Origin of the sequence: Bradyrhizobium sp. USDA 4538, from assembly GCF_024171045.1 — a bacterium.
Taxonomy (GTDB): Bacteria; Pseudomonadota; Alphaproteobacteria; order Rhizobiales; family Xanthobacteraceae; genus Bradyrhizobium; species Bradyrhizobium australafricanum.
Genome location: NZ_JALJZE010000001.1, coordinates 8,798,936 through 8,913,585, shown reverse-complemented (window position 1 = coordinate 8,913,585; position 114,650 = coordinate 8,798,936). Strand labels below are relative to the sequence as shown.

At 62.3% G+C, this 114,650-nt stretch carries 107 protein-coding genes and 4 pseudogenes (2 of these 111 running past the window's edge); 61 read left to right on the top strand and 50 right to left on the bottom strand.

Annotated features, from left to right (window positions below; all coding sequences use genetic code 11):
* The 14 genes from J2R78_RS41175 to J2R78_RS41110 form a co-directional block, all read left to right on the top strand.
* Positions 1-687: the 3' portion of a 2Fe-2S iron-sulfur cluster-binding protein gene (locus J2R78_RS41175; RefSeq protein WP_225646126.1), read on the top strand. It extends 354 nt beyond the left edge of the window; only the last 687 of its 1,041 coding nucleotides appear in the window; its start codon lies off the left edge, out of view; it ends in the stop codon at positions 685-687.
* Positions 688-746: 59 nt separating this feature from the next.
* A complete protein-coding gene (locus tag J2R78_RS41170) occupies positions 747-1,817 on the top strand; it encodes an aromatic/alkene monooxygenase hydroxylase subunit beta (protein WP_225646127.1) in 1,071 nt (356 codons plus the stop codon).
* Positions 1,818-1,823: 6 nt separating this feature from the next.
* Positions 1,824-2,195, top strand: coding sequence for an MmoB/DmpM family protein (locus J2R78_RS41165; RefSeq protein WP_028345441.1), 372 nt, complete (start codon positions 1,824-1,826; stop codon positions 2,193-2,195).
* Positions 2,196-2,311: 116 nt separating this feature from the next.
* Positions 2,312-3,334 (top strand): amidohydrolase family protein, encoded by a 1,023-nt coding sequence (locus J2R78_RS41160; RefSeq protein WP_253609241.1) that lies wholly within the window; start codon positions 2,312-2,314, stop codon positions 3,332-3,334.
* A 6-nt stretch (positions 3,335-3,340) separates the two neighbouring features.
* Positions 3,341-4,144, top strand: coding sequence for an iron-sulfur cluster assembly protein (locus J2R78_RS41155; RefSeq protein WP_253609240.1), 804 nt, complete (start codon positions 3,341-3,343; stop codon positions 4,142-4,144).
* A gap of 122 nt (positions 4,145-4,266) precedes the next feature.
* Positions 4,267-5,898 (top strand): molecular chaperone GroEL, encoded by a 1,632-nt coding sequence (locus J2R78_RS41150; RefSeq protein ID WP_253610040.1) that lies wholly within the window; start codon positions 4,267-4,269, stop codon positions 5,896-5,898.
* Between the two features lie 110 nt (positions 5,899-6,008).
* Positions 6,009-6,689, top strand: a complete 681-nt coding sequence (locus tag J2R78_RS41145; protein WP_253609239.1) for an MIP family channel protein — start codon at positions 6,009-6,011, stop codon at positions 6,687-6,689.
* 139 nt (positions 6,690-6,828) lie between these two features.
* A complete protein-coding gene (locus J2R78_RS41140; RefSeq protein WP_253609238.1) occupies positions 6,829-7,323 on the top strand; it encodes a hypothetical protein in 495 nt (164 codons plus the stop codon).
* Positions 7,324-7,444: 121 nt separating this feature from the next.
* On the top strand, positions 7,445-9,484 hold the full coding sequence (locus J2R78_RS41135; RefSeq protein ID WP_253609237.1) for a sigma-54-dependent Fis family transcriptional regulator: 2,040 nt from the start codon (positions 7,445-7,447) through the stop codon (positions 9,482-9,484).
* Positions 9,485-9,498: 14 nt separating this feature from the next.
* Positions 9,499-9,948, top strand: coding sequence for a hypothetical protein (locus tag J2R78_RS41130; RefSeq protein WP_253609236.1), 450 nt, complete (start codon positions 9,499-9,501; stop codon positions 9,946-9,948).
* Positions 9,945-10,253 carry a hypothetical protein gene (locus tag J2R78_RS41125; protein WP_225646134.1) on the top strand — a complete coding sequence of 103 codons (309 nt, stop codon included), beginning with the start codon at positions 9,945-9,947 and terminating at the stop codon, positions 10,251-10,253. The genes J2R78_RS41130 and J2R78_RS41125 overlap by 4 nt, the downstream gene beginning before the upstream one ends.
* Positions 10,254-10,261: 8 nt before the next feature.
* Entirely contained in the window at positions 10,262-11,371 is a 1,110-nt protein-coding gene (locus tag J2R78_RS41120) for a WD40 repeat domain-containing protein (RefSeq protein WP_253609235.1), read from the top strand.
* 49 nt (positions 11,372-11,420) lie between these two features.
* On the top strand, positions 11,421-11,606 hold the full coding sequence (locus J2R78_RS41115) for a hypothetical protein (RefSeq protein ID WP_028345431.1): 186 nt from the start codon (positions 11,421-11,423) through the stop codon (positions 11,604-11,606).
* Positions 11,607-12,025: 419 nt separating this feature from the next.
* Complete coding sequence (locus J2R78_RS41110) at positions 12,026-13,375, top strand: IS701 family transposase (RefSeq protein WP_253609234.1); 1,350 nt, start codon at positions 12,026-12,028, stop codon at positions 13,373-13,375.
* A gap of 194 nt (positions 13,376-13,569) precedes the next feature.
* Here the strand turns inward: J2R78_RS41110 and J2R78_RS41105 are convergent, their stop codons facing one another.
* From J2R78_RS41105 to J2R78_RS41070, 9 genes and pseudogenes are all read right to left on the bottom strand, one after another.
* On the bottom strand, positions 13,570-14,640 hold the full coding sequence (locus tag J2R78_RS41105; RefSeq protein WP_253609233.1) for a low specificity L-threonine aldolase: 1,071 nt from the start codon (positions 14,638-14,640) through the stop codon (positions 13,570-13,572).
* A 17-nt stretch (positions 14,641-14,657) separates the two neighbouring features.
* A complete protein-coding gene (locus J2R78_RS45495; protein ID WP_375167145.1) occupies positions 14,658-15,194 on the bottom strand; it encodes an ABC transporter permease in 537 nt (178 codons plus the stop codon).
* Positions 15,195-15,527: 333 nt separating this feature from the next.
* Positions 15,528-16,295: pseudogene (locus J2R78_RS45490) on the bottom strand (ABC transporter permease); the annotation flags it as partial.
* Positions 16,292-17,353 carry an ABC transporter ATP-binding protein gene (locus tag J2R78_RS41095; protein ID WP_225648224.1) on the bottom strand — a complete coding sequence of 354 codons (1,062 nt, stop codon included), beginning with the start codon at positions 17,351-17,353 and terminating at the stop codon, positions 16,292-16,294. The pseudogene J2R78_RS45490 and the gene J2R78_RS41095, both read right to left, overlap by 4 nt.
* A 4-nt stretch (positions 17,354-17,357) precedes the next feature.
* A complete protein-coding gene (locus J2R78_RS41090) occupies positions 17,358-18,332 on the bottom strand; it encodes an extracellular solute-binding protein (RefSeq protein ID WP_225648225.1) in 975 nt (324 codons plus the stop codon).
* 64 nt (positions 18,333-18,396) lie between these two features.
* Entirely contained in the window at positions 18,397-19,467 is a 1,071-nt protein-coding gene (locus J2R78_RS41085; RefSeq protein ID WP_253609231.1) for an alanine--glyoxylate aminotransferase family protein, read from the bottom strand.
* A 104-nt stretch (positions 19,468-19,571) separates the two neighbouring features.
* On the bottom strand, positions 19,572-20,069 hold the full coding sequence (locus tag J2R78_RS41080; RefSeq protein ID WP_253609230.1) for an alpha-IPM isomerase: 498 nt from the start codon (positions 20,067-20,069) through the stop codon (positions 19,572-19,574).
* Positions 20,066-21,328 carry an aconitase/3-isopropylmalate dehydratase large subunit family protein gene (locus tag J2R78_RS41075; RefSeq protein WP_253609229.1) on the bottom strand — a complete coding sequence of 421 codons (1,263 nt, stop codon included), beginning with the start codon at positions 21,326-21,328 and terminating at the stop codon, positions 20,066-20,068. The genes J2R78_RS41080 and J2R78_RS41075 overlap by 4 nt, the downstream gene beginning before the upstream one ends.
* 2 nt (positions 21,329-21,330) lie before the next feature.
* Positions 21,331-22,011, bottom strand: a complete 681-nt coding sequence (locus J2R78_RS41070; protein WP_225648229.1) for an RraA family protein — start codon at positions 22,009-22,011, stop codon at positions 21,331-21,333.
* Positions 22,012-22,102: 91 nt separating this feature from the next.
* Between J2R78_RS41070 and J2R78_RS41065 the strand changes: the two genes are divergently transcribed.
* A complete protein-coding gene (locus tag J2R78_RS41065) occupies positions 22,103-22,837 on the top strand; it encodes an IclR family transcriptional regulator (RefSeq protein ID WP_225648230.1) in 735 nt (244 codons plus the stop codon).
* A gap of 342 nt (positions 22,838-23,179) precedes the next feature.
* Here the strand turns inward: J2R78_RS41065 and J2R78_RS41060 are convergent, their stop codons facing one another.
* The 4 genes and pseudogenes from J2R78_RS41060 to J2R78_RS41045 form a co-directional block, all read right to left on the bottom strand.
* Complete coding sequence (locus tag J2R78_RS41060) at positions 23,180-23,761, bottom strand: hypothetical protein (RefSeq protein ID WP_225648231.1); 582 nt, start codon at positions 23,759-23,761, stop codon at positions 23,180-23,182.
* Positions 23,749-24,237, bottom strand: a pseudogene (locus J2R78_RS41055) (M48 family metalloprotease); the annotation flags it as partial. The gene J2R78_RS41060 and the pseudogene J2R78_RS41055, both read right to left, overlap by 13 nt.
* 317 nt (positions 24,238-24,554) lie before the next feature.
* Positions 24,555-25,757 (bottom strand): ABC transporter substrate-binding protein, encoded by a 1,203-nt coding sequence (locus J2R78_RS41050; protein ID WP_253610039.1) that lies wholly within the window; start codon positions 25,755-25,757, stop codon positions 24,555-24,557.
* A gap of 53 nt (positions 25,758-25,810) precedes the next feature.
* The gene (locus tag J2R78_RS41045) at positions 25,811-26,950 is read right to left on the bottom strand and encodes an acyl-CoA dehydrogenase family protein (RefSeq protein WP_057017207.1); all 1,140 of its coding nucleotides are present in this window, start codon (positions 26,948-26,950) and stop codon (positions 25,811-25,813) included.
* An 81-nt stretch (positions 26,951-27,031) separates the two neighbouring features.
* On the opposite strand from J2R78_RS41045, the gene J2R78_RS41040 reads away from it, so the two are divergent.
* The 4 genes from J2R78_RS41040 to J2R78_RS41025 are packed head-to-tail and all read left to right on the top strand — an operon-like array spanning position 27,032 to position 32,220.
* Positions 27,032-27,898 (top strand): FadR/GntR family transcriptional regulator, encoded by an 867-nt coding sequence (locus J2R78_RS41040; protein ID WP_083714940.1) that lies wholly within the window; start codon positions 27,032-27,034, stop codon positions 27,896-27,898.
* 57 nt (positions 27,899-27,955) lie between these two features.
* Positions 27,956-28,765 (top strand): enoyl-CoA hydratase/isomerase family protein, encoded by an 810-nt coding sequence (locus tag J2R78_RS41035; RefSeq protein ID WP_225648237.1) that lies wholly within the window; start codon positions 27,956-27,958, stop codon positions 28,763-28,765.
* A 13-nt stretch (positions 28,766-28,778) separates the two neighbouring features.
* On the top strand, positions 28,779-31,016 hold the full coding sequence (locus J2R78_RS41030; protein ID WP_253609227.1) for an acyl-CoA dehydrogenase: 2,238 nt from the start codon (positions 28,779-28,781) through the stop codon (positions 31,014-31,016).
* A gap of 10 nt (positions 31,017-31,026) precedes the next feature.
* Positions 31,027-32,220: a CaiB/BaiF CoA-transferase family protein gene (locus J2R78_RS41025; protein ID WP_253609226.1), complete on the top strand. Its 1,194-nt coding sequence runs from the start codon at positions 31,027-31,029 to the stop codon at positions 32,218-32,220.
* Between the two features lie 21 nt (positions 32,221-32,241).
* Here the strand turns inward: J2R78_RS41025 and J2R78_RS41020 are convergent, their stop codons facing one another.
* A complete protein-coding gene (locus tag J2R78_RS41020; protein WP_057017211.1) occupies positions 32,242-32,736 on the bottom strand; it encodes a MarR family winged helix-turn-helix transcriptional regulator in 495 nt (164 codons plus the stop codon).
* Between the two features lie 205 nt (positions 32,737-32,941).
* On the opposite strand from J2R78_RS41020, the gene J2R78_RS41015 reads away from it, so the two are divergent.
* The 7 genes from J2R78_RS41015 (at position 32,942) to J2R78_RS40985 (ending at position 39,829) form a co-directional block, all read left to right on the top strand.
* Entirely contained in the window at positions 32,942-33,268 is a 327-nt protein-coding gene (locus J2R78_RS41015) for a hypothetical protein (RefSeq protein ID WP_253609225.1), read from the top strand.
* Positions 33,269-33,281: 13 nt separating this feature from the next.
* Entirely contained in the window at positions 33,282-34,601 is a 1,320-nt protein-coding gene (locus J2R78_RS41010; RefSeq protein ID WP_253609224.1) for a Rieske 2Fe-2S domain-containing protein, read from the top strand.
* Positions 34,598-35,563 carry a 2Fe-2S iron-sulfur cluster-binding protein gene (locus J2R78_RS41005; protein WP_253609223.1) on the top strand — a complete coding sequence of 322 codons (966 nt, stop codon included), beginning with the start codon at positions 34,598-34,600 and terminating at the stop codon, positions 35,561-35,563. The genes J2R78_RS41010 and J2R78_RS41005 overlap by 4 nt, the downstream gene beginning before the upstream one ends.
* 27 nt (positions 35,564-35,590) lie before the next feature.
* On the top strand, positions 35,591-36,814 hold the full coding sequence (locus J2R78_RS41000; RefSeq protein WP_253609222.1) for an ABC transporter substrate-binding protein: 1,224 nt from the start codon (positions 35,591-35,593) through the stop codon (positions 36,812-36,814).
* A 53-nt stretch (positions 36,815-36,867) separates the two neighbouring features.
* Positions 36,868-38,151: a CaiB/BaiF CoA-transferase family protein gene (locus J2R78_RS40995; RefSeq protein WP_057017215.1), complete on the top strand. Its 1,284-nt coding sequence runs from the start codon at positions 36,868-36,870 to the stop codon at positions 38,149-38,151.
* On the top strand, positions 38,148-39,344 hold the full coding sequence (locus J2R78_RS40990; protein ID WP_253609221.1) for an acetyl-CoA acetyltransferase: 1,197 nt from the start codon (positions 38,148-38,150) through the stop codon (positions 39,342-39,344). Before J2R78_RS40995 ends, J2R78_RS40990 begins: the two co-directional genes overlap by 4 nt.
* An 83-nt stretch (positions 39,345-39,427) precedes the next feature.
* Positions 39,428-39,829, top strand: coding sequence for a Zn-ribbon domain-containing OB-fold protein (locus J2R78_RS40985; protein WP_225648246.1), 402 nt, complete (start codon positions 39,428-39,430; stop codon positions 39,827-39,829).
* 219 nt (positions 39,830-40,048) lie between these two features.
* On the opposite strand, the gene J2R78_RS40980 is transcribed toward J2R78_RS40985, so the two are convergent.
* The gene (locus tag J2R78_RS40980; RefSeq protein WP_253609220.1) at positions 40,049-40,558 is read right to left on the bottom strand and encodes a ParB N-terminal domain-containing protein; all 510 of its coding nucleotides are present in this window, start codon (positions 40,556-40,558) and stop codon (positions 40,049-40,051) included.
* 188 nt (positions 40,559-40,746) lie between these two features.
* On the opposite strand from J2R78_RS40980, the gene J2R78_RS40975 reads away from it, so the two are divergent.
* Positions 40,747-41,541: an enoyl-CoA hydratase/isomerase family protein gene (locus tag J2R78_RS40975; RefSeq protein WP_225648248.1), complete on the top strand. Its 795-nt coding sequence runs from the start codon at positions 40,747-40,749 to the stop codon at positions 41,539-41,541.
* Between the two features lie 209 nt (positions 41,542-41,750).
* On the opposite strand, the gene J2R78_RS40970 is transcribed toward J2R78_RS40975, so the two are convergent.
* The 10 genes from J2R78_RS40970 to J2R78_RS40925 form a co-directional block, all read right to left on the bottom strand.
* Positions 41,751-42,170: a DUF2000 domain-containing protein gene (locus J2R78_RS40970; protein ID WP_057017218.1), complete on the bottom strand. Its 420-nt coding sequence runs from the start codon at positions 42,168-42,170 to the stop codon at positions 41,751-41,753.
* Between the two features lie 84 nt (positions 42,171-42,254).
* Complete coding sequence (locus J2R78_RS40965) at positions 42,255-43,073, bottom strand: NAD(P)-dependent oxidoreductase (RefSeq protein WP_225648249.1); 819 nt, start codon at positions 43,071-43,073, stop codon at positions 42,255-42,257.
* A 4-nt stretch (positions 43,074-43,077) separates the two neighbouring features.
* The gene (locus J2R78_RS40960; RefSeq protein WP_253609219.1) at positions 43,078-43,941 is read right to left on the bottom strand and encodes an enoyl-CoA hydratase/isomerase family protein; all 864 of its coding nucleotides are present in this window, start codon (positions 43,939-43,941) and stop codon (positions 43,078-43,080) included.
* A 40-nt stretch (positions 43,942-43,981) separates the two neighbouring features.
* Positions 43,982-45,184 carry an ABC transporter substrate-binding protein gene (locus J2R78_RS40955; RefSeq protein WP_253609218.1) on the bottom strand — a complete coding sequence of 401 codons (1,203 nt, stop codon included), beginning with the start codon at positions 45,182-45,184 and terminating at the stop codon, positions 43,982-43,984.
* Positions 45,185-45,276: 92 nt separating this feature from the next.
* Positions 45,277-46,029 (bottom strand): enoyl-CoA hydratase/isomerase family protein, encoded by a 753-nt coding sequence (locus J2R78_RS40950; RefSeq protein WP_253609217.1) that lies wholly within the window; start codon positions 46,027-46,029, stop codon positions 45,277-45,279.
* Between the two features lie 45 nt (positions 46,030-46,074).
* Entirely contained in the window at positions 46,075-48,075 is a 2,001-nt protein-coding gene (locus J2R78_RS40945; RefSeq protein WP_253609216.1) for a DUF2118 domain-containing protein, read from the bottom strand.
* Between the two features lie 16 nt (positions 48,076-48,091).
* Positions 48,092-49,699 carry a carboxyl transferase domain-containing protein gene (locus J2R78_RS40940; RefSeq protein WP_253609215.1) on the bottom strand — a complete coding sequence of 536 codons (1,608 nt, stop codon included), beginning with the start codon at positions 49,697-49,699 and terminating at the stop codon, positions 48,092-48,094.
* A 167-nt stretch (positions 49,700-49,866) separates the two neighbouring features.
* Positions 49,867-50,283, bottom strand: a complete 417-nt coding sequence (locus J2R78_RS40935; protein ID WP_253609214.1) for a Zn-ribbon domain-containing OB-fold protein — start codon at positions 50,281-50,283, stop codon at positions 49,867-49,869.
* Positions 50,283-51,464, bottom strand: coding sequence for a thiolase (locus J2R78_RS40930; RefSeq protein ID WP_253609213.1), 1,182 nt, complete (start codon positions 51,462-51,464; stop codon positions 50,283-50,285). Before J2R78_RS40930 ends, J2R78_RS40935 begins: the two co-directional genes overlap by 1 nt.
* Positions 51,461-53,002, bottom strand: a complete 1,542-nt coding sequence (locus J2R78_RS40925; RefSeq protein ID WP_253609212.1) for a class I adenylate-forming enzyme family protein — start codon at positions 53,000-53,002, stop codon at positions 51,461-51,463. The genes J2R78_RS40930 and J2R78_RS40925 overlap by 4 nt, the downstream gene beginning before the upstream one ends.
* 132 nt (positions 53,003-53,134) lie before the next feature.
* Here J2R78_RS40925 and J2R78_RS40920 point away from each other — a divergent pair, with 132 nt between their 5' ends.
* Positions 53,135-53,944, top strand: coding sequence for an enoyl-CoA hydratase/isomerase family protein (locus tag J2R78_RS40920; RefSeq protein ID WP_057017228.1), 810 nt, complete (start codon positions 53,135-53,137; stop codon positions 53,942-53,944).
* A 102-nt stretch (positions 53,945-54,046) separates the two neighbouring features.
* Here J2R78_RS40920 and J2R78_RS40915 read toward each other — a convergent pair whose 3' ends face one another.
* Positions 54,047-56,062 (bottom strand): AMP-binding protein, encoded by a 2,016-nt coding sequence (locus tag J2R78_RS40915; RefSeq protein ID WP_253609211.1) that lies wholly within the window; start codon positions 56,060-56,062, stop codon positions 54,047-54,049.
* Here J2R78_RS40915 and J2R78_RS40910 point away from each other — a divergent pair, their 5' ends adjacent.
* A complete protein-coding gene (locus J2R78_RS40910; RefSeq protein WP_253609210.1) occupies positions 56,063-56,875 on the top strand; it encodes an enoyl-CoA hydratase/isomerase family protein in 813 nt (270 codons plus the stop codon).
* Between the two features lie 7 nt (positions 56,876-56,882).
* On the opposite strand, the gene J2R78_RS40905 is transcribed toward J2R78_RS40910, so the two are convergent.
* Both J2R78_RS40905 and J2R78_RS40900 read right to left on the bottom strand, forming a co-directional pair.
* The gene (locus J2R78_RS40905) at positions 56,883-57,647 is read right to left on the bottom strand and encodes a TetR/AcrR family transcriptional regulator (protein WP_253636042.1); all 765 of its coding nucleotides are present in this window, start codon (positions 57,645-57,647) and stop codon (positions 56,883-56,885) included.
* 1,328 nt (positions 57,648-58,975) lie between these two features.
* Entirely contained in the window at positions 58,976-59,185 is a 210-nt protein-coding gene (locus J2R78_RS40900; protein WP_253609208.1) for a hypothetical protein, read from the bottom strand.
* A 760-nt stretch (positions 59,186-59,945) separates the two neighbouring features.
* On the opposite strand from J2R78_RS40900, the gene J2R78_RS40895 reads away from it, so the two are divergent.
* Positions 59,946-60,452, top strand: coding sequence for a hypothetical protein (locus J2R78_RS40895; RefSeq protein ID WP_253609207.1), 507 nt, complete (start codon positions 59,946-59,948; stop codon positions 60,450-60,452).
* A gap of 181 nt (positions 60,453-60,633) precedes the next feature.
* Positions 60,634-60,849: a hypothetical protein gene (locus tag J2R78_RS40890; RefSeq protein ID WP_253609206.1), complete on the top strand. Its 216-nt coding sequence runs from the start codon at positions 60,634-60,636 to the stop codon at positions 60,847-60,849.
* Between the two features lie 52 nt (positions 60,850-60,901).
* Here J2R78_RS40890 and J2R78_RS40885 read toward each other — a convergent pair whose 3' ends face one another.
* Positions 60,902-61,795: a 3'-5' exonuclease gene (locus J2R78_RS40885; RefSeq protein WP_253609205.1), complete on the bottom strand. Its 894-nt coding sequence runs from the start codon at positions 61,793-61,795 to the stop codon at positions 60,902-60,904.
* A gap of 213 nt (positions 61,796-62,008) precedes the next feature.
* On the opposite strand from J2R78_RS40885, the pseudogene J2R78_RS40880 reads away from it, so the two are divergent.
* Both J2R78_RS40880 and J2R78_RS40875 read left to right on the top strand, forming a co-directional pair.
* Positions 62,009-62,455, top strand: a pseudogene (locus J2R78_RS40880) (TrbI/VirB10 family protein); the annotation flags it as partial.
* Between the two features lie 18 nt (positions 62,456-62,473).
* Positions 62,474-62,674 (top strand): DUF2274 domain-containing protein, encoded by a 201-nt coding sequence (locus tag J2R78_RS40875; RefSeq protein WP_256558753.1) that lies wholly within the window; start codon positions 62,474-62,476, stop codon positions 62,672-62,674.
* A 214-nt stretch (positions 62,675-62,888) separates the two neighbouring features.
* Here the strand turns inward: J2R78_RS40875 and J2R78_RS40870 are convergent, their stop codons facing one another.
* Positions 62,889-63,104, bottom strand: coding sequence for a dodecin family protein (locus tag J2R78_RS40870; protein ID WP_253609203.1), 216 nt, complete (start codon positions 63,102-63,104; stop codon positions 62,889-62,891).
* A 471-nt stretch (positions 63,105-63,575) separates the two neighbouring features.
* On the opposite strand from J2R78_RS40870, the gene J2R78_RS40865 reads away from it, so the two are divergent.
* The 4 genes from J2R78_RS40865 (at position 63,576) to J2R78_RS40855 (ending at position 67,071) form a co-directional block, all read left to right on the top strand.
* Complete coding sequence (locus J2R78_RS40865; RefSeq protein WP_253605578.1) at positions 63,576-64,925, top strand: IS701 family transposase; 1,350 nt, start codon at positions 63,576-63,578, stop codon at positions 64,923-64,925.
* A gap of 361 nt (positions 64,926-65,286) precedes the next feature.
* Positions 65,287-66,423, top strand: coding sequence for a hypothetical protein (locus tag J2R78_RS40860; RefSeq protein WP_253609202.1), 1,137 nt, complete (start codon positions 65,287-65,289; stop codon positions 66,421-66,423).
* Between the two features lie 78 nt (positions 66,424-66,501).
* Positions 66,502-66,765, top strand: a complete 264-nt coding sequence (locus J2R78_RS45485; RefSeq protein WP_375167096.1) for a PilZ domain-containing protein — start codon at positions 66,502-66,504, stop codon at positions 66,763-66,765.
* Between the two features lie 114 nt (positions 66,766-66,879).
* Positions 66,880-67,071, top strand: coding sequence for a hypothetical protein (locus J2R78_RS40855; protein ID WP_253609201.1), 192 nt, complete (start codon positions 66,880-66,882; stop codon positions 67,069-67,071).
* An 8-nt stretch (positions 67,072-67,079) separates the two neighbouring features.
* Here J2R78_RS40855 and J2R78_RS40850 read toward each other — a convergent pair whose 3' ends face one another.
* Positions 67,080-67,301 carry a hypothetical protein gene (locus J2R78_RS40850; RefSeq protein WP_253609200.1) on the bottom strand — a complete coding sequence of 74 codons (222 nt, stop codon included), beginning with the start codon at positions 67,299-67,301 and terminating at the stop codon, positions 67,080-67,082.
* Between the two features lie 108 nt (positions 67,302-67,409).
* Here J2R78_RS40850 and J2R78_RS45480 point away from each other — a divergent pair, with 108 nt between their 5' ends.
* Complete coding sequence (locus J2R78_RS45480) at positions 67,410-67,694, top strand: glutathione S-transferase N-terminal domain-containing protein (RefSeq protein ID WP_375167095.1); 285 nt, start codon at positions 67,410-67,412, stop codon at positions 67,692-67,694.
* Entirely contained in the window at positions 67,613-68,206 is a 594-nt protein-coding gene (locus tag J2R78_RS40845) for a glutathione binding-like protein (protein ID WP_253609199.1), read from the top strand. Before J2R78_RS45480 ends, J2R78_RS40845 begins: the two co-directional genes overlap by 82 nt.
* 1,262 nt (positions 68,207-69,468) lie before the next feature.
* Here the strand turns inward: J2R78_RS40845 and J2R78_RS40840 are convergent.
* Positions 69,469-70,590 (bottom strand): helix-turn-helix transcriptional regulator, encoded by a 1,122-nt coding sequence (locus tag J2R78_RS40840; RefSeq protein WP_253609198.1) that lies wholly within the window; start codon positions 70,588-70,590, stop codon positions 69,469-69,471.
* A gap of 491 nt (positions 70,591-71,081) precedes the next feature.
* Between J2R78_RS40840 and J2R78_RS40835 the strand changes: the two genes are divergently transcribed.
* Together J2R78_RS40835 and J2R78_RS40830 are read left to right on the top strand one after the other, a co-directional pair.
* Positions 71,082-71,438, top strand: a complete 357-nt coding sequence (locus J2R78_RS40835) for a hypothetical protein (RefSeq protein WP_253609197.1) — start codon at positions 71,082-71,084, stop codon at positions 71,436-71,438.
* A 31-nt stretch (positions 71,439-71,469) separates the two neighbouring features.
* Entirely contained in the window at positions 71,470-76,023 is a 4,554-nt protein-coding gene (locus tag J2R78_RS40830) for a LamG-like jellyroll fold domain-containing protein (protein WP_253609196.1), read from the top strand.
* 257 nt (positions 76,024-76,280) lie between these two features.
* Here J2R78_RS40830 and J2R78_RS40825 read toward each other — a convergent pair whose 3' ends face one another.
* Positions 76,281-77,378 carry a site-specific integrase gene (locus tag J2R78_RS40825; protein WP_253609195.1) on the bottom strand — a complete coding sequence of 366 codons (1,098 nt, stop codon included), beginning with the start codon at positions 77,376-77,378 and terminating at the stop codon, positions 76,281-76,283.
* A 147-nt stretch (positions 77,379-77,525) separates the two neighbouring features.
* Here J2R78_RS40825 and dusA point away from each other — a divergent pair, with 147 nt between their 5' ends.
* Complete coding sequence (gene dusA / locus J2R78_RS40820; protein WP_256558751.1) at positions 77,526-78,521, top strand: tRNA dihydrouridine(20/20a) synthase DusA; 996 nt, start codon at positions 77,526-77,528, stop codon at positions 78,519-78,521.
* A 9-nt stretch (positions 78,522-78,530) separates the two neighbouring features.
* On the opposite strand, the gene J2R78_RS40815 is transcribed toward dusA, so the two are convergent.
* The 5 genes from J2R78_RS40815 to J2R78_RS40795 form a co-directional block, all read right to left on the bottom strand.
* The gene (locus J2R78_RS40815; protein ID WP_225162295.1) at positions 78,531-79,448 is read right to left on the bottom strand and encodes a LysR family transcriptional regulator; all 918 of its coding nucleotides are present in this window, start codon (positions 79,446-79,448) and stop codon (positions 78,531-78,533) included.
* A gap of 165 nt (positions 79,449-79,613) precedes the next feature.
* Positions 79,614-80,792 (bottom strand): muconate/chloromuconate family cycloisomerase, encoded by a 1,179-nt coding sequence (locus J2R78_RS40810; RefSeq protein WP_253609193.1) that lies wholly within the window; start codon positions 80,790-80,792, stop codon positions 79,614-79,616.
* Positions 80,793-80,859: 67 nt separating this feature from the next.
* Entirely contained in the window at positions 80,860-81,729 is an 870-nt protein-coding gene (locus J2R78_RS40805) for an intradiol ring-cleavage dioxygenase (RefSeq protein ID WP_253609192.1), read from the bottom strand.
* A gap of 72 nt (positions 81,730-81,801) precedes the next feature.
* Positions 81,802-82,326 (bottom strand): flavin reductase family protein, encoded by a 525-nt coding sequence (locus tag J2R78_RS40800; RefSeq protein WP_253609191.1) that lies wholly within the window; start codon positions 82,324-82,326, stop codon positions 81,802-81,804.
* Positions 82,323-82,940, bottom strand: a complete 618-nt coding sequence (locus J2R78_RS40795) for an FAD synthetase family protein (RefSeq protein ID WP_253609190.1) — start codon at positions 82,938-82,940, stop codon at positions 82,323-82,325. Before J2R78_RS40795 ends, J2R78_RS40800 begins: the two co-directional genes overlap by 4 nt.
* Positions 82,941-83,191: 251 nt before the next feature.
* On the opposite strand from J2R78_RS40795, the gene J2R78_RS40790 reads away from it, so the two are divergent.
* Both J2R78_RS40790 and catC read left to right on the top strand, forming a co-directional pair.
* Entirely contained in the window at positions 83,192-84,769 is a 1,578-nt protein-coding gene (locus J2R78_RS40790) for a 4-hydroxyphenylacetate 3-hydroxylase family protein (protein ID WP_253609189.1), read from the top strand.
* A gap of 87 nt (positions 84,770-84,856) precedes the next feature.
* Positions 84,857-85,147 (top strand): muconolactone Delta-isomerase, encoded by a 291-nt coding sequence (gene catC, locus J2R78_RS40785; protein WP_253587165.1) that lies wholly within the window; start codon positions 84,857-84,859, stop codon positions 85,145-85,147.
* Positions 85,148-85,169: 22 nt separating this feature from the next.
* Here catC and J2R78_RS40780 read toward each other — a convergent pair whose 3' ends face one another.
* The 4 genes from J2R78_RS40780 to J2R78_RS40765 form a co-directional block, all read right to left on the bottom strand.
* Complete coding sequence (locus J2R78_RS40780) at positions 85,170-85,760, bottom strand: TIGR02281 family clan AA aspartic protease (RefSeq protein WP_253609188.1); 591 nt, start codon at positions 85,758-85,760, stop codon at positions 85,170-85,172.
* A gap of 19 nt (positions 85,761-85,779) precedes the next feature.
* Positions 85,780-85,983, bottom strand: coding sequence for a DUF1289 domain-containing protein (locus J2R78_RS40775; RefSeq protein ID WP_253609187.1), 204 nt, complete (start codon positions 85,981-85,983; stop codon positions 85,780-85,782).
* Positions 85,984-86,239: 256 nt separating this feature from the next.
* Positions 86,240-87,847 carry a HAMP domain-containing sensor histidine kinase gene (locus J2R78_RS40770; protein WP_253609186.1) on the bottom strand — a complete coding sequence of 536 codons (1,608 nt, stop codon included), beginning with the start codon at positions 87,845-87,847 and terminating at the stop codon, positions 86,240-86,242.
* Positions 87,848-88,111: 264 nt separating this feature from the next.
* Complete coding sequence (locus J2R78_RS40765; RefSeq protein WP_253609185.1) at positions 88,112-88,984, bottom strand: NAD(P)-dependent oxidoreductase; 873 nt, start codon at positions 88,982-88,984, stop codon at positions 88,112-88,114.
* Between the two features lie 200 nt (positions 88,985-89,184).
* Here J2R78_RS40765 and J2R78_RS40760 point away from each other — a divergent pair, with 200 nt between their 5' ends.
* From J2R78_RS40760 to J2R78_RS40730, 7 genes are all read left to right on the top strand, one after another.
* Positions 89,185-89,622: a VOC family protein gene (locus J2R78_RS40760; protein ID WP_016843272.1), complete on the top strand. Its 438-nt coding sequence runs from the start codon at positions 89,185-89,187 to the stop codon at positions 89,620-89,622.
* A 57-nt stretch (positions 89,623-89,679) separates the two neighbouring features.
* Positions 89,680-90,810, top strand: coding sequence for an Mrp/NBP35 family ATP-binding protein (locus J2R78_RS40755; RefSeq protein ID WP_253609184.1), 1,131 nt, complete (start codon positions 89,680-89,682; stop codon positions 90,808-90,810).
* 293 nt (positions 90,811-91,103) lie between these two features.
* The gene (locus J2R78_RS40750) at positions 91,104-91,253 is read left to right on the top strand and encodes a hypothetical protein (protein WP_229160782.1); all 150 of its coding nucleotides are present in this window, start codon (positions 91,104-91,106) and stop codon (positions 91,251-91,253) included.
* A 306-nt stretch (positions 91,254-91,559) separates the two neighbouring features.
* A complete protein-coding gene (locus J2R78_RS40745; protein ID WP_092084399.1) occupies positions 91,560-92,648 on the top strand; it encodes a TRAP transporter substrate-binding protein in 1,089 nt (362 codons plus the stop codon).
* Positions 92,649-92,990: 342 nt separating this feature from the next.
* A complete protein-coding gene (locus J2R78_RS40740) occupies positions 92,991-94,079 on the top strand; it encodes a TRAP transporter substrate-binding protein (RefSeq protein ID WP_092084397.1) in 1,089 nt (362 codons plus the stop codon).
* Positions 94,080-94,467: 388 nt separating this feature from the next.
* Entirely contained in the window at positions 94,468-95,142 is a 675-nt protein-coding gene (locus J2R78_RS40735) for a response regulator transcription factor (RefSeq protein ID WP_028344544.1), read from the top strand.
* A 2-nt stretch (positions 95,143-95,144) separates the two neighbouring features.
* On the top strand, positions 95,145-96,467 hold the full coding sequence (locus J2R78_RS40730; RefSeq protein ID WP_253609183.1) for a HAMP domain-containing sensor histidine kinase: 1,323 nt from the start codon (positions 95,145-95,147) through the stop codon (positions 96,465-96,467).
* 35 nt (positions 96,468-96,502) lie between these two features.
* On the opposite strand, the gene J2R78_RS40725 is transcribed toward J2R78_RS40730, so the two are convergent.
* From J2R78_RS40725 to J2R78_RS40700, 6 genes are all read right to left on the bottom strand, one after another.
* Positions 96,503-97,783 (bottom strand): M20/M25/M40 family metallo-hydrolase, encoded by a 1,281-nt coding sequence (locus tag J2R78_RS40725; protein ID WP_253609182.1) that lies wholly within the window; start codon positions 97,781-97,783, stop codon positions 96,503-96,505.
* Positions 97,784-98,002: 219 nt separating this feature from the next.
* Positions 98,003-99,604 (bottom strand): TRAP transporter large permease subunit, encoded by a 1,602-nt coding sequence (locus tag J2R78_RS40720; protein WP_253609181.1) that lies wholly within the window; start codon positions 99,602-99,604, stop codon positions 98,003-98,005.
* Positions 99,601-100,140, bottom strand: coding sequence for a TRAP transporter small permease subunit (locus J2R78_RS40715; protein ID WP_028334243.1), 540 nt, complete (start codon positions 100,138-100,140; stop codon positions 99,601-99,603). Before J2R78_RS40715 ends, J2R78_RS40720 begins: the two co-directional genes overlap by 4 nt.
* A 342-nt stretch (positions 100,141-100,482) precedes the next feature.
* Positions 100,483-101,517 carry a GTP 3',8-cyclase MoaA gene (gene moaA, locus J2R78_RS40710; protein WP_168858324.1) on the bottom strand — a complete coding sequence of 345 codons (1,035 nt, stop codon included), beginning with the start codon at positions 101,515-101,517 and terminating at the stop codon, positions 100,483-100,485.
* A 255-nt stretch (positions 101,518-101,772) separates the two neighbouring features.
* A complete protein-coding gene (locus J2R78_RS40705) occupies positions 101,773-102,261 on the bottom strand; it encodes a PEGA domain-containing protein (protein WP_253609180.1) in 489 nt (162 codons plus the stop codon).
* Positions 102,262-102,422: 161 nt separating this feature from the next.
* Complete coding sequence (locus J2R78_RS40700) at positions 102,423-103,103, bottom strand: HAD hydrolase-like protein (RefSeq protein WP_076826449.1); 681 nt, start codon at positions 103,101-103,103, stop codon at positions 102,423-102,425.
* Positions 103,104-103,179: 76 nt separating this feature from the next.
* On the opposite strand from J2R78_RS40700, the gene J2R78_RS40695 reads away from it, so the two are divergent.
* The 7 genes from J2R78_RS40695 to J2R78_RS40665 all read left to right on the top strand — a co-directional run bounded on the left by J2R78_RS40695 (position 103,180) and on the right by J2R78_RS40665 (position 109,137).
* Positions 103,180-104,013 (top strand): SDR family NAD(P)-dependent oxidoreductase, encoded by an 834-nt coding sequence (locus tag J2R78_RS40695; RefSeq protein WP_253609179.1) that lies wholly within the window; start codon positions 103,180-103,182, stop codon positions 104,011-104,013.
* 107 nt (positions 104,014-104,120) lie between these two features.
* Positions 104,121-104,819 (top strand): ribose-5-phosphate isomerase RpiA, encoded by a 699-nt coding sequence (gene rpiA, locus J2R78_RS40690; protein WP_156436204.1) that lies wholly within the window; start codon positions 104,121-104,123, stop codon positions 104,817-104,819.
* A gap of 23 nt (positions 104,820-104,842) precedes the next feature.
* Positions 104,843-105,373 carry a DUF2059 domain-containing protein gene (locus J2R78_RS40685; RefSeq protein WP_057017260.1) on the top strand — a complete coding sequence of 177 codons (531 nt, stop codon included), beginning with the start codon at positions 104,843-104,845 and terminating at the stop codon, positions 105,371-105,373.
* 215 nt (positions 105,374-105,588) lie between these two features.
* Complete coding sequence (gene gor / locus J2R78_RS40680) at positions 105,589-106,974, top strand: glutathione-disulfide reductase (protein ID WP_253609178.1); 1,386 nt, start codon at positions 105,589-105,591, stop codon at positions 106,972-106,974.
* Between the two features lie 459 nt (positions 106,975-107,433).
* Positions 107,434-107,643 carry a DUF2934 domain-containing protein gene (locus tag J2R78_RS40675; RefSeq protein ID WP_057017262.1) on the top strand — a complete coding sequence of 70 codons (210 nt, stop codon included), beginning with the start codon at positions 107,434-107,436 and terminating at the stop codon, positions 107,641-107,643.
* 57 nt (positions 107,644-107,700) lie between these two features.
* The gene (locus J2R78_RS40670; protein ID WP_057017263.1) at positions 107,701-108,054 is read left to right on the top strand and encodes a cupin domain-containing protein; all 354 of its coding nucleotides are present in this window, start codon (positions 107,701-107,703) and stop codon (positions 108,052-108,054) included.
* A 319-nt stretch (positions 108,055-108,373) separates the two neighbouring features.
* A protein-coding gene (locus tag J2R78_RS40665) for an IS5 family transposase (RefSeq protein ID WP_092083899.1) occupies positions 108,374-109,137 on the top strand; the annotation gives its coding sequence in 2 pieces (ribosomal slippage) (positions 108,374-108,709 and positions 108,712-109,137; 762 coding nt in all).
* 488 nt (positions 109,138-109,625) lie between these two features.
* On the opposite strand, the pseudogene J2R78_RS40660 reads toward J2R78_RS40665, so the two are convergent.
* Positions 109,626-110,553: pseudogene (locus J2R78_RS40660) on the bottom strand (alpha/beta fold hydrolase).
* A 151-nt stretch (positions 110,554-110,704) separates the two neighbouring features.
* Here J2R78_RS40660 and J2R78_RS40655 point away from each other — a divergent pair.
* The 3 genes from J2R78_RS40655 (at position 110,705) to J2R78_RS40645 (ending at position 114,396) form a co-directional block, all read left to right on the top strand.
* The gene (locus J2R78_RS40655) at positions 110,705-112,093 is read left to right on the top strand and encodes a class II 3-deoxy-7-phosphoheptulonate synthase (protein WP_028334252.1); all 1,389 of its coding nucleotides are present in this window, start codon (positions 110,705-110,707) and stop codon (positions 112,091-112,093) included.
* 49 nt (positions 112,094-112,142) lie between these two features.
* A complete protein-coding gene (locus tag J2R78_RS40650) occupies positions 112,143-112,496 on the top strand; it encodes a diacylglycerol kinase (protein WP_028334253.1) in 354 nt (117 codons plus the stop codon).
* A gap of 148 nt (positions 112,497-112,644) precedes the next feature.
* Positions 112,645-114,396, top strand: coding sequence for an NAD+ synthase (locus tag J2R78_RS40645; RefSeq protein WP_057017264.1), 1,752 nt, complete (start codon positions 112,645-112,647; stop codon positions 114,394-114,396).
* A gap of 7 nt (positions 114,397-114,403) precedes the next feature.
* On the opposite strand, the gene J2R78_RS40640 is transcribed toward J2R78_RS40645, so the two are convergent.
* A protein-coding gene (locus tag J2R78_RS40640) for a DUF2865 domain-containing protein (RefSeq protein ID WP_375167093.1) crosses the window boundary here: on the bottom strand, positions 114,404-114,650 show its 3' end. The gene runs 920 nt beyond the window's last position; only the last 247 of its 1,167 coding nucleotides appear in the window; its start codon lies off the right edge, out of view — the gene reads right to left on this strand; it ends in the stop codon at positions 114,404-114,406.

Genomic DNA, 114,650 nt, shown 5'->3' with positions numbered 1-114,650 from the left:
CTGACCCATGACATCCGGCTTCTCGAGATTTCGCTCGAGCAACCTCTGAAGTTCTGGGCTGGTCAATATGTCGACATCACGCTCTCGGGGGCAGAGACGATTACGCGCTCGTTTTCCATGGCAAATTCGCCGATCGAGGGCGAAAAGCTCGCCTTCATCATCAAGAAGTACCCGAACGGACGCTTCTCTTCCCGGCTCGACGGAGACCTCGCCGTCGGAACCGCGGTCGGACTCCGCGGACCCTACGGGACCTGCTTCCGGCGAGAAAACAGAACCGGAGCCATAGTCCTGGTCGGCGGCGGATCGGGAATGTCGCCGCTATGGTCGATTCTGCATGATCACATCGCGTCTGGCGAAGAACGCCCGGTACACTTCTTCTACGGAGCACGGACGCGCAACGATCTTTTCTATCTCGATCGCTTCGCGGAGCTCGCCGCCAGGCATCCGGAGTTCCACTTCGTTCCGGTGCTCTCCCATGCGGCCGATGACACGGCCTGGGATGGAGCAAAGGGCTTCGTGCACGAAGCTGTCGGAGCGCATCTTCGCAGCGCGGGATATGGCGAAGACGTCGACGTGTATGCCTGTGGACCGTCGCCGATGATCGAGGCGCTGGTGCCAGTGCTGCAGATGAACGACGTCGAGTCGGATCGCATCTTCTTCGACAAGTTCACACCAGCCAACAACTGAGAGTTCCGACTAGCGAGCGTGCCTTTTGTAGAGCCCACCAAGGGAGGAGGAAGACGACCATGACTGCCGTTCAAAGTGTTCTAGCGAAATCCGGTGCAGCAGGAGCTGCGGTATTTCCGGATTCGGACAGCCGCAAGTACCGGTATTTCGAGCCACGCAGCAAGCGGGCGACGCACTATGAGGACGTGACCGTAGACGTTCAGCCCGATCCTGAGCGCTATTTGCTGCAGGACTGGATCATCTCTTTTCCCAACGGGAAGGGGGCCTACACCAAGGACAACACGGCCGCGTTGAGCTCGAATTGGCACGCCTTCCGTGCGCCCGACCAGGAGTGGGAGCGCACCCACTACCAGCGCCAGTCCAAGATCGAGACGATGGTCCAATCGGTGATCGCCAACGGCCGCAAGTCCGGCGCGCCGAAGGGGTTCGACAAGGCCTGGGTCAAGATCCTGCAAAACCATCTCGGCGCGTGGAAACATGCCGAGTTCGGGCTCGGCACGTCGCTGATGCAGGCTCAGCGCTACGGTTATACCCAGATGATCAACAACGCGACCCTGACGAACTCGTCCTACAAGCTTCGTCTGGCCCAGGACATTACGCTCTATCTCGCCGAGATCGGAATGGACATTCCGGGCTTCGACGACGCCGCAGGCAAGCGGGCGTGGTTGGAGGACAAAGGCTGGCAGGGCACCCGCGAAGCGATCGAGTCGATCATGGGGTCGGCCGACTATCTCGAACAGTACTTCGCCACCAACATCGTGTTCGAGCCGCTGGTCGGCGAGCTGTTCCGCAGCGGCTTCCTGATGCAGGTCGGCTCGCCGAACGGCGATTTCATCACGCCGACGGTGATTTCGGCGGCCGAGGCCGACTATGAGCGCAATCTCGCCAACACGATCGATCTGATGCATCTGCTGGTGAGCGACAATCAGTATGCCGCGCACAACAAGAAGTTGTTCCAGGGCTGGGTGAACAAGCACGTGGCGCTGGCAAGCAAGGCGGCCGCCGGACTGCAGCCGATCTGGTCGCAGCCACATTCGAAGCCGGTGCAGTACGCCGACGTCCGCGCGCAGTCGGTCGAGCGCATCAAGAAGATTCTCGGCGAGCTCGGTCTCGTCCTTCCCAAGGAGTAGACTGCAATGTCCGTTGCTTCAAGAAGTGCGACTAACCAGAACATCTTCCAGAAGATGGGAGATCTTCGTTTCGAACAGACGATTTCCCATCAGTGCGGCGTCACTATGAACGACAGCGTCGAGGCGCGCGCCATCGCTGAATTCATGGGCAAGAAGCCGAACGTGACCGTGACTTACCAGCCGGCCCTGATCCGCATCGACGGCGAGGGCAAGCTGATCTTCAAGATGGACGAGATCAGCGACATCCTCGGAAAGGACATGACGGCCGAGATATTCGAAGTGAATACCTCGACCCATTACGGCCGGATGGTGCGCATCGACGACAATACGGTGACGCTGTTCGGGAACATGGACGAGGTCTTCGAATACATCGAGTGAAGCTCACTCACTGGGGGCCGCATCCTCAAAGGTGTGGCCCGCCGCTTCCAAGGTGTTCGCGCAGCTACGACGCGTGGATTGATCGAACAGAGCTAATCAAATTCCTGGAGACCATCATGTTCATAACTCCCACGGGCGAGGAAGTCTTCGTCATCGACGGTCACACCCACTTTTGGGACGGCAGTCCGGCGAACCAGCTCAACATTCACGGCAAGCAGTTCATTGATTGCTTCTATGCCTACCACAGCTCGCTCAGTCCAAAGGACAAGCTATGGCCCAAAGAGCAGTTCGAGAAGTACAGCGCAGAGCAGATGTACCGCGATCTGTTCGTCGACGGTCCGGACGACATGGCCATCGTGCAGTCGACCTACCTCACGGAATTCTACAAGAATGGATTCAACACCATCGACCGCAACGCCGAAATGGCGAAGAAGTACAAGGACCGCTTCATCGTCAACGGCGCATTTGATCCGCGCGACGGCGAGCGGGCGCTGGAATATATTCACTACATGAAAGAAACGTTCGGCATCAAGGGCGTCAAGCTCTACACCGCCGAGTGGAAGGGCGAGTCGCGGGGCTGGAAGCTCACCGATCCGAACGCCTATCGTTGCTTCGAGCTCTGCCAGAAGCTCGGTATCACGAACATCCACGTCCACAAGGGGCCGACCATCATCCCGCTGGACAAGGATGCATTCGATGTTCACGACGTCGATCATGCGGCGACCGACTTCCAGGGCTTGAATTTCATCATCGAGCATTGCGGGTTGCCCAGACTGGACGATTTCTGCTGGATCGCCGTGCAGGAGACCAACGTCTATGGCGGCCTTGCGGTCGCGCTTCCGTTCATTCACGGACGTCCCCGGTATTTCGCGGAAGTGATCAGCGAATTGCTGTTTTGGGTCGGCGAGGACAAGATTCTGTTCGGCAGCGACTATGCCATCTGGACGCCCCGCTGGCTGGTCGAGAAGTTCTGGAACTTCGAGCTGCCGGAGGATCTAAAGCAGGAGCACGGTGTCGATCTGACGCCGCAGGCCAAGAAGAAGATCCTCGGTCTCAACGCTGCGCGGCTTTATGGCGTGGACGTCGAGGCGCAGAAGGCGAAGCTTGCCAAAGGTACCTACGCGACCGCGGCGGGGTGACATCACATGAACGCGCCGTTCTTGAAGCATGACCGAAGGACCAGCGAGGTGTGGCAGCGCCTCGCGTTGGTCACAGACCCCGAACTCGACGAGTCGGTGACCGATCTCGGATTCGTCGAGCATGTCACCGTCGACGACGATGGTGATGTCGATATCGTCTTTCGGTTGCCGACATATTGGTGTTCGGCGAACTTCGCATTCCTCATGGCCGACGACATGCGCCGGGCGGTGTCGTCGCTGTCGTGGGTTCGCGAGGCGCGGCCGCAGCTTCGGGACCATATGGTCGCGGAGCAGATCAACCTTGGTGTCCGCGAAGGGAGGTCGTTTGCCGATGCACTCAAGGAGTTTGCGCCTGGAGGCTCGCTTGACGAATTGCGGGATAAGTTCCGCCGCAAGGCGTTCGAGCGGCGCCAGGAGGTCATGATACTGGCCTTGCGGGGGCTGGGCTATGAGGATCCGGAGATCTGCCGGATGAGTCTGCGTAGCTTTGACGAGGTCGAGTTCGCTTCGCCGGATGTTGCGCGCCAGAAGCCCCGCTATCGCGAGCTTCTGATTGAAGCAGGCCTGGCCTGCCTCCCGGAGGATCGCACGTTTGTCACCTACGAGGGGGCCCCCATCAAACGGCACGAACTGGCGTCTTATCTGCAGCGGCTGCGGGGAGTGCGCATCAATATGGAGTTCAACAGTTCATTGTGCAGAGGCCTGCTTGCTGTCCGCGATCGCGGACTCAGCGACGGCAATCCTGGACGGACGCCGTCACCGTGCGGAGGCTGTGGCAGCCGCTGTGCTGCTTCATCGGGCAGCCCCTGACCTTAGAGGAGCTAGAAGCGTGGGAGTGCGTTTTGCGCGCTGCCCGGAAGCGCCAAGAACCGGAGCGGTCAGCAAGTCCGCCCAATCAGACAACAAGATCCGACCGCTTGGGAGCGAAGCCAATGCCGAAAGTATTACTACATCATACCGAAGCCCGCCGTGCTCTCGCGCGCGGGGTCCAGAAGCTTGCAGCGGCGGTCGAATCGACCCTCGGTCCCAAGGGCATGAACGCGATGGTCGACAGGCCGATCGGCACGCCCATCGTCTCGCGCGATGGCGTCACCATTGCCTCTGAAATCGAACTGCCTGATCGCTTCGAGAACATGGGTGCGCAGGTGGTGCGCGAGGTCTCGATGCAGACCAACGAGGTCGCCGGCGACGGCACGACCACCGCCATGGTGCTTGCAAATGGCCTCATCCAGGGAGGCGTTGCAGCACTGGAGCGGGGCGCCAAGGCCGTCGATCTCTGCAAAGGGATCGACCGGGCCGTCGAGGTCGTTGTCGATGCTTTGAAGAGCTCGGCAATCGTCGTATCGGACCGCAAGACGCTGGAGGCGGTGGCCACGATTGCGTCGACCGACGCCCATCTGGGCGGTCTGATTGCGGAGGCGGTCCAGCGCGTCGGCAAGGATGGCATCATCAGTTCCGACTACGGGTTGACGACCAGCACGACGCTCGAAGTCGTCGAGGGCATGTCGTTCGATCGCGGTTACATCTCCCACCACATGGTGACGGATGTCGAAAAGATGGAGGTGGTGCTCGATCAGCCGTACATCCTCCTGACCGACTTGAAGATCAAAACGCCGGCCGAGCTGGTGGCGGTGCGTGCGACCGTTGCCGCGACCGGGCGGCCGCTCGTCATCGTCGCCGAGGAGATTGCGCCGGAAGTGGTCGTCACGCTGCTCGGCGATGACAATCGCGGCAAGATCCTGGTGGTCAATCCGCCTGATTATGGTCATTGGCGCAAGGCAATGATGGACGATCTCGCCATCATCACCGGCGGACGGGTCATCGCGCGCGAGCTTGGCGGCAGACTGGAAGAAACCGGCCTGACCGATCTCGGGACCGCACGGCAGGTGCGGGCCAGCGCGCGGGAAACGGTGATCATTCGCGGTGGCGGCGACGATGCGGCGATTGCGGCGCGGCGTCAGCAGGTGGCCAAGCAGCACGATCTGGCACCGCCTAACATCGAACAGGACAAGCTCAAGGAGCGGCTGGCGAAGCTGTCGGGCGGGACCGCCGTGATCCTTGCAGGCGGCGTCACTCCCGTCGAGCAGAAGCGGACGATCCAGTTGATCGACGATGCGCTCAGCGCGGCCCGCGCCGCGGTCGAGGAGGGCATCGTGCCCGGTGGCGGCACGGCGTTGGCGCAGTGCGCGCCGGTGGTGACGCGCACACTCGGCAACATCAATGGCGATCTGGGTGAGGGCATCAAGCTGGTGCGCGAAACCCTGTCGCGTCCCGCCGCTTTCATTGCCCGGAACGCAGGCCATGATGCGGAGACGGTCATAGCCGATCTGCAGAGTTCCCGGGCAGGGGTCGGGTTCGATGCCGCCAACGGCGTATTCATCGACATGGTGTCGGCTGGCATCATCGACCCCGTCCGGGTGACCTATACGGCACTTCGAAACGCCGCTTCCGTCGCCACGCTCGTGCTGACCACCAACACCCTGATTGCCGATGTGCCGGAGTACATCGATCCGACACAAGGGCCGGCATTGGGCGGCGGAGCGGAGAAGCTTGGCCGCGCATGAGGCACGTGCACGCGGTCCGCGTTCCACCGCACCGTCTCAGGAGACGATGCGGGCCGCGACCAGGGGGACAGAGGCCTCGATATCGAATCCATCACCAGGGAGGGGGAGCTATGCAGAAGTATGTTGCGGAATTTATCGGTACGTTCGCGCTGGTGTTCTTTGGCTGTGCGACCGTGATCTTCATGCGAGCTGAGGTCGGCTTGCTGGGCGTCACGTTCGCATTCGGCCTGACCGTGGTCGCAATGGCCTATTCGATCGGACATATCTCCGGTGCTCATCTCAATCCGGCCGTCAGCCTCGGGATGCTCGTCGCCGGGCGGATGTCGCCGCGGGATTTCTCCGGCTATATCGTTGCGCAATTCGTCGGAGGAATCGCGGCTGCAGCCGTGCTGTACCTCATCGCCGAAGGCAAGGTCGGAGGCTACGATGTCGCGGCGAACGGCTTTGGCCAGAATGGCTGGGGCCAGTACGGTGTTTTATCTGCGTTTGTGTTCGAAGCGTCGGCAACCTTCCTGTTTCTGACGGTGATCCTTGGTGCGACGCAAAACGGAGCGGCGTCTGCCTATGCCGGGTTGGTGATCGGTCTGACGTTGGTCGCGATCCATCTTGCCGGCATTGCCGTGTCGGGCTCATCGGTCAATCCGGCGCGCTCGCTGGGGCCTGCATTGTTTGCTGGCTCCGATGCGCTGTCACAGGTGTGGCTCTATTTTGTAGCGCCGTGCCTGGGGGCCGCACTGTCCGGTTACGTCTTCAAGGCGGGGGTGACGCGCCAGATGGTGGCGACGGCGTGACGTTCGCGATCGCATGACTGATTGCACCGTGACAACGATCCGGAACGGGTTACAATCTTGAAAGTCCCGGCATGAGCCGAAGGAGGCAGTGTAACAAGCCTCCAGGCTCATCCGATCAGCCGGGCGGGAGGAAAGGGACATGGTCTACATCATCTCCAAGCGCGACGGTCCGCACCGGGAAGAGGTGGCGGCCAAGGACTTCCTTCAGAAGAACCGCACCACGATCAACGCGCTCGCCAATCATCTGACACTCGGGCGTTGGCAGCAGCTGCGCAATCCGACGCCTCCTCCGCAACCGCAGCCATCGGGCAAACTCTGGTCCACGCCGCCGGCCCGTCCAAAGGAGGCCGAGCCCTATGTGCGGATCAGCCATAACGGTCGCGTCGTGATCGCCGATCTTGCATCGGGACGGCAGCTCGATTTTGTCGGCGAATTGCGCGGCAACGGCCAATCGCGATACTTCGCTCTGGCGACACGCGAGAACGGGATCTTCGAGCCGCTAGACGACGAATTGTACAGGGTCCTGGCCGACCTTGAGGGAGTGAGTGTGCCCGACGAGACGTCGGAAGCCCACCTTGAACAGCTCATCTCAGGTCGCCTCGGCCTGGACGCGATCTCCAGAAGCGTCGAATGATCTGCGTGAGCGGAGCCTGTAGGGAAAGTGATCCCGATGGGCTCCGGCTCAGTTTGTGTTTGCCGATCGGGTTGCTGTTTGCCAACGGACGTATGGTGCTCCAATGCTGACGGAAACGCTCATGGCCAAGCCGCCGTTTTCCCTGGAAGGCTACAAAGCTTCGGACGCGGAGCAGGGGCGGCCATACGATGAGGGCGAAACCAACAAGGCATGGGAAAATTTCCTGACCTTCGGAGACCTGAGGCGCGAAAACGCTCCGGTGCGCGGTCTCATCGAGGAGTCATGGCAACGCAGTGTCAAGTCCGGGGTCGATGCTCGTGGCAAGGGCAGTAATCTCCTCGCCTCGCCGGATGATCTCTATGAGCTGCGTTTGAAGAACGATGACCTGCTTGGTTCGAGCGCCGAGACTTTCCGCCGCATTGCCGAGGTGCTTGGTGACGCCGCAACGATGGTCGTCATCACCGACAGGAACGGCGTCGTGCTGGAGGTCGGGGGCGATCGGCGGACCATTGATGCAGGGCACGATATTCGCCTGGAAGCCGGCGCGGCCTGGGCCGAAGCGGTCACCGGCACCAATGGCATTGGCACAGCGCTGGTCACGGGAAAGCCGGTTCATGTCCATGCGGCCGAGCATTTCTCGGAGGGCATCAAGGCATGGACTTGTGTCGGTAGCCCCATTCGCAGTCCGATAGACCGCAGCATCATCGGCATCGTAGACTTTTCCGGACCTCAGGCAATCTTTCATCGGCACAATGTGGCCCTGGCGGTGGTCGCGGCCCATCACATCGAACTGGCGCTCTCGGAAAAGGTCCGCATCGAGAGAATACGGCTTCTCGAGGCGAGCATTTCCCGAATGCCGGGAATGAATAGTGCTGACGGGGTTGTCATTCTCGACCGGTTCGGCCGGGTCATTCACCACAACGACATGGCATCCGTCCGCTGGCACCGGATTGCGCAGTCGCATGACTTGAGTATCGGGCAGCAGCTTCTCCCAAGTGACGAGGGCTTTTTGGCGAGAGACCTCGCCAAAGGGCTGCCCGAGGAACTGCGCGAGCAGCGGATCGAGCCGTTGGTGGTCGACGGCGTGGTGAAGGGCGCGATGCTTGTGCTCGCGGCGAAGCCACGCGCCAGGCTTGCCCGATCCCAGATGTCGCCAGCAGCCCACACCGCACTTGTCTCGGCCAAGGAAGCGATTGTTGGATGCAGTGACGCGCTGGTGCAAACGATCGAGAAGATTGAGCGGGCGGCGCTTGGACGAACGGCAATCCTGCTCGAGGGTGAGACGGGCGTCGGCAAGGAACTCTTCGCCCGTCTGGTTCACGCCGCCAGCCAAAATACGGGCAAGGAGCCATTCATTGCCTTCAATTGCGGTGCGGTCTCCAAGGAGCTTCTCGGCGGCGAATTGTTCGGGCATGCGCCGGGCGCTTATACCGGCGCGACGCGCGAGGGCAGGCCCGGACGGTTTGAGTTTGCCAATGGCGGCGTGCTCAGCCTTGACGAGATCGGCGAGATGCCGATGGACTTGCAGCCTTACCTGCTCCGTGTGCTGGAGGAGCGCGCGGTGTACAGGCTTGGTGACAGCAAGGCGCGACCTGTGGACGTCCGGCTCGTAGCGTCGACCAATCGGAATCTGAAGCAGGAAGTGGCGGAGGGGCGTTTTCGCAAGGACCTGTACTTCCGGATCGGTGTCGTCAAGTTCACCATACCGCCACTTCGTGAGCGTTTGGGTGATGTCGATATCCTGATCGATCATTTCAACAGGCAGTTTGCGGAGACCTACAGCACCCAACCGCTACATTTCGAGGCAACGACGATGGAGTTGCTGCGGCGCTATAGCTGGCCGGGGAATGTTCGCGAACTGCGCAATCTGGTCGAGAACCTCGTGCTGATGACGATCACCGGCATCGTCGCTCCCCGGGATTTGCCGGAGGATTTCGTGGAAATGGCGTCGGCTCAGCCCTCCTCGGTGTCCGTGCAGGTGGGGCAGAGCTCGACGGGATCAGGAGGCGATGAGATTGCGCGTTTCGACGAAGTGGAACGCCGTACCATCGAGAGGGCGGTCGCGAATGCAGGTGGTAACATTGCCGCCGCTGCCGAGAAGCTCGGGCTTTCGCGCGCGACGCTGTATCGAAAATTGCACCAATACCGTTCCCGGACCTGAAGGCGGGATGAGGCATGGCGGCTGTCTGGAAAGAGCAGAGCGGCGGCGAGGGGGCGACCAACGCTGTGGCAATCGCATCGCAGATCCTTGCACGCGCAGACCGCGATGTCACTTTCGTGGTGCAACTGCTTGGCGAAAGCCAGAATCTGCTGGTTAGGCATTTCATCGTGTTCATCGAGGTCGAACTCGCAAAGCGCGATATCAGTTACGGTGCGCATCCGCTATTGCGTCCCTTCGTCGAAACGCATGCACGCGAGCTTTCGGAATTCGTCTTGAAGGGAATCGGCTTACGGCACCAGTTCGGCCTTCAGGTCATCGAGACGATGGCCGGCGATCCGGCGCGGTTGCTAAGGGTCGATCTGTGGGACTCGCTGCAATCTCACATCAATGACGCGCAGCAACACTTTGTATCTGGTGTCGGAGGCCTGCAGCGGATCCTGACTCAGATCGAGGCGGACTCATGAGTGACGATCCTCCGATCCTGATCGAAGTGCTGAAGGAACGATTGGCTGTCGTTCAGGAGATATCGGCCGCTCAATCGCGCAATCTTCTGAACTTCCAGCTTGGCGGTGGTGCGGAATTCGAGATTCAGGAGATTGAGCGTGAGATTGCCACGACAGGCGCCTCGCATGCGCTCGCCCAGGCGCTTGAGGAAGCACGGGCGCGCCTGAAAAGCGCAACCGCCGGCATGGCAGCATGCGACACTCAATGCGCCGTACTGGAACGACGCCTTGACGATCTTGACAGGCGGATTGCCGCCGGCAGGTGAGACGTTCGATGGACACGATGGAAGCAGAGACTGCAACGCTTTATGACTTGCTCGGGCGGCACTGGACGGTGCGGGCGCCCGTCACCAGTACGGCCTTCGCTGGAGACGCAGTCGCATTTGCGCTCACCGATGGCGCGCTGGCAATCGCTCCGTTGACCGATATCGAGCGGCCGCAGGATCGCTGTCGTATCGCGCTGGACGGAGGCCGCGCCACAATCTCGCCGCGGCGGAAACCGGTGCCCCCATTGACGAAGGTCGTCATTAGCGACGCACCGCTTCATCTCGCCTCGATCGGGTCGTCGGGCTTTGTCGCAAATGAGCGCAGCCGGCTGCTCGGCGTGTCGCCATCCGGCGTCACGCATCTGATCGCGGACCATGGGTCCGCAATCGATCTCGTCGCCCCGGTGCAGGCCGGGGGCATTCTGGCCGCTTCCGGTGGATCGGTCATATTTTACGATCCCAATGGCGAAGTCGGCTGGCTCCAGGAGCGCGCGGGCAGGAATGCATCGGCACTGGCTGTATCAAGTGATGGTCGGCGCTTTGCGATGGGAGTCGACGATTGCGTGCTTGTTCGTGCCTTCGGGGCACGACCAGAGCCGGTGGCCTCATTCGAGCTCGGCCCAATTTCCAATTTGGCGTGGAGTCCCGATGGAAGCTGGTTGGCCGCGTCTATCGTGGGGACTGGCGTCGTCTTGGTCCGCCTTGCCGATGCCCGGATCGTTCGGATTTCCAGTTATCCTGGGAACAATTCATCCCTGGCGTGGAGCACGGACTCCCGCGTTCTTGTCACGAGCGGAGCTTATCGAATAATCGCGTGGGACATTTCCAGCCTGAGCGACGACAGCGAACGGCCGGCCAGCCTTTCGACAGGCCATGCCCGACCCGTACTCGTGGATGCAATAGATATACACCCCGAGGGTCAGCTGATTGCAGCAGGGTACCGGGACGGCATGGTGGTTGTCGCCAAGATGGGGGAATCGGACGAACTGGTCGTCAAGCCACCTGGCGGGGGCGCGGTCCACGCACTTCGGTGGTCGGCCGATGGCCAGCATCTTGCATTCGGCTCGGATAACGGGGAGGCGGCGATCATTACGTTTCCTTCCCACATTTTCAAATAGCGGGTCCGCGCCAGAGCGAAAGTCTTCCGCTGTCATTAGGAGGGGTACCATGACGTCTACTCGATCGCTAAATGAAGCCGACAGCAAAGATCAGTACTTCAAGGAGCTGGCCGAGCTTTCCGAGCGGATGATCGCCGCGCATGGCAAGGAGTTCTCTATGGGCGCTCTCGTGCTGGCGGCAAGGTTCATCGCAGAAAACAAACCTTTCGAGCGAAGTGCGGCAACGACGAGCTGAGCGAAGCCAACGATTGATAGCCGTTGTTGCGGATATTGCGCTAAGCCGGACAAGAACGAACTGTGTGTGTCGATCAGCGAAGCCGTGATGGTAAGCGGTGCCCGCCCGTTGATTTTCTGCAATTTGGGGCGACCTGCCGCAATTTGGCTGGAGCTTGCGCAAACCAGCCCATGATGGATGGAGCGAGAGTTCAAGTCTTGAAAAAAGATAACAGGCCGCGTGTGCACCGGGAGATCAAGAAAAATCTATCGTCGTCAAGTCTTGAGGGCCTCCTTGAATTGACGTGTGACGGCTGCAAAGCGGTGATGGGTAGAGGGAGGTCGAGCCGCTGGCTCGCGCATTGTGGCGAAGACGCTAGCACTACTTTGGCAGATTGTTGATTTTGCCGCGTTTTATAGGATTCCCGAATCAATTTTTCAATGATTCATGGGTGGTCGGCTCTGGGAGGGCTGACCATGCCCGGATGGGAAGACGAACTCGAACGTTGGCTGATGCCGTTCTTGGACCGGCTGGGTCATAAGACCCGGCAGCGGATGTGTCCTCTGTATGTTGCGGGATTGATCGGTCCGGGCGATCGCAAGAGCGTTCAGCCGATGGCGGAGCGCCTTGCCTCGGGCAACTACGACCAGTTGCACCATTTCATTGCGGACGGTGTCTGGGACGCGACGCCGCTGGAGACAGAGCTGCTCAACCAGGCGGACCGACTTGTCGGCGGCAGGGATGCGGTGCTGGTTATTGATGACACCTCACTTCCCAAGAAGGGTGAGCGCTCGGTCGGTGTTGCGGCTCAATACGCGTCGGCTCTCGGTAAAACGGCAAATTGCCAAACGCTGGTGTCTTTGACGCTTGCTCGCGGCGAAGTGCCCGTGATGGTCGCGTTACGTCTCTTTCTGCCTGACAGTTGGACAAGCGACATATCTCGTTTGAAGCGCGCTCGCGTGCCAGTCGAACATCGAACGGCACGGTCCAAGCCCGAGATTGCTCTAGCCGAGATTGACCGCGCGATGGCAGCCAACGTGCGCTTTGGATGTGTGCTGGCGGATGCAGGATACGGCCTCAGCGCACCGTTTCGACAAGGGCTAACAGAGCGCGGGCTGACCTGGGCTGTCGGCATCCCTCGGCACCAGAAAGTGTATCCGGTCGATGTGAAGCTCATTTGGCCGATTACCAAAGTCCGCGGAAAACCACGAAAGCACCACGTGCCCGATATCTTATCGATTGCCGCAGAACAAATGCTCGCCAGCGCCAAATGGAAAACCGTGAGTTGGCGTAGCGGGACGAAAGGTCGGCTTAAAGCCCAATTTGCTGCTCTCCGTGTCCGGACCGCCGACGGCCCTCCGCAGCGGATATGGGATAAAGGTCAGCAGCATCTCCCAGGCGACGAAGCCTGGCTCATTGGCGAGCAACGTGCGTCCGGGGAGAAGAAATACTATCTGGCCAACCTTCCGGCGGCGACGGATCTGCGCACGCTGGCCGCCACCATCAAGGCACGGTGGATTTGTGAGCAGGCGCATCAGCAGTTGAAGGAGGAACTTGGACTTGATCACTTCGAAGGGCGATCATGGCAAGGTCTTCATCGCCACGCCTTGATGACAATGATTGCCTACGCCTTCCTGCAACATCGTCGCCTCGCATACGCGGGGCGGAAAAAAAAGAATCAACGGGCCTCCGCCTCAGCCAACCATGCCAGCCGTACGTCACGCCATCGTCGATCTCATCCTTCGGCCGCCGTCTCAGCAGTGCCCATATTGCCGAAAGCAGATCCGTGAAAAACAGCGGCGAAAACACAATCTGCCAAAGTAGTGCTAGTGTTCCTCACGGCATTCGGCCGTTCGGGAGAAGCTGAACCAACTACAGTCGACGATAGAGTTAATGTGGGGTTTGGGTCGCTCCCTGTTCGCATGGGCTGCACTTTGTCCGCCACACTGCTCTTCTATGTTCATCAACAGGGGGCGCGCAGGCGTCACAAGTCAGCTGATGTTGGTCCCGTGACCGCGTGACGGACGAGGGCAATGACCTCATCGGCCTCCTGCTCGGTGCTGTCAAAGCGGGCGACGAACCGGATCACCTCGTCGCCTCGTCGCGCGAATTGCAGCCCGTTCGCCGTGAGCCGGTCGATGGCTAGTGCGGGCAGCTTGGCGAAAATCAAATTGGCTTCCACCGGAGCGACGAGCCGAACGTCAGGCAGTGCGACGAGTCCTGCTCCAAGGTAGGCAGCCACGGAATTGGCCTTTGCCGCGAGTCGTAGAAAAAGGCGATCCTCGACATAAGCGAGCAGCTGTGCGGACGCATAACGCATCTTCGACGCGGTCTGTCCGGCGCGGCGAAGCCGATAGGACAGGGGTTCAACAAGGTCGTGGTCGAAGACCACGATCGCATCCGCTGACATCGCCCCGTTCTTGGTTGCTCCAAACGACAGGATGTCGACGCCCGCTCGCCAGGTCATATCGGCCGGGCTGCAGCCGAGCCGCGCCAAGCCGTTGGCGAACCGGGCGCCGTCCATGTGCAGCGATAGATTCTTGTCACGGGCGATTTCGCCGATCGCGGCGATCTCGGCGAGAGGGTAGACCGTCCCATATTCGCTGGCCTGAGTGATCGACACCGCATCGGGCTGGGCGCGATTGCGGACTCCCCAAGCCGCCCCGGTAACCACCTCGCGCAGGATTGGTGGCTCGATCCGAAAATGCCGGCCGGGCAACGTGAGAAGCTTTGCGCCACCTGTAAAGGCTTCGGTCGCGCCGCCTTCCGCCGTGTCGATATGTGCTTCCTTGTGACAATAGATCGCGCCGTAGGGCCGCACGCAGGCTGCGAGCGCCAAAGCATTGGCTGCCGTGCCGGTCGAGACTGGGAACACCGCGACCTCGGTCTCGAACAGCGTCGAGAAGCGCTGATTCAGCAATTTCGAATAATCGTCGTCGCCATAAGCGGCGGCTGAGCCACGATTAGCCTCCTCGATCGCTCGCAGTATCTCAGGGCTGACCGGCGCGACGTTGTCGCTGCGAAAATTCGGGAGCGCTTTGGTTGCTTCGTTCATGCCGTCCTCGGCCGCCGTCAGATCACGGTCGTTTCGTGTTTGCTTATGCGCCAGTTGATCAGGAGCAACGGGATTGCGGTGACCAGGATGAGCACCGCGGCTGCGGCGGCTGCGAGTCCCGCGCCAGTGCCCTCGATGGCATGGTACATCACGACGGTTGTGGTGACCCAGCCGCTCGCATAGAGCACGATAGTTGCGCTCAACTCGGAGGCTGCGGTGATCCAGACCAGCACCAGCCCGCCGACAAGGCCCCTCGCCATCAGCGGCACCGTCAGAGTCGCGAAGGTTTTGCTCGGCGAGACCCCGAGATTGATTGAGGCTTCCTCGAGCGAGGGATCGAGTTGATGCACGATCGCTGAGGACGACCGGATCGCGAAGGGCAATTTGCGGACGACGTAGGCGATGACCAGGATCAGCCAGCCGCCGGTCAAGATCAAAGGGCCGCTGTTGAACGCGATGATAAGTCCGATCGCCAGGATCGTACCGGAAACCGCAAACGGCACCATGCCGACGAAATCGAGCAATCCTGACAAGCGCGAGCGGTGCCGGGCCACCACGTAGCCGATCGGAGCGCCGATCAGCATAGTGGCGATGGCCGCAATGCTGGCGAGTATCAGCGTGTTGAGCAGCGGCCGATAGGAGCCCGACAACAAGGTCGCGTAATTGCCCAATCCGAACTCCCAGGTCAGCACGGGGCCACGGAAGCGCAGGACGGAGATCATCAACACGGCTGCAAAAGGCAGCAGCGAGGCAATCACAATGCCCCAACTCACGACCGTAGCCACCAGCCGCGGTCCCGGTGTCAGCGGCAGCTTCGCGGCCGCACTGCGGGCATTGGTTGAGAAGCGGCGCTTGCCGAGATAGTGCCGTTGAACGACAAGCGCGAGCGCCGTGCAGGCGATCAGGAGCACGCTGAGCGCACCCGCAGCAGCCGGATTGGCGTCAGATTCGCCGGCGAACAGCTTGAAGATGTCGACGGCCAGGAACGGGCGGTCCTCAGCCAGCACCGCTGGCACGCCGAAATTCTCCAGCGCCTCAATGAACACCAAAATTCCGCCGGCAAGTATCGCCGGCATCACGATCGGCAGCAGCACGGTGCGGATCACATAGGACCGTGAACCGCCGAGATTGCGGGCTGCCTCCTCCATCGAAGCATCGACGGCCTGGAAGCCGGCCATCACGGGCATGACGACGTAGGGATAGAGAGTCAACGTGAACACGATGACGATGCCGGGTAGGCCATAGATCGAGCCGATCGGGATGCCGAGTCCGCGCAAGGCGCTAGTGATGACGCCGGCATGACCGAACAGCAGCACGAGCGCATAGGCGCTGACGAAGGAGGGCAGGACCAGCGGCAGGGAGGCAAGCGTTAGCAGCAGTGCGCGGCCCGGTATGTCGATCCGGGCAAGACAGAAGGCGAGCGGGATGCCGATCGCGCATGTGAAGGCCGTCGCGAGCGCGGCGCAGAGCAGACTATTGCCGATGCCGCCAAGGTAGTATCGGCTCTTCACAATCGCCGCAAAATTCCCAAGCGTCAGCCCGCCTGTGCCGTCGATCCGTATGCTCGCATCCAGAACGAGAGCCAGCGGGTAGAGCAGAAAGACCGCGAGCAGCACCAGCGCCGCCAGCGCCACGATGGTGGCAAAGCGTTTCATGGCGCCGGATACGCCGTGATCTGGGCAGGATCGTAGGCAAGGGTGAGCGGCGCGCCGGGCAAGACATCAAGTACCTGGCCGCCGAGCGCTGTGATCCGTAGCTGGGTGCCGTCCGGCAAGGTTGCGTGGAGACGCTGCATCGGGCCCAGAAATTCGCGTAGCGCCAGACGTGCCTGGACGAGCGGACCCTCGGAACTGCTTCCCAGCCGCAGGGCCTCCGGCCTGACCGACAGCAACACCGGTGCGCCCGGTGACGCAACCTCGCCTCTGACCGAGAACTCCGTTCCGGCCGCCGCGACAGGGGTGTTGCGGCCATCGAAAGCGCCGGCGATGCCCGGCACCACATTGGTCGAACCGAGGAACTCGGCGACGAACGCAGTCTGCGGCATCCGATAGATGCGTTCGGGCGTGTCCACTTGCTCGATCTTGCCGCGACGCAAGACGGCGATGCGGTCGGAGATGGCGAGCGCCTCCTCCTGATCGTGCGTCACGTAGATCGCAGTGAGGCCGAGCGCCTGCTGGAGCTGTCGGACCTCGATTCGCATTTCGGTGCGCAGTTGCGCGTCGAGATTGGAGAGAGGCTCGTCGAACAGGAGCACGGCGGGTTCGATCACGAGCGCGCGGGCGATCGCCACGCGTTGAAGCTGGCCACCGGAGAGCTGGTGTGGCGAGCGTGGACCGTAACCTGCTAGGCGCACCCGCTCGAGCGCTTTGTCGACACGCGATGCGATCTCGGCAGCCGGGACCTTCCTGGCCTTCAGCCCGTAGGCCACGTTTTCGGCGACGGTGTGGTTCGGGAAGATCGCGTAGTTCTGAAACACCATGCCGGTGTTGCGGCGATGCGCGGGCACGGCATCGATGCGCCGGTCGTCGAAGGAAATGGATCCGGATTCGACATCCACGAAGCCGGCGATCATGCGCAGCAGCGTCGTCTTCCCGCAGCCCGAAGGCCCGAGCAGCGTGAACAGCTCGCCGTGCCTGATGTCGAGCGAAATGTCGTCCACGGCCCGCACCGCGCCGAAGGTGCGGGTCAGACTTTCAATCCGAATCCTGGTCATGGGATCAGCGCGTGTTCTGGATCGTGGTCTTCAGACGCGCGAGGGTGTCGCGCCGGGCCGCTTCCCATTTGGCGTCGTCATAAGGCAGCACCTTGATCGCCCGGAAGGGCAGCATCCCGGGTGCGACTGCCTCGAGCTCGATATCTTGACGGGCAGGGCGCCGGAAAGTCGCTTTCAGCAACATCTCCTGAACTTCTTTGCTGGCCAGGTAGTCGACCAGCCGCTTGGCGGGCCCGGGGTTCGGTCCGCCTTTCAGGATGGCCGCGCCCTCGACGCCCGCATATGTGCCCTCGGCCGGATAGGTGACGCTCACTGGCGCGCCATTATGGGCCCACAAGAAGCCGGCATATTCGAGGGTGATGCCAAGTGGATATTCGCCGCTACCGATCCCGTCGAACACCTGGGTCGAGCGGTTGAGCACCTTCGCATTGGCAAGCAACCCGTCCATCCTCGTCCAGGCCGCGTCATCCGCACCCCACAGCGACAGAAGTGTGGTCGCGGCCGCATATGAGAATCCCGAATTGGCCGGGTCGGTGAAAGCGAGCTTGCCCTTCCATTTCGGATCGAGGAGGTCGGCCCAGGATTTGGGCCCGCTGGTCTTGTCGATCGCCTTGGTATTCTGCCCGATCACAACGACCTGGATGTTGGTGCCCAGCCAAAGGTCGTTTGGATCGCGGAATTGGGCCGGCACGACTTCGCGGCCCGTGGCCGGGTAAGCCTGAAGATGTGGACTCGCCAGCCGCAGCAGCGTCGCATTGACACCCCAGATTACGTCACCCTGCGGATTGGCGGACTCAGAGGCGACACGGCGTACAAGGACACCCGATCCGGTCGAAACCACGTCGACTTTGATCCCCGTCGCCTTGGCGAAGCCTTCGGCGACAAGCTTGTTCACGGTGTCGTCGTTGGCCGAATAGAGCACGACGCTCTGCTGGGCCGCGGCCAGCCCGGCCGCGAACAGCGATACCGCGAGGGCCACGACTCTGGCGAGGACGGAGGCAGGACATCTCATCATAGTTCGCCTTTATCGGTTCAATCGTCGCTCATGTGGTGGCAGCGAGGTACACGGTGGCCGCCTTGAGCCCGGCGCCCGGCTCAATCGGCAAGCCGAGCTTCGTGAGTGAGTCTTCAAGATGCAGAAGGTCGGTCAGAATGGTCCCCGTGCTCAAAGCCCCCATCGTGCCAAACCGGATGACACGGCCAGAGAGACGGTTGCGGGCGCCTGCGATCACCGTGCGGTGATCCTGGTAGAGCTGCCGGACGATGGCTCCGCCTTCGAGCCCGTCTGGGACCTTGAAGACCACGACCGTGCTCGAGCGCGGCCCATCGCGGCAAAAATCTGCTAGTCCGAGCGCCGCGCCGCCGGCGCGCAGCGCGGCTGAGAGCTTCTTGTGGCGCTCGAGCACATTGGCGAAGCCTTCCTCATGCATCATCGTCAAGGCCTCTCGCAGACCGTAGATGAGGCTCACCGGCGCCGTGAATGCGGTCTCGTTCTGCTCTGCGGATTTCAGCGCGCGACGGAAATCCCAATAGAAGGTCGATCGCTGCTTGTCCTGCCCGATCACGCGCCACGCCTTGGCGCTCACGCTGGCAAGTGCGAGGCCGGGCGGGCACATCAAGGCTTTTTGCGAGGCTGAGACCACGATATCGACGCCCCATTCGTCCTGCCGCATCTCGATGCCGCCAAGACCGCTGACAGAATCTGCGATCAGCAGCGTTGGCCGGTTGCGCACGAGCGCGCCGAGCGCTGCGAGATCGGCCACGATCCCGGTTGAGCTCTCATTGTGCACGGCGACGACGGCGCAATAGGTGTGCTCGCGCAACCGGGTCTCCACCGCGGCGATATCGATCGCCTGGCCCCATTCGATCGCGACCGTGTCGACCGTGATGTTCATGGCCTTCGCGATGGCGGTGAAACGCTCGCCGAACTGACCATGCTCGATCACAAGGATCCGGCTGCCGGGTCCGGCTACGTTGACGAGCGCGGCCTCCATAACGCCTGTTCCGGAACTCGCAAAGAACAGGACATGGTTTGTCGTCCCCAGGATCGGACGGATCATCTTCTCCGCCTCGCCGATCGCGGTCCGGCATTCGTGACCGCGATGGTTGACCATTATCCGGGCCAATGCATGCCGCACCCGCTCGGGCACCTCAGTTGGACCGGGAAGCCGAAGACGGTAACCTGTCGAGGCGATGGCGGAGGAAGTCTCTGTGGCCGTCATAGCTTGAAGTCACCGTTCTGACGCATGTAGGGAACCAGGCCGCCCGCGCGCAGGATCGCCAGCATGATCGGTGGCAGAGGATCCGGGCTGAGCATCTCGCTACTACGTTCGTTGCGGATCGCGCCGCTGCCGTCGTAGATCAGGATGTCGCCCTCACTAATCCCGCCGGTATCGCAGACGAGCGGCAGCAGGCCGTTGTTGATGGCGTTGCGGTAGTAGGTCCGCGAGAATCCTCGAGCCAGCACTGCCGGAATGCCGGCGCCGAGCACTGTCGTGACGGCGACCTCCATGGCCGAACCGCAACCGAAATTCTTGCCCGCCACCAGGATGTCTCCGGGCTGTACAGAAGCTGCGAAGGCAGGATCGACATGTTCGAACAGGAATTGCTTCAGAATGGCGGGATCGAGGCTCTCCCGCTTGCGGCTCGAGCTGATGATCGAGTCGGTGTTGACGTCGTCGCCAACCAGTCGCGCGCGTCCCCGCAGAGCTGTCATCGCGACTCCTCGCGGGGATCAGTCACCACGCCGCGTGTTGCCGTGGCTGCGCAGGCAGCCGGGGAGGCGAGGTAAATCGATGCCTTGGCGTTCCCCATGCGGCCCTTGAAGTTGCGGTTGGCCGTCGAGATCACCGAAACCCCGTCTGCCGGGATCACTCCGCAGGTTCCGCAGCAGGAGCCGCAACCCGGCTCGACCACCGTCGCGCCGAAGCCGACCAGGGCGTCGAGCGTGCCGTCGGCCGCCATAGCGTCGCGGACCTCGCGCGATGCCGGCGTGACCACGAGCTGCACGCCGGGCGCAACGCCTCCACCCGCCTCGAGCACGGCGCGGGCCTGATGGAAATCGCGTAGCCTGCCGCCCGTGCAGGTGCCGAGATAGACCATCTGCACCGGCGTACCGGCCACATCCTCGAGTGGCACGACCTGATCCACCAGATGCGGCAACGCGATCTGCGGCGGGAGTGCGTCGAGCGCGATCTCCACGGTCCGGGTGTAGCGGGCATCCGGATCCGGTGCGATCGGTTCGAAGGCTTGGCCGGTGCGACCTTCCAGATACGCGACGGTCTCTTCATCGGCCGGGAAGATGCCGGTCTTCGCCCCCATCTCGACCGCAAGATTGCTCAGGACGAGGCGGTCCTCCAGCGTGAGCGTGGCGAGGCCGGGCCCCGCGAATTCGAGCGCCTGATAGGCCGCACCGTCGGCGCCGAGTCGGCCCGCGAGCGCCAGCGCGACATCCTTCGCATAGACGCCGCTCGGCAGTTCTCCGGTCAGAACGACGCGGATCGAGTCAGGGACGCGCAACCACATCCGGCCGCACAGCATGATTGCGGCAAGGTCGGACGAGCCGATCCCGGTCGCAAAACAATTCAGCGCCCCGTATGTCACGGCGTGGCTGTCGGCTCCAACGACCAAGCTGCCCGGCAGCGCGCGGCCGGTCTCGACGATGAGCTGGTGGCCGATTCCTTCGCCGGCCTCGTGCAGTGTGACGCCGAAGCGTTTGGCGAAGTCTCGCATCACGCGATGCAGTTCGATCGTTTGCGGGCTCGCGGGCGGCACGTAATGGTCGAGCGCAAAGACCAATCGCGCGGAATCGTGCACGTTCTTCCCGCCCATCGCCTTGAAATAATCGAGCGCCATCGGGACTGAACCGTCGGTACCGAGCGCGCAATCGACCTCGCAGACCACGAGGTCCCCGGCCTGCGCATCCTGCCCGGATTTTCGAGCAAGTATCTTCTCGGAGATCGTACGCCCGGCCATCGTTAGACCTCTGGCATCTCGCAGCCGAGACGGCGGAGCGAGGCGTCGACCCAGCTACGATCGAGCGTACCGGCTTCGATCGCCGCCATTTGCTTGGTCTCGGCAGCCCCCTTGGCTTCGGCGGCCTCGATCACCGCTCGGCAATCGTCGACGGCAACTGCGAGGACGCCGTCGTCGTCGCCCAACACCAAATCGCCGGGCAGTATGACCATGCCACCGATCGCGATCGGCCCGTTGATCTCGCCCGGACCGTCCTTGTATGGACCGCGATGGGTGACACCCGCTGCGAATACGGGCAGCGGGTTCGCCCGGATCGCAGCGGCATCGCGGATCGCGCCATGGATGACGACGCCGGCGACGCCGCGCCTGGCCGCCTGCGCGAGCATCATCTCTCCGAAGATTGCGTTGCTAAGGTCGCCAGCCGCATCGACCACGATGACGTCGCCGGCAACTGCCATGTCGAGCGCCTTGTGAACCATCAGATTGTCGCCGGGGCGGGTCTTCACGGTCAGAGCGGGACCAGCCATGCCACCGGCCGCATGCATGGGCCGGAGCGTCGCGCCGCCCGAGGCCATGCGTGACATCACATCACTAATATTGGCGACCGGAAGGGCGCGAGCCCGCTTGATCCATTCGTCCGCGACAGCGCGCTTGCGGGAGTGGATCCTGAACCCTACGGCCATACCGAACCCCATTGAAAATGGAACGCCGTTACGCATAGTGTAATGGTGATACGCCGAGGTCAACCCGGAATCGGCGGAACAGGGGATTTCGATGCCGAAAACGCAGGGGGTCGCCGCCGTGCAGCGCGCACTGGCGATCTTGGATACGTTCGCTGGAGCCGGCTCGCGCAGCCTGGCCGACATCGCCAAGATCACGGGTTTGGCAAAACCAACGGTGATGCGTTCGCTGGTATCATTGGACGAAGCCGGCTACGTCGTCCGCCTCAGCGACGGCCGCTACGCACTCGGTGCGAAGACTTTCCAGCTCGGTACCACCTATCGGGCCAATTTCAATCTCGAACAGCATGTGCTGCCGGTGCTTCAGCGGCTAAGCCAGCAGACGTTGGAGAGCAGCGCGTTTCACGTGCGCGAACGTGACAGCCGGCTCTGCCTATTTCGGGTGGATTCGCCGCAACTAGTACGCGACGTCGCACGGCTCACAAATCTCGCGCCGCTTGATTTGACCTCGACAGGACAAGTGCTGAGGATGGCCCGTTGGGCGGACCGGGTAGATGACGGCGTGCACATCTTTGTCAGCTCCGGAATTTACGACGCCGTGACGGCCTCTCTCTCCACCGCTGTCTTCGGCCACGACAGAGCACTGGTGGGGGCCATGACGGTCAGCGGCCCCGTCGAACGCATACGTCGCGCCGATCTCGGGGCGTTGGCGGCCCGGCTCACCGACGCCTCGCATCAGCTGTCGCTTGTGCTCGGCGCGCCACTGCCCCGGGAGGTCGGCGCGCCGCGCATCATCAGCTTACCATCGGCGGAAACCGGCTCTCCCTGAACCTCCTCCAATTTGAGCTGTTTGGCGGAAGCTTGCCCGAGCTGGGTGGTGATGGATTGGAGCGAGAGCTCAAGGGTTTCAATTGGTTAGAGAGCTGCGTGTGCACACGGTGGTGCACCGAGAGATGCAGAAAAATCCATCAAGAGCACGTTCTTGCCGGTCTGAAGCCGCTCAGTGCGAATCGCGCGTACCCGTGCCAACGTGGGCTCATCGAGGCCCGTTTCGACAGCAAATGGCTTGGTCACCTCGTGAGTCTGAAGGCGCGCAAAGAGCGCCTGAAGGGCAGGCTCGGCACTCAATTCGCATCCTTTTCCCTGACAGAGGGAAATTCCCCACCGCTCTTTATGGGTCTCCTGGTTGATCATCTTTTTTCGGCCTTCCGCCCCCAGCAGCGGCCGGGATCGGTGGCGTGACCAAAATAACTTTGTAGTACTTCGCGCCGTCAGGGTCCGTCTCCTCAGCTTGCAGCACAAACTGATCCGCTGCTCCCTTTACTGACGTTCCGTCTATGGCATCGAACTCAATTCGGTCGTAACGGCCGCCGGTGCTAGAAGCTCCGGTCAAGCCTGTGTAGATCGCATCGCAGACAGCTACATGATTTGCAGCCGTTAAGGCGTCAAGCCCACTAATATTCGCCTTGTCGATGAACCAAGTCCATCTTGATATCGCGTTCGGCGCGGCCTTATCCTTGTTCTTGACTGGAAGAAAGCATTTGTTGTCGGGCCTGCGGGCGTGCCCGTGCTTTATATTGTTGGTGAGCCACAACAGGTCCTTATCTGTCTTGAAATACTCTTGGATCAACTGATTCTTGGGATCAACCATCGGATGTTGTGTACGAATGTCGTTAAGTCGGCTGCCACAAAATTCGTGATTGAAATGCTGGATGAGCATGCGTGTTCCGACAGTTCTGATCAGCGCTCCCATTTGCTCTCTCCAATGCCAGCAGACGAACTCTGCTGAATGCTAGAATAGAATTGAAGAACTCGTTCGTTCACCTCTTTATCGTCGCTATTTGCTCCGCATTGACATTGACGTTGCACCACGGCGATCTCGCAGGCACCTCGCAAGGTTAATCTTTTTGCTCTGCTACCAAACAGGCTAGGCATGCCTGAAACTGCAGCCCAATGGTCCGCTTGCGCTTCGCTAGTCATCCAGGTCATGGCCGGGTCGTAGGGCGCTCCCCCAAGATGGTGTCCCGTCTCATGTGCCAAGGCGAGCGCCAATCCGGCGCGCGTAATAGCAGGCTGCCGCACGAAACCGCCATAGAGATAGACGTTGCGCTGCTCTCCCAGTCGCCAAGCCTGCGCGTTTATTAGTGGCGAGTCCCAGATCAAGGTGTATGTGATCTGCGGAAATTTCCTTGCAAAACGGACGACGAGTTCTTCGGTCAAACGCTTGCGCCGCGCGTCTGCTTTGCGCGCGCCGCCTGTTGGACTTCAATGGGCCAATCCAAAAAGCACATACTGAAAAACTTCCGGCACAATAAAAACATTCTCCTCAAAGCTAGCGACAGAAGCAATCGCTAAGTTGAGGGAGCAGATGATGCGCCCCAACGTTGAGGTAGGATGGGCAAGAGGCAATCATGGCAGTAGTTATTGCGTCTAGCCCGTTGGGTTTGATCGGAAATCGGGTTTTACGGCGCGGGGCGGCTAGGCCAATTTATTGGGCTTTGCCGCGGCGAGAGCCTTGATGGCTCTCGCCCGCAGTCTGGTCTGGTCTAGTCGGCCGATAGAGGGGCGCCGGTCAAGGACCAGCTTTCTCCGTCAAATGTCGCAATCCGCAGAGCTCTGAAGGGTGTGTAGTCTCCGGGCCGGGTACTGATCGCGACGCCAGGGAGCATCATCGGCAATCGTTCGCCATTCAGCGAGGTAGCCTGCTTCATGAGGTTCTCGCGGGTCAGGTCGTCGCCGCATTTGCGCAGAGCCAGCTCCACAGCGTGCACGTTCATATAGGCCACGAGCACGGAATAGTCGTCCGGATTGGCTGAAGGTGCGTACGCCTTCAGGAACTCCTTGTAGGCCTTGACTTCATCATCATTTGCCCAGGCTGGATCGCCCGGTTGCTTGAGGAATTGCGTTGTGACCAGTCCTTTCGATGCTTCGAGGCCTGCGGGCTTCAGGATAGTTTCGACCGACGCGGTCGAGCCGCCGATCACGTGCAGGGGCTTCCAGCCGAGCTCGTAAACCTTGCGGATCGATTGCGCGGCGGCCTTCGACGACGACTGCTCGATCAGGGTGTCGACGCCGGCGGCCTTCAGCTGCACGATCTGCGAGTCGATCGTCGGATCGGCGAGCTCGTAGGAGGCCTGGGCGACGATCAGCTCGGCCTTCGGACCGAGGCCGGCGCGGAGGCCCTTCAGGTAGTCCTTGCCATAGTCGTCATTCTGATAAAGCACGCCGATTCTGGCGTCCGGCTTTACGGTGAGGATGTATTTGGCGACGACGCGGCCTTCGGTTTCGAAGTCGGGATAGAGCGGGATCGTCCAGGGAAAGGCCTTGGGATCGTTGAAGCGGCGTCCGCCGGCGGTGATGAACAGCTGCGGCACCTGCTTGGCGTTCAGGTATTTCTGGATCGCGACGTTGGGCGCGGTGCCGATCGTGCCGACCTCGGCCAATATGCCGACGTCCTCGATCAGCTTGCGCGATTGTTCGACCGCCTTCGGCGCGCTGTAGGCATTGTCGAGCTGCGTGAAGTTGATCTTGCGGCCGTTGATGCCGCCTTTGGCATTCAGCATCTCGAAGTAGCCGACCACCGCCCGCCCGGCGCCCGCGCCGAACGCGGATGCGGGACCACTCAGCGGCGTCGATTGGCCGAGCTTGATCTCGGTATCGCTGGCACCGGGACCGTAGGCTTTCTGAGCATAGGCAGGTACCGCCAGCAGTGCTGACACCGCGCCGGCTATCAGCGCCCGGTTGATGATGTGGTTCAAGTTCGTTCCTCCCTGCAATTGCTTCTTCTTGAAATCGATCCGCGCTAGCGCAGCAGCTCGCGGGCGATCACCACGCGCTGGATCTGGTTGGTGCCTTCAAAAATCTGGGTCAGCTTGGCATCGCGCATCATGCGTTCGACCGGATAGTCCATCGTGTAGCCGTAGCCGCCGAAGATCTGGACCGCGTCGGTCGTCACCTTCATCGCCATGTCGCTGCCGACACATTTGGCCATGCTGGCAAGCACGTTGAGCCGCTTCCAGTCGCCGGCATCGCCGGCGCGGGCACATTCGTAGACCAGCGCGCGGGCCGCCTCGATCTGCATGGCCATGTCGGCGAGCATGAACTGCACGCCCTGGAACTCGGCGATCGGTTTCTTGAATTGCTTGCGCTCCTTGGCGTAGGCGACGCAGGCATCCAGTGCGCCTTGTGCGAGGCCGACGGATTGCGCGCCGATGGTCGGCCGGTTGAGGTCGAGCGCGCGCATCGACGCGCGAAAGCCCTTGCCTTCCTCACCGACGAGGTTTTCCGCGGGAACGCGGACATTGTCGAAGAAGATCGGCGTGTTGGGCGCGCCGCGAAAGCCCATCTTGCGCTCGTGGCGGCCGAACGTGATGCCCGGCATTCTCTTCGGCTCGACGATGAAGGCGCTGATGCCGTCCGCACCGGCGCCGTCACTGGTTCGCGCCATGACCACGATGTAGTCGGCCGCGACACCATAGCTGCACCACTGCTTGCGGCCGTTCAGGACATAACTATCGCCGTCCTTGCGGGCGCGGGTGTTGAGCGCGGCGACGTCGGAGCCGGCCTGCGGCTCCGAGATCGCGATTGCCGTGACCACGCCACCCTCGGCGATGATCGGCAGATACTTCTTGCGCTGCTCCTCAGAGCCGAAATGCAGCAGCGGCATGATGAACATGGTGTTGAGCGCGGCGATCGACGCACAGGCAGGGGAGACCTTGGAGATCTCCTCGCGCGCGATGCAGGCCATGGTCAGGTTGCCATTCGGGCCGCCATAGCGCTCCGGCACCCAGAGCTGCATCAGTCCCATCTCGCCGAACAGCTTGACCAGTTCGAGCGGGAAGCGGTCGGTTTCGTCGATCTCGGCGGCGATCGGCGCCACGTGCCTGGCGACCATTCTGCGCACGTTGTCGCGGAACGCGACCTGCTCCTCGGAAAAACTCATGCGAACTCCCGTTTCGTTTTCTTTGCCGGAAGCTAAAAAAGGGCTTCCATTGAATGGGTGATCCATTTAATAATTCACCGCATGAGCACCAAGTCAAGCCCTCGCGCGCCGCGGCGCTCCCGTGCCGCCTCGCCGAGCCGCCGGGAGCGGGCCACCGATCATCGTGCGGCCGGCTCGCCGGCCGCGCCGACATTCAAGCCGATTCACACCAGGCGGACGTTCGAGGAGATCTGCGAGCGCATTCGCGAGCAACTCGCGCTCGGCGTGCTGAAGCCCGGCGACAAGCTGCCGGCCGAGCGCGAGCTGGCTCAGCAGCTCGGCGTCAGTCGGAATGTGCTGCGGGAAGCATTGCGCAGCCTCGAAATGGCCGGCGTGCTCCGGCTGCAGAAGGGCGTCAAGGGCGGCGCCTTCATCCAGCAGGGCGACACCCGCCGCATGAACGAGGTCATGCGCGACATGCTGAGCCTCGGCACGATTTCGGTGCGGGAATTGTCGGAGGCGCGGGTCCACGTCCTCGACCTCGTGGTGCAGTTGGCTTGTGCCAATGCCCGCCGGGCCGATCTCGATGCATTGGAAGCCAATATCGAGCGGACGGAGCTTGCGACCAAGGAGGGGCGGCTGCTCGACCGGGTCGAATGTTCGCGCGAGTTCTACAAGCTGCTGGCGGCCTCGACCGGCAACAAGGTGATTGCGATGATCGTGGACTCGGTCACCGAGATCCACATGCGCTTCGTCTACGCCAAGGTCGCTTCCAGCGGGGTCGCGATGGCACGGCTGGCCGAGAAGCGGCGGCAATTCCTGGCAGCCCTCAGCGAACGGAACGTCGATCTGGCAAGCCGATTGCTGCGATCGCATCTGGAATCCGTGCAGCGCATGCTCGAGCAGGATCCGGGCGCCATGTCGCTTCACGTCGCATTGGCGGATGTGCAGCCCGGGATGCGCCGCTAGCGCGCGCCTGCGTTGCCAATAATCAACAACTCAAACAGCGAAACAATGGAGGCAAACGTGTCCAATTACGCCAAATATGAATGCCTGACGGTCGAGGTCGCGGACAAGGTCGCGACCGTGACCTTGAACCGCCCGCAGGCGCGCAATGCCATCAATCAGAAGCTGATCCGCGAGTTGCGCACGATCTGGGACGACCTCGCCGACGATCACGCCGTTAATGCCGTGGTGCTGACCGGGGCGGGCGACTTCTTCAGCGTCGGTGGCGACGTCAAGGCGATGTCCGAGCGGCCCGGCGGCGACGTGCTCGAAGAGGGCGAGGTACACGATCCCATGATCAGCCGCCGCGGAGTCACCCGCCAGCTCGAGCTCGACAAGCCCATCATCGCGGCGATCAATGGCGATGCCATCGGCCTTGCGGCGACCCATGCGCTGCTTTGCGACATCACGGTGATGGCGGAAGACGCGCGGATCGGCGACACCCACGTCTCGCGTGTTGGCCTCGTCGCCGGCGACGGCGGCACAGTGATCTGGCCGCTGCTGGTCGGCATCAACAAGGCCAAGGAATTCCTGATCCGCGGCACGCTCCTGAAGGGAAATGAGGCGGAGCGGATCGGGCTGGTCAATCATGTCGCGCCGCGCGCGGAGGTGTTGGCCAAGGCCCGCGCGATCGCGGTCGAGCTCGCCAACGGTCCGACCTGGGCCATTCGCTGGACCAAGCTGTCGATCAATCAGATCGTCAAGGAGCGCGTCAACATGCTGCTGGAGGCGTCGATGGCGCTGGAGCAGGTGACGTTCGAGACTGCCGACCACAAGGAAGCGACTATGTCGTTCAAGGAGAAGCGGAAGCCCAGATTCGGCCAGGCATAGCGCGGGCCTCACCATGGCGGCGATCGAAGCGTCGAATGACGATGTCGCAGGAATGCTGCGCGATTCCTTGCGCGGTTTCCTGGACGAGCATTGGCTTCCACTCGGTTTGGCCGCATCGTCCTCGCCGGACGAGGTGTCGGCGATCTGGCGCAAGCTCGTTGGGCAGGGCGTCGCCGCGCTTGGTGCGGAGAGCGGCGAAGGCGGGCTCGCCGAAATCTTCGTCGTCATGGCGGAACTCGGCCGGGCCGGCTGCACGGCGCCGATGTGGTCTGCGGCGCTCGCTAATCTTGCGATCTCCGGATCGCAGGTCGACGTCGCGGTGGATCTGCTGGAGCGGCTGCAGTCCGGGGAGGCGACCGTCGCCTTCTCATTCGGTGCGCTGGATCCGGACGCCCGCACAGGAGCGGTTGAGGTCACGGACCTCAAGGCAAAGGGCGTGCTTCGTTTTGTCGAGGCTGCCGGAGACGCGACGCATCTTCTGGTCGTTCTAGACCAGGCCCAGCTTGGGCTGATCAATCTTGACGGTTCCGGTGTCGAGTGCGTCGCAACCCGCGCGATGGGAGCGTGGGGACTCTACGAGGTCCGGCTGAACGAAGCGCCGCTCACGCGCATTCCCATAGATACGGTCGATCTCGACCATCTCCGCATCAAGGGCAGAGCGATGTTGACCGCGCGTGCCTATGGCGCTGCGCGGCGTGCCTTTGAGCTCGCCGTGGACTACGCCAAGGAACGGCACCAGTTCGGGCAGCCGATCGGCAGGTTCCAGGCCATCCAGCACAAGCTGGCCGACTGCCTGATTGCGCTCGAAGGCGTCAGGTTGATCCTCGACCATGCCGCCAGACTGCATGACGGCGGCGAGGGCGGCTGGCGCTACTTCGCCGATTGCGCATCGGCGTTCTCCGGTCATGCGCTGCGGCAGGTGTCGCTGGAGGTCCAGCATACGTTCGGTGCGATCGGTTATGCCGAAGAGCACGAGGCGCCAATCCACTTCAAGCGCGTGCATCTCGATACGATCGCGCTTGGCGGCGCCTCGGATGCCAAGAGCAGGCTGGCAGCGCGGCTGCTGGATGCGGGCGGCGTCGGGCTGCCGCAATATGACCTCGGGGCCGCTGGAAATGCGTTTCGCGAGCAGATCCGGCTCTGGCTCGAGCAACACTGGACTGGAGATACGAAGCAAGCATTCGACGGAAGACCCTTCGCCAAGCGTGAGTTCGATGCCGGCTTCGCCCGCGACATCGGTGAGACCGGATGGATCGGGCTCGGATGGCCAGAGCAATTCGGCGGCCAGGCGCGCTCGCCGCTGGAGCAGATCGCCTTCACGGAGACGATGGAGCGGGGCGAGGCGCCGCGGATCGGCGCGGCGATCCAAGCCAATGCGCTGATGATGTTCGGCACGGCAGCGCAGCAGCAGAAATACCTTCCGGAAATCCTGCGTGGCGAAGCGATGCATGGCATGGGCTACAGCGAGCCGCAGGCAGGGTCGGACCTTGCCGCGCTGCGCACCAGTGCGGCCAGGGACGGCGATCACTGGGTGATCAACGGCCAGAAGATCTGGACCACCACCTGGTGGGGCAAATACATGTTCCTCGCCGCGCGGACCGACAAGGACGCGAAGCCGCCGCACGCGGGCATCAGCATGTTCATCGTGCCGATGGATGCGCCGGGCATCACGATCCGTCCATCAGCAACCATGTATGATGGCACGTTTGCCAATATCTTCTACGACAACGTCCGCATCCCCTCGGAGAACCTGGTCGGCGAGGTCAATGGCGGTTGGAAAGTGTTGACCGGCGCGCTGGCCTTCGAGCGCGGGCTGGTTGGTGGCGGGATCGTCCTGAAGGTCGCGCACGCCTTCGAGCAACTGCGTTCGCATGTGATGGCGAAGCAAGGTGATCGGTCTCTCGCCGATGATCCAATCATCCGCGACAGGATGGTGACCTTGGCGTCAGAGATCGAGATCGGCCGTCTCTTGATGATGCATTGCGCCGAGCTTGCCGCCGACGGCGTGACGCTGCCGGAATATGGCGCGATCAGCAAGGTGTTTTCCGGTGAGCTGATGGAGCGATTCGGCGAGGCCGCGCTCGACATCCTTGGCATGCGGGCCGCGCTGTCCGAGCAGATGCCGGGCGCGATCGACAACGGTCGCTTCGAGCAAAACCTGCGGCATTCGCTGATGTGGGTCATCAGCATCGGGACCAACGAGATTCAGCGCAGTCTGATCGCGCAACGCGCGCTCGGACTGCCGAGATAGGAGAGATTGGATGCAGAAGGATGGCGTCAGGGCGCCGCTCGCCGGCGTGCGCGTGCTCGATTTCTCGATCATGGTGGCAGGGCCGTATTGCGCGCGGCTGCTCGCCGATGTCGGCGCCGAGGTCATCAAGATCGAGCCTCCGGAAGGCGATGACATGCGGTTGCGAACGCCGCTGCGGGAAGGCCACAGCACCTATTTCGGCCAGCTCAATGCCGGCAAGCGTAGCCTGGCGCTGGACCTGAAGAATGCCGACGCCATCAGGCTCGTACATCGCATGGTCGCGGAGGCGGACATTCTCGTCGAGAATTTCCGCCCTGGCGTGATGGACCGCCTTGGTCTTGGCTACGAGACGCTCTGCGAGATCAACCCGCGCCTCATCTATTGCTCGATCTCGGGTTATGGCCAGTCAGGCCCAGCAGCCGAGCGCGCGGCTTATGCGATGATCGTCCATGCCGAGAGCGGATTCGATCACTCCCTGATGCGTTATGCCGGTGACCGGGAGCGTCCCGCGCCGGGCGCGATCTTTGTCGCCGATATCCTCGGCGGCATCTTCGGCTATTCCGCGATCCAGACCGCGATGGTCCAGCGAACGCGCACCGGGAAAGGACAGCGCGTCGATGTAGCCTTGATGGACTGCATGATGAATCTGCTGGTCTATGAGCTTCAGGAGGCGCAATTCCCGATCCGTTCGCCGCGCCCGACCTATGGGCCGGTCCGCGCGCGCGATGGCGATATTCTGATCGCCCCGGTCACGCCGCGTAATTTCGCGGCGCTGTGCGAGGTGACCGGGCAGGAAGAGCTGGTGAACGATCCGCGCTTTTCGACCATTCCAGCGCGCGGCGCCAATTGGACCGCCATGATGCAGGTGATCGAGAAATGGACCGAACGCCACACCGTTGCTGAATGCATCGCGGCGCTGGATCGCGCCGGTGTTCCCTGCGCCGAGTACCGGACGCCGGGCGCGGCGCTGACCGATGCCCATTTGCGCCAACGTGGGGTGTTTGGGACCGTCTCGGACGGGGCAGGTGACTTCATTGGCGTCAATGCGCCATGGCAGATGTCCGGGGCCGATACGCCGATGGGACGTCGAGTTCCCGGGATCGGCGCGCAGCGGGACGATGTGCTGTCGCGGATCCTGGGCCTGTCGCCGGACGCAATCGCGACGCTCGCCGCTGCGGGCACGTTCGGGAAGGTGCAGGCGTAGGGCCGCTGGACGCCGGCGATTTCACGTATCGGCCGGACTGTCCGGCGGCGGAGCCTTCGCGATCGCCAGCAGGCATTTCAGGAAATGCGCGCGGTCCTCCTTGCGAAGGGGGGCCAGCATGATGTTTTGCAGCTCGGCGGCGGCCGGAATGACGGCGAGAAGCGCTTCCTCGCCTTTAGCCGTGATCTGCACCTGGAGCGAGCGGCGGTCGTCCGGATTGTCTTTCTTCGAGACCAGTCTGCGCGCGACCATGCGCTTCAGCATTTCGCTGAGCGTGTTGCGGTCGCAGCTGATCCGTTCGGCCAACACGGAGGGGGTTAGAGGACCTAACTGATACAGCGCCATCAGCACACCGAACTGCCGCGGCGTGATATCGCTCTGGCGCGTCATGCTTTGATAGAGCCCATCGTAGCGGGCCTCCAGCAGACGCAACAGGAATCCGACACCACCCTCGAGCTGCCAGTCGCGTGCAACGTCTGCCGCCGAGGTTGTCTGCTTGCCTTTATCGGCTGCCATGCCGTTGTCTGGATCCCAGCTGCGTTCTGCGAATTGCGTCCTAGCCGTTAGCAGCTTGGCTGATCGTCCTCAACCCTGTGGCGAACCACGTCACCAGCCTCTTCTGAGGGAGACAGGGTCGCCCTCGGCTCTTGTCAGCCTTCCGATAATGTAGTACGTATACGTATCAAATGCGAGCGAAGACGTCGTTCAGGGAGGTTGAAACTTGGACCTGCGTGAGCTGCTGTCGATTCCCTATTTGCTTGAGGCGGAGGCAGTCGAAACCGAGCCGGGGCAGTGGCGGGTTCGCCTTGCCTATCCGGAGCTGCCGGGGTGCACGGCTGAAGCCGCCGTCGTCGAGGACGCTCTGCGCGAGCTCGAGCGGCGGCGCATCGAATTGATTGTCGGCCTGGTGGAGGAGGGCAAGCAACCTCCCATTCCACGCCAGCCGCTCACCGCATCCGATCCGCTCTGGACCGCCCAGGATCTCGGACTGTCTGACCGTGTCGCCGCGCTTCTCGGCGGCGCGGCAGGCCCGGCCACACGCAATTGAAGGAGGCAACCCCATGCTCTCGCGCGAAGACAATGAACGGCTGGTGAGGGTCGGCAAGGGAACGCCACTCGGCGAACTTTTCCGCCTGTACTGGATTCCTTTCCTGCCGTCGGCTGATCTCGCCGCGGACGGGCAGCCGAAGCGCATCCGGCTGCTGGGCGAGGATCTCGTCGCCTTTCGCGATTCCGAGGGGCGCATCGGGCTGGTCGACCAGGCCTGCCCGCATCGCGGAGCGCCGCTGGTCTTTGCGCGAAATGAGGATTGCGGGCTGCGCTGCGTCTATCACGGCTGGAAATTCGACGTCACCGGCGCCGTGACTGACATGCCGGCAGAGCCAGTGCGCAGCCGCCTCAAGGAGCGGGTGCGGATCAAGGCCTATCCCTGCAAGGAGCGCAACGGGATGATCTGGACCTATATGGGTCCCGACCAGGCTGAGCTTCCGCCGCTGCCGAACCTCGAATGGAATCTGGTGCCGGCCGAGCAGGTGCACATCTCGGTTCGCGTCCAGGAGTGCAATTGGCTGCAGGCGGTCGAGGGTGAGATCGATTCGGCGCACGCGCCGCTGCTTCATGGACGGCTGGATGCGCAGGGCACGACGAGCGCCTGGATCCAGAAGCGCGACCTGCGCCCGACCTTCGAATGCATCAAGCAGGATTTCGGCATGAGCATCGCCGCGCGGCGCAATTACGATGCCAACACGCTGTACTGGCGGGTCAACCAGTTCCTGCTGCCGTTCTATACGCTGGTGCCTCCGCTGTTTCCGTTCCCGGATTTGAGCGGGCACGCCTGGGTCCCGATCGATGACGAGAACACGCTCTGCATCATGTTCTCCTATCATCCATCGGAGCCGCTGCTGGAGAAAACCCGGCAGGTCTTCGCCGAAGGACACAAGGGCCGCGAGAGTGGTCATGCCAGCCGCCACGCGCTCGTCCAGCACCCGGTGACGGTCCCATACGCAGGCTACTGGACGAAATACAATCCGCAGAACGGCTTTCAGTTCGACTATGAGGCGCAGCGGACCACCTGGTTCTCGGGCCTGCCGGGGCTCTGGGTGCAGGACGGCGCCTGCCAAAGCGGCGTCTCGCCGATCTTTGATCGCACCAAGGAGACGCTCTGCTCAAGTGATACCGGCATCGCGATGACGCGACGTTTCATTCTTGAAGCGCTTGGCGCCTATCGCGATCACGCGATCAAGCCCAAAGGAGTCTTGGACCCGGACGTGTTCATGGTGCGAGCGGTCTCGCTGCGGTTGCCGCCGGAGGATTTGTGGGTTGACGTCGGCGCGCCGTTCATGCGTGCGAAGCTTGGCGCCGATTTCGGGTACGAGCTGTGAGCGCATTCAAACACACGGCTGGTACGCTGGAGGTGCTGGTCAAGCGTATCGGATATGAGGCCGAGCGGATCAATTCGTATGAGCTGATTGCCCCGACGGGCGGCGAACTGACGCCGTTCACGGCCGGGAGCCACATCGACCTGCATCTGCCGAACGGCATGATCCGCAGCTATTCGCTGGTAAACGACCAATGCGAGCGGCACCGGTATGTCATCGCGGTGAACAGGGATGGCGAGAGCCGGGGTGGGTCCAGCTTCGTCCACGACACCGTCGGGGTCGGGAACATCATAAGGATCTCCGAGCCGCGGAATAACTTCGCGCTCCGTGAGGAGGCCGACCATTCTGTCCTGATCGCCGGGGGCATCGGCATCACGCCGCTGCTGTCGATGATCCGACGGCTTGAGGCGCTTGGACGTCACTGGGAGCTGTTCTATGCCGCGAGGACGCGCGCCGCTGCCGCATTCCTCGACGAACTCGGCACGTATCGATCGAGGGTACATCTCGATTTCGACGACGAGCGATCGGGACGGGTGTTCGATCTCCCGGCGCTCGTCAGGAACGCTCCGCCTCGCGCGCATCTCTACTGTTGCGGTCCGGTGCCCATGCTCGAGGCGCTCGAGGCGGCGACGGCCGATCGCCCGGCCGATCACGTACATGTCGAATATTTCAAGGCCCGGGAAGCTCCAGCCACCGAAGGTGGCTTCGACGTCAAGCTGGCGCGAAGCAACCGCACCATCGCAGTCGAGGCCGGCAAGACCATTCTCGATGCGCTGCTGGAGGCCGGGATCGCCGCGAACTATGCCTGTACCGAAGGTGTCTGCGGCACCTGCGAGACGCGCGTGCTCGAGGGCATACCCGACCATCGCGACCAGTTCCTGAGCAACGAAGAGCAGGCGGCGAACAAGAGCGTCATGATCTGCTGCTCGGGCGCCAAGTCCCGGACGCTTGTGCTCGATCTCTAACACAACAACATACGACGGGTGGAAACAATGAAGTATCTTTCGCAGATAGCCGGAATAGCTCTCCTGGCCTTTTGTGCCGGTTCGCCGGCGACGGCGGTCGCCGCGCGGTCTCTGAAGATCGGCGTGCTCAACGACGCGTCCGGCCCTTACTCGGACAATGCCGGCGAAGGTTCGGTGACAGCGGCCAAAATGGCGGCCGAGGACTTCATGCGGCTTCATCCGGATTTCAAGGTCGAGATCGTCTCGGCGGACCACCAGAACAAGGCTGATGTCGGCGCCGCCATCGCGCGCCGCTGGATCGATCAGGAGAAGGTCGATGCGGTCGCCGACGTGCCGAACTCGGCCGTTGGGCTGGCGGTCAACGAGGTCATGCGCGGCACCAAAGCGGCGCTGATCGCATCGAGCGCGGCGTCGTCCGACCTGACCGGGAAATACTGCTCACCCAATACGATTCAGTGGACCTTCGATACCTGGGCGGCCTCTCACACCATCGGCGCCTATCTCGTGCATCACGGCGGCAAGAAATGGTACTTCATCGCCACCGACAATGCGCTCGGCAAATCGATGGTGCGCGACGGAACGGCGGTGATCGGTGCCGGCGGCGGGACCGTTCTCGGATCGGTCAATGTACCGATCAACAATGCGGACTATGCCTCGTTCATCCTGCAGGCCGAAGGCTCGGGCGCCGACGTGATCGCGTTCGCGACCGCCGGTGGCGACACCGTCAGCCTGATCAAGCAATCCGCCGAGTTCGGGCTGAAGCAGAGCGGGCGCACCTTCGCCGCGCTATTGACCACCACCAACGATGTCGAGTCTAGCGGGCTTGCGGTCGGGGAGGGGCTGATCATCACGCAGCCGTTCTACTGGGACCTCGACGATGCCAGCCGCGCCTGGTCGGCCAAATTCGGCGAGCGGCAGCATGGGCAGTCGCCGACCGCCTTCCACGCCGGCGTCTATTCCTCCGTGCTGGCCTATCTGAACGCGGCGCTGGCGGCGGGAACCAATGACGCGCCGGCCGTGATCCAGAAGCTGAAGGAGAAGCCGATCGATGACGCTTTGTTCGGGCCGGTCGTGGTGCGCGCCGACGGCCGCGCCATCCACAACATGTACATCTTCAAGGTGAAGAGCCCGAGTGCCTCGAAGAGCAAGTGGGACCTGCTGGAGCAGGTCGGCGCGCTGTCCGGGCCGGAAGCCTTCCGGCCGCTCGACCAGGGCGGTTGCTCGCTCATCGACCCGCCGAAGAGCAATTGACGACGACGGCCGCGATCCTTGGATCAACACTGCTCAAATTGACGGATATCCCGATGCTGGATCAGCTTGAAGCCGACTTCCCCGAGCACACGCCTCGTCCCGCCGGCGCGCCAAGAGCGCTCGAGGGGATCCGGGTGATCGATTTCTCGCATTTCATCGCGGGGCCGTTTGCCACCATGATCCTCGCCGACATGGGGGCCGAGGTGATCAAGATCGAAGCGCCGGGCCGCGGCGACGATCTGCGCCGTTATCCCCCGGTGCATCCCGATCTCAGGCACGGTGCGCCGTTCCTGTGGACCAACCGGAACAAGCGCAGCGTCGCCCTCGATCTCAAATCCCTGGAGGGCCTGAAGATCGCGCGCGAGCTGATCGCGACGGCGGACGTCCTTGTCGAGAATTTTTCTGCGAGCGTGATGGCACGGCTGGGGCTCGACTACGAGAGCTGCCGCAAGATCAAACCCGAGATCATCTACTGCTCGGTGTCGGCCTATGGCCGCGACGGGGCATTTTCGGACCGGCTTGGCTTTGATCCGATCGCGCAGGTCGAGAGCGGCTTCGTGTCGATGAACGGCTATGCCGACCGCGAAGGCGTGCGGGCTTTGTCGCCGGTGATGGACATCAGCACTGCGATGATGGCCAGCAATGCGATCCTTGGCGCCCTGTTGGCGCGCGAGCGCAGCGGGCACGGCCAGGCCATCGAGGTGTCATTGTTCGAGAACGCCGTCCTGATGACCGGCTACGCGACCACGCAGTCGCTGTTCAGCGGTGCCGATCCGAGGCGAAGCGGCAACACCAGCCCGGACACGTGTCCGTCGGGTGTGTTCCAGGCCAGCGATTGTTCCTTCTATATCAACTGCGGCAACGACAAGATCTTCCAGCGCCTGACGGCGCAGGTTCTCGAGCGCGAGGATCTCGCGGGGGCCGAAATCTATGCAACCGGCCCCGATCGAATCCGCCGGCGCGAGGAGTTGTTCGCGATCCTCGGCGATGCCTTTGCCCGGCAGCCCTGGTCGCACTGGCAGTCGCGGATGCGGGCGGCCGGCGTGCCCTGCGGCCAGCTGCGCACCGTCGGCGAGGCGATCCGTTCGCCCGAGGCGAGGGAGCGCGGGATCGTCACCCGGATCCCGCATGAGACGGTGGGGTGGGTGCCGAACGTGAACCTGCCGATCCGGTATTCGCGGACACCGATCGTGGATCCCGTTGCGGCACCGGCAGTTGGGCAGCACACCGAGAATGTGCTGCTTGAGTTGCTCGGCTACGACAAGACGGAGATCGCGCGCCTTGCCGGAGGCGGAGCCTTCGGCAGCGAGGCTTCGCGACAGGATGCCAAACCGTGACCGGGCGCGCGCGAGACGAGCGGACGCTGCGGGGCCGTGTGGCCGTGATCGGGATCGGTGAAACCGAATATTATCGTCATGGCGCTTCTCCCGATCCGGAATTCAAGCTCGCGTTGAAGGCGATCCTCACGGCTTGCGAGGATGCCGGGCTCGATCCCCGCGAGATCGATGGCTTCTCGTCCTACAGCGACGATCGCAGCGAGGCGTCACGGCTGGCTGCGGCGCTGGGTACGCATCGACTGCGCTCCGCGACCATGCAATGGGGCGGAGGCGGCGGCGGTTGCAGCGCGGCGGTTGCCAATGCGGCCGCCTCGATCGTCGCGGGCCTTGCCGATTGTGTCGTGGTGTTCCGCTCATTGGCGCAGGGCCAATATGGCCGTTTCGGACAGGCAGCCGGGATTCACACCGTTTCGGGCGAACGGTCCTATCTGATGCCCTATGGGGTGCTGGCTCCCCCGCAGCGCTTTGCCATGCGGGTGCAACGCTACATGCACGAGCATGGCGTGCGACAGGAGGCTTTGCGCGCGATTGCGCTCGCCTCCTATCATCATGCCCAGGCCAACCCGCGCGCGGTGATGCGAGGCAAGCCGCTGGATATCGAGAAGTACGATGCCTCGCGCTGGATCGTGGAGCCCTTCCATCTTTACGATTGCTGCATGGAAAATGACGGCGCAGCGGCATTGGTGCTGGTATCGGCAGAGCGCGCCAGCGACTTCCGGCACAAGCCGGCCTATCTGCTCAGTGCGGCCTTCGGATCCGGACATCGTGCGGCGGCAACGGCGCACAATGCGCCGCTCTACGCCACCGCGAACTTCGGCACCGTTGCATCCGATTTGTACCGCATGGCCGGGGTAGGGCCGTCAGATGTCGGTGTGGTCCAGGCGTACGAGAACTTCACCGGCGGTGTCGTGATGGCGCTGGCGGAGCACGGCTTCTTCAGGCCCGAGAAGGCCAACGACTTCCTGACCTTCGACAATTTGATCGCTCCATCCGGGAGGCTCCCGCTCAACACCAGTGGCGGCAACCTTGCCGAATGCTACATGCACGGCTTTGAGCTGGTGCTTGAAGCGGTTCGTCAGGTGCGTGGCGCGTCGGCGAGCCAGGCTCGACGAAATGATGTGGCGCTGGTGATCGGCGGCCCGATGGTGACGCCGGCCAGCAACCTCATTCTGGGTTCAGAGGCGACGCTATGAGTGGGTCTTCACGTGCGCACTATCTTCCTGCCGGGTTGCCCATTCCGGTCAGTGACCCAGATGGGCTTTCGGCGCCGTATTGGATGGGCCTGCGGGAAAACCGCCTGCTGGTGCAACGCTGCGCCCGCTGCCGTTCCTGGCAGTTCGGGCCTGAATGGATTTGCCACAATTGTCATTCCTTTGACCTTAGGTGGACGGACGTCGAGCCGACCGGCCGCATCTACAGTTGGGAACGCGTGTGGCATCCGTCACACCCGGCGCTAAAGCAGCACGGCCCGTATCTCGCGCTGCTCGTCGAGCTACCACACGCCGGTGGCGTGCGCATGGTGGGTAATCTGCTGGGCGATCCGCGCCAGACCGTGGTCATCGGAACTGAGGTTGGAGGAGTCTTCGAACATCACCCGGAGTCCGATCCATCCTTTTCGTTGCTGCAATGGCGGCTGAAGCAAGGCGCTGACCGGGTGGACGGTCACTCGACCGGCTAACAAGTTTTGTGGATTGGCAAGAATAATCCAGACGCAGACGAGCCGGACCCGGTGTGTCGACGTTATTTCTCTTGGCTTAAGCTGGCTCAAACGAGCGCAGGATGGATGGGGCGAAAGTTCAAGTATTGCTGTGACTTAGAAGATCGCTTGAGCAGCGAGAGATCAAGAAAAATCCATCGCCAGCTAGATGACGTTGGATGCAGGACCGAAGGCGGGCAATCAATAACGGCCACCGTCGCGCTTCTGCTGGGCGATCCAATCCGACAACGTCTTTTTCGGCGTCGGCGCTGAGGTCCGGCTTGGCGATGTTCTCGGGTTCTCGCCCGCGCCCCTTGCCGAGCGGGCTCGCTGCTTATCCGTCCGGTTCAAGGCAGCACTCGAACTTTCTGCAGCTTCCTTCTCAAGACGCAGCTTTTTCAATCGCGCCATCTTGTCGCGTTCCGCATCTGCTTCGGGTCCCTCGGACAAGAGCGTCCTTTGCTGAGCATCCTCCGCCGAGACCACGATGCCCACAACCGTCGTCTCTCCAAGCGCCTTGCAAGCTTCGAGCCGCTGTAGTCCCTCGACCAGAACGAAGCGGTCTTCGTCGGGCCTGACGAGAATGGGGGTTTGTTGTCCGATTTCCAGAATGCTTCCAGCGATCTCCTCGACGACTTGAGGCTTGATTGCCTTCCTTCTTTTCACGGGAACGTAGATCTTCTCGATTGGGAAGCTTTCCGGCTTGGGCATAACGTCTACTCCGCTGTACAGGCCCGTCCGAAACGTATGCCGGGGAGGCAGATTTTAAGAATGAACCGCGCGGCTGCAATGGCAATCTTAGCGCGCCGAGGCTTGATCGGTGCGGGAGCCGGGCGCATTCTGAGCGGTGCAGCGCCAACGCGTGATTGTCCGGCGAGCGGTTGCAGTGAGAGTAGGCTATGCGCCTTGTTTCCATCCAGGATCACGACGCGATCCGTGTCATCACCTATGCTAACGCCCCATTCGGCACCATGACGGCCGTCGGGGCGGCTGAGATGTTCGATGCGGTAGCCGCTGCAGGGATGGCCCTATCGGTCCGGGTCATTGTCATTACAGGGGGCCTACCTGGCATCTTCATCCGTCACTACGACGTTGCGGAACTCTCCGAGGCCGCTGATGCGATTGAGCGCGGAGCGTCTCGCGCCCCGTCGTCGCCTGGTCCTCGGCCACCTGGTTTCCACGCGCTGACGGATGCGATTGCAGCCGTCGACAAGCCGGTCATTGCGGCAATCAATGGCCTGTGCATGGGAGGTGGCTTCGAGCTTTCGCTGGCATGCGACCTGCGCATCGCCGGGAGCAGTGTTACGGCGATCGGGCTTCCGGAAACGCGCATCGGCATCTTTCCGGGTGGTGGCGGTACACAGCGTTTGCCCAGGATCGTTGGAGAGGCCAGGGCGCTCGAGATGATCCTTCGTGGCCTGACAGTGACGGGACAGCGCGCGCACGAAATCGGAATTGTGCATGAGGTCGTCGCCGATCCGCTCGCGCGTTCCCTTGAGATCGGCGCTGAGCTATCGGGCCGAAGTGCCGAAGGCCTGGCCTTTGCCAAGCGCCTTACCCGGTCAGCTCTCGACCGTCCGTTGGCCGAAGGCCTGGCTGACGAGCGCAAAAGCTTTTCCACCGTGATGAGGACAGCTTCGGCTCGGGAAGGCCTGCGGGCCGGCCGACCACCAGCCGAAATCCAGAAGCTCTAATGTCACACGGCTCCTCTTGAGGTAGCCGGACGCTCGCACTCGAGGGCTTCCCGGTGAGCTTGAAACGTGGCTCACGAGGGCTGAAAGTCTTAATCTCCCAACGAGAGCACCTCGCAGCTATGCTTGAGCGGGGATGGCGCCATGGCGTAAGGGTACACGACCATGCTCATGATGAGGTCAGTCCTCAGGTTCACGACGGGGCGTTATCTTCAGCGCAAGAGCTTCAAATTGCCGGTCAGCGACCGAACCCATTTCTCGGGCCCGTAGAAGCCCAAGCCGTCAATCGTCTCGTTCGAGAGCGCGCGCAGCGGAAATTCGGCGAGATAGTCCTCAAAGCGGTGGAGTCCCCTGGCGAATTGAGGAAAGGGGACCAAAACGGCGCCGCTCGCCAATGGCTGCGCGCGCGTCAGCAGTACGGACAGCGCTTCGGGCGTGGCTTGCAGAATTGGTACCGGACGGTTTGCACTGGTCCAGACGGTGAGCCCGTTACCGTCGGTCAAGAGGTTTCCTCCGAGGTCCGGCTCTGCGGCGCCGATACCGATGCTCAAGGCCGCAACTGTGTTCGCAATCAACCCAAGCGGCAAGGCTGGATTCACAACAATGGCGATGCGCGCGCTGGCGGTATTCATTCGGAAACCATTCCTGCAGCCGGGTAAGTCCCAGTACACCTCGATGCTTCCCTGCCGAGAAGCTTTCCCTGATCGTTGCTGCAGTCATTCGATCAAGATGTCTGGCGCTAGCTGGCTGGCAGGATCTATTGCATAGACCGACAGGTCGTCGACACCCCGCGCACGCAAAACCTCCTCGTCGATCAAGGTCTTGCCCGAAAATGCGCGACTGTCTTGCGTAACGATAAAGTGTGCCGCATCGGCCATGATTGAAGGCGAGCGGCTGCGGCGATAATCCGACTGGTAGTGCACACGCACGGCGTCGGTCGCAATCATGGTCTTTGGCCAAAGAGCATTAGCGGCAATTCCAAACGATCGAAATTCCTCGGCCAGCGCCAGAGTGTACATCGTCATGCTGTACTTCGAGGTGGCGTACGCCGGATACTTGCCGAGCCAGATTGCCGACTTCGGCAGTGGCGGTGACAAGGTGAGAACGTGGGGATTTGACGACCGCTTCAGGTGCGGTACAGCATGATAGGCACAGATGTAGGTCGCCCTGCCGTTCACGGCACTCAGCAAATCGAACTTTTTGGCCGGAGTATCGAGCAGGCCGGTCGGACTGATGGCGCTGGCATTGTTCACGAGGATGTCCAACCCGCCGAATTCCTGAACCGTCCTTTCGATGGCGTTTGCGAGCGCATCGGCGTCGCGTACATCGACACGGAGGGGAAGGGCGGCGGTACCGAGCTTACGAATGTCCTCGGCCACTGTATGGATAGTTCCGGGAAGAGTTGGATGGGGCTCGCTCGATTTGGCCGCGAGCGCAACTCGCGCTCCTTCCGATGCGAATTTGAGCGCAATCTCCCGGCCTATGCCGCGGCTCGCGCCTGTAATGAAAACGACCTTACCGTCCAGGGATCCCATTTTCTCACTCTCCTGCGAATATCGGCGGCCGCCTATCGTTGAACGCCTTCATGCCCTCGCGAAAGTCCGCCGAGGAGGCGCAGTCGACGAATGAAGCTAGCTCGGCCGACAGTTGTTCGTCGAACGTTGCGGTATCGGCGCTCCAGACCAGGGCTTTCACCGCACGGCTTGCGGCGGGCGAGTTATCGGCTAGCGCCCGCGCCATTCGGGTCAGCTCGGCCTCGAGCTCCTGCTCTGCACATACTCTCGTGATCAATCCGCGCGACAGTGCCTCGCTTGCGCTTATGCGGTCAGAGAGGAGCATCAACTCCAGCGCTCGCCTTGGCCCCGCGAGGCGCGTCAGCGAGTGACTCATGCCGCCATCGGCGGGAACGCCCAGCCGCCGGTAGGCCACTGAAAAATGCGCCGTGTCGGCGGCTAGAACGAAATCACAGGCCAACGCCAGGGACATTGCTCCGCCGGCGCAAGCCCCGTGCACCGCGGCGATAGCCGGCTTTCCTGAGCGTCTCAGTGAAACGAGTGCGTCGTGGAAAGCAGTGATGATGTCCATTGCAAGCCGCGGGAAGGTGGCGCCGGCAGCGGAGAAAGCTCGTAGGTCTCCGCCGACCGAGAAATTTGCTCCGCGGCCTCGGATGACGACAACCTTGACGCTGGCGTCACCTTCGAGGTCGAAGGCAGCTGCCCTGAGCGCAGTCGCCAGCCCGAGCTCGACCCCATTGCCTCGCTCCGGCCGGTTCAGCCAAATCGTCCCGATCCTGTCGGCAACGACGAGTTCGATTGGAGATGGTGCTGTGGTCACGAACTGATCGTCCTTCTGATGTTCGGCAATGATTTGCCTTACTTGTTTCCCAAAATCCCGCCCGGCCAAGCAGTGGCCTTCGCTCGCTCTTTGCGCCGATCAGGTCGTTTCACTTCTTGAGAAGCGCGCACTTCGATTCGCTGACAGGCCGATAGGCGTCTTCACCTCGGATTGTCTTGACGATCTCGAGATAGTCCCACGGCTCCTTGGAATCTGATGGCTTCTTTACGCGCGCCAGGTACATGTCACGGATCACCCGCCCGTCCTCGCGCAGCCTGGCGCCATGTACGAATGTGTCCTCGACCGGAAGTTCGCGCATCTTGGCCATGACCGCGGCGGGATCATCTGTTCCGGCGGCCTTGATCGCCTTGAGATAGTGCAGCACGGAGCCGTAGACGCCGGTGTGAATCATGGTCGGCATGACGTTGGTCCGGGCGAAGAACCTCTTTGACCAGGCGCGGGTCTTGTCATCCATGTTCCAGTAGGAGGCCGTCGTCATGTAAGTGCCTTGTGCGGCCTGCAGGCCGACAGCGTGCACGTCGGTATCGAACATCAGCAGGCCAACAAGCTTCTGGCCGGCCTGAACCAGGCCGAATTCACCGGATTGCTTGATGGCGTTGTCGGTGTCCTGGCCAGCATTGGCAAAGGCCACAACATCCGCCTTGGAGTTTTGCGCCTGCAGTACAAATGACGAGAAGTCGGCGGTGTTGGTCGGATGCCGCACGTTGCCGAGGACCTCGCCGTCCAGCTCCTTGATGAAGCGCGTCGCGTCTTTCTCAAGTTGCTGGCCGAACGCGTAGTCGGCGGTGACAAAAAACCAGGACTTGCCACCCTCCTTGATGACAGCCGACGCCGTCACTTTGGACAGCGCGTAGGTATCGTAAGAAAAATGGACGGTGTTCGGGCTGCACAGCTCGTCGGTCAGGGAGCTCGCGCCCGGGCCGGAGAGCAGCGCAATCTTGTTGCGCTCCCGCACCATATTGTGAACGGCTATCGCAATTCCCGAGTTCGGAATGTCGGCGACTGCGTCGACCTTGCCGTTGTCGAACCAGTCGCGAACGATCTGCAGGCCCACGTCGGTCTTCATCTGGTGGTCGGCGCTCACGATTTCGATCGGCTTTCCGAGTACCGTCGGGCCGAACTCCTCAACGGCCATTTTTGCCGCCTCGACCGAGCCGGGACCGCTGTTGTCGCGTCCCCAGCTTGAAAGGTCCGTCAGCACGCCAATCCGGACCACGTCATTCGAGATTTGGGCCGACGCGGTCGACGCTGTCGCAACGATGATGGCCAAGGCCAAGATATTCCTCTTCACGTGTGCTCCCTCATTTTCTTTCATTGGACAGTGGAGTGTTGGTCACGCGGGCAGGATGTCTGCGCGACGAAGCCAAAACACAGATGTTGCAGCTACCCGTTTTCGAAACGTGGCGCGCGTTTCTCCAGAAATGCGTTGATACCTTCGCGTGCATCGGCGTGCGTCAGCAGGAACGGAAACCCATCGATTGCGTGGCGCATCTCGTCGCCGCCGAGACCGCGATTGTAGAAGGACTTGGCCATCTGCACAGCAAGGCGGGGCTGTGAGGCGATGCGCTCCGCGAACGCGATTGCGTCGGAGAGAAGGCGTTCGTCGGGAACGACGCGGGATACGAGTCCAAGGCGGCTCGCTTCCGCGGCGTTGACGGGGTCGCCGAGCATGCTCATTTCCTTGGCTTTCGCGCGCCCAACAATGTCCTGGAGGCGCACGATAGCGAAGCCAGGCAATAGGCCTAGCTTGATCTCGGGTACGGCGAAGCGGGCACTCTCGGCCGCCAGGATGAAGTCGGATGCGATGGCAAGCTCGAATCCACCGCCATAGGCGATCCCGTTCACGGCAGCGATCACCGGCTTGAGTGCGCGTTCCGGAGCGCTCAGGACCTCCATGGCGTCGATGAAGAAGGCGCGCGCTTTCTCCGGATCGAAATCGAAGGTACCGATATCGGCGCCGGCGCAGAATGCTTTGCCGCCGGCACCGGTGATGATGCTGACACGTACCCCATCGTCCTTGTCGGCCCGTTGCAGGCCCTCACGTATGCCTGCGCGAATGCCGGCGGTCAGTGCGTTCAGCTTTTCCGGTTCGTCGAGCGTCAAGATCGCGATCTTGCCGCGGACGACGTAATTCACGCTTCCTAATCGCAACATATGCTGTCCTGATCGTTCATAAGGCGGCTACTGCGGGATGAGTTCGGGCTCGACGATGGCGACGACGGCGTTTCGCTCGACGGTATCGCCGGGTTTGAAGTGGACGGCGGTCACCACACCGTCCACCTCGCTGGCGATGCGCAATTCCATCTTCATGGATTCCATGACGACGATCGGATCGCCTGCCTTCACGCGGCTGCCGACCTTGACGTTGATCTTCAACACGACGCCGGTCATCGGCGCGCGCAGTTCGCCGCTGATCTCGGCGCTGGCGCTGATGTATCTGAGGTAGGGGATCGCGGTCATGGTATGGGCGCGACGCGGATCGTGCACGAAGATCGCATGGTCTTTCTGGGTGATCCGCACCGTCTCGCAGCGCGCGTTGACTGCGGCAGCGAACATGTCATCGGCAAGCGGCGAAAGCTGCACCCGAATCCTGGCATCGTCCACGCCGATCAGCATCGAGCCGTCTGGCTGCAAGGGTGCAAAGCGGATCTCCGCGCTGTCGCCTGCGGTCTCGAGGTGGAGAATGGGGATCGGTGACAAGCCGTCATCGGCGGCCGCCATCTGCCAGCCGGTCAGGCTGCTGGACTGCCAGGGATTGCCGGAAGCGGCAGCGCGCTGCCGCTTCATCCAGAAATACGCACCAACCGCCAGCGCCTCCGGGTCAACGTCGCCAGCGGTGGCCGCAAGCGCATCGATCCGTTCGTCGATCAGACGGGTATGAAAAGTCGCGGCGCGGGTCGCGGGCAAGGCGATCAATCGACGGAGAAAATCCCGGTTGGTGACAACACCGAAGATCGAGGTTTCGCCGAGCGCGCGATCAAGTTGGTCGAGCGCCTGATCGCGGGAGGCGGCATGAGCAATCAGCTTGGCGAGCATCGAATCGTAATAGGGCGTAACGATCGACCCGCTTTCGACGCCAGTCTCGACCCGAATGCCGCTGGACGGGAACCTGACATGGGCGAGCTCTCCAGTGGATGGCATGAAGCTGTCATTCGGATCTTCGGCGCAGATGCGCGCCTCGATCGCGTGACCCTGGCACAACACTTCGCCCTGCTTCATAGGCAGGCCTTCGCCAGCGGCGATGCGGAGCATAGCCTCGACGATGTCGATGCCGGTAACCATTTCGGTTACGGGATGCTCGACCTGGAGCCGGGGATTGACCTCCAGGAAATAGTAGTCGGTGCCGGTGACGATGAATTCGACCGTGCCGACGCCACGATATCTGAGCCTGCGTCCGAGCCGGACGGCGTCGTCGAGGATACGCTGGCGTAAGGCGGAAGCCAGGTTGGCGGCTGGCGCTTCCTCGATCAGCTTCTGGTGGCGACGCTGCAGCGTGCATTCACGTTCGAACAGGTGGATCACGTTGCCGTCGCCGTCACCTGCGATTTGCACCTCGATGTGCCTGCCTTGCAGGATCAGTTTTTCGACGATCAGCCCTGCGTCGCCGAAAGCATTCCTTGCCTCACGCATCGCGGACTCGATTTCGTCGCCAAGCCCGTCGTAGGTCGAGATCGCCCGCATACCCTTGCCACCGCCGCCGGCCGCGGCCTTGAGCATGACCGGCAGTTCGAGCCTGCGGACGATACGTTCGACTTCGAGGCGATCCTCGCTCGGAGCGTCGCTGCCGGGTACCGTGGGGACGCCGGCGGCGACAGCCTCCCGCTTCGCCGACGCCTTGTCGCCAAGTCGCTCGATGGTTTCCGGCGTCGGTCCGATGAACACCAGACCGGCTGCTTCGACCGCGCGGGCAAAGTCGGTGTTTTCCGCCAGGAAGCCGAAGCCAGGATGGATCGCCTCCGCGCCGGTGGTTTTCGCGGCGGCGATGACGGCATCGATCCGCAGATAGCTTTCCGAGGCCGGTGCGCCGCCGATCCCGATGGATTCACCGATCGCCCTGACGTGCAACGCGTCGGCATCCGCGGTGGAGTGCACGGTGGAGACCGCAACACCGAGGCGTTGGCAGGTGCGGGCGATCCGGCAGGCGATTTCGCCTCGATTGGCGATCAGAATTTTCCTGAACATGGCGGGTCCCCTGCGATTACATCCGGAACACGCCGAAATCGGTGTGCGGACGCGGGACGCGCCCGGCGAGGTCAAGCAACAGCGCCATCACGCTGCGGGTTTCGAGCGGATCGATCACCATGTCGCACCAGGTGTTGCGGGCGAAATTGTAGGCATTGGCGAAATCCTCGAACGTTCGCCGGGTCGGCGCCATGTAGGCCTCGCGCTCAGCGTCCGTCCAACTCGTTCCCTCGCGTTTGTGGACCTCGTCGCGAACCATCGCGAGCGTGGTTGCGGCCTGGTCGGGACCCATGATGGCGGAACGGGCATTTGGCCACATCATCATGGCATTTGGCCGGAACGCCCGGCCGCACATCGCGAGGTAGCCCGCGCCGTAGGCATTACCCATGATGAGCGTGTATTTCGGGACATTGGCGCTTGCCATTGCCGTAATCATTTTTGCGCCGTTCTTGGTGATGCCGCCTTCCTCGGCTTCACGGCCAACCATGAATCCCGTGACATCCGCCATGAACAGCAGCGGGATGTCGCGCTTGCAGCACAGCTCGATAAAGTGCGTCGCTTTCAGCGCGCTTTCGGAGAACAGCACGCCGTTGTTGCAGAGAATGCCGATCTCGAAGCCCATGATTCGCGCAAAGCCAGTCACCAGCGTATCGCCATAGAGCGGCTTGAACTCATGGAATTCACTGCCGTCGACGAGACGCGCAAGGACATCGCGATTATTGGTGGGAATGCGCGGATCCGAACTGATCAGGCCGTAGATTTCGTTGGGGTCGAAGTGTGGCTCGCGCACCCGGGCGACGGTCCGGGTTTGCCGGGGAATCTCGCCGAGACTGGCGACGATCTCGCGCGTGATGGCAATTGCATGGGCGTCGTTCTCGGCGAGATGGTCAGTGACACCGCTCACTCGGCTATGCATCTCGCCGCCGCCGAGTGCCTCGATGCCGACCTCTTCGCGGGTCGCCGCATAGACCAGCTGCGGCCCGCCGAGGAACATGGCGCCCTGGTTTCTGATGATGACGGTCTCATCGCTCAACGCGGGAATGTAGGCGCCACCCGCGGTGGAGGGACCGTGCACCACCGCAATTTGCGGGATGCCTTCAGCCGACATCCTGACCTGGTTGTAGAAGATCGAGCCAAACTGGCCATCGTCAGGGAAGATATTGGGCTGGTCGGGCAGGTTGGCGCCGCCGGATTGGACCAGGGTCACGCAGGGCAGGCGGTGCTGCCAGGCGAAGCGCTGCGCACGAACATGCTTCTTGCAGGTGATACCGTAATAGGTGCCGCCCTTTACGGTGGGCTCGTTGGCGATGATCATGCAGGGACGATCGGAGATCATTCCAACGCCGGTAATGATGCTGCCGCCGGGCGGCACGCCTTCGTACAGGCCGTCGCCGGCCAACTGACAGAATTCGAGGAACGGTGATCCGGGATCGATCAGCGCCGCGATTCGCTCGCGCGGCAGCAACTGATCGCGTTCCTTGTGAAGCTTGCGTGCCCGTTCCGGACCGCCCAGTGCTGCCGCGGTCCGGCGCCGCCTGAGATCCGCAACGCGTTCGGCGTAGGCGCTGCGGTTGCGGGCGTAGTCCTCGGTCGAGGTGACGACGTCCGATTTCATGATTGCCATTGCGGGTGGTCCTGGCGGCTGCGCGGCGAGCCCGTCGGGGACCTGCCGCTGGTGTAAATCGACCGGTGGGTCGGCGGTGCGAGCGCCACAAAATCGAGGTGCTGCAAAATTCTAACAATTGTTAGAATTGATCGCACGCGGATGCAAGCAGAACTCATGCGAATCCCTCAGGCTTTCCGGAAGCGCGGCAGAGTTATGTCGTCAGAGACCTGGTCGAATGCGAGCTCGACCTCCATGTCGAAGGTGACGTCCGCCGGATCGCTCCCCGTCAGGGTGCTGATCATGCGTGGCCCTTCGTCGAGTTCGACGAGCAACACGGCATAGGGGACATCCGCCTTGAATGCGGGGCCGGGAGCCCGGTAGACCACGCTGAAGGAGTGCACTTTGCCGCGGCCGGTCGCGGGCCTGTGCACGAGCTCATCGCCGCCGCATTCGCGACATGTGGTTTGCTGGTAGTACTGCACGTTGCGGCATCGGCGGCAGTGCTGCAACAGGAGCTTGCCTTGGCGCAAGCCACGCCAGAATGCGGTCGTATCGGCATCCGGCGCGGGCAGGGGCTTTCGAGTGGAATTTTCGGATGCCATCACAGCGTTCCCTCAGTGCCCAGAATGGTCGTGGCATTGGTGGCGAATCCCGCTCCGAGGCTGTGCACCAGCCCGAGCGCGGCGCCGTCGACCTGCCGCTCGCCGCATTGGCCGCGCAGCTGCGCGATCACCTCATGGAAGTGAAACAGGGCGCCAGGCATTCCGGAATGCGCGAATGACAGCAGGCCGCCATGGGTGTTGGAGGGTATTTGGCCGCCGTAGCTCATTTGTCCGTCGGCGACGAACGGGCCGCCTTCACCCTTCCGGCAGAAGCCGAGGTCCTCAAGCATCATCACCACGGTGCCCGTGAAGCAGTCATAGATGCCGGCGACATCCATATCGCGCGGCTGGTAGCCGGCCATTGCATAGGCTCTCCGGCTGGATTCGACAGCACCGGTCGTGGTCAGGGACGGCATCAGGAAGATGTGCTCGTGGGTGTAGCATTCGCCGCAACCGAGGACGACAATCGGCTTCTCGATTCCGAGAGCCTTCGCATGTTCGGCCGACGTGAGGACAAATGCCGCGCCGCCGTCCGAGATCAGCGAACAGTCGAGCTTGTGATAGGGCGTGGTGACCATAGGCGAATTCAGCACGTCCGCTGCGGTGATCGGCGTCGTCTGCTGCGCGCCGGGGGTCCGCGCCGCGTGACGCCTGTGCACGACGGCGACCTCCGCCAGCTGCTCGGGCGTGGTGCCGAACTCCCTCATATGTCGGTGTGCGGTCATTGCGAAGGTGTTGGCAACCGGAATGCCGAACGGCATCTCGTATTGCTGATCCCGGCTTTCTGTGAGCGAACGCAGCGCCAGATCCGGCGTCAGCCCCGTCATCAGGCTGTCGGCAGCGACCAGCAGCACCACCTTGGCGAGTCCGCCGTGAACGGCGGCCGCACCAATGCTGAACATCGTCGCCGCCGTGGCGCCGGACACCTGCAACGTGTTTGAGAAGGTCGGACGCATTCCAAAATATTCGCTGAAGGCAACGCTGAAGCGATGGAACGGGGAAGCGAAGGCATGGCTCGACAGCACGCCATCCACCTGGCTCTTGGCGAGCCCGGCGTCGGCGAGTGCGTTTGCCGCGGCCTCTGCCGCAAGCGAGAGTGGACTGCGGCCTGGTACCTTGCCGACCGCCGACAATCCGATGCCGATGACGGCAACCTTTCCTCTCAGGCTGGTGTCGCTCATGTGGAGGCTTTCAGCAGGCGCTCGAGTTCGTGGCGCTGGACCTTGCCACTTGTCGAGCGAGGGAATTCACCAAAGGCAATGAAACGGAATTCGCGCGGCCGCTTGTAGCTCGCCAGCTCGCGGCGGCACAGTTCGGTGAGCTCGGCTACCGTCATTGCGGCCCCTTCGCGGCAAGCGACAAAGGCGACGGGGGCCTCTCCCCACCTTGGGTCAGCAGCGCGGACGACTGCGACTTCCGCGATCCGATCGTCGCCTAGCAGGACGCGTTCGATTTCGGCGGGATAGATATTCTCGCCGCCCGACTTGATCAGGTATTTGGCGCGGTCGACGAAATCGAGCGATCCGTCGGTGTTGCGCCTGAACACGTCGCCCATGTGAAACCAGCCGCCGCGGAAGTCGCGCGTGTTAGTCTCGTCCGCGCGCCAATAGCCGGAGAATAGTGTCGGGCTGCGGATGGCCAACTCGCCGGGCTCGCCGAGCGCGACCTCGTTGTCGGAGGTGTCCACCAGCTTGATCTGGCAGAACGCATTTTGCCGCTTGGACAGGCTGGCCGGCACATCGCCTGGCGCAATCAGCGCGCGCGTCGCCGGCGGCAGGCCGGTCTCGGTCGAGCCGAAGCTGTTGAGATAGGGGGCGCCGAGCATTTCGGTGACCTCGGCAATGGCGTGCGGGGCGACCAGATCCGCCATGGCTCCGCACACCCGCACTCCCTTCACCTTGATGCGTTGCCCTTTCAGACCATCGATAAGAGCCTCTACCATGCCGGGAATGAGGACCAGCCAGCCGATGTCGTGTTGGGAAACGGCCGTCAGCAGCGGTTCAAGCTGGAAGCCGTCGATCACAACGACAATTCCGCCGCGCAGCAGGGTGGCGAGCGCATGATCGGTCGAGGCCATGTGGAACAAGGGGGCCCATGCGACGAATGTGTCGTGCGGAGCGATACCGAGTTCGGAGGAGAACACCAACGCCCGCATGACCATCGCGCGGTGCGAAATCACGGCACCTTTCGGCAGGCCGGTCGTTCCGCTGGTGTAGAGAATGACGAGCCCATCTTCCGGTTGGGCGACAGACGGGGGTGCCCGCCCGTCCGCTCGCGCGAGTTCGCTTTCGTATTGAGGTCCGATCTCCAGGACTGGATTCGCCTTGGCGGCCGGCAGAAGGCTTGCCGCGAGGTCTCCCTCGACCAGCAGCAGCTTGGGCGACACCAGTTCGATGCAATAGGAGAGCTCGCGCTCCGACAACCGCCAGTTAAGGCAAGCCGTGATGATCCCGAGATTGGCGGCCGCCAACTCGATCTCGAGATATTCGGGACGGTTGCGCGACAGCAGGCCAAGCCGGTCGCCGCGTTGCAGGCCCCGCGCGGCAAGCAGGACGGTCAACCGACGGACCCGGTCGCGCAACTCCCCATAAGTCACGTGCCGGCCGCGGTATTCGATCGCAGGCCTGTTGGCATGAAGCTCCGCGCAGGCCTCGAACAGTGCACCGACGGTTCCGATGCCGGATCCGCCGCCTGTCTGGATACTGAGCCCGGTTTCCATCAACGTTTCCTCGAGCGCTGTCTTTCGACCTTCTTGTTTCGAGCCAGTGCTTGCGCCGGCCGACTACAAATTCTAACATCTGTTAGAAATAATTGGTAGCGCTTCTTAGGCGCCAAAAGCGGGAAGATCAATATGTCCAATCGGTACGCGGCCTACACGAGGTTGAAGCTCGACTATCCGGCCGAAAGGATCCTTCGGATCACTTTCGACCGACCGGAGACCTATAACTCCGTCGACGCCGAGACCCATACACAGCTCACTCACATCTGGAGAGACATCGACAGCGATCCCGACATCAGCGCGGTGATTGTCACGGGGGCGGGCAAGGCATTCTCGGCCGGCGGCGATTTCGAGTTGATCAAGTCACTGCTCGACAATCCGGCCGCGCGGATGGCGACCTGGAAAGAGGCCAAGGATCTCGTCTACAACGTCATCAACTGCAACAAGCCAATCATCTCGGCGATCAACGGCGTCGCCGTGGGCGCCGGCCTCGTCGTCGGGATCCTTGCCGACGTGTCGATCTGTGGCAAATCGGCGCGGATCGTGGACGGCCACACCCGGCTCGGTGTCGCCGCTGGCGACGTCGCCTGTATCATCTGGCCGCTGCTCTGCGGACTGGCGAAGGCAAAGTACTATCTGCTCACGTGCAAGCCGCTGTCGGGTGAGGAAGCCGAGCGGATCGGCCTGGTTTCGCTGTGCGTCGAAGATGCGGAGCTGCAAGGCATCGCATTGGAAACGGCGCAGGATCTCGCCACCGGTGCACAGAGTGCGATCCGCTGGACCAAATATGCGTTGAACAACTGGCTTCGCGTCAACGGACCGCTGTTCGACACGTCAACCGCCCTCGAAATCCTCGGCTTTGCCGGCAATGAAGCCCGCGAAGGCCTGGCCTCGCACCTTGAGAAGCGCAAGCCAGCTTTCCCCAAGGACTGCCCGATCTAGGATCGTCTGATCCCCGTCAAGGCAACCGACCTGAGTGGTTGCCTTGATGTCTGGCTTCACGCCATGCGACGTCGCCTGGACCGGGCCAATCCGGGCCGACAGCTATCCCTTGAGCTTCTGACGGATATGGTCGATCGCCTCGGGGTTGGCGAGCGCCGACAGATCGCCGGGGTCCTTGTCTTCGAAGACTGCGCGAAGCACGCGGCGCATGATCTTCATGTTGCGCGTCTTCGGCAGGTCATCGACCAACAATACCCTTTCCGGGCGGTACGAGGTGCCCATTCCGTGCACCAGGGCCTGGGCAAGCTCTTCCGACAGCGCGCGGAGGTCTTTCGCACCAGGGCTCGGCACGCAAGCACAAACGATAGCGGAACCTTTGACTGGATGCGGGACGCTGAAGACGGCAGCTTCCGCGACCTTGCCGGTTGCGGTCAGCACGCCCTCGAGCTCTGCCGGACCGACGCGCTTGCCCGAAATCTTGAGGGTGTCGTCCGAGCGGCCAAGAATGTAGTAGAGACCGTCCTTGCCGCGCATGGCAAAGTCGCCATGCACCCAGATTCCCGGAATCGTATTCCAGTAGCTCTCGAGATAGCGCTGGTCGCCCTTCCAAAGGCTCTTGGTGAGCCCGATCGATGCATGACGCAGCACCAATTCGCCGACCTCGCCGTCGGGGACAGGGTTACCCGCCATGTCGACGATATCCGCGCCGACTCCGAGGGCCGGCCGGGAGAACGAACATGGGTTCATTGGATGGTTCGGGGTGCCGGTAAAGATGCAGCCGCCGACTTCCGTTCCGCCGGAGATATTGATGATTGGGATCTTTGACTTGCAGACGTGTTCGAAGAACCATCGCCACGGTGTCTCCGTCCAGGCCTCGCCGCCTGAAGCAGTCATTCGCAGACTCGAGAGATCGTACCGTTCGACCTCCTCGCCATGGCGCATCATGCCGCGCACGATGGTCGGTGAAACACCGAGATAGGTGACCTTGTGATCGGCGATCAGGCGCCAGAAGCGTCCCGTATCGGGATAATCGGGCGTCCCCTCGGCCACGAGGAGTCTGCCGCCAGCGAAGCTTGGAATGCAGGCGCACATCGCGCCTACCATCCATCCCATGTCGCTGAAGAAGAAAAACAGGTCCGTTGGCTTGAAGTCGCCGCAGATGATCATATCCCGCGTCACCATTGAGCCAATGAAGCTGATATGCGTCCACACGCAGCCCTTTGGTTCGCCGGTCGTACCCGACGTGTAAAGAAGGATGGCGGGATCTTCCGCGTCCATCTCGACGGTCGGAAGATTTGCTTCCTCCTTGGCGATCTCATCCCACCAGTGGTCGCGTCCCACCTGGATGGGGGTGTCGACGCCGAGCCCGCCGCGGTTTGCCACGATCACGTGCTGGACGGTTGGTGCGGTCTCCAGTGCCTCGTCGAGAACCGATTTCAGCGGAGCCGGCGCGCCTCGACGCCAGGTACCGTTCGCGGTGATGACGGCCTTCGCCTCACCATGGTTGAGCCGCGCCCTGATCGGGTCGGGACCGAAGCCGGAGAACAGGGGCATCACGATCGCCCCGATCTTCAGGATTGCAAAGAAAGCCATGAAGGTTTCGGGCAGGTTGGGCATGTAAATCGCGACGACGTCGCCCTTGCCGATTCCGAGCTTGCGCAGGCCCGATGCTAGCCGTTCGACAGCGGATGCGAACTCGGCGTAGCTCAGTCGCCGCTGCTCGCGTCTGTCTTCGCCTTCCCAGACCAGGAATGTCTTGTCCCAGACTTCAGTTCCGCGGTGCTTGTCGATGCAATTGAGGACGATGTTCGTGGTCCCGCCAACGCACCAGCGCGCCCACGGTTCGCCCTGTGCAAGATCAAGGATCTTCTCGGGCTTGCGATAGAAGCGAACGTCACAGAACCCGAACACTTCCTGCGCGAGCCAGGCTGGATCGATGTCGGCCTTGGCCGCCAGCGTGTCATAGTTCGGCTGCCCCGTGGCGCGAAGAAACGCGCTCAGGTTGCTCTTCTCCACCAGTTCCGCGGGGGGCGTCCAGAGATACGCCATCTTGCTTCCTCCTGCCTCAAGAGCTGCGCCATGTTCTTGAATCTGGCGTGCGGCGATGTATTCTAACAAATGTTAGAATTCAAGGAAGAAGATATCGTGGTTGAAAAAGAGCAAGTCAGCTATTCGGTCGAAGAGGGCATCGCGACCGTCACCATCGACCGTCCCGAACGCAAGAACGCGCTCTCGGTCGAGGCGATGAACGGCCTGACCGACGCCTGGGACAGGGTCGAAGCCGACGCCTCCGTCCGCGCGATCATCCTCACCTCAACAGATTGCGGGGTATTCTGCGCAGGGTTGGATCTGAAGCAGGCCGCAGAAATCCGGGCGAGGGACGGGGTGGATATCCTGACGCTGATGCGGGATCCCATGCAGCACGCGATGCAGAAGGTCTCCAAGCCCATCATTGCTGCCATGACGGGATCTTTGATGGCCGGCGGGATGATGCTTGCGCTGAAGTGTGACTTGAGGATCGGGCTGCGCGGCACCCGTGCGGGAATAACCGAGGTCAAGATGGGGCGCGGGTCCCCGTGGGCGGTGCCGATGCTTTGGATGGTGCCGCAGCCGCTGCTGATGGAGATGGTTCTGACGGGCGAGACGATCGCGATCGAACGGCTCGCGGAGCAGGGGTTCCTGAACTCGCTTGAGGACACGCCAGAGGCTGTGCGCGAACGGGCGCTTGAATTGGCGCGGAAGATCGTCGAGGGCGCACCACTGTCGGTCAAGGCGGCCAAGGCAAGCGTGCTTGCCGCAATGGACCTGGGGCTTGCACAGGGCCTCGTTGAGGCGGAGCGGCTGCATAAAGAGGTCTATGCCAGTCTCGATGCGATCCAAGGGCCGAAGGCGTTCGCAGAGAAGCGAAAGCCGGTCTGGCAGGGCCGATAGATTGCGATCAGGGCTTGTTGACGCCTTCGAAGATCAGCGTCTCCGTGCGACGGGCTAGTTCGAGCACGGCATCCCTGTTTTCCAGCCTGAACCATTCGATCGTCCAGTTGAGAGCGCCAATCACGAACATGCGCAATGGTACCACCTCCATGTCGGCGCGAATCTCGCCGGCGCGCCGCGCGTCGATGAAGAGCTGGTCCCAATATTCTGCGTATGCGCGCCGCAGCGGCCGGTGCGGCTTCTTCAGTTGCTCCGGCAGTTGCCCGTAGATTCGAATGTTGGCTGAGGTGAAGTCACTCGTCTCGAGGAGCGCGACGAGATGGGCTTCGATTGCAAGACCAATCTTGCGCCGGTGCGATACCTTTCCGGCACGTTCGACCGAGTTCTTCACGGTCTCGAACACGTGGCGGAGGCCGCGGTCCAGCACTTCGTCGAGAATCTGCTCCTTGGAGTCGAAATGGTAGTAAATGCTACCGGCCTTGATCTTGGCCCTGGCTGCGATCTGGCGCAGGGTGGTGGCTGAAAATCCCTGTCGGCGAAACAGCTGGGCCGCGGAATGCAGGATGAGGTCTCGCGACCGCTCGGATTTAGGGGTTGCGATCGCAGAGGTTTTTTCAGGCTCGGCCTTGCGCCCTCGGCTGGTGGATGGGACTTTCGGCCGGCGCGCCGCCGGCCTCGGGCCAGACCGGTCACCGGAACGCAGGGTTGACCGCACCGCCTTCATGCTTACCGCAAGCTCCATCTCGAAATATTGGCCTGCCGGCTCGTGCAACCAATGATCGCTGTCGAAGCAGATTCCGCTGCGTATGGCAACATCTGACAGAAGGCGTCAGCGATTGATCATTATCCATCGTCAGCCCTTTGCTCGGGCAGTGAGCGGGCCCCAGTGCTTTGCCTATGGTGCCGCTCGCTGGCGCCGTCCTGTTGAAATTTGCTCAACTTGGTCGGCAGTGGTTAGAACGAGAACTTAGGTTTTTCAATTGGTTAGGAGGTTGCGTGCGCACCGGGAGGTCAAGAAGAATCCGACGACAGTCAACGCGACAGCGCCCGCGCGCAATTATCGCGCCAGATAATTCCAAGAGTAATCGCCGCACCGTCACTCCGGCGGCTGCCAAGCGCACTTCGCTTGCTTACCGCTTCGCTGCTCTCGCAGTGCCCTTCGGGAAGCTGCGGGAAGACAATGACTCTTTGGACCCACGACGTGTTGATTGTCGCGACGGGGAGGCTTGTTTCGAACACCTGCTTAATGCTTGGTCAATCGGCCTCGAGAGGGGGACTGCTCTAGCGTCGCCGCCGCGCGCATAATTGAGTTAGCTGCGGCATCGATCGTCGCCGCGCGAAACGGAAGAATCTCGGCCTGTCGAGATTTCCTGAACGTCAATCGAGGTTTCAGAGCCCTGCGAATCGGGAGCAAATGGAAGTCCAAAAACGAGACATTGTCGCTTCGCATGCGGGCGGCAATCCGGCACCAGCGATACAAACAGCTATCGCAATTGCAGCGAGATGATCGATCCTCATGGCGATGGTCCTTGCATCGGCCCCATCAATCAACAGTACACTTTTGGAATTGGTTCCCGAGCGCGAGCGATTTCCTACCCGCGCCGGCGGAGCCCGTCACTCTGCAAGATCAATGCTTTGCTGCGGCTCTGTGCGCCCTAGACTCCTCATTCCATTTGCGATCAAAATTGGGGAACGAGATGCCTCGCCAGGACGTTAATTGGCCAATGAGACCGCCGCTCGCTGGTGAACAAACCGGCGCATGTCGCGGATAGCCAAAGGTCTTAGTAAAGACCCGCTGTCGTGAAAGCCAGCGCTCGCGCAAGATAGCCAAAGGCGGCGGTCTCCCGTTTTATTCAAATACGCCAGCCGCCCCCGAGCAGTTGCGGGGCGCGTATTGCGGCGTGATGGTTGCGTTTGTTCATTCCGAGCAGAGGTTTGTAATCCGCAGCCGCATCGACATCTACATCGACTACTTTTACAGATCGGGGAGATGCTGTGAGCGTCGCTGAAACCAGGGACGAAACTCTCACCCGCCTCAAATGGAGATCGACCGGGTTCGCGAGTTGTAAGAGCGTCGCTCTCAATGAGCCGGGAGCCGCTTCAAGAGCGGGTCGGATTGATAGATCGCCTGTCTTGGGGATGCTTGTCGATGGTCCTCTTCGCGGCAGCAATCGCTTCCTGCGTACTCTGATAGGTCATCGTCCTGACGGTTTGACCGCCCCCGAGAGGCGTGATCTCGACCAGGAAACCGCCACCAGGCTGTTCGATGACCACTAGTCGGTGCGCCGAATATTCGAGTTCGTCTGCCACGTCCGCGGTTCCAACCCTGTTTCCAGACAAAACCGCCGCAGGGTTCTGACGTTCCAATAGAGCAGGCTCGACCCACCGTCACCGCTCTCCGATCACGGCTCCACGATTATACGGAATGCGTTCCTTTGCGCGGCCATCGCTCGGGCTCGCTCCAGCGCCGCGGGGCCATGTCGGGGCCAGGATCGCCTACCTTGCAGACGGCAACGATCCGGCTGTACTGGTCTTTGTCTTTCGGACTGCAGATCACCGGTCGCTTAACCAGGTAGAGGAGAACGTCCAACGCGGTCGCAGATTGTTGCGCTTCTGAAGGCAGGATCGAGAAAAGTCGCGCCTGGAGAACGCCAATCGACAAGCAGTCGGTCAAGTACACACTGAGCGCCGTGCCTCTTGCTCCGACTTCACTGAATTGCAGCCATAGCAACGAAACACATGGACCGCTTCGTACTTGCCGACAGAGGGCAGCTCGGCCAACAACGTCATATGACGCCCGCAAGCGTCACATTTGCATGCGAGCGCTTCGATCTCTTGCCTGGACATTGTTGGCTTAGCGAACGTCCCCATGCGCTATTTGCCGAGGGAACGATCATGATCCTCAAAACACGCCCGTTGTATCCGTGCGAATACGGACACTTCGTTTTTAGCAATACGATTCGCGATCTTGATAGACCGTATGGGTCATTCACATGCTCCAAATGGGCTAAGCGTCCGGCGCAGTCGCAGTGTGTAGAATGTTGGACGTCAACATCTCATAGTGAGCGGCATGACGATCAAGACGCCTCATTTTCAGCCCGCGAAGACAAAGGACGGTCGCTGGTTTGTCGCCGTCAAGACCGGCAATGGGCCCGATTCCCACATCGGAGATTTCGATACGGAAGCCGACGCCGAGCGCTGGATCGCAACCAAAGCGAAGTATTGGCCCGGTAGAGAGAGAGCTGAAGCGCCGGGCTCCACTCTCCTCCGGCCCCAGGCGAGCGATCCTAGCTCAAATGGATCAGATGAAAGCGAATGGCCGCCTTGCAGTGCGAAACCAAGGCAGTCTCATTTACGTTCCCGACTGGTCGGCTATCGCTTCTGTTTGAGGCAGGGGCAATTGGAACTGGCCGGCAGGGGCCGTCCGCTTTCCCAAGTTACGGACGGCCCCAACTTCGGCATCACAAACCAGAACCCATCGCAGCGGCAACTACTGGACTTTGAAAAGTGGGCGATGAGCTCCCGTCTCCGCCGAGACGCGGTGTGGGGCAAAAGTAGTAGCGCGCCGCAGCACTAGAAATCCTGGTGGAGGAAATCTGAGGCGAAGCCGTAATGAGGAGAGCAGGTTGGCGGCTGGCTATTGCAGCCCCAGGACGCTTAGGAACAGTCAGCGTGCGGTGGACGTTGATGCTCAGGCAAAAAGCCTGTTGGTGCGTGGATCACGTACGAGCGTCGCGTACAGGCGCAAGGAAGCTTACATGGCTGACGAATTTTCCATGGCGCCGACCGCTACGCCAGAACAGCGAATAAATCAGGCATCAGAAGCGATCCGTCGTATGGCTGAAGACAACGTGTTCGAACCTCAACCGCAGCAGGAGCGGTGGCTGCATCATTTGAGCAAAGCGACGAAGGTGGCTCCGCTTCAATCCATTGCAGCCGCATTTCTGCTTGGGGTCGTCCTGGCTCGTCGCTAGTTGCAACATTGGTTGGGTGTAAAAAAGCGCCGCGACGGCATCCATTCGCAGGTCAGCTTCTCACTGAAAAGCGGTCGAACGCAGTCAGTATCTGGATCTGGATATCAACTTCCGCCTGATAGATCGTTTTCTGCAGGTATTCGATTTCGATATTCTGATTGCTCTCGTCGACATCGATGTACCACGACCGCGGCCGGCCGTCGGCGCCATCGCTCCAGCGATAGCCCCGCCGCTTGAGCGCGTCCTTGAGCTCGAAGGGGGACCGCTCGGCCCAGATCCTGATTGTCTTGCGGCGCGCACGCTCGAGCAGCATGGAGAGCACGGTGCGATCGAGCCGGGGCAGGTTGATCGCGAGGATCTCCAGCAGCGCCAGGCAATCGTCGACCGCTCGGTGCGCCTCATGAAACAGTCCGGCCTTCATCAGGAGGTAGGACAACCGCGAACCCTCGAACCCATGGCCGCGCCATTCGACCTCGCTGACCGAGCAGGCCCAGGCCTTGAGCGCGAAGAGTGCCGCGTAGCGCTCCATGAATTTGCGGTCGAAACCCGCATTGTGGGCGATAACCACGACCGCATCGGAGGCGAATTCGTTGATGCGCGCCTCATCGAGAGCATGGCCTTCGACCATCTCGTCGGTGATGCCGGTCAGCGCCGTGATCTCCGTGGGAATGGCGATCGACGGCTGGTTGAAGCAGCTGAAAGTATCTATGACCCGTCCGATCCTCCCGTCCGGAAGATAGGTGAACTTGACCATCCCGAGCTCGATGATCTCGTCGCGGGCCGGATCGAGGCCGGTGGTCTCGACGTCGAGCAGGACCGCGGTCTTGGTCGATTGCCCGTCGCTCGGCGTAAAGTCGGAGCGAGGAACCAGCCGGCGCAGCACCCGGTAGTCGGGTGACTGTTCCAGCATACCGGCGATCTCGGCGAGGGGCGGTTGAACGGTCATGTCGTGTGGCGGACGATCATTGGGTCGAAAGTTCGCCAGTCTAGCCGATCGGACCAGTCCAGGCACCGCAGTGCCTGTGGATAGTTTTGCGGTGCGCGTAGATGGCCGCCGCTCCGCATGGACTTCTCCGTGGAACCGGCGCGTCGGTATCTCCGATCACATTGTTCGGAAAAGACGAAATAGAACTGGACGGACCACCCAACTCGCTTTTCGCAGGGGACGCGGCTCGTGGGCAAGTACGATAGCGTCGTGGCGTTCGGCCAGAAGCGTGCACTGGTCGTCTGGACACGGCTGATCCTGCCGAACGGCAATTCGATCGTGATCGAGAGCCTTCCGGCGACCGACGTCGCAGGCTACGCCGGCCTTGAGGACGAGGTGGACTTCCACACCTGGCAGTTGCTCAAGGGCGTGGCCCTGGCGACTTTGATCGGGGTCGGGACCCAACTTTCGATCGGCAACGATGAGAGCGATCTTGTCAAGGCGTTGCGGGAGAGCACGCAGCAAACGACCAATCGAGCGGGACAGCGGCTGGTGGAGCGGGAGCTCGATGTGCAGCCGACAATCACGGTGCGGCCGGGTTGGCCGCTACGGGTGATTGTTTCGAAGGATCTGGTGCTGAAGCCTTATCAGGACGTTGAGACAGTTGCGAAGGGCAGGTGAGGGACGAAGCTTGCGAAGTTGCCTGACCGCAGTCCCGTGAAGATCACCATTGTGTTTACTCCGGTACTTGCGCAACGGCTACGAGAGTACGCTGATTTCTATGCCGAGACTTATGGCAGTCGGGAGGAGGTTTCCGAGCTGATACCATTTATGCTTGAGGCGCTTCTCGCGAGCGATTCGGAATTCAAGAGAGGAAAGAAAAAATCAGGATCGCTATAATATGAGCAGCAGGTCTTGACGGTTGATTCTGAGAATTGGGCTCGGTACTAGCTTGGGCGAGCGCAGTCTTAACATACTCTGTCGTCAGCCAGACGGTAAGCAATCTCGAAACAAGTGCTCTGGGTAATGGCAGCAGCGGCGCGCAAGGAAAATGGATGTGCGCCTTTCTACAACGAGCCAACCTCGCCCCGCGAGCGGGGCGAGGTACTCAGGCTCAGGTGCCTTCGAACTTGAACGACACGCTGAGCTTGGCGCGATAGGCCTCTACTTTTCCCTTATCGTCCAGTTGCATATCGAGTTTGACGACCTCTGCAACACGAAGGTCTCGGAGAGATTTTGCAGCTTGCTCGACCGCATTGGCGGCGGCTTTTTCCCAGGAGTCTTTGCTAGTACCGACCAGTTCAATGACCTTGTAAACGCTTTCAGCCATTTCGTTCTCCTGTTCAGTAAGAAGCAGGCAGCAGGTGCTCCCTGCCGTTGACGAATCTAGCACCAAGACGTCGGCGCTGATACACGCGTCGGCGAACTCGAGCGGCCGGCCGTGTTGGGTCAGCGGATACCGCGCGGTATCATGGCCTTGATCGTGTGCATGCCAATGATGCGAAAGCAGTCGATCGTCGCCAGCCGAATTGGACAGGACGCCGATACGCGCGCTCCCACGACCTGCCGGAGATCTCGTCGATGCTGACGTCGGCTCGCGCTGGCTTTGACCGGGGTGGTTTCCCCGCGCCGGACAAGCCTGGGTCATTGAGTGTCGACATTGCCCCACCGGGAGGAGCTACTGATGGATCGCAGATCCGTACGTTAAAGGAATAGCCGCGGGGTCAGTGCTCTAGCTAGCACTACTTTGGCAGATTGTTGATTTTGCCGCGTTTTATAGGATTCCCGAATCAATTTTTCAATGATTCATGGGTGGTCGGCTCTGGGAGGGCTGACCATGCCCGGATGGGAAGACGAACTCGAACGCTGGCTGATGCCGTTCTTGGACCGGCTGGGTCATAAGACCCGGCAGCGGATGTGTCCTCTGTATGTTGCGGGATTGATCGGTCCGGGCGATCGCAAGAGCGTTCAGCCGATGGCGGAACGCCTTGCCACGAGCAACTACGACCAGTTGCACCATTTCATTGCGGACGGTGTCTGGGACGCGACGCCGCTGGAGACAGAGCTGCTCAACCAGGCGGACCGACTTGTCGGCGGCAGGGATGCGGTGCTGGTTATTGATGACACCTCACTTCCCAAGAAGGGTGAGCGCTCGGTCGGTGTTGCGGCTCAATACGCGTCGGCTCTCGGTAAAACGGCAAATTGCCAAACGCTGGTGTCTTTGACGCTTGCTCGCGGCGAAGTGCCCGTGATGGTCGCGTTACGTCTCTTTCTGCCTGACAGTTGGACAAGCGACATATCTCGTTTGAAGCGCGCTCGCGTGCCAGTCGAACATCGAACGGCACGGTCCAAGCCCGAGATTGCTCTAGCCGAGATTGACCGCGCGATGGCAGCCAACGTGCGCTTTGGATGTGTGCTGGCGGATGCAGGATACGGCCTCAGCGCACCGTTTCGACAAGGGCTAACAGAGCGCGGGCTGACCTGGGCTGTCGGCATCCCTCGGCACCAGAAAGTGTATCCGGTCGATGTGAAGCTCATTTGGCCGATTACCAAAGTCCGCGGAAAACCACGAAAGCACCACGTGCCCGATATCTTATCGATTGCCGCAGAACAAATGCTCGCCAGCGCCAAATGGAAAACCGTGAGTTGGCGTAGCGGGACGAAAGGTCGGCTTAAAGCCCAATTTGCTGCTCTCCGTGTCCGGACCGCCGACGGCCCTCCGCAGCGGATATGGGATAAAGGTCAGCAGCATCTCCCAGGCGACGAAGCCTGGCTCATTGGCGAGCAACGTGCGTCCGGGGAGAAGAAATACTATCTGGCCAACCTTCCGGCGGCGACGGATCTGCGCACGCTGGCCGCCACCATCAAGGCACGGTGGATTTGTGAGCAGGCGCATCAGCAGTTGAAGGAGGAACTTGGACTTGATCACTTCGAAGGGCGATCATGGCAAGGTCTTCATCGCCACGCCTTGATGACAATGATTGCCTACGCCTTCCTGCAACATCGTCGCCTCGCATACGCGGGGCGGAAAAAAAAGAATCAACGGGCCTCCGCCTCAGCCAACCATGCCAGCCGTACGTCACGCCATCGTCGATCTCATCCTTCGGCCGCCGTCTCAGCAGTGCCCATATTGCCGAAAGCAGATCCGTGAAAAACAGCGGCGAAAACACAATCTGCCAAAGTAGTGCTAGGCCGTGTACCCATAGGCATGGCGGCGTGATGCGAGGAGGCAATGGGCGCTTTGCTCCTAGAGCGACCACGTTCGTGCCGCAGCTCGAGACCTCGCGATGGGCCACAAGTGGTCCATCAAACGCGAAGTTCTGCCCTCTCGGCATTGTACCGGCCCGGCGTCGTGCGCAGTTGAACTTCGGGACATGATCTATGTCAAAGGTCTTCCATTTTAGCCAACTAGCTTTCGAAGTGGCAAGTTGAGGAGTAAGCGAGCCGCCAATACGTTTGCTGTGCATTCTTCTCCCCTTGCGACTATTTCTCCCTGAGAACGGAGTAAGAAGGTGCTCAAACGGCTTCTGATTCCTCTGATCCTGTTGGCGTTTCTGCCGGTACGTTCCCCGGCTGTAGAAGATGTTGCCCGATCGCCAAAGATCCAGGAGGAAATCTGGGCACTCCCCTTTCCATTGCCGGCGCTTGCCTTCGTAGTAAGACCAGTTGGCGATGGCCCGTTTCCCCTCGTGATAATGAACCACGGGATTGCGCTGGGCGTGCAAGAACGAACAATGTTTCCGATGATCGAATACCAGGCCGCCGCACAGTGGTTCGCGAGCCGGGGTTATTTCGTCATCTCCCCGATGAGGTATGGAGCCAGCAGCCTTGATGACCAAGATCGGGGGATTTTCGGCTCGGTGTTTGCGCATGTCGGCAGTTGCGATAACCCGAACTTTCGAGGACCAGGCCTCGCCATCGCCACTCTGAATGAGTGGGTCATCGATTATATGAGCAAGAAGAAATTCATTCGGCCCGGCAAGGTCGTCGTCGTGGGTCAGTCGGGCGGGGGCTGGGGATCGATCGCTCTCGCGAGCCGCAACCCGTCATCGGTTCAGGCCATCATCACCTTCGCGGCGGGACGTGGAGGCAGAGTAGACGGCAAGCCCAACAACAATTGTGCTCCCGATAAGCTCGTCGCCGCTACAGGCGAGTTCGGCCAGACAGCGCGCGTGCCGATGCTGTGGATAACCGGTCTCGCCGAGACTTTACATCCAGCCTCACCGGAGACGTGGAAGTTGTCCTTCCAGCTGACCGTCTTGAAAGTGCTGGCCGGTCAGCCCGCCGGGCGAGCCTCTGTCGCCGAAATCCGGCATGCGGTCGAAATACTGATGAACAGCGGCAAGGATTGGACCGATCGCATGAAGCGATTGGCCGAACAAGCACCTGGTCTGAACATCTTCTCGGCCAGATTTGTGCTTCGCGATGCGGACGGTTGGGAGATCACGGAAGAGGGGCGGCAATTCCTCGGTGCCCTTCAGACAGCGGTCGCTGTTCGAAGGTCGCCGCTTCGCCCAGTCGACGATCCGCCAACGAGCGAGTCCGCTTCAACAAATGCGACGAAACTGTCTGATCCTCCTCGCAGGCACCGTCGCAGTGGTTCGCGGCGCCGCCGAGGGAAAAGTCGATCGAATCGGCGTACAGCGTGAAGCGCTTTGGCTGACTTCGTCGTTAGGAGAAACGCAACATTTCTCGCGCAGCATGAATCTTATTTGCATTAGTTATTGATGGGCACGGACATGATTGCTCTTCCGGACAGACGAAAGTCTGTGCGCAATCCATCGCTGGACAATGCGTTGATCAGATTTCGTGAGTTGTCATTGTGCTGTGTCGTGCGCGATGTCACAGAGCGTGGTGCAGCGCTCAAGGCAGAAGATCCGCCATCCCCCGTTCCTGATCAATTCACGCTTATCGTTCCGCCGAGCAAAACTTACTCGTGCAACGTTGTTTGGCGCGAGGGCGACTGGGTTGGTGTCTCGTTCGTTGCGTGACGAACTCCTCCCGGGATGCGCGTAAATTGCGTTGAAAACCCTTGGCGATGTAATCTGCTTCACACGCGACCCTGCCTGACTCGCACTATCCTGCTGTAATTTCAGCGGGACACCATGGACGACGAGTTTTGCAAAGAGAGAGCGCGGACTGTGCGGGCGCTTGCCGAGCAAGCTGATCCCTTCATCAAGAAGCGCTTGTTGCAGCTGGCCGATCACTACGAGCGGCGTGTCGTCATTCAGCCGGACGATGCCGATTGGGATCGGGCAGATCTGCCGGCGCTGGGCTCGCCCGTCCGGCCATCGTGACCTCCTCGTCAATCAATTGCCGACACCAGCGCGACGCCATGTTCAAGCGCGCGCTGAAACAGGGGCTTCAGGCGTTGATCGGCCAATATGGCTTCGCCGGGTCTGAAGTCCTTCGCCACGCGCCATTCGAAGCCTGCGTTTGGTAGGGGCAGCTTCGCAGGATCCAGGGCGTAGGCCGTCCGGCCGGGACCTTCAGCTCCTTGCTCAACGAATTTCTGAAGCCGGTTCATGTGTCCCCCTGATCACCAATTACGGCAGCCTGCCATGCCTGGAGGAGGCCAGCAACGGAGGACGCCATTGGTGAGGAAGCTGGAGGGTTCTTCCCGTTCGGTTCGACGATGGCCGCCTCCTTATCCGCTCCGGTCACGTTTCCAACGGGTCGGAATGCATTGCGGCCCCGAGGACACGGCTTACACTTGGATCGCTCCGATGCACGGAGCGGTAAGGTAAGGGTGTCTATGTCCGGATTGATCCTGCACCACTACGACTTCTCGAACTATTCGGAAAAGGTTCGCGTAGCTCTGGGCTACAAATCCCTGGAATGGTCGAGCGTAATCGTTCCGCCCGTGATACCGAAGCCGGATCTGACGGCTTTGACTGGCGGTTACCCGTACCGAGCGTGAAGTCGGTTGAGCGTGCCGCGGCACGCTCCGCTCCGCTCGTCCGAACGCAAATGCCTTTCATCGAGGATTTGCTCGCTGACGGACGCCAATGGATTTGCGGAACGAACGTGACTGTAGCCGACCTCGCAATCTTCCATGCGATGTGGTTCTTGACGGATCAAAGTCCGCGCCTGTCTCACGAATTCGATCGCTTCGAACGCCTGCGGGAATGGATGTTGCGAATGAAAGGGTTCGGCCACGGGCGGTCGCAAACCATGACCGCGGGCGCAGCAATCGAGATAGCGCGGGCCTCTTCGCCTTCTGCGCCGCGGGCCTCCGTGCTGCAGCCAGAAGATCCAGAGCTCGGAAGCCTTGTCGAAATTCGAGCCGCCGACTACGCACGGGATGCTATCGCCGGAACGCTTGTGCTCGTTGACGACGACGAACTTGCAGTTTCACTCCGCGGCGACCGAGCAGGGGATATCGTCGCGCACTTTCCCCGCATCGGCTTTGAACTGAGAGAGTCTCCCTAGACGGCATCTGTCTGGTGCTGTTCCTGTGAGGCCCGGCCGCGAGCGGCTCGCCATCGCCGGCCGGATACGCTTTCGTCAAGATCCGTTACAAGCTGCCGCGATCCGATCGAAGCGCGCTGATCGGCACTCCCGTCGATCGCGGATCCGAATAAACGACATATCGATTGCGAGGGTGGCAGGGCCGGCACCTTCCTTCGCTCGCTTCCTGCCGTACTCGATCAGCCGTGCACGATCGAGCCGGGGAAGCTTCGTCAATCCGAGATCCTCCTTAAGCGCCTCCAAGACGGCCGCCTTGGATCGGCGGGGAGGGCGGCCGACTTCGTGCATGTCCTCAATATGCAGATCGATGATGTCGCCGAACGTTTTAGCCTTGACGGCAGCGGCGGCTTGGGGGACCCGCTGCGATCAATGCTGCGCTCCATTTCGAGCGCTCAGTCCTCACCGTCCTTGCGGCGGCGAAAGGTCTCTGCCACGTAGCGGTTCTTGCGGCGGACTTGGACCCGCCAGTTCCCGGAAGGCAGCTGAATGAAGCTGGCCACGGCCGTGTGCACTCCTTATTTCGTGTGCGCTACGTGTGCACTGACGGGTCAAAACGGGTACAAACGTGTGCAATTTCGGCTAGTTTGGAGTGCACATGTTCATGGTTCATCCTGTTGAAGCGTAAGGTAAATAATTGAAATCGCAAGACTATCGCTTTTCTGTGGCCCCCATGATGGATCGGACTGGCTGATCTTAGACGGCATTGCGCGATGTGGGAGTGCGTTAGCTCAGCTTGGACGAAGCTACGAGTTCGCGTTCGCATCTTTCGCGGTCATCGTACAGCCGACGGGTCCGGATTCAGCACTAACCTGGTGGTTCGCGACTGCTGGCCAATCGGCCGTTCGGGATGTACCCATATCATGCGGCTTGAGCCGCTCTAACAGTTACAGCGTCGCTTCCAGTTTTGATGGCGATCGATTTGCAAGGACGCTCACGGCAACCGCGATCGGCGCAAGCAACCGGTGTCGGAAGGGGTGTCCTGTCAACCATATTGTTTTTCCTCACGGAATTGGACCGGCGGTTTGAAAAACTACGGTCTGAGCAACGGCCCATACGTAATGCACAGGTGCGCCCGGCCGGCAACGTGCGATGAGCGTGATTAGGCGGGAAGGTCGTTTCTAGCCTAGGTGACCCTTCGTTCAGATCGCTCCGGTAGGCTGACACTCTCAATGCTTGGCTGAATTGCCTGAGGTGCTGCGGATGCCGATAACGCAACCGCTTCTTTACCACTTGGCGGCGTCATCCAATGGACAGCTCGATCTTTCCAGGCTTGCCGTGAGCGCGACCAGCTCGTGCTGCCGGCGCGCGCCCGTTTTGGCAAAGATTGTTTTCAACTCGCGACGTCCCGTTTCCTTTGCAATCCCGAGGTTGTCACAGATTGCACTCAATGCCTCACCCGTTGCCAGCCTCGCCGCAAGCCGCGCCTCCGCGGGTGACAATCCAAATGCAGCACGCAAAGCGGTTTCTTGCGGCTTCGAGCGAGCGCCTGGTTCCACGAGGACGATGACGGCATGGCAGTCCGCGAAGACGTGCGCAGTGATCTTTGCGAGCTTCATGGGGTACGCGAGTATCGGCGGCAGTTCCCGACGTGGCATTGGAATTGGCGGCATCAGGGCAACATCGCCGGCATTCCAAAGCAAACGATGCAGGGCGCGCTCGATCGCCGCAGTGGCAGACGGATCAGCGGAAGTCAGCCGTCGAGCGCAAATTCGGATGTCTCCGGTTAGCAATCGATGGGCCAACCGATTTGTTCGGATGACCTCTGCACGCCGATTGAGGAGGACCGCGGCCGTTTGGCTGACGTCGAACGCTTCCAATGCGGCGTCAGCGGCGGCAAAACCCAGCGCACTGGATACCGCTGCATTGGCAGATAACGATCTCGATAGGTGAGCCAGTCTCGATTTCTGCGCGGCCGAAAACGGATCCTGGTGCTGGCCGCGCTGAATCGATAGGCCCCAAACATCGTCCCCGCAGGCGATTTTCACACACGCGAACCATCTAAGACCCAAGGGTGCAAGAAACTCTTGATAATAAGGAAGGTGTTTCATCTGATCGGACGTCACGCAATCGAGATCGTCTATAACACTGTCCCGCAGGAGCGTTGCCACACCGCGAAAGCGTTCGTCGCGCTTATGCCACCCATCTCTAAAATAGACCTCGGTAGCCCGTGTCAATCCCTCGCTGGACGGTACATAGGGGAGATGCTCTCCTGAAATCGGCAGCAGGACGGCTCCGCGGCTCTCTGTTTGCTCCGTTACTACATCGAGAGCCTTTGACCAAAGTGAGGGATCTACCGCGGCGGCGGCGAAAGCCTGTTCTACGAGAGTGAGGTCCCAGGCATTCATACTCGCCCCCCAATCTCCAATCGAAAAATGCCTTTCTGAACGTAAAGCGGGACAGGCAACTGGGACCAAATGATCCCTTCGCCGCAATATCTCTTACGTATTACTCCCTTCTTGATGATGATTCCCCACAGCTCGGGCAGCAGCTAAGGGCCAAGGAGGGAAGTCCGAAGTCAGGGCAATGCGACATTCTGTCCTCATGCCCCAAATGGGGCAAGACAGCTCAGGGTAGAGAGCCGCTAATTAAAGAGATGATGATTGCAGGCAAGCCCCAGCACTCGGAAGCGCGTTCATCAATTCGTTGTTTTGTCTGACCGTCTTTAGGCTTCTTAGCCAGGGCAAAACGCGCTCGGAATTCGAAAAGTGCGATCGCGCAGCATGGGTCGCAATAGAGCTCGCCAATAAAAAAAGCACTGATCGCATTCCACCAACAGACGGTTTGATGAAGGAGCGATTTAGCCCTTTCGGGAGCGATAACATTTGAGGGGCAGGCGATGGCGACGGATCTCGATGTGACCTCAACGGGCTTGAATGGCCTCGTCGCGTACAAAGAACGAGATCCTGCACTGAAGCTTGCGCAAAACGCAGTGCTGAGCGCATCCGGGAACTTCGGAGGCCGGACACTAGCTACGAGCGAAGTGATCTCGCGTGCCAATGATGGCGATGGCAAAATGAAGAACGGTCACCACGCTGATATTGCGTTCGCGGCAATCAAAGCGACTGACGTCAACCACGCGCCCGTCATTGATCTTAATGGCATCGCGGCGGGCACATCGGCAACGCTTCACCACAATGCTGGAGACGCGCGAGCGCGGTCCGCTTTGGCGCGCGTGAGAAACTCGGAGGCATAAAATGACTGTCACAGGACTCGATGGATCATCCGTGACCAATCAGAACGAGCCGCCTGAGCTGCTCGGACCGGGCGCTGGTGCCGTGGCCTTTTATACCTTCGACGATACGAGCGGTGGAATCGCCCGCGACCAGCAAGACAATCATGACGGCACGATCATTGGCGCAGCGCCCGCGCCGGGGCGCACCGGCGATGCCCTGCAGTTCAATGGGTCGCAATACGTCAGCGTGCCGGACTCGCCCGACTGGACGTTCGGCGGCGACGACTTTTCGATCGTGCTTTGGGCCAATTTCAGCTCAGCGCCCGGCGGCCCCGCGGGAGCTCCCCAAGGGGGCGTTCTCGTGGCTCACGATGAAGGCGGGGGCGAAACAAACAAATGGTGGATTGCCGCCTATTCGGGCAATCTCGGCGTCCACGTGAACAGCCCCACGCTCGGGCCACAATTCTTTGCGGAGACGCCGTTCAATCCCGTGCCGGGCGAGTGGTATTTCATCGCTCTGACCAAATCCGGCTTGTCCTATCAGCTGTACGTCAATGACCAACTGGGCGGCTCCGCGATCCAAACCTTCGCCATTCCGGACGCGAACGCACCGCTGACAATTGGGCAGGGTGAAGGCTTCTATTTCAACGGCATGATCGACGGGCTTGGAATCTATCACCGTGCTTTGTTGCAGGATGAACTGCTGGGGATCTATCAACGCGGCGCAGGCGTGCCCGATGACGCGACCGCAGTCTCGATCGCTGAGAACACGACTGCGGTCACGACGGTAGCCGCGACGGATCCGGACGCCGGACAGACTCTGATTTACTCGATCGCCGGTGGCACCGACGCCAACCTGTTCGCGATCAACGCTGCGACCGGCGCACTGGCCTTCGTCGCGGCGCCGGATTTCGAGCAGCCCACCGACGCAGGCCATGACAACATCTACAATATCACTGTTCAGGTGTCCGACGGTGCCGGCGGTACTGACACTCAGGCCATCGCAGTGACAGTGACGAACGTGGACGACATCGTCCCAACGATCGGAAGCATCACGCGCAACGACGCTGCGACCACCAACGCCCAAATGGTGAATTACACGGTGACGTTCTCGGAGCCAGTGACGGGTGTCGACGTCCACGAGTTCTCGCTGGTGACATCAGGCGTGTCGGGCGCCAGCATCGCGAACGTGGTCCCGGTGGTCGGGAGCAGTGGTACACAATACACGGTCTCGGTGAGCACCGGTAGCGGCGATGGTGCGGTTGCGCTTTCTTTTGTTGGGTCGAATGTGCACGATCTGGCGGGGAATCCGATCCCGGGCGGCACGTTCCAGACAGTCCAGACTCTCAGTGGCGGGATGGTCGGCCATCTCACGGCGGGCGATGTCAACGGCGATGGGCACCAGGATCTCGTTTCTGAGAATGACACCGGCGGCGTCGCTGTCGCGCTTGGTAACGGCGACGGCACGTTTGGTGCGCCGACTGTATTTCCTGCGGGTGACGCCCTTAATGGCATCACGGTCGGCGACGTGAACAATGATACCTTCGCAGACATTATCGCCTCAAACTCCAATGCCGGGACTGTGTCGATCCTGCTGGGTACCGGAGATGGAACGTTTGCAGCGCCAATAACAGCTGCTGCCGACGTGCCGTTCCCGTCGGACGCCGACCTTGGCGACTTTGACGAGGACGGCTATGCGGACCTCGTTCTAAAGGGCTCTCTGCTATTCGGGAATGGCGACGGCACATTCCAATCACCCGTCCATCTGCCGACGGTCAATGCCTTCATCTCGGCCGTAGGCGACCTCGATCACGATGGGCATCTGGACATCATCAACAGCAGCTTCGGTACCGGCGTTCAGGTCTTCCTCGGCAACGGTGACGGGACCTTCGCGGAGGTCGCGGGTCTGAGCGGTCTCGGATATTGGAGCCTGCTGGCGGACTTCAACAACGATGGCGATTTGGACATCGCCTTCACCGAATACAACGGCTCGCTGATGGTAGCCCTTGGCAACGGTGATGGCAGCTTCCAGCCTCAGATGTGGTCACCCATTCCCAATGGAGGCGCCGGGTCCATCGTGTCGCAAGACGCAAATAGCGATGGCAACACGGACCTATTGTACTATGACGCAAATGATGGCGGCGCCTCCTACGGGATCTCCTTGCTCTTGGGCAACGGCGACGGGACTTTTCAAGCCCCGCACTTCATTGCCAACGGCGGCACTCTTTCGACTCGGGCCGATTTTGATGCTGATGGCAGACCGGATATCGCCGTTTACAATGCCGGTGTGAGCACCGTCATGCTCAATAGGCCCCCGACCGTCGTGGGCCCGGCTTATACGATCGACAAATTTGATGCACCGACGACCGGCGCGGCCTCGGTCGTCACAGTCGAAGATGTTACCCATACTTTTGCACTTGCGGACTTCCCGTTCTCCGACAGCAATGATGCTTGGTCGCACAGCCTGACCAATGTGATAGTCACGTCGCTGCCCACATCGGGGACGCTTTTTTATGACGGGCAGGCAATCAGCGCAGCGCAGGCCGCTGCGGGCTTCGCCGTTTCGAGCGCCGACATCGCAGCCGGCAAGCTAACTTATGCGCCACCGGCCAACGGCAACGGAGCGGGCCTCGCCTCCTTCTCATTCCGCGTGCAGGACACCGGGTTGCCGGCTGCCGGGACATTGGCGACCTGGACTTTCGACGGCACCGCCGCCGACATCTCCGGCTACGGTCGCAATCTGACGCTCAATGGCGGGGCCAGCTTCGCCACCGGATTGTCGGGGCAGGCCCTCAGTCTCGATGGCGCAAAGGCGAGCGGCGCCATTCTCAGCACGGCCCCCGCGGCGTTCGATCTTGCGGCGAACGATTTCACGATCCAGGTGTGGACAAAGTTCAACGACTTGAGCCACGAGTCCGTGCTGATCGAGAAGTGGACCAACGATTCGGGGCCCGGCTGGACGTTCACGCGGCTCGACGACGGCCGGCTGCAGTTCTATGCCGCGGGCGTCGCCATCCTCACGACAGGTCCGCTGCCGATCGATACCGGGGTTTGGCACCAGTTCGTTGCCGAACGCAGCGGTGATACTTTCAGTATTTTCCTGGACGGCGCCTTAGTCATGAGCGGCACGGGCTCTGGCGCGATCATTGCGTCGCCAGCGCCACTCCTGCTCGGTGGACGCAATGCCGGGGATCCGCGCAATTTCACGGTCGATGGCGAGATCGACAATGTCGTGATCCTGAATCACGCTTGGTCAAGCGAAGAGGTTGCAGGCAATTGGAACGGCGGCGCCGGAATCGTCATCGGTCAGAACCTTTCGAACTCCGCAACGATGACCATCGGCGTCACATCCGTCAACGACGCACCGACCGGCCAACCTTTCATCAGCGATGTCACACCGACCGAAAGCCAGGTGGTCTCGGTGTCGCGGGGATCGATCGATGACCCGGACGGAACTACGACTTCCGTGTTCAGCTACCAGTGGCAAGCATTCAACGGCACCGTCTGGAGCGACATCGCGGGCGCGACCAGTTCGAATCTTGTGCCGAGCCAAGCGCAAGTCGGCCAAACGCTTCGCGCAGTCGTTAGATTTACGGACGACTCTGGCACGCCGGAAGCAGTCACCTCTGATGCGACCGGAATCGTCGGAGACCTCGTCACTGGCAACAACTCCGCCAATGTTCTAACCGGCACGGCAGCCGAGGACATTCTTAATGGCCTTGGCGGAAACGATACGCTCAACGGGCTGGCTGGCAATGATGTGCTCAATGGCGGAGCCGGAAACAACCGGCTTAATGGCGGTACAGGCGACGACGCCATGACTGGCGGCACTAACAACGACACCTACGTCGTCGACAGTCTTGGTGACACGGTGATCGAAGCAGTTGGCGGAGGCACAGATACAATCGAGACGACGCTCAATTCGTTCTCGTTGGTCAGCCTTGCCAACCTTGAGAACCTGACTTTTACTGGAGCCGGGGACTTTATCGGGACGGGCAATGCACTGAGCAATACGATCAGGGGAGGCAACGGAAGCGATCGCTTTGTCGCGACCATTGGCGACGGCAATGACTCTTACTTCGGCGGCAATGGCATGGATACCATCGACCTGTCCGGGACCACGGCTGCAGCGACCGTCACCGGCAGCATCGCAACAAGCGCCCAAATCGGCAGCGATACGTTGAGCGGTATCGAAAATATCATCGGCAGCCAGGGAAACGACCAGATCACCGGCACCGGCGGGGCGAACGCGATCGAGGGCCGCAACGGCAACGACATCATTAATGCCGGCGGCGGCGACGACCGCGTTGTCGGCGAGGCGGGTAATGACACGATGGACGGCGGCGGCGGCAGCGACACCTTCGTGTTTGCACCTGGCTTCGGCAACGACAACATCAATGCTTTCGACGCCAACCCGATCGGCGGGCAGGACTTCCTCGACATTTCGGCAATCGGGATAACGGCCGGCGATTTTGCCACCAGAGTCGCCATTGCCGACGTTGGGACCGATACACTCGTCACGATCGACAGCGACCCAAGTCAAACGATCCGATTGATTGGCATTGGCAACGCCACAACAGTTACGCAGTCTGACTTCTTGCTCTAAGCGGGATCGCGGTTAGCCTAACGACGAAGCCCGCCGACTTCGGTCCTAGGGCTGATGCAAGCGATGACCGTGGATTTCGACCGTGGCTTTTCACACGACGACGGCAAAGCGCAATGTCATCAATGTCGTTTAGAGGAGGGGATGTTCCTCATACTGCGCTGAAAAGCGGAGCGCCGTTCTCATTGCAAGCCGCGTCGTTTGGTCCAGACGAAGTCCGGTGATCAGTGTCGTCACGTCGGCGCGCATCCGACTTGGGTTTAGGTCGCTGCCAGAATCTCAACGAATTGCTCCATTGACGGCTGAGCAGCCTTTTGCATTTCGTGGAGGTCTTCAGGTTTGAGATTGGTATAGCGCCGGAGCATGCGCCAATCCTTGTGGCCCGTTACCATCGCAACCTGCTGTATCGAGAAACCGGCTTCAAATAGCCTGCTTGTGCCTTCATGACGCAAATCATGAAAGCACAAATCGTCGATCTCAAGGGCGTTGCATGATCTACGAAAGGCGGCCCCAACGGATTTTGAATGGTGGGGGAACACGCGCCCAACACCGCGTGTGATGATGCGTTGCTCGAGAACGAGCTGCCAAGCATCATAGCCGGTGGAATTGAGGAGAGGGACCACTTGATGATTTCCATCCTTTCTTCGGGGATCTTTGCGATCGCGGATAGTAACCGTTCGTTTTTTCATATCGACGTCAGGCCACTCTATCCGGCAAATCTCTGCCTGCCGCATTGCAGTTGCTACGGCGAACCGAACGATTCTTCCGAGCGGTAAGAATTGTTGGGGGTTAGACTCGGCATACTCGATCAATTGATTGAGCTCGTCCTGAGTGGGGCGGCGATCGCGCTCGTTCGACTTTCCGACGAGGTCGAGGCGTTTAAGGGCGGCTCGGGCTAACTGAACATGCTCGACAGAGACATCGATGCCATGCACGGCAGCGGCGTGGAGTAGGACCGCCCGAATGAACGAGAAATCGAACGCAAGGGTCGCCGGGCCGGCGCCCTGGGCGGCTCGCTTCCGTCCGAACTCGATCAATCTCTCGCGGGTCATATCTTTGAGGTTTACGCGCCCAAGAGAGGTTTTGAGCGCCTTAAGCACCATCGATTTCGATCGTCGAACTGGCTTACCGACCTCAGCAAGATCGTCGAGATGCAACGCGATCAAATCGGAAAAGATGCGCGGTTGCTCTCGAGACTTGGAGCGTCGGATCGGAGAGCCGCGATCGATTGAGCGCTCGACATCAATTGCCCATTCCTCCGCGTCACGCCGTCGGACGAAGGTGTTCGCGACGTACTCGCTTTTCCTCCTGACCTGAACGCGCCAGCTCCCCGACTTTAGCTTTGTAAAGGTCGGCATCGCGTGTGCACTCGCTCCGTTTTCGTGTGCGCTACGTGTGCACCGCGAGATCAAATGCGGTACAAACGTGTGCAATTTGGGCTAGTTTGAGTGCACACGTGTGCACCTGGTTCACGTTCTAGTCCATTGAAAGCATAGGGTAAGTAATTGGAATATCAAGATTATCGCTTTTCCGTGGCTCCTATGATGGACTGGACCGACCGGCATTGCCGCGTCTTCCATCGGCTGATGTCGCGGCGGGCGCGGCTTTATACGGAGATGCTGACGACCGGCGCCATCATCCACGGCGACCGGGCCCGGCTGCTCGGCTTCGATGCCAGCGAGCATCCGGTGGCGCTGCAGCTCGGCGGTTCCGACCCGCGCGATCTCGCGACGGCCGCAGAGATCGGCGAGCAGTTCGGTTACGACGAGATCAATCTCAATGTCGGCTGTCCCTCCGATCGGGTGAAGGATGGCCGCTTCGGCGCCTGCCTGATGGCCGAACCGGCGCTGGTCGCCGAAGGCGTTGCGGCGATGAAGCGTGCGGTGCGGATTCCCGTCACGGTGAAATGCCGGATCGGCATCGACGACCAGGATCCGGAAGTCGCGCTCGATACGCTGGCGCGCGGGGTGATTGCCGCGGGCGCGGCCGCGCTCGTCGTGCACGCGCGCAAGGCCTGGCTCAACGGATTGTCGCCGAAGGAGAACCGCGACATCCCGCCGCTCGACTACGATCGGGTCTATCGCCTCAAGGCGGCGCTGCCGCACGTGCCCATCATCATCAATGGCGGCATCACCAGCCTTGCCGAGGCAAAGCAGCATCTGAAGCATGTCGATGGCGTGATGCTGGGGCGGGCGGCCTATCAGGAGCCTTGGCGGCTGCTCACGGTCGATTCCGAGCTGTTCGGCGAGACTGCGCCGCACGTGACGATGAAGGACGTGTTCGCGGCGATGCTGCCCTATATCGAGCGGCAGCTTGCCGAAGGCACGCGGCTGCATTCGATCACGCGGCATTTCGTCGGCGCCTTCCATGGCGTCCCGGGCGCGCGTGCGTTCCGCAGGCACCTCGCGGAGAACGGCGTTCGGCCGGGGGCTGACATCGATGTGCTGCGCGAAGCGATCGCATGCGTCGACGATCGCACGCCGGCGGCGGTCGCGGCCTGAGGGCGATCGTTATGGCTTGCGCTGACGCCGCGTGACGTCTTGTGCGACCTTCAGGAAATTGAACAGATGCGGCATCCGGTTGTCGCGCCGGTAGTTCAGCGACAGCGCAGTGCCTGGATTGTGTCCCTCATAGGCGCGGTAGGCGACGCCGGGCCGCTCCGCCTCCGAGACCGATTTCGGCACGAGCGCGATGCCGACGCCGACCGACACCAGGCTGATCGCGGTCTGATAGTCCTGGGCCAGCACCTGCGATTTCGGAATGAAGCCTTCTTCGAGGCAGATATTGAGGATGTGGTCGGCGAAGCTCGGGCGCGGCTTGCGCGGGTAGAGGACGAACGTCTCGGCCTTCAGCGCCGCCAGCCGCGGGACCTTTTGATCGAGCAAGGGCGAAGTGTCTGAGAGCGCGAGAATCAGCGGCTCCTGCAGCAGCGGCTCGGACTTCAGCTCCTCGTCGTCGAGCGAGGGGCGGGCGATGGCGATATCGATCTCGCGCTGGATTACCGCGCGCTTCTGCTCGGCGTTGTTCATCGCCGACAGCGCGAGCTCGACGTCAGGATAGGCCGAACGAAACGCCTGGATCACGCTCGGCAGCACGCCATAGGTCGCCGATCCGACGAAGGCGACGCGCAGGTGCCCGGAAAAGCCTTCACCGATCCGCTTGATCTCGCGGTGCGTGCGGTCGAGCCGCTCCAGCACGTCGCGCGCACGTTCCAGAAGAACGCTGCCGGCCTGGGTCAGCCGGATCTGGCTGCGGCTCCGGTCGATCAGCATGACGCCGAGATCGCTCTCGAGTTGCGCAATCTGCCGGCTGAGCGGCGGCTGCGCGATCGCGAGCCGCGATGCGGCACGGCCGAAATGCAGTTCTTCGGCGACGGCGACGAAATAGACCAGCCGCCTGAGATCCATGACATCGTCGCGATCGGTCACGGCTAGCCGAACGCTTGCTCGCGCGCTTCCGCGGAAGCGGCGGAAAAATCCTGCCGGGTTCGATATCGGGTGGTCATGTGCGCACGATCGAGACGATGGTTCCAACGCGAAGACTGGGCGTGGGTCCGTGGATTGTCAATTGTCCGCGGGAACGACGCCATCCGGCTAGTCCTTCCGGGCGAAGGTGCGGATCTTGTCCTCGTCGACCTCTACGCCGAGACCGGGGCCATCAGGGACGCAGATCTCGAACTCGTCGAATCTGATCGGGTTGACGACCAGATCCTCCACCAGGATTCGCGGACCGAAATGTTCGGTGCCCCATTCGAGCCTGGGCAGGGTGGCGAAGGCGGCGAGATGCGCCGCCGCGCCGATGCTACTCTCCAACAGGCAGCCGCCATAGAGCTCGAGCCCGTGCGCGGCCGCGACCGCAGCGGCGCGCTTCATCTCGAACAGGCCGCCGCTCTTGACGAGCTTCAGCGAGTAGACGCTGCCGCAGCCCATCGCGCCCGCGCGCGCGATTTCCTCCTTGGTGAAAGCCGCTTCGTCCACCAGCAACGGGATCGAAGTGCGGGCCGCGACCCGCGCCATCGCTTCCAGTTGTAGCGCCGACACCGGTTGTTCGATCAGGGCAACATCCAGCTCCTCCAGCGCGGGCATGAAACGGATGCATTCGGCCTCGGTCCAGCCCTGGTTGACGTCGACGATCAGGCGCACCTCATCGCCGAGACCGGCGCGCAGCGCCTGCAACCGCTTCAGATCGACCTGCGGGCGGTTGAAGCCGAACTTGATCTTGAACTGGCGGTGTTCGCGGCGCCGCAGCTTCTCTTTCGCTTCTTCCACCTCCTGGCTGCTGTCACCCGAGGCCAGCGCCCAGATCACCTCCATGCGTTCGCGCACGGCGCCGCCGAGCAGCACGCTGGCGGGCAGGCCGAATGTCTTGCCGGCGGCGTCGAGCAGCGCGGACTCGACGGCGCCCTTGGCGGCGAAATTGCGGGTGGCGGCCTTGCTCATCCGCAAGGCATTGGCTTCGAAGGCGAGGGCAGGCTGTCCGAGCAGCGCCGGCGCCAGATAATTCGTGACCGCGGCCTTGATCGACTCCACGCTCTCCTCGGCCCAGCGCGGCCCGCCGAGCGTCGAGGCTTCGCCGATGCCCGTCACGCCGTTGTCGAGCAGGACGCGCACCAGCACGTAACCCTGATGCGTGACTTCGGTGTTCGAGAGCTTGTGCCGGCGGCGGGTCGGCGCCTCGACGATGGTCGCGCGGATACTGCGGATCGCAGTGTCCCTTGCGTGAGCCTGCACTCGCTCCACGGGTTCGGCGATTTCGATCACGGCACGACTCATATGTCCTCGCAGGTCAGTTCAGAATGAGCCCTGCCAGGCTGGTGGGCCTGGCAGGACGTAACGGGTCTTACTCGGCCGCGACGAGCCGTTCGACGGCGGCTTTCTTGAGCTTGAAGTCGAAGTTGAGAACCAGATCGGTGTCGGCGCCGGCGGGGGCCTTGGCGAACCTGCCGATCAGGCTCTGCTTCACGGCGAACACCGAGTCGTTGTCGAGATACTTGGTCTCGGAATCGTAGATCTGCGAGATCAGCGATTGATAGCCGTCCTTCGAAAGCATGAAGTGGATGTGGCCCGGACGCCAGGGATGGTGGCCCATATATTTCAGCAGCTCGCCGCCGGCGCCGTCATAGGGGATCGGATAGGGCTCGGGGCGGAGCGCCACGAAGGCATATTCGCCGTTGGCGTCGGTCGTGAAGCGTCCGCGCAGATTGTAGGCCGGCTGTTCCGGATCCTGCAGGTCGTAGAGGCCGTTCGGCGCGTCTTCCCAGACGTCGATCGTGACGCCCTCGATCGGCCGCCCCGCGGTGTCGCTGATGCGCCCTGAGACCTTGACGGTCTGCGCGTTGTCGAACGTCTTCTTGATGATGGAGGCGCCCTTGGGCAGCACCGGCGGGTTTTCCCGGTAGAACGGTCCGAGCACGGTCGACTCGCTCTCGCCGTCGGTGACCCGGTGGTCGAGCATGTCGACCAGCACCTCGACGCCGAGGATGTCGGCGATCAGGATGAACTCGTTGCGCTTCTCGTCCGAGATGTCGCCGGCACGGCGCAGGAATTCGCATGCGGCGAACCACTCGGCGAAGGTCAGGTCCACCTCCTTGCAGAAGTCGTGCATGTGGCGGATCAGGCTCGTCATGATCTGCCGGTTGCGATCCGGAATGTCCTTGGAGAGCGCGGCGATCACGTGGTCGGTGATGGTGTCCTTGTTGACGTTCAGCATGGTCGTTCCTCCTTTTCTTGCAGTTTGCTCAAACTTGCATCCCCGTTTTTTCGGGAATATCGGTTGCTGGTCTCACCAGACAAATTCGTAAGCGGCATTCTCCAGCGTCGCGGGCGCGGGGTGCGGATCGGCAAGGCCGCCGAAGCGGCCGCGGAAGAACAGCAGCGGTTTCTTGCTGGGCTCCAGCGACATCTCGCGGACGTGGCCGAGGAAGATCGTGTGGTCTCCGGCGACGATCTCATCGGCGAGATCGGTCACGAAGTATGCCGCCGCGTTGGCGATCACAGGCAGGTCGTTGCGGCGTTCGAAGACGTCGCAGAGGTCGAGCCTTGGCTTGCCGGCGAAATGCCAGGCGAAATCCTCCATGCCCTCGGCGAGGATGCTGACCGCAAAGCGGCCGGTGTTCTGGATGTTGCACAGCATCTTCGCGCTCTTCGCGATCGAGATCGCGACCAGCGGCGGATCGAGCGAGACCGACATGAAGGCGTTGGCCGTCATGCCGTGATCGCGGCCCTGGCAATGCGTGGTGATGATGGTGACGCCGGTGCCGAACTGGCCACAGGCGTTGCGCAACTCTCGCGGATCGATGGCGGTCATTGGCTTGCGACCTCGAGTTGGGCCAAACCGGATCGGTTGGCCGGTGGCGCGGTCACGATATCCCGCCAGTTTTCCAGCGTCGCCGCGGTGGCGGCAAGGCCGGATCGTCGCAAGGCGCGAATCCGGCTGCTGGAGACGATCTCGCCATTGCCGCAGCGCACTGGCGGCAGGATGCGGGTGTTGAAGTGCTGCCGCAACAGCAGCGCGGTGCCGCCCTTGCAGGACCCGAAGCGGAAATCCTCGCCAACGATGACTTCGCGTGGTCGCAGAAGCTGCAATTCGGCGAGGAAATCGAGCGCGGTGCGCCGGACGTAGATCTGGTTGAAATCGGCGACGACGACGTGGTCAGGCGCGAATGTTGCGATGCGCTCGAGTTTTTCGCGAAGCGAAATCAGCGGCTCGGCCTGGCCGAAATACACTTTTGGCGGCGGATCGAAGGTGTAGACCACGGCTGCAATGCCGCGGCGCCGCGCTGCCGCGATGGTCTGCCGCAGCAGTTCCTGATGGCCGCAGTGGACGCCGTCAAATGCGCCGATGGTCACGACGCAGGCGTCGAGGGCCAATTCCCCATCGCGATGGAAAGCGACAGCGCTGCTGTCAAAACCCTTGCCCATGGTTCGCTCCCTTGCCGTGCTGCATCAGCTGCGGCTTGCGCCGGCCGAAAGATCCCTGCCGTCCGGTCCGTGCCATCGAGTCATAGCCCGAGCCGGGCCGGTCTGCGCGGTATGGTGTGATACCTTTCGCCCGCTCCGGGTGAGCGCGTAGCGTTTCCTCCGATGTCACGCCGTCCAAGAGCGTGACGAGATGGTCTTAAGGCCGGTGTGGCAACGCCGCCGGTCCAGCGACACAAGCGGAGGAGAAACCCATGACTACAGCAGCAGCCCTGCGGGCCGACGTGCCAGCGTCAACCACCAGCGTCTATACCGGTGCGGAATTCCTGGACAGCATCCAGGACGGCCGGGAAATCTACATCTACGGCGAGCGCGTCAAGATCGTCACCCAGCATCCCGCCTTCCGCAATTCGGCGCGGATGGTGGCGCGCTGGTACGACCGTTTCCATGAGAAGAAGGATCAGATCGGCGTCCTGACCGATACCGGCTCGGGACAGCTGACCCATCCGTTCTTCCTCGGCTCGAAGACGGCCGACGACCTCGTCAAGGGCCGCGATGCGATTGCCGAATTGCAGAAGGTTGCGTTCGGCTGGATGGGCCGCTCGCCGGACTACAAGGCGTCGTTCCTCGGCACGCTGGGGGCGAATTCAAGCTTCTATGGCGATTACGCCGGCAATGCGAAGAAGTGGTATGCCCGGACCCAGGAGCGTCTGGACTTCTGGAATCATGCCATCGTCAATCCGCCGATCGATCGCGACCGCGCCATCGAGGAGGTGCGCGACGTCTTCATGCATGTCGAGAAGGAGACAGACGCCGGCCTGATCGTTTCGGGCGCGAAGGTGGTCGCGACCGGCTCGGCGCTGACGCACTACAACTTCATCGCCCACTACGGTATTCCGATCAAGGATAAGTCGTTCGCGCTGATCTTCACGGCGCCGATGGATGCCAAGGGCATCAAGCTGATTGCCCGCTCGTCCTACGAATTCACGGCGGCGGCGACCGGCTCGCCGTTCGACTATCCGCTGTCCAGCCGCTTCGACGAGAACGACTCGATCCTCGTGTTCGACAAGGTGCTGGTGCCCTGGGAGAACGTCTTCATCTATGGCGATGTCGACAAGATCAATCAGTTCTTCCCGGCCTCGGGCTTCATCCCGCGATTCACGCTGCACGGCGTGACGCGACTTGCCGTCAAGCTCGACTTCATCGCCGGCCTGTTCTCGATGGCGGTCGAGGCGACCGGGTCGAAGGACTTCCGCGGCGTGCAGACGGCGGTGGGCGAGGTGATCGCCTGGCGCAATCTGTTCCACGGCATTGCGGATGCGATGGTGAAGTCGCCGATCGCCTGGCAGGGGACCGAGGGCTACAATCTGCCGAACCTGAACTACGGGCTGGCCTATCGCGTCTTCGCACCGATGGCCTATCCGCGGATCAAGGAGTTGATCGAGAGCCATGTCGCGAGCGGCCTGATCTATCTGCCGTCGAGTTCGGCCGATCTGGAGAGCGAGGCGATCCGGCCCTATCTCGACCGCTTCGTGCGCGGTTCCAACGGCTATGCCGCGATCGACCGGATCAAGCTGCTGAAGCTGCTCTGGGACGCGGTCGGCTCCGAGTTTGGCGGCCGGCATGAGCTCTACGAGCGCAACTATGCGGGCAATTACGAGAACCTGCGCGTCGAGACGCTGATGGCCGCGAGCGCCACCGGCGACCTTGGCGCCATGCAGGATTTCGTCCGCAATTGCATGAGCGACTACGACGTCTCCGGTTGGACGGCGAAGGACCTCGTCAACCCCGACGACATCAACCTCGTCAGCCGCGGTCTGGTGCAGGGCTGACGATCTGTTAGACGGATCAATGGAGCCGCCACAGTTGCGTGGCGGCTCCACGCTGTTCCATCTTGTCGCAGAAGGGGTTCACTTGTCATGCTGTTCCACGTCGAAATGGATGTGCGGATTCCGCACGATCTCCCGGTCGAGAAGGTCGACGCGCTGAAACAGGCGGAACGCGTCCGCGCCATGGAGCTGCAGCGTACGGGGGCCTGGCGCCATCTGTGGCGGGTGGCGGGGCGCTACGCCAATGTCAGTATCTTCGACGTGTCCGGCGCGCAGGAATTGCACGACATCCTGTCGAGCCTGCCGCTGTTTCCGTTCATGGAGATCCAGGTCACGCCGCTGTGCCGGCACCCGTCGTCGATTCACGACGACGATCGGTAGCGGTGGAGTAGGCGCCGTCGCGCTAGTCGACGGCCGTACGCGGGCGCCGGTGGCGACTTGAGGTGTTGATGCTGCCGGTGACGTCGGGGTAGCCGGTCAGGCTCAGCGTGTCGGCGCGAACGCCCCAGCTCTCGAGCCGGTCGAGGAAGCTCATGCCGAGCAGGTTGGTCTTCATCTGCCCGCGCTGCACCACCAGCGCCGGCACCGATTTCTCGACCAGCTTGCCGACCGCTAGCCGGTCGAGCGTCAGCCGAGCCGCCTTGGTGTGACCGCCGGCGGTCTCGAGGTCGACATTGTATTCGAGCATATCGATCGGCAGCCCGATCGCTTTCGCGGTTTCCCAGGTCAGCACGACCGAGGTCGCGCCGGTGTCGATCACCATCGGGGCGCTGACGCCGTTGATCTTGGCGCGGAACGCGAACTCGCCGCCCTGGCCGCGCGCGATCTGCACCGCGGGGGCGGAGCTGGAGGTGGAGGCTGCGGCGGTGATGCTGCGGCCGAAGATCTGGGTCAGATTCTCCCTGGCGCGGGCGATCTGCTCGGGGTCGCCATAGGCAACGACGGCGCCGGCGGTTGCCATCAGCAGCACGATGACGAGGAGGATACGGGTCACGGCGCAACTCCCGCCGCGATCACGCGCGCTTCGGACGCGGCTCCATGCGCTCGAGCCCAGCCTCGGCCATGCGGGCCGGCAGCGTCGCCATCACCGACAGCCGCTCCGTGCGGTCCATCCTGTGCCAGCGCGCGATCTCCGGGAGCGTGCGGCCACAGCCGAAGCAGAGCTTCGTCCTGGGGTCCATCATGCAGACTGCGATACACGGCGTCTCTGAGCTCATTGTTCAAGTGTTGAACGGTTTCGGCGGCCGGTGCAAGCCGGTTGACATGGGATGCAGCATCACGCCTCGGCATTTTGTCGCGAGCATGGTCCTGGCGCGAACGCCTTGGGTTTGTTGCCAAAGCGTTTTCGAGCGAAGTGGATACCGGTTCGCGTAAAGAGAACGCGTCAGAACCAAAATCTGGAGCCCCGTTCCGAATCCATCGAAACGGAAAGGGCTCTGGCGATAACCGCGTCACGATCTTCCGCGACATGCTCTACAATCCGGTGCCGGCACTCATGATCGACTTGCGGCGCACGCGTTTCCGGTCGGCGCCCATCGCGGGCTCGACGGGCTCCGGCGGCTGCATCGGCGGCGCTTCTTCAGTCATTGGCGCCAGCGCGCTCATCACCCGTTCCGGTGGCAAGGTGACGATCACCTCGGTGCCGATGCGCAGCTTCGACTTCAGCGTGAAGGTGCCGCCATGCATGTCGATCAGGCTTTTCGCGATCGGCAGGCCAAGGCCCGCGCCCTGTTCCGCCGACTTGATCGAGTTGGAGCCCTGGCCGAAGGAGGCCAGCACGACCGGGATCTCGTCCTCGGCGATGCCGCTGCCGGTGTCCTTGACGCTCAGATATTGCCCGCCCGACGCCGTCCAGCCGACCTTCAGCCAGATTTCGCCGCCCTGCGGCGTGAACTTGATCGAGTTGGAGAGCAGGTTGAGCACGACCTGGCGGATGGCGCGCTCGTCGCCCCAGATCCTGGGCATGCCGTGCTCGAACACCTCGTGGATGGTGATGCCGCGGCTGGAGGCGCGCAGCTTCAGGAGATGGTGGCAGTCGGCAACGACATGCACCAGCGCTACGGCCTCTTCGTTCAGCTCGTAGCGGCCGGCCTCGATCCGCGACAGGTCGAGTATCTCGTTGATGAGATTGAGCAGGTGCACGCCGGAATTATGGATGTCGGCGGAATATTCCTTGTACACGGGCACGGTATGCGCGCCGAAAATCTCGCTCTTCATCACCTCGGAGAAGCCGAGGATCGCATTGAGCGGTGTGCGCAGTTCGTGGCTCATCTGGGCGAGGAAGCGCGACTTGGCGACGTTGGCGGACTCGGCGCGGTGTCGCGCCTCGTCGGAGATCGCCTTGGCCTGTTCCAGCTCACCGATCAGCGCATCCTTTTCGGCGCGGGCCTCCAGCGTCGCCAGCGTGGTCGAATGCAGGCGGTGCGCGAGCAGGGCAAAATAGCCTTCGGCCGCAAGCGCCAGCAGCGCCAGCACGTAATTGTCGAACGCGCCGTTGAGCACGAGGTCGAGCGCGATCCCGACTGTTACCGGAACGGTCGCCGCAAGGGCTGCGATCGGCAGGCTCGCGGCCAGCATGCTGGAGACTGCGATCACCAGCAGCATCAAAAACATCATCAGCGTGTTGGAGGCGAGATCGCGCCCGGCGGGGTGGATCAGGATCGCGGTCCAGCACAGCCCGTAGAGCAGGTCGAGCAGCACGAAGCGGGTCCGCCATTTGCGGGTCACCGCGACCGAGGTCGGCTCGGCGAGGAAGCGGGCGCAGCTGCGGATGATCGCGAGATGGACGCAGAGGATGCCGACCGTCCAGGCGCCGGCCACGATCGGCCTCATCCAGAGGCCAAACAGCACGCCGGTTGCCACCACGAGCAGCATCACGACGTAGGACGCCGAGATCCGGGTCTGGGCGTATTGACGGAGCAGTTCGGCGTCGAACGCCGGGCGGGTTCCACTGGTTGACGTTAACCGATCCCGCGCCTCGCGCACCCGCTGCGCGGCGACGCGCCGGCTGTTCACCGGCGCCGTCACCTGAGGTCCTGCCGGAAGCGCTACAACTTCAGGCTTTTCTGCGGGATTACTCATCAACAACACAAATCCTGCCCACGAACCGCGCGGGCTTTTTGCATTGTCTATCTGTGACGCTAAATCATTAAGCGTTGCCTTAAAGAGCTAAGGAAAAGCGTAAACGGGAAGTTAAATTAACTTTTGCGCACGGGCGCCGCGCCGTTGCGAATGGAGGCTCGCAATCGCCACCGGTCGCGCCCCGGCGTCCGCAAACATAGGCGACGAGGTCACGTGGCAGGTGACCCGCCGGCGCGGATCACCATGGCCGTATGCGAGGAGGAACTAGCGCTGCAGACGGGCCAGCAGGCTCGACGTGTCCCAACGCTTGCCGCCCATCTTCTCGACCTCGGCATAGAACTGGTCGACCAGCGCGGTGGCGGGCAGGGTGGCGCCGTTGCGGCGGGCCTCCGCCAGCGCAATCGAGAGGTCCTTGCGCATCCACTCGACCGCGAAGCCGAAATCGTACTTGCCCTCGTTCATGGTCTTGTAGCGGTTCTCCATCTGCCAGGACTGCGCCGCGCCCTTGGAGATGGTTTCGATCACGGCGGCGACGTCGAGGCCGCTCTTCTTGGCGAAGTGGATGCCCTCGGACAGGCCCTGAACCAGACCTGCGATGCAGATCTGGTTGACCATCTTGGTGAGCTGGCCGGCGCCGGCCGGGCCGAGCAATTTGCACATCCGCGCGTAAGCGCCGGTGATGATCGGCTCGGCGCCCGCATAGGCGTCTTCGGTGCCGCCGCACATCACCGTCAGCACGCCGTTCTCGGCGCCGGCCTGGCCGCCCGACACCGGCGCGTCGACGAATTTGAAGCCGGCCTTGGTCGCGGCGGCATCGAGCTCGCGGGCGACCTCGGCGGAGGCGGTGGTGTGATCGACGAAGGTCGCGCCCTTCCGGATCCCGGCGAAGGCGCCGTCGGGGCCGATCGTGACCGCGCGCAGGTCGTTGTCGTTGCCGACGCAGCACATCACGAAATCCTGGCCTTCGGCGGCGGCCTTCGGGGTCGGCGCCGTCTTGCCGCCGAACTTGTCGGCCCATTCCTTCGCCTTCGCCGCGGTCCGGTTGTACACGGTGACCTCATGGCCGCCTTTTTTCACGAGGTGTCCCGCCATCGGGAAACCCATCACGCCGAGACCGAGAAAAGCGACTTTAGCCATATCTGTTACCTTGTGATTTGCCGTGGTGATCGCCCTTCGCCTGCCGGCAAATTCGCGGCGGGCAGGGCATTCCGTCCATGGAAGGAGCCGCACCATACCCCCTGTGCAGCGGAGGGCAACGGCCTTGGTGGGATGGCAGAAGGCGGTTTTGTGCTAGGATCGGCCCACCAACGAACTTCACAAAAAAGGGAGTGTCTCGCATGGGCATGAGCGTCGGTGTGCTCGATCATTTCAATATCCGGACCCGGAATCTCTCCGCCACGGTGCGGTTCTATGAGGACATTCTGGGCCTGGAAAAGGGCGCGCGGCCGAACTTCGCGTTCCCCGGTGCGTGGATGTACAGCGAGGGCAAGGCGGTCGTGCATCTGGTCGATATTTCGGCGACCGACGAGGCACAAAAGCCTGACTCGGGCGTCGTCCATCACGTCGCCTTTGCCAGCCAGGGCTTCGATGGGATGCGGCAGCGGCTTCAGTCCAAGGGGATGGAATTCGACTCGCGCCAGGTTCCCGGCGGCGATCTCTGGCAGATCTTCGTCAACGACCCGAACGGGGTCATGATCGAGCTGAACTACGAGGCCGCCAAGGAAGGCGGCTCGGCTGCGCCGGCCGAGCGGCGGGACGACGTCGGAGCGAGGTAGCCTTTTGCGCTGCAACGCTCTATGGGTCGGTCTCTTGAACTTTCCAGGAGATGCGCGGTGAGCGTGACGCAGCAACAGGTTCTCGATTGCCTTGCCAAGGTGATGTCGCCACGCGGCACGGCCTTGACCAACGCCAATGTGCTGTCGGCGATCACGGTCACCGACGGCAAGGTGTTCTTCTCGATCAATGTCGACGCCGCGGAGGCGCGCGCCTGGGAGAGCGTGCGTGCGCAGGCCGAGAACGCCGTACGCGCCATTCCCGGCGTCAGCGTCGCGATGATCGCGCTGACCGCCGAGCGCAAGGCGGGCGGTGCGGCGCCCGCGCCGCGGCCGGCCGGCGGCGTCCCGCCGGCGTCCGCCCATCGTCATCCGCATCCGCCCGGCGGGCAATCGCCGATGGCCCGGCAGGCCGAGATCCCCGGCATCTCCGCCGTCATCGCCGTCGCCTCCGGTAAGGGCGGCGTCGGCAAATCGACCACGGCGCTCAACCTCGCGCTCGGTCTGCGCGACCTCGGCCTGCGCGTCGGGCTGCTTGACGCCGACATCTACGGCCCGTCGGTGCCGCGGCTGACCGGCATCCGCGAGAAGCCGCAGCTCAATGACGACAAGAAGATGGTCCCGCTACAGCGCTTCGGCCTGTCGATCATGTCGATCGGCTTCCTGGTCGAGGAAGACACCGCGATGATCTGGCGCGGGCCGATGGTGATGTCGGCGATCACCCAGATGCTGCGCGACGTCGCCTGGGGCACGCTCGACGTGCTCGTGGTCGACATGCCGCCCGGCACCGGCGATGCCCAGCTCACGCTGGCGCAGAATGTCCCGCTCAAGGGCGCCATCATCATCTCGACCCCGCAGGACCTCTCGCTGATCGACGCCCGGCGCGGGCTTGCGATGTTCAAGAAGGTCAACGTGCCGGTGCTCGGCATCGTCGAGAACATGAGCTATTTCCAGTGCCCGCATTGCGGCACCCGCTCGGATATCTTCGGCCATGGCGGCGCCCGCCACGAAGCCGAGAAGCTGGGGGTGCCGTTCCTCGGCGAAATCCCCCTGCACATCGCGATCCGCACCGCCTCCGATGCCGGCAACCCGGTGGTCGAGAGCGAACCGGACGGCCCGCACGCGGCGATCTACCGCGCGATCGGCGGCAAGGTCCGCGAGCAGCTGCAAGGCGTCATCGCGGCAGCCTGAGCCTGCGCTGCTGGGCCGATTGGTCGCGAAGCGTCGGGAGCCCGGCGGGCTTTCTTCACAGGCTCGTGGCCTTTGGACGATTGCTGAATCGGTTCCGGCCTGTATGTTTATGCAGGAGTGGCCGAATCGTACCACCCTTCGATCAGCGGAAGGCGGCCACGGGTGAAGCCAAAACTGCGGGAAGGGGCCGTGAGGCGACCATCGACATGGCAGCATCACGCGAAGCAAACAAGCAGCACCGCAAACATCTGACGCGGGAGAAGCGCGCAGAGGCCTCCCGGCTGGCGTTCAACATGGCCAAGAAATCCGACTCGATCGGCGAGGCCGCCGAGGTGATCGCCAAGACGTATGGTGTCAGCAAGACAACCGCGCAAAGCTGGATCCGGCGCGGGCGGTATTTGGCTGATCAAGCCAAGAAGGCGCGGGCGACGACGCGGCGCTGATTGCTCCCGTAACCCGGTGGTTGAGAGCGGACCGGACGGCCGCACGCGGCGATTTACCGCGCGGTCGGCGGCAGCTCCGCGGCCACCTGCCAGGCGTCATCGTCGCTGCTTGAAGGCGCATTTTCCGGCTGATTTCCAGCCTCATCAGACTTTCGTTTAATTGGCGCGGTCATGCCATTGTCGCGTTTCCGTGAAGCCACCTTCCGTGTTAAAGGGCCGACCCAGAGCGCCTCGGCAAGCCTTCATGCGCCTGCCGGAGAACTGCTTGCGGTCACTGGGAAACGCCCCTGAAGGAGAAGTCTTACGATGAAGCGTCGTGATTTTTTGAAAGTTTCTGCGGCCGGTGCTGCCGCGACGGCGGTTGCCGCGCCGGCGATCGCGCAGTCATCGCCTGAAATCAAGTGGCGCCTGACCTCGAGCTTCCCGAAGTCGCTGGACACCATCTATGGCGGTGCCGTCGAGCTGTCGAAGTACGTCGCCGAAATGACCGACAACAAGTTCCAGATCCAGGTGTTCGCGGCGGGCGAAGTCGTCCCCGGCCTGCAGGCGCTGGACGCGACCTCCAACGGCACGGTCGAGATGTCGCACACCGTCGCCTACTACTATGTCGGTAAGGACCCGACCTTCGCGATCTACGCGTCGGTGCCGTTCGGTCTCAATGCCCGCATGCAGAACTCCTGGTGGTATCAGGGCGGTGGCCAGGAGCTCGGCAACGAGTTCTTCAAGAAGTTCGGCGTGATCGGTTTCCCGACCGGCAACACCGGCACCCAGATGGGCGGCTGGTTCCGCAAGGAGATCAAGACCGTCGCCGACATGTCGGGCCTGAAGATGCGGATCGGCGGCATTGCCGGCCAGGTGCTGCAGAAGGTCGGCGTGGTGCCGCAGCAGCTCGCCGGCGGCGACATCTATCCGGCGCTCGAAAAGGGCACCATCGACGCGGCCGAGTGGGTCGGTCCCTATGACGACGAGAAGCTCGGCTTCCAGAAGGTCGCCAAGTACTACTACTACCCGGGCTTCTGGGAAGGCGGTCCGACCGTGCACTCCTTCGTCAACCTGGAGAAGTGGAACGCGCTGCCGAAGAACTACCAGGCGATCCTGGCCAACGGCGCCGCCAACGCCAACAGCTGGATGGCCGCGCGCTACGACATGCAGAACCCCTCCGCGCTGAAGCGGCTGGTTGCCGGCGGCACGCAGCTGCGTCCGTTCACCAACGAGGTGCTCGAGGCCTGCCTCAAGGCGACCAACGAGCTGTGGGGTGAAATCTCGGCCAAGAATGCCGACTTCAAGAAGTCGATCGAGGCCATGCAGGCGTACCGCTCCGACCAGTATCTGTGGTGGCAGGTCGCCGAATACACCTTCGACAGCTTCATGATCCGCTCGCGCACCCGCGGCTGATCGGCGTCTAGAGCTTTTCCCGTTCCGATGGAATCGGAACGGGGCTCTAGATTCTTGTTTTGACGCGTTTTCTTCACGCGAACCGGTATCCACTTCGCTCGAAAACGCTCTAGCCTTTTGGACGAGCGTTCGCGCGACGCGAACGCATTGCCCGGCCTCCGCAAGGAGGCCGGTTTTTTTGCGTCTGGCATTCGTGAAGGGGATGTTCCATGCTCGCATCCGAAGCCTCGGCACGAAGGCGGCGTGTGATCGGTCACCGGTCATGACGGCAAAAAGAAAAGCGGCGCGACGATCGAAAACAGTCGACGCTCGGACAACACAATCGAACAGGGCAGGATTCAAATGAAGCGAAGAGATTTCATCAAGGTCACGGGTCTGGGCGTCGCCGGCGCCGCCACGGTCGCAGCTCCCGCGATCGCGCAGTCGATGCCGGAGCTCAAGTGGCGCCTGACGACGAGCTGGCCGAAGTCGCTCGACACGCTGCACGGCGGCGCCGAGCTGATGGCGAAGGCGGTCGGTGAAGCCACCGACAACAAATTCCAGATCCAGACTTTTGCCGCGGGCGAGATCGTGCCGGGCCTGCAGGTGCTCGACGCCGTGCAGAACGGCACCGTCGAGATGGGGCACACCGCGCCCTATTATTATTTCGGCAAGGACCCGACCTTCACCTTCGGCTCCGCGGTGCCGTTCGGGCCCAACATGCGCCTCAACCAGGCCTGGTTCATGCTGGGCGGCGGCAAGGAGCTGCTCAACGAGTTCTACAAGAGCTACAACGTCACCTCGCTGCTCGCCGGCAACACCGGCTGCCAGATGGGTGGCTGGTTCCGCAAGGAGATCACCAGCGTCGACGATCTCAAGGGCCTCAAATTCCGCATCGGCGGCTTTGCCGGCAAGGTGATGCAGAAGCTCGGCGCGGTGCCGCAGCAGCTCGCCGGCGGCGATATCTATCCGGCGCTGGAGAAGGGCACCATCGATGCGGCCGAGTGGGTCGGTCCCTACGACGACGAGAAGCTCGGCTTCTACAAGGTCGCGCCGAACTATTACTTCCCCGGCTGGTGGGAGGGCGGCCCCATGCTGGTGGCGATGATCAACCTCGACAAGTGGAACGCACTGCCGAAGCACTATCAGTTCGTGCTCGAGCAGGCCGGCCATCTCGCCAACAACTGGATGATGGCGCGCTATGACCAAGCCAATCCGATCGCACTGAAGAAGCTGCTTGCGGTCGGCACCAAGCTGCGTCCGTTTCCGCCTGCGGTGATGGAAGCTTCCTTCAAGGCCGCCAAGGAGCTGCATGCCGAGGTTTCGGCGACCAATGCCAACTTCAAGAAGGTCTATGACTCGCTGACCTCGTTCTCCAACAACGGCTATCAATGGTTCCAGGTCGCCGAGGTCGGCTACGACAATTTCATGGCGCGCCATTCGCAGGCGTGATTGCTGCGAGTTGGACAGGAAATCAGCCTCGGAGCGAAAGCGCCGGGGCTTTTCCATGCCGCGATCACGGCCGCGGCGCGACGCGGCTTGCGAAGACGCATGACCGCCGGCCGCTGGCCGTAGCGGCAGCTGCCAGTTCTCGATCTCCGGGCGCGAACGTGCAATCCGTTATGTTATCATGGCTAGCTGACGTCAGCCTTACACGGGCGCAATCACAGGCGCCTGGCGTAGATTTTGATTGCAGCGGGTAGGCGGTATCTGTTTTCGGGGCAGTAACACTAGCTGGAGCAACATGCGCTTGTGTAGCCATCGAGACGTCACCTTCGCATGCGTCTTGTTTTGACGACAGCAAGGAGAAGATCGATTGAATGAAGTCAGGATTGCTGCGATGCGCCTTCTGATCGTCGAGGACAATGTCGAGCTCTCGCGGCTGCTCGCAAGCGGGCTGATGGCGGCGGGATACGAGTCCGATGTCGTCAACAGCGTTGCCGAGGCGCGCGATGCGCTGCGCAGCGTCAGTTATGCCGCCATGATCCTCGATCTCGGTCTGCCCGACGGCGATGGCTTGTCGGTGCTGTCGGAGCTTCGCCGCAAGACCGATCCGCTGCCGGTCCTGGTGCTGACCGCGCGGGGCGGCCTGCAGGATCGGGTCAGTGGCCTGCGCAGCGGCGCGGACGACTATCTGGCGAAGCCGTTCGCGCTGGAGGAGCTGGTGGCGCGGCTCGAAGCCATCCTGCGCCGACCCGGCCAGTTGCTCGGCTCCTCGCTGAAGCTCGCCAATCTGGTCTACGACACCGAGAGCAAGCAGGTGTTCGTCGACGGCGCTCCGCACGTGTTCTCGGCGCGCGAGACGTCGGTGCTGGAGATCCTGTTGCGGCGGCAGGGGCGGGTGGTGCCGAAGAAGAATGTCGAGGACCACATCTTCGGCCTGTCCGGCGAGGTCGCCTCGAACGCGGTCGAGGTCTACGTGTCGCGGCTGCGCAAGCTGCTCACGGAACACCGCGCCAGGGTCATCATCCATACCATTCGGGGCGTCGGTTATCTGATGGCGGAGGAGAAGTAGGCGTGTTCCGCTTCAAGTCGCTGACGTCGCGGATCGTGTTCCTGCACATCGTGGCGGTCGCGGTCGCGGCGATCTTCCTGCCGCTGCTGCTGCTGTGGCTGTTGAATTCGGAGATCAATCAGCTGCATCGCGAAGCGATGCGCGACCAGGCCGCCGATCTCGGCCAGAACCTCTCGGTCGATGCCGCGGGCAAGGTGCAGCTCAACCTGCCGGACAGCCTGAAGGGACTCTATTCCGACGCCTATGGCCGCTACCGTTACGACATCTACGATGCCGACGGTCACCTGCTGTTCTCGTCGCATCGCGAGGCGCCGCGACTGCCGGCGTCCGCCAACCGGATTTCCGGTGCCAGCGTCACCAAGCTGCTCGGCGGCCAGACGCTGCGCATCCTGGTCGCCGAGGACCTGTCGCATCGCGACGTCATCATCGACGACATCGTCTCCAATTTCTTTCGGCGGGTCGGCTGGATCACCATCCCGATCCTTCTGATCCTGCTTGCCACCGACATCCTGATCTTCCGCCGCGCGGTGACACCGCTGTTGCGGGCCTCGGAGGAGGCGAGAAGCATCGGGCCGGCAAGGACCGATATCCGCCTTCCGACGGAGGGGATTCCGAGCGAGATCCTGCCGCTGGTGACCGCCGTCAACCAGGCGTTCGATCGCCTTGAGGAAGGCTTTCACGTGCAGCGCCAGTTCACGGCCGATGCCGCCCATCAGCTGCGCACGCCGCTTGCGATCCTCAGGACCCGGATCGAGACGCTCGATGCGGCCAAGGGGACCGGGGAGCTGCATGCCGACATCGAGAGCATGAGCCGCATCGTCAGCCAGCTGCTGGAGATCGCCGAGCTCGACACGCTGGTGCTGGATCCCGGCGAAACCGCGGATTTGCGCGCGGTGTGCGCCGAGGTGGTCGGCTCGATCGCGCCCTATGCGCTGGCGCAGCGGAAGGACATCGCGCTGCGCGGCACCGACAGTCCGGTGCAGGTCAGGGGCAATGCGGAGATGCTGCAGCGGGCGATCTTCAATCTGGCGGAGAACGCCATCAAGTACACCGCCGACAAGACATCGGTCGATGTCGAGGTGCACGACAACGGTTCGGTGCAGGTGCGCGACTGCGGGCCGGGGATTGCGCCCGCCGAGCAGGGCCTGATCTTCCAGCGCTTCTGGCGCAGCGATCGCCAGCGCACCGACGGCGCGGGGCTCGGGCTCTCGATCGTGCGCGGCGTCGTCGACGATCACGATGCGACGGTGAGGGTGGAGAACCTGCCGTCCGGCGGCGCCCAGTTCACGCTGCGCTTCCGCCTCGCCAAGGCGGAGCCGTCCTGAGAGGCTTGTCGAGTCCGTGCCGTAAGCCTGCCGGTCTATTTCACCTTGCCGTCGGACAGATCCATGATCATGCGCGTGGTCAAATACAGGCGCGGCACGATGCTGTTGATCTGCACGAATTCGGCATCGTTGGAGTGTGCGCCGAAGCCCGACAGGCCCATGCCTTCCACCACGGCGCCCTTGGTCTTGAGGGCGGCAAATGCCGCGTCGGTGCCGCCGCCCGTGGCCCGCTCGGCCACGTTCAGCGACAGGCCGAGTTCCTGATAAATCGTCTTGCCGTAACCTGCGATGCGGCGCGAGGCGTCGGTGGCCTCGAGCGGCGGGCGGCGCACCTCGAACTTCACGTCCACCCTGGAGTCCGGCAGCAGGCGAATCTTGATCTTGTCCTGCAGGGCTCTCTCGAGCTCGTCGAAATCCGCCACCTTGAGCGCGCGCGCGTCGGCCTGGGCGGTGGCTTCGGCGGGGATCACGTTGCGGTTGGTGCCGGACTTGGACACCGTCCAGTTCAGCTTCAGGCCCTGCTCCGGCTTGGACAGGTCCTTCATCTGCAGCACCTGGTGTGACAGCTCATAGAGCGCATTCACGCCGCCTTCGGGCCTGGCGCCCGCATGCGACGACTTGCCGTGCACCGTGAGATAGGCCGAGCCGATGCCGCTGGTGGCGAGGCGCAGCGTGCCGTCGGTGCCGCCGCCCTCGAACGAGAACACGGCATCCTGTTCCGCGGCGATGCGGGTGATGGTGCTGCGCCAGCCGGGCGAAGAGATCTCCTCGTCGCCATTGATCAGCACGGTGAGCGTACCGTAATTTTTGAAGTTCAGCTTCTGCAGCAACGCCACGGCATGGAGGATGGTGGCGACGCCCTGCTTGTCGTCGGCAATGCCGAGCCCATAGGCCTTGTCGCCATCGATGCGGAAGGGTTGGTCCTTCAGCATGCCCTTGAGATACACCGTATCCATGTGCGCGATCAGCATGATCTTCGCGCTGCCCGTGCCCTTGAAGACGGCCTGCACGGCGGGACCGATCTTCTCCGGCGTGTCGTCGAGGCGGTAGATATCGGTGGTCTGCAGGATATCGACCGTGCCGCCGAGCTGCTTGAGCTGGCCGGCGACGCGCTCGGCGAGCTGGTTCAGGCCCTCGATGTCCTTGCTGCCGGATTCGATCTGCACGAGGTCGCGCAGGGTGTCGAGCAGCGGCTGCTGTTCCTGTTGCGCCAGCGCGCGAAGGTCGGCTGCATGCGCTGCGGGCGCGGCGAGCGCCAAACCAAACGACAGCATCAGCGGGCGAATGAACGAGCGGGCGGGACGCATTTGGGGCATGGCGGCGATCTGTGAGTTGGAGGACGATCCGTATCCCCGTCTTCACAGGCCTCGCCGGTGCCGTCAACAGCGGCGTGCCTCGCGCCCGCAAGAGCGCTTTCGAGCGAAGTGGACGCCGGTTCGCGTGAAGAAATCGCGTTAGAACAACAATCCATAGCTTCGGTTCTGATTCAATCAGAACCGAAAATGCTCTGGGCACGCCGAATGCGCTGATGCCGGCTACTGCTTCGGTTGTCCGAAGTCGAGCGGCGGGAGGTCGATCTGCGGCACCTCGATCTTGACCTTGTTGAGGTCGACATCGAGCGGCTTGTCGAGCAGTCCGGTGACGACGACCGGGAACGCGATCACCAGCGCCACCATGATCGCCTGCAGGCCGATCCACGGCATTGCGCCCCAGTAGATGTCCGAGCTCTTCACTTCCTTGGGCGCCACGCCGCGCAGATAGAACAGCGCGAAGCCGAACGGCGGATGCAGGAACGAGGTCTGCATGTTGACGCAGAGCATCACGCCGAACCAGATCAGCGCGGCGTCGGGGCCGACCACCGGCGCCAGCACCTTCTGCGCGATCGGCGCGACCATCGGCAGGATGATGAAGGCGATCTCGAAGAAGTCGAGGAAGAACGCCAGGAAGAAGATGAACAGGTTGATGAAGATCAGGAAGCCCCAGACGCCGCCGGGCAGCGAGGTCAGATGGTGCTCCAGCCAGGTGCCGCCGGATACGCCGAGGAACACGACCGAGAAGCAGGTCGAGCCGATCAGGATGAAGGTGACCATGCAAGTGATCCGCATGGTGGTCTCGTAGCCCTGCTTGATCAGGTCGCGCAGGTCCGGGATCTTGACGGCCTCGAGGCAGATCCAGACCACCGCGGCGTAGGTGATCGCGAAGGCGAGCTTGAAGATCAGGTTCTCGCTGTAGAGCATCGCGATGATGGTGCCGATGCCGCCGGCGATCACGCCTGTTATCAGCACCTTGTTGCCGGTGGCGCTGAAATCCTTGTGGTGGATGGCGGCGAGCACGATGGCGCCGACCGCGCCCATGGCGCCGGCCTCCGTCGGGGTCGCAAGGCCCATCATCATGGTGCCGAGCACGACGAAGATCAGTACCGCCGAGGGGATGATGCCGAGCAGGCACTTCTTCCACAGCGCCCAGCCGGTCAGCGTGCGCGCCTCGATCGGCACCGCCGGCACATGGCTCGGCTTGAAGATGCCGAGCAGGAAGGTGTAGCCGGCGAACAGCAGGATCTGGAACACCGACGGGCCCCAGGCGCCGAGATACATGTCGCCGACCGACTTGCCGAGCTGGTCGGCAAGCACGATCAGGACGAGAGAGGGAGGGACAAGTTGCGTGATGGTGCCGGAGGCGGCGAGCACGCCCGTGATGTAGCGGATGTTGTAGCCGTAGCGGATCATCACCGGCATCGAGATCAGCGCCATCGCGATCACCTGCGCCGCCACCGTGCCGGTGATGGCGCCGAGGATGAAGCCGACGATGATCACGGAATAGCCGAGGCCGCCGCGGATCGGGCCGAACAGCTGGCCCATCGAATCCAGCATGTCCTCGGCGAGCCCGCATCTCTCCAATATCGCGCCCATGAAGGTGAAGAACGGGATCGCCAGCAGCAGCTCGTTGGACAGCACGCTGCCGAAGATGCGGCCCGGGATCGCCTGCAGGAAGTTGAGGTCGAAGAAGCCGAGATAGATCGAGAGGAACCCGAACGACAGGCCGACCGCGGCGAGCGTGAACGCCACCGGATAACCGATCAGCATCGCTACGATCAGGCCGCCGAACATCAGTGGCGGCATCATCTCCAGCGTGATCATTGAGTCGGCCTCTCATACTTCGCGTCGATGGTCACGTAGCCCTGCAGCGCGGCGATCCGCTTGATCACCTCTGAGACGCCTTGCAGCGCAAGCATCACGAAGCCGGACGGGATAACGAACTTGATCGGCCAGCGTAAGAGGCCGCCGGCGTTGCCGCTCATCTCGCCGACTGCATAGGCCTGGTAGAAGAACGGCCAGGACAGATAGGCGAGCAGGAGGCAGGCCGGGATCAGGAAGAACAGCGTTCCGATCAGGTCGAGCCAGAGCTGGCCGCGTTCGGACAGCATCAGATACATGATCTCGACGCGGACATGCTCGTTGCGCTTGAAGGTGTAGGAGGCGCCGAACATCACGAGGATCGCGAACATGTACCACTGCGCCTCGAGCCAGCCGTTCGACGAGTAGCTGAACGCGTAGCGGATCATGGCGTTGCCGGCGCTGACCAGGCACGAGATCAGCACCAGCAGGTTGCAGATGTAGCCGATCTTCTCGTTGAGTTGGTCGATGGCCTGACTTAATGCCAACAATGGGCGCATCACGATCTCCACGGTCGCGCCATCCGCGCGCCGAATATCTCTTCAAGCATCATCTGGCCGCCGCGCGCATGCGCACGGAGCCACGGCTCACTTTCAGGAGCAGTTGCAAACGTTCGTCCTCCCCCGAAATCCGCTTCAGCCGTTCTTGGCTGCCGGGGATCGTCAGCAGGAGCCGACGGAGGGCAGCGGCCTATGCTGGCCAGACTAGCGTGAAAGCTGATTCACCAAATCAGCGCCGTGGAACGCCGTCAATCGGAAAATGGACAAATTGACGCCGCGGCAAACTGTTGTCCCGCCTTGGTAATCGGGGGACAGGCCGCGCGTCGGGAGGGAGCTTGAAGACTAGCCGCCGGTCACGCTCATGTGGCGGCTGACGCTCGGACGGTTGTGGCGGCGGTCGATGATGAAATCGTGCCCCTTCGGCTTCAGTCCGATGGCCCGGTCGATGGCCGCCGCCAGCAAATCGTTGTCGGCGGAGGCACGCAGCGGCCGGCGCAGGTCGGAGGCGTCCTCGTGGCCGAGGCAGGTGTGCAGCGTGCCGGTGCAGGTGATCCGCACCCGGTTGCAGGATTCGCAGAAATTATGGGTCATCGGCGTGATGAAGCCGAGCTTGCCGCCGGTCTCGGCGACCCGGACGTAGCGGGCGGGGCCGCCGGTGTCGTCGGGCAGATCGGTCAGCGTGTAGTGTTTCTCGAGCCGCGCGCGCATCAAGGACAGCGGCACGTACTGATCGATCCGGCCTTCGCCGATGTCGCCCATCGGCATCACCTCGATCAAGGTGAGGCCCATGCCCTTGCCGTGCGCCCATTCCATCAGCGCCGGTATCTCGTCCTCGTTCAGGTTCTTCAGCGCGACCGCGTTGATCTTGACCGCGAGTCCCGCCGACCGCGCCGCCTCGATGCCCGACAGCACCTTGTCGATGTCGCCCCAGCGGGTGATGGCCCGGAATTTTACGGGGTCGAGGGTGTCGAGCGAGACGTTGACGCGGCGCACACCGCAATCGGCCAGCTCCTGGGCGAAGCGCGCCAGCTGCGAACCGTTGGTGGTCAGCGTCAATTCGTCGAGTGCGCCCGTGGTCAGATGCCGCGACAGCGAGCGCACCAAGCCCATCACGTTGCGGCGGACCAGCGGCTCGCCGCCGGTGAGGCGGATCTTGCGCACGCCCTTGGCGACGAACGCCGAGCAGAGCCGGTCGAGCTCTTCCAGTGTTAGCAGATCGGCCTTCGGCAGGAAGGTCATGTCTTCCGACATGCAGTAGAAGCAGCGCAGGTCGCAGCGGTCGGTGACGGAGACGCGCAAATAACGGATGGTCCGGCCGAACGGATCGGTCATCGGACGAAACAGCGTGTCGGAATGCGCTTGCGTGGATCCGTTCATTCAGTTCCGGCCTTGCAATCTGTTTCCTGCCTGCCGCGCCGTGATCGGCTCCGGCATCCGCAATCTATGCATGTTGGCGCGTTGTCACAATGCGTCCCAAGGGATGATCGTATGGATGATCCGCAACATGCAAAGCGATAGGCGAGGCATATCGCGCGATGCATGATCGCAATCGCGGATGTGTCTCGGCCAAATACAAAAACCCGGCTTTGGGCCGGGCTCTTGTGCAGTGCAAACGCGGTTCGGCCGCCCGCGCTAGCGCGACGGCGCGGCGGCCGGCGCCGGCGCAGCCGCGCTCGGGGCGGGGAACGCGGAGTCCGGAGCGGCGGCGGCAGGCGCCGCAGCGGCAGCCGGTTTCGGCTTCTTCTTCCGTATCGGCTTCTTCGCCGCGCGCGGCGGCGGTCCGGCAGGCTGCAGCTCGGCGAACACCGGACTCGGATCCAGCGTCGTGGTGGCCGGCGTGGTGAAGTCGCCGGGAACGCGGGTCACGGTGACCGGAACGGTCGCCGGCTGGAACTTCGGCATGTTGAAGGTGACCGAGAAGTTGGTCTCCGGCGCCGGGATCGACACGGTGCAGGGCGTCTTGCAGCCCGGTCCGAGCGAGGTCACCGCGTCGGCGCCCGGCGGGTTCGAATCCAGCTGAACCGGCATCGGCGGCGGCGCCGACTTGAACGAATCCAATGAGAAGGAGGAGCAGCCGGCCAGGCTCAGCCCGGCGGCCGCAATCACGATGATACGACGCATGATCCACACTCTACTGCGGCAATCAGCCACAATCCCCGGAGCGGACCATAGGTGCGTCGAAACAGAGGCGCAACAGCGGGGGCCCTGTTCGTTAGCGGATGGTTAATAGCAGAATCGCATGGCTGAATATTGCCTAGCGATATCAGTGTGTTGCGGAAAGTTTATGCCGCGCTCAGGCTGGCGACGGCGTCCGGCAGATCGCGCATATGGCTGATCAGCCGGTCCGGCTTCAGCTCGGTCATCGGAACGTCCGTATAGCCAAAATCGACGCCGATCACCGGGACCTGGGCGCGCCTTGCGACCCCGACATCGGGGCCGGCATCGCCGACCATGATGGCGCCGGGCAGCCGGCCGCCGGCGCGGGCCACCGTCTCGCGCAGGAACGTCGGATCGGGTTTTGCAATACCGAACGTATCGGCGCCGCAGATCGCGGCGAAGCGCTTGGTCAGGCCGAGCCGGTCGAGCAGCAGCTTCGACAGCCATTCCAGCTTGTTGGTGCACACCGCAAAGCGATGGCCCTTTGCCTCGAGCCGGTCTAGCGCGGCCTCGAGCCCGTCGAACGGGCGCGAGCCGTCGGCGATATGCTCGGCATAATAGTCGACGAAATCCGCGGTTAAGCGGTCAAGGTCACCGACGCTGACCGCGCGTCCTTCCACCTCGAGCCCGCGTTCCAGCAGCTTGCGGGCGCCGGCGCCGATCATGCTGCGCGCGGCCGCCAGCGGCACCGGCCGCAGGCCCTCGCGGTCGAGCACATGGTTCAGCGCGCCGATCAGATCGGGCGCGGTGTCGACCAGCGTGCCGTCGAGATCGAATACGACGATGGGGGGAGAGGCGGCGGACATGATGCTTTTGGCTATCGGGCCAGGCGCTGCGATGCAAGAGTAGATGTGGGCACGTCATGAGATAGGGGAGGCTGAGATGCGGGAACTTGCCGGAAAAGCCGCTTTTGTCACCGGCGCGGCCAGCGGAATCGGACTTGCGATGGCAACCGCCTTTGCTCGCGAGGGCATGAAGGTGATGCTCGCCGACATTGAAACCGGTCCGCTGGACAAGGCCGTCGATGCGCTGCGCGCAGGCGGTGCGGATGTTCACGGCGTGGTCTGCGACGTTGCCGATCCCCTAAGCGTCGATCGCGCGGCGGAGGCGTCGTTCCGCGCCTTCGGCAAGGTTCATGTCCTCTGCAACAATGCCGGCGTCGCGGCCGGCGGCGGCATTGACCCGATCTCGGTCGACGACTGGCGCTGGGTGATCGACGTCAATCTGATGGGCGTCGTGCACGGCATCAGGAGCTTCCTGCCGCACATTCGCGGGCACGGCGAGGGTGGCCATATCGTCAATACGGCTTCGATGGCCGGGATGAATGCCGGGCTTGGCTTGAGCCCGTATTCGGCGACCAAGTTCGCCGTCGTCAGCCTGTCCGAAGGGCTCGCCATGCAGCTCAGGCCGCTCGGGATCGGCGTCAGCGTGCTCTGTCCGAGCTTTGTGCGGACCCGGATCGGCGAGAGCGGGCGCAACCGCGGCGAGCAGTACGGCCCGACCCGTCCGCTCGATCCGGCAAGCCCGATGGCCGCTGTCGTCGCCGAGATCGCGCGACGCCTGGAGGCCGGTCTCGATCCGGCGTCGGTTGCAGGACATGTGCTGGCCGCGATCCGCGACGACCAGTTCTACATTTTCACCCAACCCGGGATGCGGGCCGAGGTCGAACAGCGTTTTTCGGCGATTTTGGCCGCGATGGACGCCGTTTCGGCCTAAAGACTGGCCCGCTTGCCGCTATTCCTGCCTGCAAAACGACGCTAGATATGCGCCCGCCGGGCCACCCGATGGCGGCCCGTAACGGACAACCGAGGGGCTATCGGCACGTGGACATGGACGCACTGAAACGCCAGGCGGCGGCGCGCGCGCTCGAAGAGGTGCGCGACGGCATGAAGCTCGGGCTCGGCACCGGATCGACCGCGAAGCATTTCGTCGAGCTGCTCGGCGAGAAGGTCCGGTCGGGCATGAAGGTGATCGGCGTGCCGACCTCGGAAGCGACCCGCGCGGATGCGATCCGCTGCGGCATTCCGCTGACCACGCTGGACGAGATCGACCATCTCGACCTCACCATCGACGGCGCCGACGAGATCGACCCGGCGCTCAACCTGATCAAGGGCGGCGGCGGGGCGCTGCTGCGCGAGAAGATCGTCGCGGCCGCCAGTGATCGCATGATCGTGATCGCCGACGACAGCAAATGGGTCGACGTGCTCGGCCGCTTTCCGTTGCCGGTCGAGGTGATCCCGTTCGGGCTCGCCGCGACCCAGGCCGCGATGGCGCGGGCGTTTTCAGAGGCCGGCGTATCCGGCGAAATGCTGGTCCGTCAGGGCAAGGACGGTCACGTTTTTGTCACCGATGGCGGCCACTGGATCGTCGATGCCCATCTCGGCCGGATCGGCGATCCGCCGCGTCTTGCCGGTTTGCTCAGCGTGATTCCGGGCGTGGTCGAACACGGCCTGTTCATCGGGCTTGGCAGCGTCGCCGTGCTGGCCGGCGCGCAGGGAATTCGGGTTGTTGAACGGCCATGAGGCCGCAAGCAAGGAGACTTGGAATGAATCGTTTTTCGGGACTTTTGTCGGCTGCGGCCCTGGCGGCTGGACTGGCGCTCGCACCGGCGATGGCGCAGCAGCCGCAGCTGCCTCCCATGCCCCAGGTCAAGCAGTCGACCCCCGCGGCGATTGGGTACGCCAAGGAAATCCTTCAGATGAAGAACGTGCAGGTGATGTATGCCGGCGCCGTTCCTGGAATCATCGAGAAGACCAAGACCGGTCTGCTCCAGCAATACCTCAACTACCAGAAGGACCTCAACGAGGTCGCGCTCGTCATCGCCAAGAACCTGGGTGGCAGTGAGAAGGAAATCGGCGAAGGCATGGCGCAGCTCTACGCCGCCGAGTTCACCGAGCAGGAGCTGAAGGATCTCGTGATCTTCTACAAGACGCCGCTCGGTCAGAAGCTTCTGACCTCTGAGCCCAAGGCAATCAACGATTCGCTGCAATATATGCAGCAGTGGGCGCAGCAGTTTGGCGTGATCGTCAACGCCCAGTTCAAGGCCGAGATGAAGAAGCGCGGCAAGGATATCTAAACGACGCCTCAGCATGACGGGCGTCAAGTTGAGTGCGCCGCACTATCTACGTCATTGCGAGCGAAGCGAAGCAATCCATTGTCCCACAAGCGGAGAGATGGATTGCTTCGTCGCTATCGCTCCTCGCAATGACGGCGGTGAAAGACTAGATGCCCTCAAGATGAGGGAAAGCAGTTGATCAAGCCGAATTCCGGCGATTAGAGCTGAGATTTACCATGGCCGAGTTTGACGTCGACCTGTTTGTCATCGGTGGTGGTTCGGGCGGCGTTCGTGCCGCCCGCATCGCCGCGGGTTACGGTGCGAAGGTCATGGTCGCCGAAGAGTACCGGATGGGCGGCACCTGCGTGATCCGCGGCTGCGTGCCGAAGAAGCTGTTCGTGATCGGCAGCCACGTCCACGACGAGATCGAGGACGCGGCCGGCTTCGGCTGGAGCATCGGGCAGGTCTCGTTCGACTGGGCCACTCTCGTCGCCAACAAGGACAAGGAGATCGCCCGGCTCGAGGGCGCCTACACCACCAACGTCGAGAAGTCGGGCGCACGGATCGCGAAGACCCGTGCGGTGCTTGAGGATGCCCACACCATCAGACTCGCCACCGGCGAGAAGGTGACGGCGAAGTACATCCTGATCGCGACCGGCGGCGCGCCCAATCACGGGCCGATCGTGCCCGGCATCGAGCACGTGATCTCCTCCAACGAGGCTTTTCACCTCAAGGAGCTGCCGAAGCGGATCGTGATCCAGGGCGGCGGCTACATCGCGCTGGAATTCGCCGGCATCTTCGCCGGCTTCGGCTCCGACGTCACGGTGATCTATCGCGGCGACAACATCCTGCGCGGCTTCGACGAGGACGTGCGCAAGCATGTCCGCGCCGAGATGGAGAAGCGCGGCATCACCATCATCACCGGCTGCACGGTGGCGAAGGTCGACAAGCACGGCCGTGACTTCACCACGCATCTGTCGAGCGGCTCGAGCATCGCCTCCGACCAGGTGATGTTCGCGATCGGCCGGCATCCCAATGTCGCCAATCTCGGGCTCGAGACCGCCGGCGTCGCCATCAATCCCGCCAATGGCGGCATCCAGGTCGACGGCTGGTCGAAGACCTCGGTCGACAACATCTACGCGGTCGGCGACGTCACCCACCGCACCAATCTGACGCCGGTTGCGATCCGCGAGGGCCATGCCTTCGCCGACACGGTGTTCGGCAAGCGCCCGGTCGAGGTCGACCACGCCACGATCCCGACCGCGGTGTTCTCGCAGCCGGAGGTCGGCACCGTCGGACTCACGGAAGAGGAGGCGCGGGCGCAGTTCAGCCACGTCGACATCTACAAGACCGATTTCCGCCCGATCAAGGCGACGATGTCTGGCCGCGACACCCGCGTGCTGATGAAGCTCGTGGTCGACGGCGCGAGCGACCGCGTGCTCGGCTGCCACATCGTCGGCGATGGCGCCGCCGAAATCACCCAGGCCGTCGCGATCGCCGTCAAGATGAAGGCGACCAAGGCCGATTTCGACGCCACCATCGCGCTGCATCCGACCGCTTCCGAAGAATTGGTGACGATGCGCACGCCCACCGCGCGCTACGTGCGCCAGGCGGCGGAGTAGCGGTAGCCCGCAGGCCGGCGCTGCCGTCCTGGTGTTCTCCTGGCGATGGGGAACGGGGAATGAGCCCTGCCTGACAGCCCAACGCCGCCCGCTTAAAATACATGCGGACGGCGTTGTCTCTAGCCCCAGGAAGGTTGGCAAAATCCTGATGAGTATTTGTCTGCGGAAGCGGGCAAAGGTTGCATACCTCAGAAGGGGTAGCGCGCCTCCGCAAGACCGGCGCCGACGGCCGCGCTTCGTGCCCGGGAATTAGGGCACCCTTGTTGACGTGCACATCCGCCCGGGACTTTTCCTCAGGGCCGCTTCGTGCCCTCAAATCGAACGCGGCTTCGCGCAGCGGCGCTTGTGCACAGGCGACACGCCACCGGCGCGCGGCCGTCTCGCGCACCCTGGAACCTTGCGCTATGCTGTCCGTTCCACTCTCAAACAGTTTGACGTCTCAAATTGAGGGAGCCGCGCATGAGAGGCCCAACCGAGCAGGAGATCCGGACCCGCGCCTACGAATTGTGGAAGGACGCCGGCGAGCCGCCGGGCAAGATGGATCAGCTCTGGTATCAGGCCGAAAAGGAACTGCTGGCGCGGCGGGCCACCAACGGCGAAGCGCCTTGCGACATCAACGGGCACAATGGGCCGAGTACATATCCGGAGAGGCTGAGGGGCGTGCATTGAGTGCGTCGCACGGCTGAGCTAACGAGTCCGGCAGGCTGGCCCGGACCCGGAGGCATCATGAGCGGCGCGATCGATCTTTCGCAGAAACTGTCGACATTCTCCGATCACTGGTCGCCGCGCACCGTGGCGCAATTCAACGCCTGCGACGTCATGGTCGTGAAGGTGCAGGGCGAGTTCGTCTGGCACAAGCATGACGACACCGACGACTTCTTCCTCGTGCTGAAAGGCATCCTCGACATCGAGCTGCGCGACCGCACCGTGACGCTAACGCCCGGCCAGATGTACATCGTGCCGAAGGGCGTCGAGCATCGGCCTGTCGCAAGGGAAGAGGTGCATCTGCTGCTGATCGAACCGACCGGGACGCCGAACACGGGTGACGCTGCGACGGCTGCGCCGCGGAAGGTGGTGTGAGACTGGTAGGACGGGTGGAGCGAAGCGATACCCATCATCTTGACCGCGAATCCGAGTTGAAGAGCAAAGCTCGGGCGATTCATGTCGCGAGAATGCGAATGTATGACTCACCGGCAGCGCAATACATGCGGTGTCGTCCCTTGCGAAAGCAGGGACCCATAGCCGCCGACGTCAGTTGGCTTGCAGCGCTGGAGCCACAACCTGTTTCAACAACGCAGCCCTGTGGTTATGGGTCCCTGCTTTCGCACTAGGCGGTGTGGACTCTAAGGATTCCCTTTTAGGAGCAAATCAGATTCAAGGCTGCTTTTGGGAGGCAGTCTTGGGTGTGATGGATCGTCTGGTGTTGAGCGATGCGGCTTGGGAGCGGATGGCGCCGCTGATCATAGGCCGGCCTGACCAGAAGGGCTCGACCGGGCGCGACAATCGGATGTTCGTGGAAGGTGTGCTGTGGATCGTTCGCACGGGCTCTCCCTGGCGTGATCTTCCGGAAGCGTTCGGGGATTGGAACAGCGCGTTCCGGCGCTTCAGCCGATGGAGTGCCAAAGGCGTCTGGTGGCGGATCTTCGAGGCAATGTCCGACGATCCGGACTTCGAATATCTGATTGTCGATTCCACCATTGTTCGAGCCCATCAGCATGCTGCCGGGGCCAAAAAAGGGGGTCTGAAGATCAGGCGCTTGGCCGTTCGCGCGGCGGCCTGAGCACCAAGATACATATGGCCGTTCGCGGCTTGGGATGTCCGGTACGGTTCACGATCACCGCAGGCCAGAAGGGCGATGCACCGCAAGCCGCCACATTGATCGAGGGATTGCCTGCCGAGGTTTTCATGGCCGATACGGCTTATGACGCCGATCACCTGCGCCAGGACATTGCAGCCAAGGGCGCGCTCGCCGTCATCCCCAACAACCCGTCACGCGCGCTCAAGTATCCGCTCGACAAGCATCTCTATGCCCAGCGCCATCTCGTCGAATGCTGCTTCTCAAAGCTCAAGCAATTCCGCCGCGTCGCAACCCGCTTCGAAAAGACCGCCCGAAATTACCTTGCCGTCATCACTCTCGCAGCCATCGTCCTATGGCTGCGATAACTGTCCACACCGCCTAGGGCATTTACACATCTCTTCGAGGCTAGAAAACCGACTCATCATCAAGGGGTTAGCTACTAGGCGAGAGCCGAAATCGGCGGGCGCAACCCTAGTGCAGATGAGTAAGTTCTCTGCGGTTTTCGGCCAACTCTTTGAGAAGACTCCGGAAAGACTGCGGAGGATATGTATATACGCTAGTGCTTTCGCAGGGACGACGTGTGGAAAGAGCAGCGACCTCTCATTGTGTCATCGCCCGCGCATGCGGACGATCCAGTACGCCGCGGCTTCTCGGTTCAAGATGAGCTACGCATCAGCGGTGCATCGCATCGCGCGAGAACCATCCTCATCGTCGTCCTGGCGCAGGCCAGGACCCATTACCCCAAATCTCAATTGTTGCGCGGCGCTGGAACGACGAGTCCCGACGACAACAAAGGCCGCGGCGTATGGGTCCCTGCTTTCGAAAGCAGGGACGACGCCGGAGAGTGCTGTGCTTACCCCTCCACCTCAATCCACTCCGCGGCGCCGCGCCACAGCGCATCGCGGTGGTCGCTGCGGAAGAAGCCGAGATGGCCGATCGCTTTTGCGCCGGCGTCGGCGGGACGGATCGAGATGATCTCCGGCGTGATCGACGTGAAGGCGGAGCACAGCAATTCGACCGCCGGCCGCGTTGCCCAGGTGTCGTCGGTCATGACAAGCGCGCGGAGCTTGCCCTTGAACTTCGGAAAATTCTCGCGCGCTGTCAGCGTGGCATCATCGAGCAGATAGCGCTCCCGCATCACCCAGCTCCGCCATTGCTCGAACGCGCCAATCGGCAGGTCCATGCCGACGCCGGCCCAGGCGGGGAGGTAGCCGAGCGTGCGCGCCAGCGGCAGGCCGACGCCGTTCATGAAGGCGATGACGCGGTAGCGTTCGGGCGAGGCCATCAGCTTCCAATAGGCAGCCTGCGATGCGATCAGGAGCGCGCGCGGGATCTCGGCATTGTTGGCAAGCAGCCCGAGCGCCTGGCCGCCGAAGGAGTGGCCGACATAGGCGAAGGGGAGGTTGCGGTATCGCTCGCGCATCCAGCTCACCGCCGCGGTGGCATCGAGCGAGGCCCAGTCGGCCATGGTGGCCTTGAAGCCGGCCAGCGATTTCGGCTTGTTGAGGCCGGTCGCCGCCATCGGCCGGCTATCGCCGGTGCCGCGGTAGTCGTAGGTCAGTACCGCGGCGCCGCGGCGGGCGAGGTAGCCGGCGAAACCACGATAGACCTTGCGGGGCACGGCGGTCGCCGAATTGATTAGCACGGCCTGGCGCCGCGTGCCGCGCGGGCAGGAACAACGTCGCGGCGAGCGGATAGCCGTCCGCGGCCGGCACGACGATGTCGTCGCTAAAAACGTCGTCCAGCGCGGCGGAGGCCACGGCGATTTCCCCGGCATTCATGCTATGCTCTACCAAATGCGAATTCGGATTTCCCTGCAAGGGCTTGACCAGATTGCAGGAATCCTTCTAGCGGGAAAGCGGGGGCCTGTGTATAAGCCGGGCTTTCCTCATGCCGTGATTAAGTCGCGGTTTTTGCTCAGGAGTTGACCTCATGTCCGAGCGGTGGACACCCGATAGCTGGCGCGCCAAGAAGGTGCTGCAGGTGCCCGATTATCCCGATGCCAAGGCATTGGCCGATGTCGAGGCCCAGCTGGCGACTTTTCCGCCGCTGGTGTTCGCGGGCGAGGCGCGCAGCCTGAAGAAGGCGCTGGGGCGGGTCGCCGCCGGCGAGGCCTTCCTGCTGCAGGGCGGCGACTGCGCCGAGAGCTTTGCCGAGCACGGCGCCAACAACATCCGCGACTTCTTCCGCGTCCTGTTGCAGATGGCGGTCGTGCTGACCTATGCCGGCGCGCTGCCGGTGGTGAAGGTCGGCCGGATCGCCGGCCAGTTCGCCAAGCCGCGCTCGTCGCCGACCGAGAAGCAGGGCGACGTCGAGCTGCCGAGCTATCGCGGCGACATCGTCAACGACATCGCCTTCACCCCGGAAGCGCGCATTCCCGATCCGCAGCGCCAGCTGATGGCTTATCGGCAATCCGCCGCGACGCTGAACCTGCTGCGCGCGTTCGCCACCGGTGGTTTCGCCAATCTCGGCAGCGTGCACCAGTGGATGCTCGGCTTCCTGAAGGATTCGCCGCAATCACGCCGCTACAAGGAGCTGGCCGACCGCATCTCGGATGCGCTGAACTTCATGCGCGCCTGCGGCCTCGATCTCGAGAGCCATCCCGAGCTGCGCGCCACCGATTTCTACACCAGCCACGAGGCGCTGCTGCTCGGCTACGAGCAGGCGATGACGCGGGTCGATTCCACCACCGGCGACTGGTACGCGACCTCCGGCCACATGATCTGGATCGGCGACCGAACCCGTCAGCTCGATCACGGCCATGTCGAATATTTCCGCGGCATCAAGAACCCGATCGGCCTGAAATGCGGCCCGTCGCTGAAGCCGGACGAACTGTTGAAGCTGATCGACATCCTCAATCCCGACGATGAGCCGGGGCGCCTCACCCTGATCAACCGGTTCGGCGCCGACAAGGTCGGCGACCATCTGCCAGGCCTGATCCGCGCCGTGCAGCGGGAAGGGCGCAAGGTGGTGTGGTCGTGCGATCCGATGCACGGCAACACCATCACCTCGACCTCGGGCTACAAGACGCGGCCGTTCGATCGCGTGCTGTCGGAGGTGAGGTCGTTCTTCCAGATCCACGCTGCTGAAGGCACCCATGCCGGCGGCGTGCACCTGGAGATGACCGGACAGGACGTCACCGAATGCATCGGCGGCGCGCGCGCCATCACCGATGAGGACCTCAACGACCGCTACCACACGGTCTGCGATCCCCGTCTTAATGCCGAACAGTCGATCGACATGGCCTTCCTGATCGCCGAACTCCTGAAGCAGGAGCGCGCCGGCAAGGTCAAGCCGATGCCGGCCGCTGCGGGGTTGTGATTGGGGCTGTGGCTTGGGCAGGCAGTGACTTGGACTTGGGGGCCGTGACTTGTTGAGGTTCTGGCGAGCCACCATCAACTCGCGCAACGGGCTGGCATTCGCCATTCGCTCGGAGCAGGCGATTCGCGAGGAGGTGGTGGCGCTGGCGCTGTCGCTGCCGCTGGCCTGGCTGGTCGGCGCCACCGTGATGCGCCGGGTCGAATTGGTCGCGACCGTGGTGCTGGTGCTCGTCATCGAGCTGCTCAACACCGCGATCGAGAAGCTAGCCGATCGCCTGACCATGGATCACGATCCGCAGATCGGGCGGGTCAAGGACATGGGCTCGGCCGCGGTCGGCGTCGCGCTCGTCATGGCCGGGCTGTTCTGGCTGTTCGCCCTCGCTGAACGCATGGGCGCGTTCTGATTCCCGAGCATGATCCGGAAACGTGGGACCGGTTTTCCGATCAGATCATGCTCAAAAGAAGCTCCCGCCGGTCATGGCGCGATTTCTGCAATCGCACCATGACTGGAAGGTGATTGAAGTTTGCTGTTGTGCAGGACAACTTAAGCGTATGAGCGAACAACAGATCAAGATTACCCTGGCGCAACTCAATCCGACGGTCGGTGACGTCACCGGCAACGCCGCGAGGGCGCGCGCCGCGCGCGAGAAAGCCAAGGCCGACGGCGCCGACCTCGTGGTGCTGTCGGAACTGTTCATCGCCGGCTACCCGCCGGAGGATCTGGTGCTCAAGCCGGCGTTCCAGTCGGCCTGCCGTGCCGCGATCGAGGAACTGGCGCGCGAGACCAGGGATGGTGGCCCAGCGATGCTGATCGGCACGCCGTGGGTCGAGGACGGCAAGCTCTACAATGCCTGCGCGCTGCTCGACGGCGGCCGCATCGCCGCGCTGCGCTTCAAGGCCAATCTGCCGAATTACGGCGTGTTCGACGAGAAGCGGCTGTTCGCGCGCGGCCCGGCGCCGGGCCCGGTGACGGTGCGCGGCGTGCGTATCGGCGTGCCGATCTGCGAGGACATCTGGCTCGAGGAGTCCGAAGAATACGAGAACGTCGTCGAATGTCTCGCCGAGACCGGCGCCGAGATTCTCGTGGTGCCGAACGGCTCGCCCTATGCCCGCGACAAGGCCGACCTCAGGCTGTCGATCGTCGTCGCGCGCGTCACTGAGAGCGGGCTGCCGCTGGTCTATCTCAACGAGGTCGGCGGCCAGGACGAGCTGATCTTCGACGGCGCCTCGTTCGCGCTGAATGCCGATCTTTCCGTCGCGGCGCAGCTTCCGGCGTTCGAGGAGAACATCACGACGCTGACCTGGCGCAAGACCGCCGACGGCTGGCGCTGCAACGGGCCGATCACGGCGCAGCTCGAGGGCGACAAGGCCGATTACGCGGCCTGCGTGCTCGGTCTGCGCGACTATGTCCGCAAGAACGGTTTTCCCGGCGTGCTGCTCGGCGTCTCCGGCGGCATCGACTCGGCGCTGTGCGCGGCGATCGCGGTCGATGCGCTCGGCGCCGACAAGGTGCGCGGCGTGATGCTGCCGTTCCGCTACACCGCGCAGGTGTCGCTCGACGATGCCGCCAAGCTCGCCGCGGCGCTCGGCATCCGCTACGAGATCCTGCCGATCGCCGATGCCGTGAACGGCTTCGAGACGATTCTGGCGCCGGTGTTCAAGGGGCTGGACCGCGACATCACCGAGGAGAATTTGCAGGCGCGCGCCCGCGGCACGCTGTTGATGGCGATCTCCAACAAGACCGGCGCCATGGTGGTGACCACCGGCAACAAGTCGGAGATGTCGGTCGGCTACGCCACGCTGTACGGCGACATGAACGGCGGCTTCAATCCGATCAAGGACATCTACAAGACCGAGGTGTTTCGCCTGTCGAGCCTGCGCAATGGCTGGAAGCCGGACGGCGCGCTCGGGCCGTCAGGCGAGGTGATCCCGGTCAACATCATCATCCGGCCGCCGACCGCCGAGTTGCGCGAGAACCAGACCGACCAGGATTCGCTGCCGCCCTACGACGTGCTGGACGCGATCCTCGAGCGGCTGGTGGAGCGCGAGGAGCCGCTGGCGACCATCATCGAAGCCGGCTTCGACCGCGACGTGGTGGCCCGGGTCGATCGCCTGCTCAACATCGCCGAATACAAGCGGCGGCAGGCGGCGCCGGGGGTGAAGGTGACGCGGAAGAACTTCGGCCGCGACCGCCGCTATCCCATCACCAACCGCTTCCGCGATTTCGGCAAGGCGCTGCCGGCGCCCGACGAGACGCTGGTGGCGCGCACCTCGCGCGCGTCGGCGGAAGCGTTCGAGGGCTGAACTCTTCTTACCGCTTGGGAATGAAGGTCGGGCCGACGGTGCGGATCTGGCCGTCGCTCGCCGGCGCGGCCGGTGCCGCGGCGTCAGCGGCGGCGGGCTGCTGTTGAGCTGCGGCTGCGGGCGCGCCCTTCTTGCCGGCGGCGGCCTTGGTCTGGGCGCGCTGCTGCATCTTCCGCGCGCTCTCCTCGGTGACGATGATGTCACCCTGCTGCTCGGCGGACGCCTTGTCGTCGACCGCCTTCAGCGCCTCGGCC

Excerpts from the sequence above, each read along its gene's own strand:
- J2R78_RS41170 (WP_225646127.1), top strand. The coding sequence starts at position 747 with ATGACTGCCGTTCAAAGTGTTCTAGCGAAATCCGGTGCAGCAGGAGCT.
- J2R78_RS41165 (WP_028345441.1), top strand. The coding sequence starts at position 1,824 with ATGTCCGTTGCTTCAAGAAGTGCGACTAACCAGAACATCTTCCAGAAG.
- J2R78_RS41160 (WP_253609241.1), top strand. The coding sequence starts at position 2,312 with ATGTTCATAACTCCCACGGGCGAGGAAGTCTTCGTCATCGACGGTCAC.
- J2R78_RS41155 (WP_253609240.1), top strand. The coding sequence starts at position 3,341 with ATGAACGCGCCGTTCTTGAAGCATGACCGAAGGACCAGCGAGGTGTGG.
- J2R78_RS41150 (WP_253610040.1), top strand. The coding sequence starts at position 4,267 with ATGCCGAAAGTATTACTACATCATACCGAAGCCCGCCGTGCTCTCGCG.
- J2R78_RS41145 (WP_253609239.1), top strand. The coding sequence starts at position 6,009 with ATGCAGAAGTATGTTGCGGAATTTATCGGTACGTTCGCGCTGGTGTTC.
- J2R78_RS41140 (WP_253609238.1), top strand. The coding sequence starts at position 6,829 with ATGGTCTACATCATCTCCAAGCGCGACGGTCCGCACCGGGAAGAGGTG.
- J2R78_RS41135 (WP_253609237.1), top strand. The coding sequence starts at position 7,445 with ATGGCCAAGCCGCCGTTTTCCCTGGAAGGCTACAAAGCTTCGGACGCG.
- J2R78_RS41130 (WP_253609236.1), top strand. The coding sequence starts at position 9,499 with ATGGCGGCTGTCTGGAAAGAGCAGAGCGGCGGCGAGGGGGCGACCAAC.
- J2R78_RS41125 (WP_225646134.1), top strand. The coding sequence starts at position 9,945 with ATGAGTGACGATCCTCCGATCCTGATCGAAGTGCTGAAGGAACGATTG.
- J2R78_RS41120 (WP_253609235.1), top strand. The coding sequence starts at position 10,262 with ATGGACACGATGGAAGCAGAGACTGCAACGCTTTATGACTTGCTCGGG.
- J2R78_RS41115 (WP_028345431.1), top strand. The coding sequence starts at position 11,421 with ATGACGTCTACTCGATCGCTAAATGAAGCCGACAGCAAAGATCAGTAC.
- J2R78_RS41110 (WP_253609234.1), top strand. The coding sequence starts at position 12,026 with ATGATTCATGGGTGGTCGGCTCTGGGAGGGCTGACCATGCCCGGATGG.
- J2R78_RS41105 (WP_253609233.1), bottom strand. The coding sequence starts at position 14,640 with ATGAACGAAGCAACCAAAGCGCTCCCGAATTTTCGCAGCGACAACGTC.
- J2R78_RS41095 (WP_225648224.1), bottom strand. The coding sequence starts at position 17,353 with ATGACCAGGATTCGGATTGAAAGTCTGACCCGCACCTTCGGCGCGGTG.
- J2R78_RS41085 (WP_253609231.1), bottom strand. The coding sequence starts at position 19,467 with ATGGTCAACCATCGCGGTCACGAATGCCGGACCGCGATCGGCGAGGCG.
- J2R78_RS41080 (WP_253609230.1), bottom strand. The coding sequence starts at position 20,069 with ATGACAGCTCTGCGGGGACGCGCGCGACTGGTTGGCGACGACGTCAAC.
- J2R78_RS41075 (WP_253609229.1), bottom strand. The coding sequence starts at position 21,328 with ATGGCCGGGCGTACGATCTCCGAGAAGATACTTGCTCGAAAATCCGGG.
- J2R78_RS41070 (WP_225648229.1), bottom strand. The coding sequence starts at position 22,011 with ATGGCCGTAGGGTTCAGGATCCACTCCCGCAAGCGCGCTGTCGCGGAC.
- J2R78_RS41065 (WP_225648230.1), top strand. The coding sequence starts at position 22,103 with ATGCCGAAAACGCAGGGGGTCGCCGCCGTGCAGCGCGCACTGGCGATC.
- J2R78_RS41060 (WP_225648231.1), bottom strand. The coding sequence starts at position 23,761 with ATGGGAGCGCTGATCAGAACTGTCGGAACACGCATGCTCATCCAGCAT.
- J2R78_RS41045 (WP_057017207.1), bottom strand. The coding sequence starts at position 26,950 with ATGAGTTTTTCCGAGGAGCAGGTCGCGTTCCGCGACAACGTGCGCAGA.
- J2R78_RS41040 (WP_083714940.1), top strand. The coding sequence starts at position 27,032 with ATGAGCACCAAGTCAAGCCCTCGCGCGCCGCGGCGCTCCCGTGCCGCC.
- J2R78_RS41030 (WP_253609227.1), top strand. The coding sequence starts at position 28,779 with ATGGCGGCGATCGAAGCGTCGAATGACGATGTCGCAGGAATGCTGCGC.
- J2R78_RS41025 (WP_253609226.1), top strand. The coding sequence starts at position 31,027 with ATGCAGAAGGATGGCGTCAGGGCGCCGCTCGCCGGCGTGCGCGTGCTC.
- J2R78_RS41020 (WP_057017211.1), bottom strand. The coding sequence starts at position 32,736 with ATGGCAGCCGATAAAGGCAAGCAGACAACCTCGGCGGCAGACGTTGCA.
- J2R78_RS41010 (WP_253609224.1), top strand. The coding sequence starts at position 33,282 with ATGCTCTCGCGCGAAGACAATGAACGGCTGGTGAGGGTCGGCAAGGGA.
- J2R78_RS41000 (WP_253609222.1), top strand. The coding sequence starts at position 35,591 with ATGAAGTATCTTTCGCAGATAGCCGGAATAGCTCTCCTGGCCTTTTGT.
- J2R78_RS40995 (WP_057017215.1), top strand. The coding sequence starts at position 36,868 with ATGCTGGATCAGCTTGAAGCCGACTTCCCCGAGCACACGCCTCGTCCC.
- J2R78_RS40985 (WP_225648246.1), top strand. The coding sequence starts at position 39,428 with ATGGGCCTGCGGGAAAACCGCCTGCTGGTGCAACGCTGCGCCCGCTGC.
- J2R78_RS40980 (WP_253609220.1), bottom strand. The coding sequence starts at position 40,558 with ATGCCCAAGCCGGAAAGCTTCCCAATCGAGAAGATCTACGTTCCCGTG.
- J2R78_RS40975 (WP_225648248.1), top strand. The coding sequence starts at position 40,747 with ATGCGCCTTGTTTCCATCCAGGATCACGACGCGATCCGTGTCATCACC.
- J2R78_RS40970 (WP_057017218.1), bottom strand. The coding sequence starts at position 42,170 with ATGAATACCGCCAGCGCGCGCATCGCCATTGTTGTGAATCCAGCCTTG.
- J2R78_RS40965 (WP_225648249.1), bottom strand. The coding sequence starts at position 43,073 with ATGGGATCCCTGGACGGTAAGGTCGTTTTCATTACAGGCGCGAGCCGC.
- J2R78_RS40945 (WP_253609216.1), bottom strand. The coding sequence starts at position 48,075 with ATGTTCAGGAAAATTCTGATCGCCAATCGAGGCGAAATCGCCTGCCGG.
- J2R78_RS40940 (WP_253609215.1), bottom strand. The coding sequence starts at position 49,699 with ATGGCAATCATGAAATCGGACGTCGTCACCTCGACCGAGGACTACGCC.
- J2R78_RS40935 (WP_253609214.1), bottom strand. The coding sequence starts at position 50,283 with ATGGCATCCGAAAATTCCACTCGAAAGCCCCTGCCCGCGCCGGATGCC.
- J2R78_RS40930 (WP_253609213.1), bottom strand. The coding sequence starts at position 51,464 with ATGAGCGACACCAGCCTGAGAGGAAAGGTTGCCGTCATCGGCATCGGA.
- J2R78_RS40925 (WP_253609212.1), bottom strand. The coding sequence starts at position 53,002 with ATGGAAACCGGGCTCAGTATCCAGACAGGCGGCGGATCCGGCATCGGA.
- J2R78_RS40920 (WP_057017228.1), top strand. The coding sequence starts at position 53,135 with ATGTCCAATCGGTACGCGGCCTACACGAGGTTGAAGCTCGACTATCCG.
- J2R78_RS40910 (WP_253609210.1), top strand. The coding sequence starts at position 56,063 with ATGTTAGAATTCAAGGAAGAAGATATCGTGGTTGAAAAAGAGCAAGTC.
- J2R78_RS40895 (WP_253609207.1), top strand. The coding sequence starts at position 59,946 with ATGACGATCAAGACGCCTCATTTTCAGCCCGCGAAGACAAAGGACGGT.
- J2R78_RS40890 (WP_253609206.1), top strand. The coding sequence starts at position 60,634 with ATGGCTGACGAATTTTCCATGGCGCCGACCGCTACGCCAGAACAGCGA.
- J2R78_RS40885 (WP_253609205.1), bottom strand. The coding sequence starts at position 61,795 with ATGACCGTTCAACCGCCCCTCGCCGAGATCGCCGGTATGCTGGAACAG.
- J2R78_RS40870 (WP_253609203.1), bottom strand. The coding sequence starts at position 63,104 with ATGGCTGAAAGCGTTTACAAGGTCATTGAACTGGTCGGTACTAGCAAA.
- J2R78_RS40865 (WP_253605578.1), top strand. The coding sequence starts at position 63,576 with ATGATTCATGGGTGGTCGGCTCTGGGAGGGCTGACCATGCCCGGATGG.
- J2R78_RS45485 (WP_375167096.1), top strand. The coding sequence starts at position 66,502 with ATGGGCACGGACATGATTGCTCTTCCGGACAGACGAAAGTCTGTGCGC.
- J2R78_RS40855 (WP_253609201.1), top strand. The coding sequence starts at position 66,880 with ATGGACGACGAGTTTTGCAAAGAGAGAGCGCGGACTGTGCGGGCGCTT.
- J2R78_RS40850 (WP_253609200.1), bottom strand. The coding sequence starts at position 67,301 with ATGAACCGGCTTCAGAAATTCGTTGAGCAAGGAGCTGAAGGTCCCGGC.
- J2R78_RS45480 (WP_375167095.1), top strand. The coding sequence starts at position 67,410 with ATGGCCGCCTCCTTATCCGCTCCGGTCACGTTTCCAACGGGTCGGAAT.
- J2R78_RS40845 (WP_253609199.1), top strand. The coding sequence starts at position 67,613 with ATGGTCGAGCGTAATCGTTCCGCCCGTGATACCGAAGCCGGATCTGAC.
- J2R78_RS40840 (WP_253609198.1), bottom strand. The coding sequence starts at position 70,590 with ATGAATGCCTGGGACCTCACTCTCGTAGAACAGGCTTTCGCCGCCGCC.
- J2R78_RS40835 (WP_253609197.1), top strand. The coding sequence starts at position 71,082 with ATGGCGACGGATCTCGATGTGACCTCAACGGGCTTGAATGGCCTCGTC.
- J2R78_RS40825 (WP_253609195.1), bottom strand. The coding sequence starts at position 77,378 with ATGCCGACCTTTACAAAGCTAAAGTCGGGGAGCTGGCGCGTTCAGGTC.
- J2R78_RS40810 (WP_253609193.1), bottom strand. The coding sequence starts at position 80,792 with ATGAGTCGTGCCGTGATCGAAATCGCCGAACCCGTGGAGCGAGTGCAG.
- J2R78_RS40805 (WP_253609192.1), bottom strand. The coding sequence starts at position 81,729 with ATGCTGAACGTCAACAAGGACACCATCACCGACCACGTGATCGCCGCG.
- J2R78_RS40800 (WP_253609191.1), bottom strand. The coding sequence starts at position 82,326 with ATGACCGCCATCGATCCGCGAGAGTTGCGCAACGCCTGTGGCCAGTTC.
- J2R78_RS40795 (WP_253609190.1), bottom strand. The coding sequence starts at position 82,940 with ATGGGCAAGGGTTTTGACAGCAGCGCTGTCGCTTTCCATCGCGATGGG.
- J2R78_RS40790 (WP_253609189.1), top strand. The coding sequence starts at position 83,192 with ATGACTACAGCAGCAGCCCTGCGGGCCGACGTGCCAGCGTCAACCACC.
- catC (WP_253587165.1), top strand. The coding sequence starts at position 84,857 with ATGCTGTTCCACGTCGAAATGGATGTGCGGATTCCGCACGATCTCCCG.
- J2R78_RS40775 (WP_253609187.1), bottom strand. The coding sequence starts at position 85,983 with ATGAGCTCAGAGACGCCGTGTATCGCAGTCTGCATGATGGACCCCAGG.
- J2R78_RS40770 (WP_253609186.1), bottom strand. The coding sequence starts at position 87,847 with ATGAGTAATCCCGCAGAAAAGCCTGAAGTTGTAGCGCTTCCGGCAGGA.
- J2R78_RS40765 (WP_253609185.1), bottom strand. The coding sequence starts at position 88,984 with ATGGCTAAAGTCGCTTTTCTCGGTCTCGGCGTGATGGGTTTCCCGATG.
- J2R78_RS40760 (WP_016843272.1), top strand. The coding sequence starts at position 89,185 with ATGGGCATGAGCGTCGGTGTGCTCGATCATTTCAATATCCGGACCCGG.
- J2R78_RS40750 (WP_229160782.1), top strand. The coding sequence starts at position 91,104 with ATGGCCAAGAAATCCGACTCGATCGGCGAGGCCGCCGAGGTGATCGCC.
- J2R78_RS40745 (WP_092084399.1), top strand. The coding sequence starts at position 91,560 with ATGAAGCGTCGTGATTTTTTGAAAGTTTCTGCGGCCGGTGCTGCCGCG.
- J2R78_RS40740 (WP_092084397.1), top strand. The coding sequence starts at position 92,991 with ATGAAGCGAAGAGATTTCATCAAGGTCACGGGTCTGGGCGTCGCCGGC.
- J2R78_RS40735 (WP_028344544.1), top strand. The coding sequence starts at position 94,468 with ATGCGCCTTCTGATCGTCGAGGACAATGTCGAGCTCTCGCGGCTGCTC.
- J2R78_RS40725 (WP_253609182.1), bottom strand. The coding sequence starts at position 97,783 with ATGCCCCAAATGCGTCCCGCCCGCTCGTTCATTCGCCCGCTGATGCTG.
- J2R78_RS40720 (WP_253609181.1), bottom strand. The coding sequence starts at position 99,604 with ATGATCACGCTGGAGATGATGCCGCCACTGATGTTCGGCGGCCTGATC.
- J2R78_RS40715 (WP_028334243.1), bottom strand. The coding sequence starts at position 100,140 with ATGCGCCCATTGTTGGCATTAAGTCAGGCCATCGACCAACTCAACGAG.
- moaA (WP_168858324.1), bottom strand. The coding sequence starts at position 101,517 with ATGAACGGATCCACGCAAGCGCATTCCGACACGCTGTTTCGTCCGATG.
- J2R78_RS40705 (WP_253609180.1), bottom strand. The coding sequence starts at position 102,261 with ATGCGTCGTATCATCGTGATTGCGGCCGCCGGGCTGAGCCTGGCCGGC.
- J2R78_RS40700 (WP_076826449.1), bottom strand. The coding sequence starts at position 103,103 with ATGTCCGCCGCCTCTCCCCCCATCGTCGTATTCGATCTCGACGGCACG.
- J2R78_RS40695 (WP_253609179.1), top strand. The coding sequence starts at position 103,180 with ATGCGGGAACTTGCCGGAAAAGCCGCTTTTGTCACCGGCGCGGCCAGC.
- J2R78_RS40685 (WP_057017260.1), top strand. The coding sequence starts at position 104,843 with ATGAATCGTTTTTCGGGACTTTTGTCGGCTGCGGCCCTGGCGGCTGGA.
- gor (WP_253609178.1), top strand. The coding sequence starts at position 105,589 with ATGGCCGAGTTTGACGTCGACCTGTTTGTCATCGGTGGTGGTTCGGGC.
- J2R78_RS40675 (WP_057017262.1), top strand. The coding sequence starts at position 107,434 with ATGAGAGGCCCAACCGAGCAGGAGATCCGGACCCGCGCCTACGAATTG.
- J2R78_RS40670 (WP_057017263.1), top strand. The coding sequence starts at position 107,701 with ATGAGCGGCGCGATCGATCTTTCGCAGAAACTGTCGACATTCTCCGAT.
- J2R78_RS40655 (WP_028334252.1), top strand. The coding sequence starts at position 110,705 with ATGTCCGAGCGGTGGACACCCGATAGCTGGCGCGCCAAGAAGGTGCTG.
- J2R78_RS40645 (WP_057017264.1), top strand. The coding sequence starts at position 112,645 with ATGAGCGAACAACAGATCAAGATTACCCTGGCGCAACTCAATCCGACG.